Consider the following 115,343-nt stretch of genomic DNA (forward strand, 5'->3'; position numbering starts at 1 on the left):
TCAGCAATGCGCAGCATGGTTTGGTTAAACACAAAGCCTTTTGTCGCGTCGTCTTTGTCTTCATAAAGGCCTTCGGCCTTATCGAAATGTCTGCTCATAATTTTTCCTTTACTCTATTAAAATGAAATTAGTTATTTCCCTTTTTAACTTCTCTTACAAAGTTAACTACTTTTGAGACAAATTCGTCGGTATCAAATACCGGATCGCCATGGCGCTTACCTTTAACAAGAAACAACTCATTTTGCACGCCAAATTGATCTAGGCGGCGACTTAATAATTCGCTTTGCGAAGCGGGTACTACGCCATCATCAAGTCCATGAAAAATAATAAAAGGCGGCGTTTCGTTATCTATATAAGTGGTCGGCGAGGCTTCTCGCGCTAGAGCTTCGTTGGCCAGCGGAGATTCACCCAAAAATTGAGCTTCTGCGGCATCAGGCGCGTCGTGATCCACTTTGCCGCTGTTACCCCGCAAGGCCATAAGATCAGAAGGCCCAAAAAAGTCGACCATACCAATAACGCGGTAGCGCGGCTTTGCATCAAGAAATGGAGCGTCGTCGTTGTTTGATGTTGTCAAAAGCGAGGCCAGATGCCCTCCCGCTGAGCGCCCCATCATGATCGCGTGATCAGCGCTTAGTTTAAGATTATCGCTATTATCAACTAAAAAATTAATCGCATCGTTTATGTCATTGGGTGCTGCAGGATAAATAGCCTCACCGCTAAGTCGATAATTTACTGCGGCAACCGCCACACCTTCATTGAGCAAAGAGGCGACTAAATTACCATTTTTGGACAGGGTCTCGTTTTTACTCCCTCTCATCCATGCACCACCATGAACCCATACGGCGAGTGTGGGGGCAGTTTCAGAGGAAGTTGGCATGTATAGGTCCAATGCTAAACGTTTACCATTAACTGTCTTGTAAACTATAGACTGGGGGCTAATGTTGTCTACATTTAAAGATGGCGTTTCGGCCTTATAGCTCTTTGTTTCGCTCTTATCGCTTTTAGTCGTACCGCACCCTACTAGCATGATTGCTATACCTAGAAACGTAGCAAGCCCAAAAGTAAACCGCATAAATGAAAACTCCACCCTATGTTGATTGAAGTCAGTAAGCCTAACAAGCTCTCAAGCACAGGCAAATGGAAGTCATCTAGCGGTGAACTTTATTCACCGCTTTTTAGCAGGTAGCTCGCCCCACACAGACGTATTAGTTTGCTTCTTGCCTTTCTGCGCTTCATTGTTAGCACTTTGGCTAACTGCGCGCTTAGACTTGTTAGTTACCGACGATGTAACTCCTAGCTTTTTAGTATGAGGATTATTCTCGTTCGGTTTACCTTTAACGCGTTTACTATCGTTTGGCCGATTCTCGTCTGACACTTTAGCGGCTGGCTTTTGAAGACCTGTTTGCGCACTGCGGCCGGTACCTGATGAATCTGGTCGATATTTTTTCACCATACCCTGCAGTAAATTACGAACCACTTGATCGCCTGCGGGTTTGTAATTGCGGTGGTCTGGCTTTCTAAAAAGTGCAGAAAGTTCACTTTTGCTAATTCTAAAGCCAGCCAGTTGAAGTACTTCAATCATATCTTCATCTTTGTAACTCATTGCTATACGAATTTTGCGAAGTACTTCGTTGTTACTTAATCGCTCTTTTGGCCCAAGCTCTCTGGGCGCTTGCCCTTCTTGTCGGCCTCGGTTCTTTATAATCAATCCATCAAGAAACAGCGCAATAATCTTATCACGACACGGCAAATAGCCAGCTTCGTCTTCTCGCTTCATTACGGCATGTAAATAGTCGATCTCCATATCGTAGTTAACTAATTTAAAAATACTTATTGCGGCGGTGTCGTTTATAGCTAATGCATAACGAAGGCGACGTAGAACATCGTTGTGGATCATGAAAATGGGCCTGAAAAGTGGAGTAGTCAATAATTGGTATGGATTAAAGTGTAGCGCAAAACGCGCTTTCTTCGATTTTACACTACTTGACCATTCGCATCTATCGCTGGCCGTCAGTCGCGTAATTTCTACTAACACGTCATGAAACCAAATTAACGTACCTGGCGTAACGACATTGTACATCTCGTCACGCTCATTTCACTGGAGTACCGAAATTGAGCTCATTGGTAAAAGGATCCTTCCATGGCAACGTTAAATCTCAATGGGAAAGACGTCAGTCTTCCTGATGACCCGCGAACTACACTATTAGATTTTCTTCATCAACATTTATCACTGTTTGGCACTAAAAAAGGCTGCGACCACGGTCAGTGCGGTGCGTGTACTGTTATCGCCGACGGCGAGCGCATCAACGCGTGCTTAGTGTTTGCATTTCAGCTAGAAGGCGCTGAAGTCACAACTATTGAAGGTATAGGTAACGGTGCAAATGAAGATGAAGCGCTTCATCCCTTACAACAGGCTTTTATCGAACGCGATGCGTTTCAATGTGGGTACTGCACATCCGGTCAGATATGTTCAGGGGTATCTTTGCTTCGTGAGTTAAGTAATGAAGACCCTAGCGCTGTTACTTACAGCCGTTCACGAAATAGTACAGCATCTCTTAAGGAAGACATCAGCGAACGCATGAGCGGTAACCTTTGTCGATGCGGCGCTTATCCAAATATTGTGGACGCAATCACAGATGTGATTGCTTTGGAGAAACAATAATGCAGCCATTTAATCTCCATCACTACGACGGCAAAACACTGCTAGATAATGCCCCGTTAGATAATGTCCCGCTAGATAATACATCACGTTTTTTGGCCGGCGGTACCAACCTAATAGACCTAATGAAATTACAGGTAGAAACGCCTAAAACATTGGTGAGTCTTGCGAAATGGGAAAAAGCTAACGCTATCACCGAAGACGACAATCACTATTATATTGGCGCCATGGTGACTAATTCAAACTTAGCGAAGTTTGCTCACACGCAGCCCTCACTGTCTTTGCTTGCACAAGCTTTATTAAGTGGAGCAACAGTTCAACTTAGAAACCGTGCGACGACGGCTGGCAACTTACTACAGCGTACCCGCTGTTATTACTTCTACGATACAACGAAAGCCTGCAATAAAAGAGAGCCTGGTACTGGCTGCAGCGCTCTTAACAGCATGAATAGAATACATGCCATTTTTGGCACCAGTGAACATTGTATTGCCACACACCCTTCCGACATGGCCGTGGCCATGATGGGCCTTGACGCACAGGTACATACGCAGCAGCCTGATGGCAACACGCGTCAAATTTCGCTACGAGATTTCTACCGTGAACCGGGCGATACACCACACATAGAAAATCAGTTATATGAAGATGAACTTATCACCCATGTCAGCATAGAGAAGAAATCTAGCGGCACGCAGTACTACCACAAAGTACGAGATCGTTCTTCGTACGCATTTGCCCTTGTGTCTGTTGCCGCTGGCTTAAAAATTGTCGATGGACGAGTTAAAGACCTTACGCTCGCATTTGGTGGTGTAGGCACCAAGCCTTGGTACCCGCAAAAGGCTATTCGTGTTCTTGAAGGCGCTGAGATAACACCTGAAGTGATATCGCAAGCGGGTCTGAGGCTGAGTTATCCAGTGCAAAAACCTACGGCAGTAACGATTTCAAACCAGAACTATTGCGCAGGACGTTAGAGAAAGTGCTTTTAGAGATAGCAAAACATCAGGAAAAGCACCCCGAGCATGAAGGAGCTTTATATGACAACTCATAACGCTAAAACGGTAGGAACGTCAGTTAGCCGTGTTGATGGCGCTGCAAAAGTGACAGGGCAAGCAAGGTATGCTGCAGAGCATATGAGCGAACGCACTCCTTTGATAGGCTGGGTTGTATCAAGTGACACTGCCGTAGGTGAAATCACATCCCTTAATACAGAGCAAGCAGAACAGGCCGATGGCGTACACGCGGTGATCACACATATTAATGCAGGGCCCCTTAAGCCATTTAGTAAGCCTGCAGATGAAAGCCGGTTTACCCAAAGTCGCGCTGTACTTAACGAACCTCACATTCGTCATTTTGGTGCGCCCGTAGCATTAGTTATTGCAGACACTTTGGAGCAAGCACGCTATGCTGCAAGTCTAGTCAGCTTTACCATAAATGGTAAAACACCAGACTTACTCACAGAGTTTGATGATGCTACGCAAAAGCCAGAGTCGTTAGATGGTGGATTTGAGGCAGACGCATCTAGCGGAAATAAACCACAGCAAAGCGATATTCGCGCAAGCGTCCACACAACCTATACTACGCCAAGTCAAATCTCCGCCGCTATGGAGCCTCACGCCACGGTTGCCGATTTTAAAGATGGAAAGCTTGAGGTTTATTGTAGCGTGCAAATTATTGCAACGGCTGTAGAAGCGCTCGCCATTACCCTTGAAATGGATCCAGAAGACATTGTGGTACAGAGCCCCTTCGTAGGTGGTGGCTTTGGCTCTAAATTAGGTCTTCACTACGATGCTACGCTTGCTTGTATAGGGGCCAGGCATTTAGAGCGCGCAGTAAAGGTGGTGTTAAGTAGACGACAAGTCTTTTATAACACTCCTCACCGCGGGCACAGTACACAACAGATAAACCTTGCGTCTGGTGATGACCATGCACTGCTAAGCGTACAGCACAAAAGCGCTATGCCAAAAGCTAAAGGCTATGAATTTGCCGAAGCAACAGGGGCTGGCGCACGGGTTACCTATAAATCACAGTTTATTGAGAGCACGCATAGGGTTAAAGACGTAGACCTACCGCTTATCGACTCTACCCGCTCTCCTGGAGATGCCATTGGCTCTCTCGCTTTTGAGTCGGCTATTGATGAACTTGCTCACGAAGCAGGTATCGACCCGCTTACGTTTCGCATAAAAAACCTGCCTGTCGTACACCCTATGAAAGGCACGCGGTTTACCACCCACAATTTAGGTGAGTGCCTTCGCCAAGGCGCGCAAAACTTCAATTGGCAGCACAAAGCACAGCCCACACCGGGTAAAAAAATCGGTCATGGCGTAGCGAGCGCTATGCGTATGAATGTGTTGGTAGAGAGTTCCGCTGAAGTGGAATTAAGTGCCAATGGAGAGGTAACGGTTCGTACTGACATGACAGATATTGGTACGGGAACCTACACTATTCTCACACAAATTGCCGCCGATACTTTAAATACGTCGGTAGACAATGTCACAGTAAAACTCGGCGATAGCCGCTACCCCGCCTCTTGCGGTTCAGGTGGTTCATTCGGAGCCGCTAGCTCTGGTTCGGCGGTGAAAAAGGCGTGTGAAGCGCTTATTGCGAATATTAAAAGCTCACTTCCCTCTGCCCTTAGCCAAGCAGAAGTGCACATTTCAGATGGTCAGATAAAGTTGCAGCCTAGCGCACAAGGTAACATTGATGCTACGACTGACACGCACTTGCTAGACGACTTTATCTCTCGCAGCGACTTCCCGTTATCAGCAAGCGGCAAAGTATCCGAAGACGACACCAGTGATGATGAGCAGTACTCCTGCGGCGCACATTTCGCGGAAGTTGAGGTAGATGAATACACAGGTGAAATTAGGCTTCTTCGTCAATACGGCATGTTCAGTGCGGGGCAAATTTTGAATATGAAAACAGCTGCCTCTCAAATAAAAGGAGGAATGGTATGGGGCGCTGGCTATGCGCTTACCGAAGGGATCCACCACCATACAGACACGGGAAGCTTCGTAAACCCAGACTTCGGTGAGTATCACGTTGCCGTAAATAGAGATATTAGCGAGGTAAGTTTAGATTTCTTACAAGAGCCTGATTATGCCGCATCGCCAGTAGGCGCCAAAGGCATTGGTGAGCTAGGCATTACTGGTGCTGGCGCCGCTATCGCTAACGCGATTTTTGACGCATGCAAAGTGCGGGTGCGAGACTTCCCCATTACTATGGATAAGATAATCGCTGGTAAAAACTGAGCATCAAAAGCGGCCCAACGAGGCCGCTTCACATCCACCAAGACGCGGCGACTTGAATTGGAGAAGGGTCGTTAGCATAGGATATCCAAATAACTAGGGCGCGTTTTGTGGTTTCTACATGCGTGTTGCTGGGCAAAGGTAAGCTTGTCTCATATTGAAATGCGCGAGCATTGTCAGTTTCGCTACTTAGCACCGCTTTTTTGTAATCTAGCACTACGAAATCATGAGTTAGCTTACGCCCTGCGTTCTCACCTCGCTTTACCGATGTTTCTATGCCAAAGCCCAGTAATGCCGCGTGAACAGTTAACAAAGAACTTTTCTTACTGGCGTTTATTTTATTGAACGTTACGTCTATGTTGTCGTTGTCTATCGAAGCATTGAGTACGCCAGACAAGGGGGCGGTGTTGTCCGGTAACGGCTGCCCGCGAAACCAACCGTTCCAAGCTCGGCCATTTAGAGCAAAACCGGGCGTGGCAATAGTGTTGGCTTTGCCTACACGCTTGTAATCTCGCTGCCTTTCACTAAAAGCGCTATCAGCAAACGGATCTTTCCAACCCAGATAATCCCAGTAGTCCACGTGAAAGTTAATAGGAACCAGCTCTGTCCATAATTTATCGCTATCTACAAAGCCTGAAATCCATTTTTCTGCTGGTGGGCAGCTGCTGCAACCTTGGGATGTATAAAGCTCCAAAACTGTCGTTTGATTAGGCGTACTGGTAAGTATGAAAGGCGCGTCTGATGCAGTTCCACGCTCAGGTTCATAGGTATTACTTTCCCTAGAATGAAGCGCAAAAGCCGCCTCTACTATAGGGTTGTTTGAAGCTTCGCTAGGCGTTTTATTTAACTCGCTCTCTGAAACCGGTGGTACGCGGCTTTGTGTTGGCTGTGCGTTGATACGCCAGTCGTAATCAATAAAGCGAAGCTTGTAATTGGAAGGTATAGGTTGCTCAATATATTTGTTGATATATTGAGGTAAGTCTCGGGCTTTGCCCGACGCAACAAAGTCTTCTGTATAGAAGTCTAATATTTCTGATACATACACTCGTTTGCGTTTATCGTCCAAATAGAAGTGCTTTTTCTTGCTGAAAAATTCATAGGTAAGCTGTTCTAACGTTTCATTTAATTGCTCTGGGTAAAACGGTGTTTTAGGTAGTCGTGGACAATCTTTCACCATGCAGTTAAGGGCGAAGTGTACTCTTGGTTCGTCAAGCGGCCTTATCACATCATTTTCATAGTCGTATAGATTAGTAACCTTCCCGCCAATCACCACATCCCGAAACTTAAAAAACGCGGCGCGAGAAAAAAAGCTGGTAAAGCCATCTGGAATACCTTTTTCAATCACGCCAAACATTGCTAATGCGTTGTAGCTATTGATGTGATAGCTCATTACTTCTTCTGGCGAAGTGAATAATTCAGGTGTTGCTGTTGGGCTAGCAAAACCAATAAACGTCACGACATTTTCGAGCCGCGCAATATCCTCAGACAAGGCCTTAAAATTAGTTCGCCCTTCTTCATCAACATAATTTGCTAATACATACTCCCAGTCTTGGTTCGCTTGTTTGTAAGCTTGCTTTAGCGTAACAAGCGCTTGGTTTTCGGCGTTAGCACTCATTGGATTTACTTCATTTGGCTTTTCGCTTGCACTAGTGTTTTGTACAAAAAACAACAAGAAAAACGCTAAAACCCATGAAACAAACACCCGCAAAGCGTCACCGAAAGCGCTGCTAAACTTGAGCGAATTAGAATACTGCATGGCTTCTTCCTTACCCTATTTCTGAAGTTTGTTGATTTGAGTGAACGCTACTTGGTCTAGCGCCAAGATCGTTATTTACCCCGTGAGCTGACTTCTGAGTTAGCTCTTGCTTTAGATCGCTAATTGGCTCACTGATTGATTCATTTAAGGCCCCAATGATGGGTTCGTGAACAGGCTTATCATCGGCAAGCAGTCGAATGGGGATCACGTTATTCTCTCGATACCGCTCGCCTAAAGGCTGATATTGCTTTACCTGCCCCCGATGGTTGGTGTAAGAAAGCGGCTTTAATATGTGCTCGTCGCGCTCTGCGTTGTGTTTACACATGGAAATGGGGCCGTCTGCTGTCATTACCATGAATGAACACGCATCAATTCTGTCCTGCTGCAGCGCACTGGCATCCATAAAGTTTTGAACGAAGAACGACAGCTTGTGCATTCGCCCGCGACTTTTAACTAAACTACTGCGCATTTCTAACAGCTTTGCCGATGATGCCTTTGCTAACCGCCAAATCCAGTGAGGGCGCAACAGTAAAGCTTGAATATAATCTCTTACTATCTTTGCCTTACCATGCTGGCGGGTAGTTTGTATATGCTTGAAATCTTCAATGAACTCGGCGAATAGCTCGCTATCGTCAACTACCGAATAGACCTGCTTATCAGCCACTAAAGTGGGCATGTAGCTGTGGCAATCACTATGACCTATACGTACCTTTTCCCAAGGCAAAGCTTTAGAAATTGTTTTCTCGATTGCCGCTTTTACGGTAAGCGGGTCGACCACATCAGTTCGCGCGCCCCACTCGCCTCGGCCGGTTTCAGCTTGTAGCTGAAACGAAGCAAAACTTACCGTATCTGCGTGCTGTACAAAAAAATCCACCAGCATGGGCAGTTCTTTGAAATTGTCGGTGTGTACCGTGGTGTTAAAGATAACCATAAGGCCCAGGCCTTTAGCTCGCTCTAGGTACTCTTCACGAATAGCATTTAGCGAATACTCATCATCATAGCCTTTGCGCTCTTGGGTGGTGTCTACATGAAATGCCACATCGTTAAGCCCAGCTCCGACAAGCTCAGTAAGCAGGTCTCTGGTAGCAGCAATTCCATTTGTAAATAGCGCCGTATGTAGGCCAAGTTGATTTGCATAGGCAACAATATCGATAAGCTCGCTGCGCTTTCTTAAGGTAGGATCGCCCCCAGTAATTTGCACGCTAATTCCAGGCCCATAGTGTTTAAGCACGTTGTCTAATCGCTTGAACACTTCTTGAATGGGAATATCACGAACTGCTTGCGAATGCTCTGACAAATAGCATAAGGTGCAATCAAGATTACATTTTTGCGTGATTTCGACAGCAACACAGCCAATGGTATGCGTTCGCCCCAAAAGTTGATTGGGAGTAAAATGTTCGCCCATTCGCTTTCGTGTAGAGGCAAGTTGTTGATTTCTTGTGGTGCCAGGGGAACACGCCATGTCCATGTACCTTTTTCAAACTACTCAGTATCAACAAAGACCTTTTACACTTAAAAATACTTTCAAGGCATGCCGTTTTTTTGCACTAACCACATTCTTTTATTGCGTAACAAGTCATGCAGAAACTAGTGAAGCAAAGCTCGGTTTAGCTGCGCAATTGAGTGCGTTCGAGGAAGTTAAAAGCCTTGTTTTTTCTGACCCTTACTCAAGCCTTCCGCAATATAAAGTGTCGCGCAAACACTTTGATGTTAACGGCGAAAACATACTGCTAAAACACGCTCAAAGAACCCTTTCATCTGATGCAAATTTTATCGAACTAGACACCAAACATAAGCTACTTCAAGCCAACGGAATTTGCTTTGGCGGTATTTGGAAGATGAATCAAAACAGCCCTTACTCTGGCCTTTTTCAAGCGGGTACAGAGGTACCTATTATTGTTAGGGCTTCAGTCAGTTTAAGCGGAACAAAGCAGCGAGATAAGCGTGCTTTTGGTATGGCAGTTAAGCTCTTCCCCAATGCCCATAGTGCACTTACTGAGAACATATTTTTAATGCACTCGCTGGGGGGAACTAAAACCCAGCATGTTGCAAGCTTGCGAATGACTAACGAACCAGCGCTTGGTGAGCTGCCGCCCTTTAGCCAGTTGCTTACTGCCTATCGATTGGAAAGCGACCTTGAGAAAGCCGATAAAGAGTTTAGCGGTAAAAAAGCCAATGCGCGGTTTAGACCCGTTTCTCATTTAGCTGCGGTAAAAGTTGGTGAAGCAAACTCCAGAATGGCGGGGCATACAGAAGAAAGTACGTCAGAACTGGCCATTTCAGCGCCAATTACTTCGAAAGAAACCAAGATAGAGCGAGAGCTTGAAGTAAAAAGCGAAGCTGAAATAAAAACCGAAAAACAAGGCCCTTACTGGCTAAGAGCTGCATTAAGGTCAGATACACCGCTGGTAGACGAAGATGATTTCAGAGATGAGTTATCGTTACAACATTACCCCAATCAGACACTGACTTGGACTATTTCTGCCGCCGAGTTTAATAATGCAGGAATAGACAAAGCGCATTGGCAAGAAATTGGCGAAATTATATTAACCGAGTCGATTGTTTCGCTTACCTGCGATACAAAGCTTCACTTTAATCACCCTGCGATTGAATGACGCTGAACTTTTCCGTTTAAACAGATAAACCTCGCGCTAGACGGTTTTTACTGCCTATCGAGATCACCGTATAGTATATGGTGTATTTATCGTTTTGTTTTAAGTGTTGTTTCATGTCCGCTTCCTTTCGCAAAAACAGTCGCAAGTATAGTCGCAGTATTCACTTGTGGCTGTCGCTGGTTATTTTTATCCCTGTGATCATTGTTATCGCTAGCGGCTTGTTATTGCAGGTTAAAAAAGAATTCGACTGGATCCAACCGCCTACACAGAAAGTGCAAAAAGGCCAAAACAGTGCGCCAACGCTGCCCTTCGAGGAAGTGCTTGATGCTGTAAAACAGGTGCCTCAGGTTAACTTTAATACGTGGGACGATATCGACCGTTTAGATGTTCGCCCCGAAAAAGGCATCATAAAAGTGCGCGGCAAGAACCACTGGGAAGTGCAGCTTAATGCCCAAAGTGGCGACGTACTTCAGGTTGCCTACCGACGCACAGACACCATAGAAGCCATTCATGACGGCAGCTGGTTCTTTGAAGGCGCCAAACTATGGCTGTTTCTACCCGCTGCCCTACTACTTTTTGTGCTGTGGGTAACCGGCCTTGTCATGTTGTACACCACCCTAAAAAGCAAATACCGAAAAAAGAAATACCGCCAGCCGCTTAATAACTCATAGTTGGTAAGTGATGGCTAGCTGTACACTTTCCCCTTGAGCAAACGCGGCTTTGTCATCGGCGCTGGTGTAATAGTGTTGGTTAGTGAAGTTACTCCAGCTGGCCTGAAGTTGCATATCCTCACTTAACTGCCAGTTCGCGCCAATATCCAGGGTAAAAACATCGCTAAGGGCTCGTTCGCCGTCTGCAATGTCTGACTTACTAGCCCGATAGCTTAGTACCGTAAAAAAGCACGTGGCTTGCCAATTAATACCCACATCTAGACGCTGATTGTTTGCCGGTATATCTGCAATGGTGTTGCCCAAGTTATCTTCACCGCTAATCCACATGCCACTAAGCCGAGCATTTAAAAAGCTGTCTTGTGATTGCCAGCTAACCTGATAGCTTGCGCCTTCTATGGTTGCACTATCTAAATTAGCATATTGAAGTACATCTTCAGCAACTGTAATACGTTCAATATAGTTATCAATTTGCTGATGAAACACTTCAATCGAGCCCTGAATGTGTCTTGCGCTATAGGCCAGGGTTAGCTGTTTATTAAGGGCTTGTTCGGTTTCAAGCTGAGTACTACCCAGCACCGTACCTCGAGGCGTTTCCCCAGCAAAAAAACGTTCAGTTAACGATGGGTTTCTAAATGCACTAGAAACATACACGCTAGCCGACCAATAGGGAGAGAGCTGATAATTTGCTCCCAAATAGCCACTCAAATTAGTGTTAGATAGCGACCTAATAGGCTGAGCATCACTAGGCTGGGAATTATTAAGCTGGCCATTATTAGGCTGGGTTGGGCTGGCACCTGAATCATCAGACTGTCGCTGCCAATCAATCCTTGCCCCCATGGCAACGGACCAGCGTTGCCATTGATGTGAAGCATCAACAACGGCTGCAGTATTAATCTCGCTAGCGTCCAGAGTACGCACTTCATAGGCAAGTTCTGATTCAAATGCGTTTGTTATCAAGCTGGGTAATGAAGAGTTAAGCGATGCGCTTTCGACTGGGGTTAAAGTGAATTCTCTCTCATCTGCCACCACACCTTCACGACCGGATAACTGAAACTGCCAGTTTAAGTCCCAGCCTTTTAACTGCGTATCTGTATTGATATTGAAACCATAATCAAACGCCTCGTTTTCGCTGTCATTTATCCTGCTTTCTGGTCGCAACACCGAGGTATCTAAGCTTGATTTATGCCACCAAATATTCCCAGCAAATAGTTTATCTTCAAACGCTATTTTGCCAAGCCAATGGGTATTATTTGGGTAGGTTGTTATTCTGCTTTCAGGATAATCACTGCTGGATTTACCAATGTCGTTGTTGTTTGAATATAGTGTCCAGGCTTCTTTTATAATGCTATTTTCAGGTCTGTGCCTAAGAAACAACCCTGTTTGTTCAAATTGATCAAACAGCAGGTTTCCGTTCGCATCCTCACCGTTATTCGCGCTTCTGTATGAGATATTCCAATCTGTAACCCCTAACTTTTCTGTGCCGTTATCACCATTTTTGCTGCTATCGGCAGCACTGGTTCCGGCATAACTCACGGCTTTCATCCGCTGATTACTACTGTAACCTACTCTCAAATAGGACTCTTTGAGTGATTCAAACTGTAAGTTCACCGCGCCGCCGATAGCGCCCGAGCCTAGATAAGTGGAAGCTGCGCCCGGTAATACGGTGGCTGATAAAATAAAATCAGGCGGAATAAAGCCTACACTTGAGCCTGCGCGCCTATCGCTGATGATAGGTACGCCATCCAGCAAGGTTTGAATTCGCCACCGCGAATACCCTCGCACATTAATACTTTGTATCTGTCCTCCCTGCCCATTTAACGATACTGACGGCGATTGAAGCAGCACATCATTGGTGTGCAAAGGCGAAACAAGACTACTTTTATCAAAATCATATTGTGGAAATATGCGTGAGAGCGCTTCGTCATAATAGGGGCGCGTAGCCGTTACCGTATAGCGTTCAACGCTATTGGTTGGTTCGCTTTGAGCAAAGCTCGGTGTCGATAAAAGTGATAGCAAAAACACTACAAAAGCCCTTGTCGAAGATATAGGCGACGAACATATTAAAGGCGAAGTCATAGATGCAGGTAAACCTGATGAAGTATCAATAAACATTGAAGAACGTTGAGCTGGAAAACAAGAAAACAATAAAAGTCTCACTAACCGTTACGTACGAATGATAAAAGTACGTACCGAAGAATCTGGTTGAAAATGAAAAGAAAAACGCGGCAGTAATGCTACTGCCGCGTGCTAAGCCCAACTAGACTAACAATTAGACTGAAAATCAGGCTAGTCGGCCGCTATTTAGCGATTACAGGAAGACCTGTTGTCCACGGTCCCCCAGCATCAACCACAGCTTGTTGCAGCTTAGGTACAGCAGTATTTTGTAAAGTACTGATGCGTGTAACTACGCTATCTAGGCTGTCTTGAGCATAACCGAGCTGATCTTTGTGTTGCTGTGTAGGACCATAAGATGAACCTAACGCAGAACGAGCATAGCGCAGGCGACTCATGATGTTCGCTGGCTTAATGCCCATTTTATCGCGTGATTTAAGACCGTAAAACGCTCTGTTCACTTCGTTTATCTCGTCTTGAATCGCAGCAAATTGGGCTTCAAGTTTTGCCACATCATTTGGCGTGCGGTCAATAGCTGTGCGCAATAGAGCCATTGTATCTTTAAGCTGCGTCAGCACTGTCGTTGAGGAAAGTGCACGTTTTTGCGCTGTGCTTACCTTATCTGAATAAGCAGCAATTTCTTCATAAGTAGCACTTTCAAGCGCCCCCTGAACAATAGGCTTAAGTTCAAACGAAACAGGTTCAGAAAGTTGTGTTACCTCAGCATTAACGCGCTTAAACAAGGTAGCAGTGTAGGTGCCTGGCAACGCCATCAGATCTCTGTCTTTGCTTTCCTTATCCGTAAGCGGACTCGTCGATGTATGCTTCATATCCCAGGTAATACGGTGTAAGCCCTTCTTCGCTTTACCCTCAACGCGCTTTATAACGTCTCCGTCGCTGTCGCGTACCTCAACATAAATCGCAGGCGCCGCTTCTTGGTTCTCTGCTTCCACAGCTTCCCAGCTAGGGTATTTAGGGTACTTCTTATCCTCTATTAACTTCTTCTCTGCTTCTTGGCGTTTTTCTTTTGCCGTAAGCAAACTGTCTTTCAGGTAATAAGTGAACGTTGCACCATGCTCAGGGTTTTCTGCAACAAAGCGGTCGTCGCCGTCAGAGTCAGTATGATTGTCATCTAGCTGGAACCATTTAACTGGGCGGCTTGGGGCAAACAAGATAGCTTCTTGCTGCATTGACTTTTCTGTTAAGGAACGCAGCGGCGCATAGTCATCAAGAATGTAGATACCACGACCAAAAGTACCTGCCACCAGGTCATTCTCACGGCGCTGAATTTTCACGTCACGAGTCGAAATGGTCGGCATGCCACCATCTAACTCAACCCAGTCTTTACCGCCATCTACCGAGAAAAACACACCAAACTCTGTACCAATAAAGAGCAGGTCTTTGTTCACATGGTCTTGCACAATGCGCCAAACCAAATGCTTCTCAGGCAAGTCTTCAGCAAGTGATGTCCAGCTTTTACCCAAGTTAGTTGATTTAATAAGATAAGGCTTGTAGTCACCATATTTGTGGTTATCCAGCGCCACATATACGGTATTAGGGTCGAACAAGTCAGCGCGAATATCATTCACATAAGAATTGGCAGGAATGCCTCTAATATCGTCTAACTCAATCTTTTTCCACGATTTGCCGCCGTTGGTGGTCACTTGAATAATGCCATCGTCAGTGCCTGCCCACAGAATATTTTCATCTACCGGGCTTTCAGCAAAGTTGGCGATGGTGTGGAATTCGGTCATGGCATATAAGTCCCAACCGGCCTCTACTGACCACGTGCGCCCCATTAATGGCGAGTGCATACGATTGCCGTTTTTCGTTAAATCGCCTGATACTGGTGTCCAGCTGTCACCGCGATCATCGCTACGCCAGACCCGCTGCGATGCAAAGTAAATACGCGCTGGGTCATGAGCTGAAACATTTATCGGCGCGTCCCAGTTGTATCGTTCTGCCGGGTCGCCTGGAAGTGGCTGAGGCTTAATGTATACGCCTTCACGGGTTTTCATATCAACGCGGGTCAAGTTACCCTGCTGCCACTGAGAATACATAATATCAGGGTTGCCTGGTTCTACCGCAGGGCCGTGTCCGTCACCACCTAACGTTAAGAACCAATCTTTATTCTTTATTCCTTCTTCTCGCATAGTGCGTGAAGGGCCACCTTGGGTAGAGTTATCCTGCGCCCCTGCGTAAATTTTGTAAAAAGGCTTTGAGTCGTCTGGCGCAACTTTATAGAACTGGGTCAATGGCAAATTAGCCATAAAGCGCCAGTTTGCCATTCTGTCGTGAGACATGTAAATACCACCGTCAGATCCCATTAACACAAAATCCGGATCGGTAGGGTGGAACGCCATGGCGTGGTCGTCCACGTGCTTGCGCTTGGTATTAATAGGCGTCCATGTTTTACCGCCATCGTCTGATACTTTACTGTAGTTGCTGGCGATATAAACACGGTCAAACTGATGCTGGTCTGCGAAAATTTCTTGATAATAGTGAGGGCCAGTACCGCCACCTACTTCATCAGACATTTTAGTCCAGCTAGCGCCCTGATCAGCTGAGCGATAAAAACCACCACCGCGATTATCAGTTTCAATGGTGGCATAGATAACATCGGGGTTCATAGGCGATATAGCCATACCAATTTTACCCATATTTCCTTTCGGCAACCCTGTTTTAAGCTCAGTCCAGGTTTCGCCACCATCGTTAGAAGTATGAATACCAGCACCTTCGTTTGTACCTACGTAAGCACCAATTGAGCGTTGACGTGCCCACGTTGCTGCGTAAAGTTTATCTGGATTGCGCGGGTCGATAAGTAAGGATGTTACGCCCGTCCATTTATCAGCAGGCTTAAGTACTTGCTTCCAGGTTTCTCCCCCGTCGGTAGTTTTATACAAGCCGCGCTCGCCGCCACCACTCCAGAGAGGACCTTGAGCTGAAACCCACACGATATCTGGGTTAGTAGGATGGATGATAATGTCTGAAACGTGCTCTGACTTCGACAGCCCCATGTTTTTCCAGGTCTGTCCGCCATCTAAAGATTTGTAAACACCATCGCCGAAGCTGATGTGGCGACCGCCATTATTTTCGCCCGTTCCCACCCAAATGATATTTGAGTTACTTGGCGCAATGGTCACATCACCAATGGAATAAACAGGCTGGTCATCAAAGATAGGCTCCCAGGTTGTGCCCGCGTTGGTAGTTTTCCACACACCGCCAGAGCCAACAGCGGTGTACCAAGTAGATGGGTTGTTCTGGTCAATTGCAATATCGGCTATTCGGCCCGACATATAAGCAGGTCCAATGTTTCTAAGTTCCATGGCTTTGAATGTTGAGCTGCTGAAGACTTCATTCTTGTCGTTTTTGTCTGCAAAGGCGGGGGGGCACGCAAGTGCAACTGATACAGCAACTGCCGCTTTAAGAAGCTTTTTCATTATTATTATCCGTCGTGTGTTGGTAGAGCATCGTGCTCTATTTAATTTATAGTATTATCAGTTATAGCATTACTAACAAATGCTCGAAGTTACAATGTAACATACGACCAATAACACAATAGTAGAGTTAAATACATTGAGTGCCCGCCATACTTTATTTAACATCACCCAACAATAAATAACGATAACAAGATGATATGCAGATTCAGCTTATAACAATGTTGGCACTGGTAACCTGCCTTATACTTAGTGCCTGCACGCCCCCACAACCTGCAAATAAAATAATCATAAGTGGGCCTTTTGAACCGGTTAATAATGACCCCGCTAGCACTGGCTATATGTTTACAAGAATGCAAGTTTTAGAAACCTTAGTTGAAGTAAGCAACCAGGGGCAACTAGTGCCGGGATTAGCGATTTCGTGGACAAGTAATAGTGACTTTACTCAATGGGAATTTATACTTCGCTCTGATGTTCACTTTCATGACGGAACCTTGATGACAGCGGATGCTGTCTATAAGAGTCTCGCGGTCGCATTTGGTAAGCCCACTCCATTTCCCAAAAACATAATCTCTGATATGGAAGTGACGTCAGACAACACTATTGCTTTCACATTGAATCAAAGTTACCGCCCATTTCCCTCCTTGATGAGTAACTACACCACGGCTGTTGTTGCCCCTTCTTCATTTGGAAAGTTCAACAGAATAAAAACGCTCATTGGTACGGGGCCTTATAAGATCTCTCACTTCGAGCCACCTCACAATATTTCTACCACACGGTTTGACAATTATTGGGGCGAGCCTGCCAATATTGAAAACGTGGAATACATAACAGGGCATCGCTCTGAAACTCGCGCACTGATGGTTAAAACAGGTCAGGCAGATATCGTTTATAATCTAGACCCTGCTTCAGTAAGCATGCTTCGAAACAATAACAACGTTAACGTGTTTAGCGATAGAATTCCCCGCACAACGCTAATAAAACTTAATAGTGGTCACCCTTTTCTAACAGATGTAAAAGTTAGGAAGGCACTTAGCTTAGCAATCGACAGAGAAGGCATAGCGCTTGGTGTAATGCGCACCCCCGATATCGCTGCAAACCAACTATTTGGCCCTAATATTCCCCAGTGGCACGTTCAATTAACACAAGCTGAAAAGCAAAAGAAAATTTCTGCTGTACAAGCAAAGCAGCAAGCTAACGACCTACTTTCAGATGCCGGTTGGGCGCTTGCTGATGATGGGCATCGTTATAAAGACGGCACTAGGCTAGCGCTTAATATGATTACCTATGCTAACCGTCCAGAGCTCATTACTATAGCTACAGCAATACAAGACCAATGGGCACAAATTGGCGTAGCGCTTTCTGTTCATATGGAGAACGTTAGCGCTATCCCCTCAGGTCATGCAGACGGTACATTAGAAACAGCTCTCATGGCGCGAAACTTCGCCAATATCCCTGACCCTTTGGGGATAATGCTTGCCGATTTTTCAACAATAAAAGGTGGCGACTGGGGGCCAATGAATTGGCGCAACGACACCGTATTTAGCAACCTTAATCTGTTAAGCCGCACGACAAATGATGAGACCTACAACCGCCTTATTGAGTCTGTCATGAGCGAAATCCGTAAAGACGTACCGCTTATACCAGTAATGTATTATGTTCAGCAAACTGCAACGTCGAATAGGTTAAGAAACTTCAGCTTCGACCCCTATGAGCGCTCTTTTCGTGTTTCACAAATGACTATAGCGCCTAATCAATGAAAAGGATCCTCTATCAGCGCCTCTTCCAAGCGCTTCTAATGGCGTGGAGCGTAGGTACACTTACCTTTATTATAACCCGGTCACTACCTGGCGATATGGCATATAAAATTGCAGCGGGACGATACGGCGATGATGCGGTATCAAGCAGTGCGGCAAAAGCCGTAGCCGAAGAGCTAGGGCTGCATAAAAGTGGACTTGAACAGTACCTTTCATGGATGGCAGATTTAGCAACGCTAGATTTAGGAACAAGTTTAGTGACTGGCGCTCCTATTATTTACGAGCTTCAAAATCAACTTTCATATACGCTTGTACTCGCTGGTCTCGCGATCATAGTATCTGCACTTATTGCGTTTCCTTTGGGCATTTATAGCGGAATAAAAAACGCTAATAATCCACATTCTATTTTTGATCATTCAGTACTGGCATTTTCTACGTTTCTTAGGTCACAACCCGTATTTTGTTTAGGTTTAATACTGATATTCATTTTCGCATTAGAATTGAATTGGTTGCCTGTGGCAGGCTCTTCTGGGTTTGTTTACACCATACTGCCCGTAATGACGCTTGGCCTATCTCTTGCCGCTATTTCAAACCGCGTTATTCGCAATAATACTATTATCGCACTGCACTCTGGCTACTTTCATTTTGCAAAGATTAAAGGGCTTAGCCCTTTTCACGCATTCAGGCGTCACGCGCTACCCAATATCGTCGTGCCGGCATTAGCGTTTATGGGGGTTCAACTTATTGGCTTGATTGAAGGCGTGATTATGATTGAAAGTCTTTTTGCCTGGCCGGGAATTGGTCATGGTTTATCTCACGCGGTATTTTCACGTGATGTACCTATGCTACAGGGCACTGCACTGCTAATGGGCTTTTTGTTTGTATCAGTTAATACGCTTGTCGATTTAAGCCAGTACGCCTTAGACCCAAGAGTAAGAGGCAATGCAGGTGATCGCCCATGAAAACCTTTTCAGTCACTAGGATAATTGGTATTTCATTATTGGGCTTGCTTGTGCTGATTTCGCTAGGTGAACCTATATTATTGGGGCAAGACGGCAACAAACAAAACCTAAACGCTATACTACAGCCTCCTAGCGCACAGCATTTTTTGGGCACCGACCATTATGGTAGGGACATGCTGGCCAGAGTTTCAGAAGGACTTCGTATATCGTTGTCGCTTGCTGCGCTTTGCGTATTTAGCTCATCAATAATGGGGGTAGTAGCAGGCGTGATCGCCGCTTGGCGTAAAGGCTGGATAGATACACTCCTTAACTTTATAGCCAATACACTTTTAGCTTTGCCGGGGCTGGTACTCATTTTACTTTTCGCAGCGATAGTGCCTGGCTCTTTTATTATGCTTTACCTGGCCATCTCTATCGTCTTGGCTGTCGAATACTTTCGTTTAGTACGCGCCAGCACGTTATCAATAATAGATAGTCCTGCCCTTGAGTGCGATATGCTCATGGGTTTCGGCAAGGGCTACTTATTTAAAACACATATTTGGCCCGCCATAAAACAAGACGTGCTTTCTCTTGCAGCGTTCGGCGCATCGACTTCTATCATCGCCATGGCGTCGGTAGGCTTTGTATATGTAGGGCTAAAGCCCCCTAGCCCGGAACTTGGTTTAATGATTGTTGAACTTTTTCCTTATTATCACGAGGCTCCCTGGCTACTTGCTCAACCAATCACAGCATTATTCATCTTAGTATTAGGCTTTCAATTACTTACAAATGATGGAAATAGCAGCCGAAATTCGTCACATAGTCATTGGCGGTCTGCTCCCGCACTAGCCAACACACCTGCGCATACAGGCGCTGAATCTCCCATAAATAAATCGCCTACCAGCAAAACGCCGGAGCACAACGCGTGAGTCAACTTATAGCTATTGAAGACTTAAGCATTTATGCGGGCAATACAGCGATAATTGAAAATCTATCACTGAGCCTATCTCAAGGTGAAACGCTCACAGTGTTAGGTGAAACGGGGGCGGGAAAAAGCCTTTTGGCACAAGCTATCATGGGGGACTTACCTTCTTCGTTAGAAGCGAGGGGCACTGTTTCCGTCAACGGTATAGATATGCTTAGTGATAACGTCCCTGCTACCAATAAAAAGTTACAGCGCGAGAGAATGTGGGGCACAAGCATGGTTATGCTTCCTCAAGAGCCCTGGCGTTCGCTAAGCCCAATGATGCAGGTCTGCCATCAGGTTGCCGAAGTGTTTCAATTCAACCAGAAACAAGATAAATACGTCGCGAGCCGCCGTGCGAAACAAGAGCTCGAACAATGGTCACTTGGCAAGCATGGGCAAAAAGTGCCCTCACAACTTTCTGGAGGAATGGCACAGCGTGTAGCGTTTGCCTGCGCTTCAGCCACACAAGCTCCATTATTTATAGCCGATGAGCCGACTAAAGGGCTTGATGCCAGCAGAAAAGTCGACATCATTGCGCAGCTAAAGCAAAAGGCTAACGAAGGAACGCTTTTAACTATCACTCATGATATTGCAGTTGCAAAAGCATTAGGCGGTAGATGTATAGTGCTTAAGAATGGAAAGCTTATTGAAGAAAACGATACGCAGCGACTTATTTCTCAACCAAAGACCAGTTATTCAAAATTATTGATATCTTCATCACCTGAACACTGGCCAAGTAAAAGCGCAGTAACTAGCCGCTTTAAGCCTTTTTTAACAGTAGAGAATCTAAGCATACAAAGAGGCGCTGACGAAATTTTCTCAAACGTTAATTTTACCTTGGGGAAAGGCGAAATCGTTGGGTTAAGTGGCGAAAGTGGTAGCGGTAAAACGTCTTTAGGCGATGCCTTGCTCGGTCTTCTTCCTTACAAAGGTGAAATTCGTTTCCACTATCCGTTACCTCGCCACCAAAAACTGAAACTATACCAAGACCCGCCGAGCGCGTTTGCAGAACACGTAACGTTACAGCGTTTAATTGATGATTTATTGAAGCTACATAAAATACCTGAGCATGACGCAGTGGAGTTCGCAGCAAGTCTTGGTTTAGATTCAACGATCTTTGGGCGTTCAGCATTAGACGTCAGCGGCGGTGAACTTCAGCGAGTGGCACTTTTACGAGCATTGATGCTAAAACCCAAGCTACTAATTGCAGACGAACCCACGTCAAGACTAGACCCTATCACTAGTAAAAAGATTACGCTGCTACTTGTCGACAAATGTAGGGAATTTAACTGCAGCTTGCTCCTAATAAGCCATGATAAAGCCCAGTTGGAAAAAGCTTGCGACCGCGTTATTTCCCTTAGGTAAGACTTCTAATTTATCCCTCAGCACAGAAACCATAGGTAATACTTTGTATCAGTAACCTTACAAAAAACGCACAAGAGGGGCAGTGTTGATAACCTTTTACTGATACACTGTACGGATTAAGTAGATTATTTTGTAGTTAGTGCTCGTTGTATGTAGTTAGTGAATTGAAATGGCATAGTTTTCGTGAAATTGGTTTCAAGCAGCTTTCGTTCCTTTATTTTGATGCTATCACTTGGTGTACCGGTGGAGGTGCACGCGTCCTTATCTGCAACAGAAAAACAGAACAGTACAGTTCACGCTAACCCTGCCAGCATTGAAGATCTGAAAGAACGTGCATTGTCTTTCTATAAGGAAGGGAATTATGAGCAGGCCATTGCAACCTTTTCAAGGGTTACTAAAGCGTTAGAAAACCGAACTAAAGAAAGCGACGTATCTGGGCTGGGCAGAGCCTACACCTATATTGCCCAATCATATAAAAGACTCAAACTACGCGAGGAAACTGCGGCTTTCTACAGGAAAGCGTTAGCCACTTACAAGCGCATCGATAGTAAACGCTATATCGCACGCACTTTAAATACCTTGGCGGAAGCCGAACGCTACCTTGGTAATTTAGATACTGCGCTGAATTTGGTCATGGAAAGTCTACGTATACACGGGACAATTGACGACCCTGAAGGGAAAGCAAAAGCGCATATGGGCGCGTCGATTATTTTGCGTTACATAGAAAATTACGAATTATCTCTTGAGCATTTAAAGCTAGCTTATGCTTATTTCAAACGTGAAAACGATGCCGTAGGAACGGCCAAAACAGCGAACGAAATAGCCCATCTTTATGTGCGTTTGGCTTCTTTTGAGGAAGCCCGGTCGTTTTATGAGGTTGCCTTAGAGTACCCAGCTGATCAACTCCCCCCTGCTACTGTAGCTACCGCTTTTCGAGAATTGGCCGGGATTGAGGCAAAAGCAGCAAACTACCAAAAAGCGCGTAACTACGCTAACCGTGCTATGGCTATTTATGACACACAAAATGCACCAGAAAAGAAAACCGCTGTATTTCGAATTATTGGTGATTCGTATAAAGGCGAAAATAACCTTACCAAGGCCATTTACAACTATCAGGCGAGCTTGGATATCGCTAACGAACTGGATAACAATTTATATAAAGTAAAAGCGCTTTTGCCACTAGGCGAAACATACTTTCAGCAACAAGACTTAACAGAAAGTAAGCGTGCTTTTGAGACAGCGCTAACGTTTTCTGAAGAATTGCAAAACAAGACATACCGTTTGGCGGCACTCAAGGGGCTGCGAGAGATAAGTTCTGCGTCTGGCCAGTTTAAAGCAGCCCTCGAATTTGCTGAAAAAGAATTGGCGTTAAGTGAACAGATACAGCTTGAAAACAATGAAAAAGATTTGGTGAAAGCGAAAGCCAAATTACTGTCGTTCAAATTGGAAAACGAGGTGGAAGCACTTAAAGAACAGAGTCGCTTAGATTATCTAGAAATAGCAAGACAGAGTAGTGAAATTGAAATTTCGCGCAAAGAACAGCAAATAGCCAATCTTCAATTATCGAAAGAGCGATACGCAAAGTTAACGTTATCGCTAGTGGTTATCGTATTAGTAAGCATCGCTTTAATTTTATATCGAAGTTACACCATGTCGCGGCGTAAAAATGAAGAGCTTCACTATCTTGCTACTCACGATTCGCTAACTGAATGTTTTAACAGGCGCTATCTTTTTGATTCATTGAGAAGCCTTTTCTCAGAATCACGCGCAACAAACTCTGCCTGCCTTGTGATGATAGATATCGATCATTTTAAAAAAATAAATGACGACTTTGGTCATAATGCAGGAGATGACGCGCTCAGAGGCGTAGCACACGTACTACGCCAAAATATATCAAACGACGATGTGCTAGCTCGTTTCGGCGGAGAAGAGTTCTGTATGGTGTTGCACAATATTTCTCTAAAAGATGCCTTGACCGTTAGCGAACAAGTTCGTTCACAAGTGGAAAGTTACGGCTTTGGCGAAATAAAATTAACATGCAGCATTGGTGTTACCTCACTTGAACTTGGCGCTTCATCCCCTACAGAACTGATAGAGCAGGCTGATAAAGCGCTTTTCTTTTCAAAGGCTAATGGTCGTAATCAAGTTAACGCTTATGCCGCTACCTAGTTAGCGGTTGCTTGTATTACTTGATTACCGGTTAATCTATTTTCCAAGTCGAGAAGTTAAAACGAAAAATAAGTTTCCGTTAAAACGTAACGATTTCGTCATCCTTTAAATGCCCTACGGAAGGGCTTAATTCTGCATCTTCAAATGCTGCGTCAATGGCTTTAAATCTACCCGTGGTAACTTTGCGATAATTTGGATGGGTATAGATATAAGTTTGTTTTGATTTAAGGGCTTCTATTACACGCTCTGCTAGCACCGAAGCAGCTATACCGGACTCAACCGCCTTAGTTGCCGCTTGAGCGCCTGCTTTGAGCTTCTCTTTATCAATGCGCTTTTCAGCTGCCACTGCATATTTTTCTTGTCTGTTTCTGTACGACTCATGGATGCGAGTTTTTACAAATGCTGGGCACAATACCGAGGTATGAATACCAAAGGGTTGCAATTCTGGCACCCAACTTTCTGTCATAGATACCACCGCCGCTTTTGATGCGCAATACGCACCCGCATATGGCATGCCCATCATTCCCGCCATTGACGCTACGTTTAATACCCAGCCTCCTTCGCCGTGTTCTTTGATGGCTGGTACGCATGCTTGTGCGCCGTAAAGTACACCCATTACGTTAACATCCATAACCCAGCGCCAGGTTTCATGCTCTGAATCTTCAACTTTGCCCGGCGTGCCGCCCACACCAGCATTGTTAATAACCATGTGAACCTTGCCAAATTTCTCTTTAGCATTGGCAACTATATCTTCCCACTGAGAATAGTCGGTTACATCTAGGGCGCAAGTCAGTACATCAAAACCTTGTTCGCGTAATCCTTTGCTTGATTCGGCTAGCGCCACGTTATCAATATCGCCCATAACGATCTTCATGCCCTGCTGCGCCAACGCTTCTGCTAACGCTAGCCCTATGCCACCAGCGGCACCAGAAATTATGGCAGTTTTACCCGTAAATTCATTAGACATCCGACTCTCCTGTTATTGTTGTAGCGCTGTAGGCTTATTGTGTAGATCCTCCCAATAAGCACGAAAGAGCCTTTCTTTCGTTTAATTAACTAACACCTAGGATAGTCATTCAGCACTTATGGAAGCAAATAGATTAGGGTTAAACCAACTGAGAACATACTTTATTTGGCTAATTTGGAATGCTTCATGAAACTGATAAGCTGCGTAATGTTAGATACGCTACGCAACGTAAGATAAGCTGCGTAATGACAGATAGGCTGCGTAACATCAGATAGTAAGTATCGACAAAAGATATAGAGTAAATAAAAGCTTAGAACTAATAAGCAGTGGGGGTAAGTTGGCAATGAAAGGGCAGCGAGATTACTGCCTTTCTTTCAAATCTAATAGCCTAATTCATATCAGGCGATGCTGGCCTTCTTATTTTGCAGGCATCACATAAACTTCTCGGACACAGGCCGATTCATCTGCACTCAGCGCAAACAATACCGACTTTGCTATATCTGCAGGCTGAAGCTTATCTTCCTTGGGCTCGTCAAAAAATGGCGTGTTTACCATACCGGGGCAGATGGTGGTACATCGACCACCCCACTCACGCATCTCCTCGGCAAGATTTTGGCCGAAGCCATAGGCAAACCACTTACTTGCACCGTAAACAGAGCCTTTAATGGCCACTCTTCCGGCTACAGAACTGGTGATAATAAAGTGCCCTTTCGTTTTTCGAAGAAAAGGTAAACTTGCTTTAGCGGTATAGAGTAAACCGTTGACATTGGCCCCTAACATCCCGTCCCAGTCTTCTACATCGCCTTTTTCAATACCGGCAGCGTTCGCGCCGCGCCCAGCGTTGGCAAATACGCCATCTAAACGACCAAAATGTTCATGTGCTTGCTCAAATGCGCGGTTCACTTCGTCGAAGTTACTCACATCAGCCTTGATAGCGCGTGCATTGTCTTCGCCCAATTCGTTAACTAATTCGGTTAACTTATCTTCACTTCGCGCGATAAGCGCAACTTTGTATCCTTTATCAACTAGCTGCTTTGCCGTTTCTTTCCCAATACCGCTAGAAGCACCGGTAATCGCAATAACCTTGTCGCTCGGTGTAGAATCTGACATATCATCTCCCATTTTTAACTCATAGAAATTAGCGTTAGACTGCTTCTCTCACAGCTTCGCACTATGAAGAGAAGCTAAAGTTAGGAAAGACACTATGCAATCATCTTACTAATTTGGTCGACAAAGGCTGGGATGTCGTTAGGATTCCTGCTGGTAACTAACTTGTCATCGGTCACCACTTCTTCATCTACCCAATTCGCACCTGCGTTTTTCAAATCCGTTTGAATGCTAGGGAATGAAGTAAGTGTTGCACCTTTCGCTAAACCCGATTCCACTAATAGCCATGGGCCGTGACAAATTGCACCTACGGCTTTGATGCTGTCAGTACTGTTTGCTTCCTTAATAAAGCTTACCGCGTCTTTGTTGGTACGAAGTACATCTGGGTTTATCTGACCGCCCGGAAGAACAAGAGCGTCGTAATCACTAAGATTTGCCGATGTAACCTGCAAATCAACATTTACGTCTTTACCCCAGTCGTCTTCATCCCAGGCTTTAATAGTGGTTTGATCTTCAATAGATAGGATATCAACCTTTGCGCCACGTTCGGTGAACATCTCTTTAGGTTGAACCAATTCACTTTGCTCAAAACCATTGGTTGCTAAAATAGCAATTTTTTTACCCTGAAGGTTTTGCGTGTTGCTCATACTAGTTACTCCTTTTGAACGTTCTATCGAATTTCCGAAACCCTACAGACGCTAGAACGATTATCTAGGGCTACGCTTATCAATTTGGTAAAAAGTAGACTGCAAATTACAAACCACCACCTTCAACAACACGTAACCCATTGTTTAAATTAATTTTTTAATTAATGTTCAAATTGAGCTTTATTGAAGGCTTTATCAATTATTCGCACGCTCCATGAATGATTTACAGAGCTTATTAAGCCGTCTTCTTTAATTTGATGTATCAAAGTATACAAACGCGCACTTACCGAGAAAGATTTGAGGAACTATGAGCAAGGGACGATTCAGCCACGCAAAATCTGCGTTCGAGCTTTCACTAAAAAGCTGGTGGAGCATAACGAAACGTATATTCACTAGCCTGCAAAAAGACAATATTCCCCTTATTGCTGCGGGTGTTGCTTTCTACTGTTTACTGGCGATATTCCCATTACTCGGTGCCACTATCGCCCTATACGGTCTTATGGTTTCACCAGAAGAGTTACAAACCCATATGTCGTTACTTGTTAACGTAGTGCCAGCCGATAGCCGGTATATTATTGAAGAGCAGCTTACCAATTTGACCGAAAAATCCAGCTCGGCCCTCGGCTGGGGCTTTTTATTTACCCTTTTGCTCTCACTTTGGAGCAGTAGCAAAGGCGCTAATGCACTTATAAAAGCCTGTAATATCACGTACAGTGAATCGGAAGGGCGAGGCTTTTTAAGAGGGATACTGGCTCGTGTGACCTGCACGATATTCATGATCTTAACTGTAATAGTCGCCTTAGCCTGCATTACCATTTTACCAGAAGCGATAGTCTGGATAACGGCAAAGTCTATTAGCGCAGAGCAAGCTACATGGATAACCTGGCCCATCATGCTTTGCTTGTTCAATCTAGCTTTGTCAGCGTTGTACCGCTATGCGCCACACCGCCGTGAAGCCCAATGGCGTTGGGTGACACCAGGTTCGCTGTTCGCCACCATACTATGGCTGGTTGCATCCTATGCGTTTTCTTTCTACCTGAATGAGTTTGCAAGTTATAACAAAACCTATGGATCTGTGGGCGGCATTATCATCTTACTCATGTGGCTGTATATAAGTGCCTACATCATCCTTATCGGTGCAGAGGTCAATTCTGCAATAGAGCTTCAAACAACAGCCGATAGTACCAAAGGCGAAGACAAGCCTATGGGCGAAAGGAATGCTTTTGTAGCTGACCATACCCCAGATGACCTGAAACGTAAGCGGTCTTAAATCTAGCAGCGCGCGATAATATTGAAAGCTAATCTTGCAAGCAGCTAGTGAACCGCGCAATAGGGGTTTCTGACAAAACTATACTTCTATTCAGTTAAATTCAGTCAGCATTTTGTATACCTTTTCTCTTACCCAATGTTGGGTAAATTCATAAAAGGAATTATACAATGCAAGAATTAAGTTTTACTGATATTGAAAATGTTTCCGGCGGCTGTGAAGAGCACTGCTGGGGTGATTTTAGTTTTGCGGGCTTCATGGCTTCTGTAGGTGCAGGGGCACTAGGTGGTATCGGTGGAGGCTGGGCTGGCGCAGCTTTAGGCGGTATTTCTGGCGGCCTAGGTTACGCTGGAGGAAAAATAGGCGACAAAATGTCAGAACGCACGTCTCTAGAATAAAAATCCGGAGGCGTAACGCCTCCGACTTCGGAGCTTTTCAATGAATATATCAATTGTTCAAATAGGTAAATATATTGCCTACATGCTTTTTATAATTGTAGTGAGCGTATTTGCGCTAAGGACATTATCATATTTTTTTCGTTTTCATGAGCATGCTGAAATGGTGATTACAACAACAGTCATTTTCGTCATAACTCTGCTTTGCACTATCGGAGCAAAAAAGCTGAATGTCTTCCCCTCCCCTATAATAAAGCGCTAGCCTGTGAACAGTTTTATCTAATGCAACGCGTTTCTGGGCTAACGCGTTTTAAACCTAGGAAGCTCTTCGCTGTTTGTAGCTTGCATAGGTTGTTTAATGTTAGCGCGTTTAAATGTTGCGCCTTCCAGAATGCACTGAACGGCAAGCGGGAAACACACTTTCGCCATTTTTCTTCACCACCTCGCCATAATAACTGTTCATAATTCGCCCTATTCTGGGCGTTTAATAATAAGCATCGTCACTTAACGCGAGCTTATTCCATGCTATTTACCAAAACACCCAAGCGTGACTACATTACCCCTAGTCGCATACATAGGCCCTTGTTTCGCGAGCGGCAACACGCGCCAAAGTCTCGCAGCCATACCTTGTTAATACTTATTTCATTTCTGTGTTTCTTGCTTGGTATGGCGGTAAGCCCACTAAGTCGCGCAGAGTCAGGTGAGCTCATGATGCAGAGCAAGGGTGGAGAACCGTCACCCGCCTTATTACACTCTACTCACGTTGAGCTGAAAGTTAACGGCATGATTGCTCACGTCACCTATTCTCAAACGTTTACCAATGATAGCGATGAATGGAAACATGGTGTGTATACCTTTCCGCTTAATGAAAACGCGGCGATAAATAGTATGGAAATGCTTATTGGCGATAGAGTTATCCTGGGGAAAATAAAGCCGAAAGCTCAAGCGAAAGAAGCGTTTGATGCAGCAAAAAAAGCGGGAAAGAAAGCCAGCTTAACGCAACAACAGCGCCCGAACTTATTCACTCAACATTTAGCAAATATAGCTCCACATGAACAGATCACGGTTAAGTTACAGTACATACAGCAGGTTGCGTATGATAATGGAGAGTTTAGCTTCCACCTTCCTACCACCCTTACTCCTCGCTATATCCCTGGCATTCCTACAAGAAACTTAAGCGATGCCGATTTAATTGAACATGCTTACCCTGGCAACACTGGCGCAAACAATCACAAAGAAGAAAATTTCAATGACGCGTCCAGCGACGACGCTGAAAGTAGAAGTAAGCAAGCCCCGCAAAACACAGATCATGGCAGCAGTCGTTTATCGAGCAACAACACATTTATTTCAGGCTGGGCACTACCCACAAATGAAGTCAGTGACGCCGATAAAATAACACCGTTCATGGCGCCAGCTCAGCCCGATAGTATTACGAATCAGCTTTCTTTTAATGCAACAATAAACGCGGGAGTGCCGCTTGATTCTATCAATAGCACAGGCCATCAACTTAACTGGCATGCTATTGAAAACGCTAAATATCAATACCGCGCTTGGATTGATGATAAACACGTAACCATGAATAAAGATGTGTGGTTGCGGTGGCGTCCATCGAAGGATGCTACCCCACAAGCAGCCTATTTCGCTGAAGATATAGATTCAGACCACTATGCGCTAGTTATGCTAACACCACCTCAAATTAACCCTGACGATCTTCAAGACTTTCCGCGCGACATTACTTTTATCATAGATACATCGGGTTCGATGGGCGGACGTCCGATTAAAGATGCCAAAGCCGCGTTAAAGCTAGCGATTGAAAGACTTGGCGCAAAGGACAGGTTCAATATTGTGGCCTTCAATTCAAGCTACACAAAACTATTCAGCCAACCTGCCAATACTAAGCCACATAATATAAACACGGCCCTATCTTTTATCTCTGAGCTACACGCAAACGGTGGGACCGAAATGGCGGGCGCCCTTTTAGAAGCGCTAAGCGCACAGCCAAAAGAAAACTATATTAAACAGGTTGTATTTATCACTGATGGCGCCGTCGGAAATGAAGCTGCACTCTTTTCAATGATTCAACAACAGCTAGGTAACGCAAGGCTTTTTACGGTAGGAATTGGCAGCGCACCTAACAGCTACTTTATGACCCGCGCAGCACAATTCGGCCGAGGTAGTTATGTGTTTGTCGACAACCCAAATAACATTCAAAAAGAAATGCAGCGCTTATTTAGCAAGCTTGAAAGCCCTGTATTGAGCAATCTTTCTTTAACGCTGCCTATGAATATACGGCATAAAGACAACGTTGAAGTTTATCCCAAACGTCTGCCTGATTTGTACGCTGGCGAGCCACTGCTCATTAATTTAAAAGTGCCCGACCTTGCCTACGAAAAGCGCAGTCATGGTAATAATTTGGAACAGAATACTGCGGACAATAGCTTGGTGCTTGAGGGTACTTTAACTGACAAAGACGGTAATACACATAAGTGGCAACGCAGTATACAAGCTCGTTCTTTAACAGCTCAACGTACCAATAACGTAAGCGATAATTCGGCTAATGCTAAACCATCACACTCAACTCAACGCAATGGTATCGCTACCGCATGGGCACGTAAAAAAGTTGCGGCGCTAATGGATGAAAAGGCTCTTGGTAGAAAAGAAAACGAGGTTAAAAACGACATTATTAACGTAGCCTTAGCCCACAATCTAATTACGGCATATACCAGCTTTGTTGCTATTGAAGAGGTAGTATCAAGACCTGAATCGGCAAACGTTAAATCGCAGAATATAAAAAACCTAATGCCGCAGGGTACACAAATGCGTGCCGTTAGCTATCCGCAAACTTCTGCAGGAATTAATTTTTACCTCGCAATTGGTGCTCTTTCACTCCTCTTTTTGATACTGCTTTACACGAGGGAAACTCAAGGTTTTCTTTTAAGGCAATGCCGTATTTTCATAAAAGACGAAAGAGTAACGCACAATGGTTAAGCCTAAAATACTCATAAGTGTGTTGCTTATTGCGGCTGTAGCCTTTGGATTTGGCAATGTTGCGTGGATATCGATAAAAGCAGAGTTAGCCCAAGTACTGATCAAAAAAGCTTGGGCAGAAACCTTGCAAACTGGCGCTGAAGTTAAGCCGTGGCAATGGGCAGACACGTGGCCCGTCGGTCGGTTAGAGCACCCCAAAAGCGATACCGACTTATATATTCTAGAAGGTGCCCAGGGTAATGCGTTGGCCTTTGGCCCAGGAAGACATATCAATGCTGGAGAGCTGGCCAGTGAAACCAGCGTTATTGGAGGCCACAAAGACACCCATTTCTCTTTTCTTGAAAAGGTAAATATTGGTGATGCGCTACAACTTCAAACTTCTGATGGGATATGGCACCCCTATCGAATTTCAGCCAAGCGCATTGTTGATATAAAAAACCAAACGCTGAATGTTCAGCTCAATCAAAAAAGGCTGTATTTAGTCACCTGTTACCCATTTCATACCATCGCCCAAGACAACCATTTAAGGTTAGTTGTCGAGCTCAAGCTTTCATAAAACTGAAGTTGTGGGGTCAGTGTTGTTACTCTGACCCCACTTTCTTGACGAGTGCGGATTTCTCGCTTTCGCTTAAAAATGCTATTTCTAAGGCGTTTTCTTGCGCTTGTTTAATATGAGAAGCAGTCAGGCCCGCTTGCTTAGCCGCCACATTAAATTCGTGATCTAGCTCTATACCTTGAACGGCTGGATCGTCGGTATTTAGGCAGGCTAATATGCCGTGATCTAAAAAAGTTTTTAACGGGTGTTCTGGCAATGAAGTTACCGTATTTGTGAGTATGTTACTGGTTAAACAACTTTCTATGCCAATGCGCTTATCGCGCAAATAGTCCATAAGCTTACTATCATAAATCGCATTAACACCGTGCCCTATTCGCGTAGCACCTAACTCATCGATAGCTTGCCAAATACTCTGAGGGCCCATCGCCTCACCGGCGTGAACTGTGATAGCTAATCCTTCACGCTGCACTTGTTTAAAGTGCTCTACGAACAAGTCACCAGGAAAGCCTTTTTCATCGCCCGCCAAATCAATGGCAGTAATGTGAGTTTTGCACGCCAGTATTGCATCTAACTCTTGCTGACATGCTTTTGCGCCATAAGAGCGCGACAATATACCTATCAGGTTAACCTTAACATCGTACTCTTCGACTGCGCTTTTTACACCATCTATAATCGCTTCAACCACACCTTGTGTAGGCAAATCGTGGCTTTCTGCCATAAAGTAGGGGCTAAAGCGCAGCTCTGCGTAATCAATGCCCTGCTTTGCCGCATCCTCAACATTTTCAATAGCCACACGTCTACAAGCATCAAGATTGCCTAAAACCTTAACGCCCCATGTTAGCTTATTTAAAAACGACACCAAATCCGGCGCGATTTTCATTACTTGAACGTGTGGTCGCAACCCCTCTATCGAGTTACCGGGCAGATTAATATTAAATTGCCGTCCAAGCTCAAGAATAGTTTGCGGGCGCACATTACCATCTAGGTGGCGATGTAAATCTAGAAGCGGAAGTGTGTTATTGGACATGGGAATACGATTTGGATTCGAGCATTCTTAAGTATAACACTTGCCGCGTTAAACCTCGCTTTCTGCCCGAAAATAACTTTTTTATAGCGGGACAAAACTGTGCTTTTTTTGAAACGAAATTTGTTTTAAGTTTAGGCCATTGTGTCGACGCAATACTTATCGATGCTTTGTGCAGTTTTTCAAAGCCAAGTTCTCCCAATTTCTGATGTGGCTTTGTACATAAGCTGTTTTCCACCTAAGACTAACCAGTCACCTCCCCTTATAACGTAAATAACAGGAGCACAGTTATGTGCGGAAAGTGTATAGAAGGCTGCTATTTAGCAGGCTGGCGTAATGGTGCGTATTCATTCGAACACATGCAAGAAGACCCCGATTTTATGGGGCTAGACGTGATGTCCGCCCATGGGTTTGTCGAAGTAGTTTGTTCACCAGGTACGTCAACCGAGCATCTAAAAGCGCTCGGCCTAAATTCATCGCCAATGATGGCATGGGCAGGCTATGTTTATTCGACAAGTTCGCCCCATGCTTCTGTCAATTTGGCCTGCTATGACTGTTACCTAGAAAGCCAAAAAGCGAAACGTTACTCAACAGACAGCGAATGGGTAGAGCTTAATGCTCGCTATCCGTTTGTTACGCAATTTTTGGATAACTTAACGTTGCAGCACATCGGTAACCATTCGGACGCAGCTCTTCTAAATGAGATAGAATCGCTCCTGCTTGCCATTCATGGCAATGGCTATTACACCTTTGAACTTGTGACTTCGATGTTTTCTGATGGAGGTGTGTTCCCAATTGTTGAACTAAGTAAACACGCTAAGCCTTCTTTATTTGTTGAGCACGCACTTGAGATCTTTTTGCTTACCGAACACCTATTGCACTACCGCCCTTTAAGTTGGGCGCTTCAAGCGGCACTCAGCGTTGACCTAACGTGCGATTTTGACAGCTACCACATGTCATGGCGCCGCTATACGGCAAATCGCGTTTTACAAAATTTGAACATTGACGATATCCAAACGTTGGGAGGTACACTGGCGCTCAATACTATTCACGCGGTCTGTCAGCGCAATGTAGAAAATAAACCGCTGCTTAAAGCACTATTGAACGTAGTAAAAGACTGTAAGGGCGATACCTACATTGCCCCTAAAAAACTAGCATCGCAAATCGCAACTCTGCTTGCCGTTTAAGTGCTGGCGATAGCTTATCAAGGCTCAAGGGCTGTGCCTTGATAAGGCTTGCACAAGTCATTACATCTCTTTTTTAAGTGTTTTTGCTACTGCTAATACCAGTTCTGCCGAAGGGCGAACTTTGTAATCAGGGTTCACATAACTAAATAAAACTTTCCCTTTTTTATCTAGCATAAAAATAGCAGGCGCTGGCAACACGCTTTTTCCACTTTCATCTTTGGTTAAATCAATACCATAGGTTTTGTATTTTAATTCAGTCATGGTATCTACGTAGAACCCAACGCCGAATTCGCGGATCGTAATTAATTTGTCGTCAGATAGCAGTGTAACCAAAAACTCAGTTTCAAGTTTTTGCTCTTGTAAACGCGCAGGTGATTCAGGCGAAATTGCCAATATCTGATACCCCATGTCCACTAAGTCTTTTTCAATATCTTTTAGCTGGGCAAGCTGTTCGTTGCAGTATGGGCACCACCCGCCACGATAAAAAAGTACAATACTGGGCTTTTGCATAGTCAGCGCTTGTAAGCTTACCGGTGATCCGTCAGCCATTTTAAGCGTTGTTTTAGGCGCAACCTGGCCATTGAGTAATGGCGTCACCGAATCTGCATCTTCAGCAATGGTTCCGCGCTCTAAAGCATGTACATTTGATGTACCCGCAACACAGGCGAATACCATAACTGCCATAGCGACGAGTCTTTTCATTGATCCCTCTCCAAATTTATATTCTTATTGTGGCTTATTTACCGTTTTAGTTATTCGCGCTTCGCGCGATGCCCAAGAACATGACCGAGAAGGTTTGTTTAAAATTTCATTACGCATGAAAATAAACGCGTACTTACCTGTGATAAAGGCCTCTTAGCTACAGCAGGCAACGAGTTTTACTGGTAATATAGCGTCAAAATTTGCTGTAGCGTTTGTTCGCATGGCACACGAGGTTTTTCGAAAGCCTTAATAAAAACAAAGCAGGATCACCATGGCTCTTAAAGCGACCATTTTTAAAGCTGACATATCAATAACGGATATGGATCGTAACTACTACAACGATCACAACCTTACTATTGCCCGGCATCCATCCGAAAATGACGAGCGCATGATGCTCCGCATTATCGCCTTTATTGTTAATGCTCACGAGCGTTTGGAGTTTACCAAAGGGCTCTCTGACGACGACGTGCCCGATTTGTGGCAGAAGAGCTTTAGCGATGAAGTCGAGTTGTGGATTGAGTTAGGCCAACCGTCCGAACAGCGCATCAAAAAGGGCTGTAATCAAAGTCAACAGATGATGATTTATTCATACGCTGACAATAGCTTTGATGCCTGGTGGAAGAAAGAGCAAAACAAGTTACAGGCAAGAAAGAACCTGTCAGTTTTTACTTTACCAGAGTCGCTAGCCGCTACGTTAGCTAATGCTGTTCATCGCTCTATGCAAATACAAGTTACCATTCAAGATGGGCAAATGTGGCTGACCATCGAAGGTGCCGATGTGACCGAGAGCGTGGAAGTGCCTATCGAGAAACACCTGTAATGAAAAAGCTCTCTGCCGTTCAGCTTAAACAACAAGCACTGGTTTTCAGTGTAGCCGATAGCTTGGAAGCACAAGGAATTGAAGAACTTGAAGGTATGCAACAATGCTGGTTCGACGTTCAATATCATCAATTCCCCGGCTCTTTACTCCTAAGATTTCAATTCGAAAGTGAAGAGACGCTGTCACGGTCCGAGCCTGAATTAAAAAAATGGCAGCGACGATTAAGCGCAGCGCTACTTAAAAAAGGTGTAGTGTTGAAAGACATGCGTCGACATCTTGTATTCACTACGCAAGGTCCAGAAGATTAACGCGCGTAGTGCATCACAAAACCACGTCTTGCGATGCACACATATTCTATAAATCGCGTAAATTTTGTTATAAACCTTTCATTTTTCAGCATAAAGTCTACTTACACTTTACTAGATAAGTAGGCTAGACTGGATTAGTTGAATATTCAGCTTGCCAAATATTGATATTAAATGGCTAGTACCACTTAGCCTTATGCTGCATGTTCGAACACCATGTTGATCGGTTATAAAAATAGCCACTATCCCAGTAAAAGGAGCTTCATAATGAAAACTAAAGCAATGGCGTTAGCACTACTACTGTCTTTAATGGGCTGTACAGAATCTAGCGAAGAAACAAAAAGCGAAGTAAGCAAAGAGATGGAAAAGGCAGGCGAGACAACTTCTGAAGCCTATGAAGAGGCGAAAGAAGGCGCGGCAGATTCTTGGGATGAAACCAAAGATGCAACATCTGATGCCTTTGATGACGGTAAGAAAATGGCTTCTGATGCCTATGAAGATGGCAAAGAGATGGCTTCAGACGCATATGAAGACGGCAAAGATATGGCCTCTGACGCGTATGACGCAACTGCAGAAAAAGCAGGTGAGTTTAAAGATGCAGCAGCGAAGAAAGCACATGAAGCTTGCGTAAAAATGAAAGAGCAAATGGGCGGCGACGTTAGCGAGTGCGACGATTAAGTTAACCGCGCTATAAAAAATAGAGAGCGAGCCTTCGGGTTCGCTTTTTTGTTGGCGTTTGCTAAAACAGGTGTTTTTAATTAAGGCTATTCACACCCCGCTAAAATCACAGAATCGGACGTTATCGTTAAGGGGGCAACCCTTAATAAGGTATTAATGCCTAAAATATTATTGCCTTTCGGGAGCACAGCGACCTCAACCGGTCCTACTTCACAAGTGTTACCAATTCGAACAGAATTTAACTGATACTGAGATATCTTTACGATCTTTCCGTTCGCCATTCTTGCTGCCGAGGTTCGAGTGGCAAGCAGCTTTTGGTTACGTGTTAAAGCATCGAAGGTGGCTTGATTTAGGGTCAGCAGACTTGAGCCCGTATCCAATAAAAATGAAGCATTCACATTCGTTTCCAAGGTCGCCTCTAAATAGAGCGTGCCGCCTTTGCTTTGTGAAAGTGGAATACTTTGTTCTATCGCCGACACTGTCGATGCAAAAGCGAGTAATAAAGTTGATAGCGCCAAAGACGGCACCCTGAATTTTAACTTCACCGCAACGATACCTTCTGCCGATTCTAAATAGGTATTAGGTGACAGCAAGATAAAGACCAAAGGGTAAGTGATTGATTTAGCCAGCAGTCTTCAAAACCGCATAGCGCTATAGCACCACAACGGTGCATCCACTCATTTTTCCTGCACTATGATTAACCGCCCAATGTCTATCGTGAACCGTTATCGCTCTATTCCTCGCGATCTTCTTGATTGTTGAAATTTCCTATATGCAGTTAAGTGATAGTAAATGGCTATCACCAATCGCCATTGTTTAGAACTTTTTTGGTCATACAATAGACTAAAGTAGCAATTCAATGAGAGGACACAACATGAAATTACGCTATGTATTGGGTTCGTTAATTACCGCTGTTTCACTTGGCTTTTCTGCAAATGCAGCACAGGCAATGTCCGCATCAAGCGATGAAACGGTTGATGTGCAAGTTGTTGATTATTCAGGTAAGCCACCGTTTAAACGCAAAATCGTAAGCTTGTCGGTTAATGATGTTGCACAACTAGAGTCGGTAGGACAAGACGCCATCGAGTATGTAGAAGTGAAAGACGTCATTATGCGCGGCAAGCCCCCATTTCGTAGAGTGACGAAAATGATGCCGGTTTACGACGTAGCTCAACTTGAGGTACTCGAAGAGCAAGCTGACACACAAAAACGAGGCACGCGCCCGCCGTTCAAGCGTCACTAATCGTTGCTTGCAACTTCCAACCGATTGCACCAAAGCGATTCACTTTTGCCTGAGTGAATCGCTTTTTTATTGTGCATACGTAATCACGTGACCTGTTATTTTGCTCTGTACTACAACATTTGTTTTGCCCGTTTTATTTTTAATAACGCGTCAGAAGCGATAAAGTAATAGAAAACAAATAAGAGAAAGTAAATGCAGCCTCACGACCATTCACCACTCAACGATTTTATTGAATACCCTAAAGAGCAAATGCTAGCTCGCAGCGAAAAATTCTTAAAAACCATGCAACGTCGCCACAGCATTCGACACTTTAGCGACCGACCCGTGGATAAAGCAGTAATTGAAAACTGTATATTAACTGCGGGAAGCGCGCCTAGCGGGGCGAATCATCAGCCTTGGCATTTTGCCGCAATACAGTCGCCCAAAGTAAAACAACAAATACGCGAACAGGCTGAAGCCCATGAACAAGGCTTTTACAATGGACGTGCTGGGCAACAGTGGCTGGATGACCTTAAGCCTTTAGGTACTGACGCATGTAAACCCTATCTGGAAACCGCGCCTTGGCTAATTGCCGTATTCAGTCAAAAGTTTGGAGAGACAGAAACAGGCGAAAAAAGCCAAAACTACTATGTGCACGAATCGGTCGGTATCGCGGTGGGTATGCTTATCACCTCACTTCACAACGCAGGTTTGGCAACCTTAACTCACACACCAAAACCTATGAACTTTTTAACCGATGTTTGTCAGCGACCAGACAATGAGCGCGCTTATATGCTCATTATTGCGGGCTATCCGGCGGACAATGCCACCATTCCTGCTCACGCCAAAAATAAAAAATCGCTTAGCGAGATTGCGAGTTTTCTGTAAATTAAAAAAGCGCGCAGGGCTTGAGCGTATGATGTAAACCGAGTCTCTGAAACAGCATAACTAATAAAAGCTTTGTCATAGACATGAGATACGCAGCACTTATAATGCGCCCTCGTTAATAAGGGCTGCGACCTTTTCTTTACGATTTTCGATCAACCTCGTTTAACAGCCCCTCGGAGTTCGTATCCTCATGTCATCGCGTCACACATTTTCACCGCAACTTCCTTTTCTGTTGTTAAGCCTTTTAACTGGCCTAACATCATCGTTTGTTACGCCACTGATGAGCTACTTTCTCATTGATGAGATCAATGTTGAGCCTATTTATATCAGTATATATATGGTGTCTGTGACGTTATCAGGTTTAGTGATCAGTCAATACTTAGGTCACTTAGCAGACAAAGGTTTTAACGCAAATCATCTTTACGGGCTCACCATGATTTGCGTGGGTATAGCCATGGTCGCGTTTATATTCAGCAAACAGTTTTGGCACGTTTTTCTAGCAGGCGTATTGTTTATGTCGGTAGGTGCCGGGGCCGTGTCTCAGATGTTGACCGTTTCGGGATTATGGGCAAAAAACCAAGACATCGACTTAGCCGCCTTTAACTCAAAAGTTCGCGCTGCTATCTCTCTCGCTTGGGTAGTAGGTCCGCCGCTAGCATTTACGCTGGTTGCCAATTTTGGCTTCGCAGCGTCCTTCTCGGTGGCCATCGCGTGCGTGGTTGTTGCAACGCTTTTCGTAGTGAATGTTGTGCCGCCTCAAAAAGCCAACCAACAGTCACTCAATACAAGCCTCAAAGGCTCGCTATCGCTGCCTTTTTGGCTAGTTGGGTTGGCCATACTTGCCGGAATGGCGGGTAACGTTATGTATTTATCATCCATGCCTTTATACGTTATGAATGAGCTAGGATTAGCGGAAAATTTGCCAGGGCTAATGATGGGCGTAGTGGCTGCGCTTGAAATACCTACTATGTTACTCGCGGCCAAGCTGGCTCGACGCTTCCCTCCTGCGGGTATTATGGCTGTGGCTTTTATTTTCGGCTGTTGCTTTTACGTTGGCGTGTACTTTTCTCAGTCAAGTTGGGAGCTGTTAACACTTCAAATATTAAACGCACTGTTCTACGGTTTATATGCCGGTATTGGGCTGACACTACTGCAACAACAAGCACCCGATTTAACAGGGTTCACATCAGCGTTTTATTCAAATGCCACCCGTGTGGGTATGATGTTAGGCACCATTGGCGCGGGCACTGTGGCCCAATTCTTTAGTTTTAGAGATGCCACCATAGGGTCGCTGTGCATTGCCATATTCGGCTTAAACGTGATGTTAGTGTTCATGTTTGTAAAGTACCGGGTAGGTCGCTAGAAGCCTGCCTTTTTTTGCGCGTACTTTCTTTATGCTTTAGTACACCCAGACTATTTTAATCGTAGCTCCATCTGCACATCACATCTAGCATAAGGCGATGAAGCCCGCTTAATATGCTTAAACCCTATCTTTTCGTACAAACGTATTGCGGGCTTAAGTACCGAATTGCTCTCTAAATAAAGCTGCTTTAATCCCATCAATTTCGCTCTTTCGACAATGCTTTTACCCAACAGCAGCCCTATCCCTTTACCTTGAGCTTTGGGAGACACCGCCATTTTGGCAAGTTCAAACGTATCGTCAGTTTGTTTGATAAGTGCACAGCAGCCTATGGGTTCGCCCTTATCTAACGCGATCAGTATCACACCCGACTGATTCAAAATGTAGCCTTCAGGGTCGTCGAGCGCTTTAAAGTCGGGCTCCTCTAACTCCCAATATTTGCTTATCCATTCTACATTGAGCGATTTAAATGCCTCGCGATACTTTGGCGCATAATCGGCCACCTTAATATCAGGCGAGTCACCGTCCACTCTTGCACTAATAGGCCGATATCGAAGATGCCTTTCAACTACGCTCACCGCTTCCCATAAATCGATACCCGTTTCATCTTTTAGCTCGCGCATGGCAGCGTCTATGGCATCGCACTGCTTTTCCATTTGGGGCACCATCGCTTTCGCTTTATCGTTTAAAGCCACCAGCGTAACCCGCGAGTCGTCGCTCGATTTATAACTTTCAATAAGGTCGCGTGCTTTCATTTCTTTTACGATTTTACTCACCGACACGTGAGAATGATTTATCTCTTTAGCGATATTCACGACAGAATCAGCACCTTTTGACGCGAGCACGTAAAATACTGGAAACCACTTTGGCTCTATCGCAAATCCAAATTTCGCATAGGTATTTTCCGCATCCTTTGACACCTGCGCGGCTAACTGACGTAAGGCAGTACCTAATGCAATATGCCCCAATTCATTAAATGTCTTCATTTCACAAAACTCCGTAACCAGTTACGGATATGATTAATCGTAATTGGAGACAAGTCAAACAGATTATTATTTGATCATCAAAATTCGGGGATGTGGTTCACTTCGCCTGGCACCGGCTACACCAATAGAGACGTCGCCCGTTATAGGTTTGGCGTTTTATTGGAGTGGCACAGACTCTACAAGGCTGCTCTTCCCTGTCGAACACCATAAACCGCGTGCCTTCAAAGTTAACGCCTTTTGCTTCAAGCACTTCGCGTAATTCTGTGTACACGGTATAGCCACCTGTTTCATAGCTGCGTTTGCATATGGCTAAGGTGTGATGTGCCAAGCTGCGCAGCTGCTCATCATCTAATTGAGAAGGTTTGAGTGATGGGTGAACGCCTGCTGCAAATAGTATTTCGCTGCGAAGGTAGTTGCCTAGCCCCGCCATAAAGCGCTGATCTAGGTATAAACCACTTAGTGCTCGATTATAGAACGCTTTTGAACGTAAGCGTTCTAGTACCAACTTTTCTGTCACTGAATCGTTTAGTACATCAGGCCCTACCCGCTGCAAAAACGGATGCTCATGAATAGTTTGTGTTGGCCAAATACTTATGTCAGACGCGCTATACAAAATAGCACTGTGTGTTGCGGTATGAAGCCCTACCCTTAGCTGGCGGGTAGTATCCGGTATTTCGTTGCGTTTACAGGTATGCCACACGCCATAAAGCTGATTGTGTGAATACATAGAAAGCGCGTTACTGAAATGGGTGATTAACGCCTTGCCACGGGTTTCCATGTGCAGCACTTTTTCGCCTTCTAACTGCTGAGCGTAGGGTTTAAGCTGCGCTAACCCAAACTCTACTTTTTCTAAGGGAGTATCTTTAATTATTGCTTCGACTTTGTCCGCAGCGCGACGGATCTCTGGGCCTTCAGGCATGCTATCTTAAATACCTTTATCTCGGTTACTGTTTACTGGTTACTTCGCATCATTTTCAGCTTCTTTGCAGCTATATGATAACGAATACAAAAAAGGCCTGTAGCCCTTTAATGTACTTTAAACCGAAGTTAGTACATCAAAGATCAACAGACCCTTTTATGAATCAAAGTTAAGCTAAGTTTGCCGTATTTTAACGTTTCGCTGATTAACCCTTGTTTGGCACAATCAAATACTTAGTGCCGGTCTTCTTCGCATTATACAAAGCCACATTCTCTGGCTGTAGTGCTTCTTCAAGACTTAACTCTTTACTGTAAGACGAAGCAAAGGTTGTGTTAATTTCCGTAGCCACTTTTTGATAAAGCTCGCCTACACGCTTCTTATCAAGCTTGCCTAAGAAGCGCATTAGCAACCAACCACCAATGCTCCACGTCATACCATAAGCACGGTTCAAAATAGTCGGTGAGAAGTCTAAGCCACCGTAGATATACACTTGTTTATTGCTGTCCGAGCCATAGGTATTGAAGCCTTTTGCATCTTTACTGCCCGACGCTTCCATCATGGTAAGGATATCGCTAACTAGCTCACCGCCGCCAATGGCGTCGAACGCAAGCGTAGCACCAGTGCTGTCTATGGCCTGGTAAAGTTCAGCTTTGAAATTCTCACTGCTAGAATCCAGCACAATTTTCGCGCCAATACCTTTAAGCAGGTCTACCTGCTCTTGGCTACGCACGATATTGACTAGCTCTACGCCTTCCTCTAAACAAATCTTGTTCAGCATTTGCCCAAGGTTAGACGCCGCTGCAGTGTGAACCAAGGCTTTGTGCCCTTCCATACGCATGGTTTCAACCATACCAAGTGCAGTAAGCGGATTAACAAATGAAGACGCGGCTTGTTGCGGCGTAGTGCTATCCATATGAGGTAAACATGCCTGCACAGGCACACAGGCAAACTCGGTGTACGCTGCGCCCGTAAGAATAGATACGGTTTTGCCCATTAATGCTTGCGCCTCCGGGCTTTCACCTGCCTTAACAACCGTACCTGCACCTTCATTTCCGATAGGCAAAGTTTGGTCGAGACGAGACTTAATACGGCTAAGTAAAGGCTTGTGTACCGGCGCAATCAATGCATTTTTATCAGCATCGAAAGTGGCTTTATCAAGACTTGCCGGGCCAAACATGGGCCACATATCTGACGGGTTTATTGGAGAGGCTTCCATGCGTACAATAACCTCATGTGCCTTCGGCTCTGGAACATCTACCTCTTTTAGCGATACCTGAAGCTCACCTTCTGATGTAATTAGCGTAAATAGTTGTTTAGATTTGTTCATGTTGACTTTTGTGCCCTAAAAATTAAACGCTCTATGTACTGTTAAGCTAACACGCCACCACTATCAGCAGTATTTATATTTCGAATACATATGCGTTTCGACGGTTTATACACCATAAAAATGGGGTCAGAGTACATTTTTCCTGCCCACCCATTAGCTCGCTCACAAACTCGCGCAGAACTCAGTTCACGCATCACAAGAAAGCACCCGAAAACCAAGCTTATTGCCGCGCTAGAAGAAAAAGTTGGGGTCAGAGTACATTTCTCAACTTCACTCTCCATTCGGCAAGCCAATTGGATATGAGTAGATGTTGTTACCTCACAAGTGCATTAACCAATATACTTTTTACAGCCATAAAACATATATCAATTAAAGTACTCTGACCCCATTATTTAGATGAGTTACACTGTAATGCCGTGTTTAGGATTGTTATAGCGAATAGAAATGAATAAACATTTTGCCTACCTCTGTCTTGGTCTTGTTGGAATAAGCAATGTGGCGTTTGGTAAAGCTGCACCTTTGGTCTCAATTCCTACCCAGGACGCGTTTTTTAACTCAATAAAAGCGCACTGCGGAAAAGCGTTTCAAGGAAAAGTGAGTAAAGATAATGTAGGTAATACCTTCGGTGATGCAGAGCTTGTAATGCACATACGAAAGTGCACAGACTCAGAGATTCAGATCCCTTTTCATGTGGGTGATGACGCGTCCCGCACATGGATATTAACAAAGACTGGCGCTGGTCTTATGTTAAAACACGACCACAGAAATAAAGACGGCAGTTTCCATTCTTCAACCATGTACGGCGGGCACACTGTAGATGAAGGATACGCCCAAGTTCAATCATTCCCTGCGGACGCCTACTCAAAAGCATTATTTATAGAATCTGGGATTGCAGCATCCACAGATAACGTGTGGCAAATGATGATTTACCCCAACCGCTTTAGCTACCGATTGATTCGCCCAGCGCGCGAAGTACAAGTAGACTTTGACACCACACACACCACTACCCTTCCCAGCGTACCGTGGGGCTACGAATAATGGGGTCAGAGTACATTTTCTGCCCCGTCACTGCTTTGAAGCCCGCTACTGTATGATGAATTGCCCCTTAGGCCAGTTTTAGCAGGTACAGGATTGCCGCCTGTATTTAATTCCCTCATCTTAATATAAAAAATAGATAGGAATCTTGTGAAGCTATGGCGAGAAAACCCCGTTTGGCCCCCGCTGGCTACCCTCAACACGTGATACAAAGAGGCAACAACCGCTCAGTATGCTTTAAGTGTGAGAGTGACTATATCGCTTATATAAGCTGGCTTAAAAAGTTCTCTTCGAAGTTCAACGTCGGTATACATGCTTGGGTATTAATGACTAATCACGTTCATTTACTTTGCACTCCTAACCTTGATAACCTCGGAGTAAGTAAGATGATGCAGGCGCTTGGACGCATGTATGTGAGGTACTTTAATCATAAATACGAGCGTACTGGGACGTTGTGGGAAGGAAGGTTTCATTCCAGCTTAGTTTCCAAAGATGAATATCTTCTTACAGTTTACAGATATATTGAGCTTAACCCCGTTAGGGCGAATATGGTTGAAAAACCGGTTGAATACAAATGGTCAAGCTATAGGATCAATGCGCTAGGCACATCTTCGACACTATGCACTCCACATCTTGTGTTTTTGAACCTAGGAACCACACAAAATCAGCGACTTGCGAACTACCGTGCTTTGTTCAAAGAAGAATTACCACAAACTGTCATCGATAAAATACAAAGCGGTACACGAAAGGGGTTAGTACTAGGAAGTGATACTTTCAAGTTAGAAATTGAAACGCTAACTGGGCACCGCTTAAAGCACGAAACTTTGGGTAGACCACCGCAAACCAGTTAACAGTTGACCACTGATCAATCGGAAATAGCTTAATGTACTCTGACCCCTTTAAATTTTATGAAAACGTCGCGTTGGTTCAATCAACGCAAAACGGCAAACACTTAACGACAAACTGTTTGGAAATAAATTAATGTACTCTGACCCCAATATTTTACAGCAAACTTTTGGTTTTTCGGCGTTTCGTGAGGGGCAGAAAGAGGCGGTGGATTCTCTACTTAGTGGGCATTCCACGTTAGCGATCTTTCCCACTGGTTCGGGCAAATCTTTGTGTTACCAGTTCGTCGCTACGCAGCTGCCACATTTAACTTTGGTGGTTTCTCCATTACTGGCGCTAATGAAAGATCAGCTAGAATTTTTGCATAGTAAAGGCATTGCGGCAGCTAGCATAGATTCCACGCTAACACCTGAGCAAAACAAGCAAGTGATGAATGACGTGCGTTCAGGGCAGTGTAAAATTTTAATGGTGTCAGTGGAACGCTTTAAGAACGAGCGCTTTAGGCAGTTTATTGAATCCGTTCAGGTCAGTATGTTGGTGGTTGATGAAGCGCACTGCATTTCTGAGTGGGGCCATAACTTTCGCCCTGATTACCTTAAGCTTCCTGCCTACCAAAAAGAGCTTAATATCCCCCTGGTATTACTACTTACAGCAACGGCCACTAAAAAAGTAAAAGAAGATATGTCGGCCCGCTTTGATATCGCGCCTGCCAATATTATTCAAACAGGGTTTTATCGACCTAACTTAAATTTATATGTGCGCCCTGTTCTCGAGCCCCATAAAAACCAAGCATTGATTGAAGAAATTCAAAAACAACAAGGTGCTGGGATTGTTTACGTTACATTACAAAATAGCGCAGAGGAAGTAGCGCGCTTTTTGCAGCAGCAAGGGTTTACTGCGAAGGCCTACCACGCTGGCCTCGACAGTGAAATAAGACAAAGTATCCAACAAGACTTCATGCACAATAAGCTTCAAGTTGTTGTGGCTACTATTGCCTTTGGTATGGGCATAGATAAAGCAGATATTCGTTTTGTAATTCATTACGACCTGCCAAAATCTATCGAAAACTACAGCCAGGAAATTGGCAGGGGCGGACGGGATGGAGAAGCAGCAAACTGTACAGTTCTCGCAAATCTAGATGGGCTTATCACCATAGAAAACTTTGTTTACGGCGACACGCCAGATAAAAGCGCTATTGAACGCGTACTTAACGACATTAAGTCCCAAGCCCCTGCGATGGAAAAAAGAGTAACGCATAATAGAGAAATGCAAGATGCAGTTAACCAAACTAACCCATCAATTGAAAACGAAGCTAGCGTATACCAATGGGAAACACAGATAAACAGTTTATCAAGTGCGAGTAATATTCGTCAGCTACCTCTTAAAACGCTGTTAGTACAGCTTGAGCTTGCCAACGTTATTCGCCCGTTATTTGCCTATTTCGCAGAATACAAATTCCGCTTCATTACAGATAAAGCCACTATATTAAGTCTGTTTTCAGAAGAGCGCGCGCGCTTTCTAGATGCCGTATTTACCCATTCAAATATGAAGAAAGTCTGGGGCGTGGTCGATTTTGACAGTATTTATCAGCACTACGGCGCAGAGCGTTCTAGAGTAGTGGCTGCCTTAGAATACTTGCACGAGCACAATCATGTAGAGCTTGCATCGCGCTTAATTACAGATGTATATCGTGTTAACAACGAACTACTGCAAAACGGCGATTTGACAAACAAACTAGCCCACTATTTTGCTGAAAACGAGCGTAAAGAGGTTGAGCGCATCGCCGCACTTGTAAGCTTTTTCGAACAAAACACCTGCTTAAGCCACAACTTGTCAGCATATTTTGATGATACTAAAGCTCCAAAGGCATGTGGACATTGCAGTGTATGTAAAGGCGATGTGGCAAAGCTTAGCAATTCATCACCAATTTCAACACCAGATAGTAAGCATGTATCTGAAGCTATGACAGCGCTGAAAGCGCACTTAAGCGGTAAGTTTGAAGGCACTATCACCCCTACTATTTATTGCCGCTTTCTGACTGGCATGACTATGCCTTTATTTAGCCGCTTAAAAATAAGACAAGTGAAAGGATTTGGCAGTTTTGAACACTGCCGATATGCAGACGTTCTAGAAGAAGTGAACACAGCTCTATGCCAATGACTTGTAGAACCAGCTGTTAAGGGCCAATAACGGACCAGCCTTAAATTAAACTCGTGCCTGTTACTAAAAACGGGCATATGCTTCTTACTATATGCCCGTTACATGAGCCATGTTACCACCGGATTAGCGAAACTTTAACGCTAACGCCTGATTACGCTCAATTACGCTTTATTCCACCTGATTACGATTGATTACGCCTGATTACGCCATATTATCTATCTGCTTTAGAATGCTGCCGAAGGCACGGCTCCCAACGCTTTGAATCTGTATATCAAAGTAAAGGCTACCTAAAAGAAAAATGGTAATGTGCCCCTTCGAGCGCCAAGTAACATGCGTTTTTCCATCTTCTTCTTTCAGTGTTATTTCACCTAACTGATGATCGTATGGTAAAGGCTTCGACTTCACCACTTTGTAGCCTAGTTTATAAGGCGGCTCGTAAGCCACTATCTCTTCGTGAAGGTTCGAGCCCCCAGAAATAATTTCACGTACAGCACCCAGCCCATTTGGTTCATGTTTACCTTTAACCAATAAATTAGACTGCTCAATAGCTTTGAACTGTGCATAGTTAGCATGGTCACTTAATATGGAAAAAACCTCTTTAATAGGTTTATTTATGGTTCGCTCTACATGAATTGAGAACACGCTTTAATCCTTTTTATACATTCTTATTAGCGATATTTTTCGATAATAGCCTAAACACAATCAAACGGTTACTTAATATAATTTATTGGTCTTGGGCTAACTTGTGAATATAGCAAAAACCTTAATTCTATTTTATAGTGGGCAAAACAACAGTGTCGTAGACGGTATAGGAAGTATGGACACCAATAAAAAAGGGTCACTCGTTGTGGTCGGCACAGGCATTAGTGTTGCAGGCCAAATGACGCTTTCCGCTAGAAGCCATATTGAAAATGCCGACATCGTCTTCATGGGCATCATGAACAAAATTGGCGAACACGTGGTAACCAAACTTAATCCTAATAGTGTATCGCTAGACGACCTTTATGAAGAAGGTAAATCCCGCGCCCTCACCTATTCTCAAATGGCCGATAGAATTGTAGACTCTGTAGTAGAAGGCAATAAAGTTTGCGTTGCTTTTTATGGTCACCCTGGTGTTTTTGTTACCCCCTCTCATGAAGCTGTCCGCCGTGTTCAACAGATGAACTTAGAGGCAAAAATGTTGCCCGGTGTATCGGCAGAAGACTGCTTAATTGCCGATTTAGGCATAGACCCCTCACGCTTTGGCTGCCAGTCTTACGAAGCCACACAGTTTCTGTTTCGCGATTACCGCATCGACCCACATATGACTCAAATAATCTGGCAAATTGGTTTAGCCGGAGAAGCCACATTGAGCGTATTAGATGCAAGTCATAGCCAATCAGGGCTAGCCATGTTGGCAGATATATTGGCAGAGCATTATCCAGCGGATCACGAACTTATTATTTATGAAGCAGCAACACTGCCACTTTGCGAACCCAAAATAGAAAAAGTTCTGCTTCGTGAACTAGAATTCGCAAAACCCACTTTAATCTCTACTCTCGTTGTTCCTTCCAAAGGAATGCCAGCGTATAGGCAGGACCGATTAGCAAAGCTAGGGCTAACAGAAAAACAAGTGACTAACTATAGAAACCCGACTGTAAATTAAAAAGGATAATAAAAATGGCAAAATCTATTCAAGATTTCATGGTTGAACTAGATACCAACAGTAAGCTTATGGACGCCTACAAAAGCGACCCTGTTGCAACAGCAAAGAAATACGGCTTATCTGCCGATGAAGTAAAAATTATTGCAGATAAAAACTGGGACGAATTATCTAAGCGCTTTGACGATACCAGTAAGACGATTCGTGTTGTTAGCTACTAACTCATAGTAAGCGAATTATGAAGCGCTTTGTCTTGTGCATTATTAGTGTCATTGCCCTAATGACACTGCCTGCGCGCGCTCTCGCTACACCGCAAGACAAGGTTTCCTCTGCCGTACATCAGCTTTCTGAGCTTAGAGCTCGAATTCAAGAGAACGACCCGAACGTTCAAAATACGTTTACAGAATTGCATGCTTTTTTTGCAGCTCAGCCAGATGCTTTCGAACATGCACAATTCTTAAACATTAAATCGTATTTTTATGTTTTAAAACAGGATTATGCGTCGGCCTACGAAGCATTACTTGAAGCCCGAAAGTATGCGAATTCATCAGAAAATCTGCGGGCGCTTGCAGAATCGTATCGTTTAGAGGGCTTAATTCTAGACTTTTCAGGCGAGCATGCCAGCGCACTAGAAGCCATGCACCAAGCGCTAGACTTTTACAATGAAGTAGGAAGCGACCGCGTTCTTTTGGTGTATAGCGCCATGGGCAACGTTTACATGTCGCTAAAAAATTATGAACTGATGCTGACATTTGCGCATCAGTATTTGGCTGCAGCGCAACGTTTTAATAATAAAGAGGGAGAAGGAACCGCATACTTTTTCCAAGGGTATGCACAACGTGCGTTAGGCGAATATCAAAATGCGAAAGTAAGCCTATTGTTAGCTGAAAATTTACTTCGCGAAGCTAACTACCCTTTCATCGGCATTGTACACAGCGCCATGGTAGAGCTTCACATTGCACAAGGGAATTTGAGCGAAGCATTAAAGAAACTGAATCAAGCGTCAGAAGCCGACCGTCAGGTTGGGTTTCGCTATAACGAAGGCTCTCACCTTCTTCATCTTGTAGACATCTATAAACAACAGGGTGAAATTGAGCTTGCTATCAGCGAACTTGAAGCTGGGCTTGAAAAAGACGTCATTAAAAATGACAAAGTATTGGTTACCGACCTTTTAAGCCAACTTATCGAGCTTCACGAGGAAAACGGCAACTTGGAAGCCGCACTTAGCTATTCTAAGCAGTATAAGCAAGCATTCAAGAAAAGCTTTAATGAGCAACAGTCGAGGCTGATGGCGCTACACCGCGTGCGATTAGCCGTGTCCGAAAAAGAAGAGACAATAAAGCTTCTAGAAAAAGACAATCAGCTCAAAGAACAGCGAAACCTTATCCAACAGAAAAAGAACACTCAGCAACTTTATTTTATTGGCTTTGTTATTCTTTCATTAGGTTTAGTAGTTGGGCTATGGCTTAGAACCCGACTACAACGAAAAGCCCTTAATACGCTGACGCTGGACTTACGCAAAGCGACCAAAGCGAAGTCAGATTTTCTGGCTCGTATGAGCCATGAAATTCGAACACCGCTAAACGCAATTATAGGCCTTACCAAGCTTTCTCAACGCGCTGCAGAAGACAAAGATCAGCAAACCAATCTGATTCAGATTGAAGGCGCATCGCAAACGCTACTCAGTATAATCAACGACATTCTCGATTTTTCTAAAATTGAAGCTGGCAAGCTGGATATCGAGTCGACGCAATTCAATTTGGATGCTTTAGTAAACCAAACTATTAGACTGCACCTAACTCGCGCACAAGAAAAGCACATAGAACTTATACAACATATTTCTCGAGACGTGCCGCTAAACTTGATTGGCGACCCGTTGCGTATACAGCAAGTGCTTAACAACCTACTAAGTAACGCGCTTAAATTCACTGAAGATGGTCTTATCTCAGTAAGCGTTAGGTGCACACAAACCGCAGACGATATTCAACTTGAGTTTGAAGTGAAAGATTCAGGCGTTGGCTTAAGTAGCGCCCATCAAGCCCAACTGTTCCAACCGTTTAATCAAGGTGACGAGTCCATTTCAAGGCGCTATGGTGGCACAGGTTTAGGCCTAGCAATTTGTAAACAGCTCACCGCTTTAATGGGCGGCGAAATTTGGGTAGAAAGCCAGCTAGGAAAAGGCTCTATTTTTCACTTTACCGTAAAAGTGACGCAGGACGCTTCTCAACAAATTATTTCGCCATCTAAGCAGCTTTCTGCACTGAAAGTGCTTATCGCAGACGATATTGAAGCATCGCGAGACGCAATTTCTGAAGCTCTTTCAATGGCCAACATTCAAGCTGATATCGCCTCTGGCGGAAAAGACGCGGTTGTAAAAATGCGCGCAGCATTAGCCGCATCATCACCCTACGACGTCCTCATTTTAGATTGGAATATGCCAGATATAGATGGCCTGGATGTAGCGGCAATAATGAGCCAAGAGTTTTCAATTAAGCAGCCAAAAGTGATCATGCTCTATGCGTTTGAATCGCCACGTATGAGAGAACAGGCGAACCAACTTGGTATACGAAACTTTATTAAGAAACCATTTAGCACGAGTGAACTGATAGATGAACTGCAAGAGCTTTGTCTTAACGTAAAAACTAAAGCCTTGCCTAAAGACAAACCAACAGTGCCTAACTTAAAAGGTACACGTATTCTTTTTGCTGAAGACAATGCACTCAACCAAAAAGTAACGATTGGCCTTTTAGCTGAAACCAAAGCCTCAATTGAAGTTGCCAATAATGGTTTAGAAGCAATAAGCATACTGCGTAAAGACAGCGCATTCGACGTAGTATTGATGGATATTCAGATGCCGGTAATGGATGGTTTAACGGCAGCCAAACACATTAGAGAAGAGCTGAAGTTAACTTTACCTATCATCGCCACAACCGCTCATGCCATGCAACAGGACATTGATAAAAGCCTAGCGGCTGGCATGGATGGCCATATAAATAAACCAGTCGACCCTAATCGCTTTTTTGATGTACTTGTTGAGGTATTGGATAAAAGACAGTCTTCGGCCACCTCAGAAGTCGCTAAAGACAAGCTCATAGCGACTGATTCACTTACGTTAATAGACAAATCAAAAGCCCTAGAAACCTTGCTTGGTGATGAAACGCTTTATAACGACTTGCTTAACGATTTTGTGGCTTTAGAAGGTGAGATAAGCGCGCTCAAACAAGCCATTGATACCCATGACTACCCTTCCATCGCAAGAATAGCGCACATCTTCACAACGGCGCTTCGATATATCGGCGCATTTCCGCTTGCAGAATTAGCAAGCACGATAGAGCTAACCATAAAGCGCAACGAACATAAAACAACCGACGACTTTAATGAAAAGTTGGAAACCCTTCACGGCGCTTTGTTGGAATTAGGTGAAAAAGTTAAGGGGATGATGGGGTAAATAGCGAAGCCTACAAAAATATGTAGGCCTTACTTGTATTAGCAAGCAACAGGCGGCTAATGATTAGCCTTCACTAGACTCTTGCGACGCATACTCATTTTTCATCAGCCATGCATATGCTGTAGTAAACGCGGTTTCTTGGAACTGTTTTAAACCAGTTTCAGAGAACGGAACTGCTAGCGGGTTTCTGCGTAGCGATTCTTTAATATCTGTAGGGCTAAATACAATAACTTCTAACCCATCAATTAACTCAATAGCTGCCTCTAGCTTAAAGCCAATTGCACTTCCCGCAAATTTGCCTTTGCTTTGGCGTTGGCGAATGATTACCGCATCAATTTTATAGTCTTCGACAAGCTTTGCGAAGGTGCTTTGAAAGCTTTTTAAGCCCTTAGCGCTGGTATCGGCAAGGGTTAAACGGCGCGTACGGCAGTCGGGCAAATGAAACAAACCGTCAGCTAGCGACACTAAACTAATAATTGCTTCGTTACCTTTTAAATCTATACCACAGACTTTCATATTTATTCCTAATTACGTTTGCCTGCTATTATAACCCGTTTCGCAGCTGTTATTCACTTGTGAGCACTTTTCTTTACTCAGCACCAATCTTTGGCTACCGCACTGGCCGGCCTAGCAAACCTAACTTAGCACAGACTTAATAGTCTCTTTAGACAAGGGTTTTACAAAGTGCTCGTCGAACCCAGCTGATTTAGAGTCTTCTACGTATTTGTCTGACCCCCACCCGCTTTGAGAATAAAATTTCGTATTCTCCGCTTCAGGTAACGCCTTAAGCATTTTAACTAACTCGTAACCGTCTATATCTGGCATGCCGATATCTAGAAATGCATAGTCAGGTTTGAAGGTTTTAAATGCTTCAACAGCTTCCTTAGGCGAGGTAATGCCCAGAGCAGTAACCCCCATCGATTCAGTCAGCAAACAATAAGCGTCGATAAGGTCTGCGTTATCGTCCACAAACATTACTTTACCTTTGCTTTGAACTGTAGACTCGAGTTCTGTACTTTCTGTCTGTTCGTAAGCGGTTTTGGAAATAGGTAGCCTTACCTCGAAGGTACTGCCTTGGTCAACGCCATCACTCACTACAGAGACTTCACCGTGATGCAAAGCCACAAGCTTACTCACCAAGGTAAGGCCAATGCCAAGACCGCCTTTGGTATGCGTAGAATGAGCTTCAATTTGAGTGAACATGTTAAACACATCTTTTAGCCTATCTTCAGGAATACCCATTCCGTTGTCTTTCACAGAAACGACGATCATCACGCCTTCTTTTCTGATATCTACAACAATCTTTCCAGACTCTTTTGTATACTTGGTCGCATTGTGAATAATGTTAGAGAAGATCTGGCTTAAACGTGCTTTGTCGCCGTAAACGGTCACATCTTCCTCAAGACAATTTACGGTTATATCGTGTTTCTTCGCTTTTACTTGCTGTTCGACAATTTCAAGAGAATCGGAAAGCACGTCTTGAATACTTAATCGCTCAAATTCAAGCTTAACCTTGCCTCGCGTAATACGAGATACGTCCATTAAATCGTTAATGAGTTTGGACATGTATTCGGCTTGACGATTTATAATTGCCGTTACTCTTTTGCGGGTTTTATCATCATCAACCGATTCTAAAATGCTTGCGCCCGACATAATTGGGCCCAATGGATTTCGCAACTCATGCGCCAAGGTAGCAAGAAATTCGTTTCTGTAGTTATCCTGCTTTTCAAGTTCTTGGATACTGATATGCATACGTTCTTGCACATCAAGTGCATAAACCAAAAACATCCTGTTTAACCGGTTGGCAGTATCGACGTCAGTTTTATCAAATGTTGTTGAACGCCCTTTAATTATGCGTGTATGGATAGTAAACGCCGAACGGGGTTTAAGACGTTCTGCTTTTGGCGCATCTTCAGATTTTTCATCTTCAGCGCCAATCCACTTTTGAACGCGATGGGTTTCTTTTCTAAACCAAGCGGTAAAGTACTGCTTTTTCTCAAACAGCGGGATAATCATAATACCCGCTATTCCATACTCTCGCGCTTCAGGATAATCATCATAAAGTGAATCGTTAGTGTAAGGAAAACCGCCTTCGCCGCTCGCTTTAGAAAAGATATCTTTGATAAGTTCTATTGGTAAGGTCTCACCAAGCGTAATGGTTTCATACTGCGAATAGTAAACAAACCCAGAGCTATTAAGCGCATCTAAAAACGCCCGTTCACCGCTTTTCACCACGCGACTGATAGGATTTGCTGGCCCTATTTTGTCTAGCATGGCATCCACGGCTTCGTCGGTGACATATTTTTTGTGCTTGGCTATTTCTTCTTCTTTTGCCAACAGATGCCAGCTAAATAACTGGCTTAAGTTTTCACACTGCAGCCTAACATTTTGAGGGATATAACAAGGCTCGCGATGATGACATGAAATAAGCCCGTATAACTCTCCGTCTGTAACTAAAGATATGGAAAACGACGCGCGTAACTCTTGGTTTCTAATATATTGAAGGTGAATAGGCGAGAAAGTGCGCAACAGCGAACGAGTGAGGTCTAACCGGTCTCTTCCAGTCTCCTCGATGGACGGCACCAATCTAGCTGGGGGCAATTCTGTATCAGGCGTTAACCGTACCCAATTTGTTTTGTAGAGTCTCCCTGGCTTGTTTTGGTATGTCTGAAGCGGGAAAGTACAAATCTTGATAAGACTCCATATCTTCAGCCTTAGCTTCCGCGATAACCTTACCTGAGTAGTCATCGTTGAACTTGTAAAGCACCACTCTATCCATGTTAGTGAGATATTTAATGGTCGACACCATCTCTTGCGCCATCTCACCGAGAGATGTCATTTCCTTGAAGCGTGGCGCGATAGACATTGAATAAAGCTTAATGAATTGCTCTGCGCTGTAGGCATCTCTAAATTCTGTAGCAGGCTCGAGTTCGACCACATAATGATGACCTGAATCGTAAACAACCGCTAAATAATCTCCTGCTTCCCCTTCTACTAAAAGCGACGAATTTAAAATCAGCTTAATGGGCAGCCGTATTTTGCTCTTCGACACTCTATCGAAGGTTTCTTCAAGAAACGCGCGCTCATTAGTATCAGAGGAAAGAATATCTAAAAAGTTTTTACCTATGATCTTCTCAGCAAATATCGTGTCGCTGTTTTCACTAACAATTGAGATATTTAAATCGTCGTAGCTAAACGCGATAAGAAACCCATAACTTTGTACACTTTCGGGAATGTGTATTGGCTCGTCTTCACAACGTTCAAAGTTAAAGTTTTGAGGAGATTGAATCATAGAGTTCCTAAAATTTGTTTCCGTTTTCCATATTTGAGCGTGAATTGAAAACTATCACATCAACAAGCCAAATAATAACGTGCTTACGTTTTACTGGCTTAATTTAATCAAACGCCCACCTTCCTTATCTTCAAGCACATAGATATTACCCATGCTGTCCTGCTCGACTTCACGTACGCGTTTACCCCATTCGTAACGCTCTGCTTCTTCCACTTTCCACTTGCCTTCTTCATCTTTACCAAAAGCAACACGCACCAGCGCTTTTGAAGACAAACCACCGATAAAGCCGTTACCTTTCCAGTCGCGAAATTTATCGCCTTTATAAATAATAAAACCGGCAGGGCTGATAGCAGGCACCCACGCTAACTCGGGCGATTTAAAAATAGGAATCTCTTCGTGATTAGGAATTTTTACGCCCGAATAATGGTCGCCTTGCGACACAGTGGGATAACCGTAGTTGCGAGCTTTTTCGATAAGGTTAAGTTCATCTCCATGTCGCGGCCCCATTTCGTGAACCCATAAATTCCCTTGCTCGTCAAAATCTATACCTAGCGGATTGCGGTGCCCTAGCGTCCAAATTTGTTCGGTTACGCTGCCTTGACCATAAAACGGATTATCTTCTGGCACACTACCGTCGTCGTTTAAGCGTACAACTTTACCTAAATTCATTGCCATATTTTGGGCTGGCGTAAATTTCTGGCGCTCGCCCGAGGTAATAAACAAACGGCCGTCCGGCGAAAATGCCATGCGATGTGAATAATGGCCGTTTCCCGTCATCTTCGGCGACTGACGCCAAATTAGCTCTCTATCAGACAGCTTCGCTCCACTACCGGTAATACTTAGCGTAGCACGCTCTATTACCGCACCGCTAAACGCATCGTCTTTTTCATCTCGTTCAATGTAGGAAATATAAATCGTGTTGTTTAACGCAAAGTCAGGGTGAATAATAACGTCCCCCAAACCGCCCTGCCCACGCGCAGTAACATTTGGCACATTACTTACCGCAAAACGCTTTTGCTGGTTTTCATCAAGCAGCCATAAAGTGCCCGCCTTTTCCGTTACCAAGCTGTGCCCATCTGGCAAAAACGTCATGGCCCAAGGGCTGTCGAAGGTAGCTTGAACACTACCTTTAACGGTCGTGCCATTACTGCCTTTCATATCAATTTGTTCAGATGAGTTTGACTGGCCAAACGTAAAAAAAGAGGTAGCAAAAAGCATAACCAATAGTGCAGCTTTTCGGCTCATGCTGTTTTTGTGCGTATTTGTTGTTTGCATCTGCGTTCTAACCTTTTTGAAGGTTTGCGTACTACTGGTTACACGTTGAGGCGTTAATTACACGTCAACGGGCGGCGCAAAGGGTTTCAGTTAGCATTAGTTACGTAGATTTAATTAAACAGGTTTATATTGTCGCGGTGGTTTTGTTATTTGTATTTTGAACGGTATGTACTTCCCTAAACTTTCTTTAATGAAGCCATACTTTACTTAAGCCCCGCCTATGTTATTTTCGATTTAGTTTTAGCAACGAAGATAAGGAGGTGATCATATGTCTAGAGTTAAGGTATTTGAACAGGCAGCTATGAGTGAGGGTCGTTCTAGCTAACCCCTTTTACGCAATTGCTCTATAAGGCTGCCTTGTCAGCCCAGCTCGGAAAGCCGCATCACGTTGCTGATTGCGGCTTTTTTCTTTTTAACTGGCTACTATTTGGCTATTTTTTGACAAGCAAGTGCGACTATGACAGCGTAGGATAAACAAACAATAAAAAAACTCGCCCTTGATAGCGGGAAAGGGAATTTCAAATGTATCAAAAGCTTGCCTGTGTTTTTATCGGTGCCTTACTTACTTTTAGCCTTAGCTTTAACGTAAACGCCAAAGTGCGAGGCGAGGCCGTAGTTACAACAATAACTTCAGAAGTTTTGAATGAGTCGCGAGAACTGCTTATTCATTTACCTAATAACTATTCCCGCTACAAAGACACCACCTACCCAGTTTTATATTTGCTAGATGGACAGCGTAATTTTGCTCATACCGTAGGCACGCTTGACCTTCTAAATCAGTCTGGAATGGCGCAGGAAATGATTGTTATCGGTATTACCAACACCGAGCGCACGCTAGACTTCACACCTACCTATGATGAAAGCTACAACCCGTGGGGAATATCTGGTGGTGCCGACAATTTTCTAGACTTTCTAGACAAAGAACTAAAGCCCTACGTAAAAGCAAACTATCGCACCAACAACTACGCGATTGTTTCTGGGCATTCATTAAGCGCCCTTTTTACCTTGTACGCACTGCAAAAGCGGCCTGAACTGTTTCAAGCTTACTTCGCATTTAGCCCAAGTTTGTGGTGGCACGAAGAAGTAATATTTCCAGAGGCAAAAGCGTTCTTTGCGTCAGATAGCGACCTTAACAAATACCTTTATATCAATATGGGTAACGAAGGTGGAAACATGCTAAGCGCGTACGAACGTTACGTTGAACTGCTAAATAGCAGCGAACGAAAAGGGTTTACCTTTGACACGGAGCTAGATACATCTGAAAGCCACAATACGACTGCTCTTGCAGGTATGAGCTTGGCGCTTCAAAAGCAGCTTAATTCGTTACGCCCAACAGGTGCGATAATACAAGAAGGCATTCCTGCGGTAGAGCAATACTATAAAGACCTTTCTGCAAAATACGCTTTTGAAGCAAAGCCAGAATATAAAGCCGTAAACCACGCGGGTTATGCGGCACTAAACAAACAAGACTTTGACTCTGCCATAGCAATATTTAAGAAAAATATAGCTCGCTTCCCTAACAAATCTGATGCCTACGACAGCCTGGCAGACGGTTATGAAGCTAACGGCGATTTAGCCATGGCACTTGAAATGCGAGAGAAAGCGCTAGCAATGAGCTATGAAGAAAATGTTGAGAATGGTGCTTTTAAAACGCGGCTAGCTAACTTGCGAAAGAAGATTGTGGAAGGTAAAGGCGACTAGCTATCAAGTGCCTGAATTAGAAAATCGTCAGCATTGACCGAATAATAGTAGGAACGTTCTCTGGTACGTTCACTCGTAATGGAATACACATAATGACATCAATCAAGCTCTTCTCCTCTTTAACACTTTCGTTTTGTTTAGCTTCGTTATTGGGCTGTACAGAGCCTGAAACCCTGCCCGCCTCCCCTTCTGCTGCCGCAGAATCAAAAGAAGCCAGCCTTTTAAAAACTGGGCTTACTGAACGCATTCGAATTGAAGGGCAAGAGGTTGATTACCAATCTTTAGAGCAAAGACAAGCGCATTATGATGTGCCTGGTGTGTCTGTCGCGTTTATGAGAAATGGGCAACTAGCTTGGACCATGCAAAGCGGCGTTAAAGATTTAGCCACTGAATTGGCTATTGATGAAAACACGGTGTTCCAAGCGGGCAGTATTTCAAAACCCGCATTTGCGGCAGTATTGATGAAGTACCGCCAAGATAACCCGCTAGATTTAGATGCAGATGTTAGTACCTTACTCACCAGCTGGCAGTTGCCTGAACACGAATGGACTGGGCAAGACGTTGTTTCATTGCGCAGATTATTGAGTCACACGGCAGGTACCACAGTACATGGCTTTCCTGGTTACGCAGCTGGCGAACCAGTACCTACTTTGCAGCAGGTGCTAGAAGGTGCATTTCCCGCCAATACCGATGCCGTTGTTGTTGATATTCAACCTGGCACGCAAATGCGTTATTCAGGTGGCGGCACTACGCTTGCTCAACTTACCTTGCAAGACGTAGCTAACGAATCCTTACCAACCATGTCGCAACGGCTTTTGTTTAATCCACTAGGCATGACGCGTTCTGGCTTCGAACAACCCATATCTACCAACTTATCAAATAATATGGCTACGCCATATGACGGAGATGGTGCGCCAATTAAAGGTGGCGCCCATACCTACGCTACGCTTGCAGCAGCTGGCATGTGGAGCACGCCCTCAGACATGCTGAAAATGGCAAGCGGCGTACGCAGCGCATATTTAGGGCAAAAAACAGACTGGATATCGCAAGCCACCGCGCAAGAAATGTTAACCAACAATACTCCAACCAACGAAGCACCTAATGTTGGCATCGGCTTTTTTATCAACATGAGTGACGATGGAGAAATTCTGGGCTTTGGCCACGGCGGCGCAGATGCTGGGTTTATGTCGCAGCTATACCTTGAACTAGATACAGGAAACGGCTACGCCATTATGACGAACGGCAACAACGGTAGGCAGTTAATAACTGAACTAGAAATACGTTTAAAAGAAGCGTTGGACGTCGGTTACTCTGAGCCTGAAATAAAAACACTAGTACCCATTAGCCAAGCCGAACTGAGCCAATACGTTGGCACCTATGCGGTGACAAAACCAGTTATTGTAAATGTGGTGCTAGAAAAAACAGCGAATGGCTTTGTGCTTGACGCCTTACCTTATGTTGAAAATGAAGAATATTTTCATGAGGGTGAAGGGCTATTTTTTGCGAAGAATGGCAGTAGTATTCGTCTTGAGATGGATGAAGAAAATGGGCAGGTTAAGACGCTTGTGATGGATGGAAATATTCGGGGTGCTAAGAAGGAGTAGTTGGCTGAGAGCAACCTCAGACTACAAACGGGTGTTTGTATCTTGAAAGACTCGAGTTTTTACGCCAATTGCTACCATAACCCGGTATCTTTTAGTTCGCCGAAATCTACTCGAAGTTGCCATTTCATTTTCTTTCCCTTGAAAAACAGAATTTAGTTTTTCAAGGGAAACAAGTGTTACTATGAAATATCAGCGACAAGCCAAGGATGCAGTAACAATATGATGGATAGAAATTTAGTAACAACAAGCAGTCTTTTAGACAAGTCAGTCAATGGTCTGTTAGATGATTTTGGAGCGGGAAACTCTGCACCAGGTTCAGGGAGCGCAGCTGCTCTTATGGGAATATTGGCAGGAAAACTAATAATTACGGTTTGTAGTCTCAGTATAAAAAAGGCCACACAAGAAAAACGGAGAATCGATGATGGGTCGATTAAGTCTAGCCAATTAAAATTCATTCCTTTCGAAAATCAGTTTCAATTCATAATAGATGATATCAAAAACAACATTGAGCCTGAATTAAAGTACCTTTTCGAAGAAGACTCCAAAGAGTTTGAGCAAGTTGTAGAACTCAGAAAGAAGCGAATCCAAGCAGGAGCCAATGGTGACAAAGAGTTACAATCAAAATACAACAAAGAATCGCTTGATAAGCTACAGCATGTAACCGACTTTGTTTTTCGAATATCAGACCAATGTTTTAAATTGATTGACCATGGGAATTTTATCTTTGACAAAGCTTACTCAGCCGTCAGGGGGGATTCGGGGGCGGCAATTAGTGCTGCTATAGCGGGTGTTACATCTTCTATATTCATAATAAATCTAAACCTCGTCTCTTTAAGTAGAAGAAACTGGTCCAAAGAGAAAAAGAAAGCTTGTGATGAAATGTACGATAGACTTCAGAAAAAACAACTGGAGGCTTTTACAAGAGTGGGCGCACTGAGCACTGAGGTGGTAGAGACTATGCAGTTCAATATTGATGAGGTTTAACAATTTCTTTATTGAAGTTGTAAACCTCCCGCTTTTAGATACATTCATAGGTTGTAGTTTCGGCTTATTCGTGTATGACTAAATGTTCACATAGTGCCAGATCGTTCTGCGCACTATGGGAGCATTCTTCGTTGTATTTCTCTCATCCAGTTTTCAGTAGACTTAAGTACTTCGTTCAATGTTCTTGAGACGTACAAGCTGTAAACATCCATACTGTAAATGCAGTTGAACCTCTCGATAGAAGAATTATGCGAACGCTTTCGGGTTTAATAGAAGTAAAGCGACTCAATGCCCTTCTTTGCAGCATTTCAGAATGACTGATATAACCTCGCTTGGCAACAACACACTCCCGTTACCACGCACCGCAAAGGGGGCCTCACACCGAAGAACTCTACCGGGGTATGCAGCAAGTTAAGAGTGGGTTCAGATAAATATCAAAAATAAGTTAAGCACTTGATATTAAGAGAATATAAAATCAGAATAGATCGATAATGGAGTGCGTTCAACAGGGAGTAGTCATGCCAAATATAAGTAAACTAAAACTATTTAACTTCAAAAAATTTCCAGAATTAGAAATTGGGTTCAATGAAGAAATCAACACCATCATTGGAGACAATGAAGCTGGTAAAAGCTCCATAATTCAAGCGATAGAATTGGTCGCACATGGCAGTCGCCATAGAGTTGAGTCTGCTGGTATGGAATCGCTACTTAACAAATCTTGTGTTGCTGAATTCCTAGCAGGAGACAAGAAAATCGATAAGCTACCTATCCTTAAAGCTGAACTGTATTTAAGCGATGAAGGCAACCCTGACTTAGTAGGTCGAAATAACTCAGATAAGGATAATACTTCTGGGCTTCAGATGATCTGTGAACCCAATATAGAGCTTGCTACAGAGATCAATCAAATCCTTGCTGAAAGCAACGATAATTTTCCGTTTGAGTATTACATTGTTCGATTTATAACTTTCAGTGGTGAAGCATACTCTGGTTACAGACGTTTTCTCAAGAGCCTAACCATCGATAGCTCTCAAATAAATAGCGAATACGCCAACAAAGAATATATTAAGACTGTTTATGACTCGGTAGCAGACCACCCGACTAGAATTCAATTAAAAAATGCTTACCGTCAGCAAAAAGTAGATTTTCAAACAAATAGCCTGGTCAATATTAATGACACACTAGGAGAGTATGACTTTGCTATTCGCTCTGGCGCTAAATTCAACCTTGAAACAGATTTAACGCTAACACAAGAAGACATACCAATTGATGAAAGAGGGAAAGGGCAACAGTGCTTTATAAAAACTCAATTTGCTCTGTACAGAAGTGCTAACGGGCAGAATATTGACGTAATACTTCTAGAAGAGCCTGAGAACCACCTAAGCCATACAAATATGAAAAAGCTTATATCAAACATCTCAGAGTCTCATGATAACCAAATCATTATTGCCACTCATAATAGCCTGATAAGTACCCGCCTAGACCTACGTAACTCTACATTACTAAATAGTTCGAGTGCCAAACCATTATCACTTTCTAAATTGCCACGAGCGACAGCAAAATTTTTCATGAAAGCACCAGATAACAATATTCTGGAATTCGTGTTGTCGAACAAAGTGCTTTTAGTTGAGGGGGATGCTGAATTCATTCTAATGAATGCCTTATATTCCCAAAGCACAGGCAGTACGCTTGAAAAAGACGGCGTGCATATTATCTCAGTCGGTGGTACGAGCTTTAAACGTTATATGGAATTGGCTAAAACATTAGAAATTCGAACAGCAGTAATCAGAGATAATGATGAGGATTACCAAGCTAAATGTTTAGATAATTATGCAAACCATGTTGCAGACAATATCCAAGTGTTTGCTGATAAAGATAATACTCGGTACACCTTTGAAATATGTTTGTACCAAGATAATCAGGCGACTTGTGATGATTTATTTTCTGGGGGTGGCATAACTAAAGCCCCCTTAGAATTCATGCTTGATAACAAAGCTGAAAGTGCTCTGCGTCTAATAGACAATCATGCAGAAGACCTAGAAGCGCCAGCATATATACAAGAGGCAATAGCATGGATAAACGAGTAATATTTGCCGTTGCTGGCTCAGGAAAATCTACGAGCATAATTGATCTCATAGAAGAAGATAGCCGTGTTTTACTGATCACTTATACGGAAAATAATACTGCGCAGTTACAGAACAGGGTAATTGCTAAATTTGGGTATATCCCGCATGGAGTTAGAATTTATAAATATTTTACCTTTTTGTATTCATTCTGTATAAGGCCGCTTATGGGCCCTGAATTAAAAACAAAAGGTATCAACTTTGATGTACCGCTACCCATTCGGGCGCAGCGAACCCCAAAAAATAAACATGCTCACTATATTGACGGCAATGAACGCTTGTACGCAGGCCGCATAGCAAAGCTATTGATCGAATCCAAAACTATTCAAGATGTTAGAGAGAGAATAGAAAGGTTTTTTGATTTAGTTTGTATTGACGAAGTTCAAGACTTTGCTGCGAACGACTTCAATTTACTATGCTCACTGAGTAGGACAAACGTTGAAATGCGTTTAGTTGGCGATTTCTATCAACATACTTTTGATACAAGTCGAGACGGCAATATCAGAAAATCGCTACATGCCAATTACGCTAAGTATTGTTCAGAATTTCAAAAAGCAGGTTACTCTATCGATACTGACACGCTTTCAAATAGCTACAGGTGCAGCCCTACGATTTGCTCCTTTGTTGAAGATAACTTGAGGATTAATATTCAATCACATCGTAATGATAATGCTGAAGTCAAGATCGTTGATGACGAAGATGAAATAGCCCTGATTTATTCTAATGATCAAATTGTGAAACTATTTTACCAAAGTAGCCAACAGTATTGTGGGCATACAGAAAACTGGGGGAATACCAAAGGGCTTGATGACTTTGACGATGTATGTGTAATACTGAATCCAAAGAGTTTTAAAGCTTTAAATGACAATGAGTTACATACTTTACCAGCTACTACGAAAAATAAACTCTATGTTGCGTGTACCCGCGCTAAAGGAAGCTTGTACTTTGTAGAGCAAAAGAAAGTAGCCCGTTATAAAAAAGAGTAAATTTAACGTCTCAAATTGCTAGCAATTTAAAATCCTTCGAAATTTTCAGCCCAAGGAATAAACACCATTTTTTCATGTCGGGCGATCTTAGACCATGCTGGAATTCTTATCGTTCAACAGGGGCTCATCATTTAATAGATAAGCACTTGCTCCTAAATGAGAATATCGAGAAAACTCTAATTCTAGGCGGGATTAACAATTAGCAACCAAAGTGGTTATGCGCTAACTAGAAGGCTCGAGTTTTCAAGATAAATTGTTATAACCCTTGAGTAAATTAAAACTGGCGTCAAAAAAATGCGAGCTTTGTAAAGCTCGCATTTTATTTTAAGAGTTTCCAACTTTAATTGTCGTACTCAACCAACCTACTCCTCAACATAGCTCTCAATGCTAGGGCAAGAACAGATCAAGTTACGGTCGCCATAAACGTCATCAATACGGTTAACCGTTGGCCAGAACTTGTTTCTGTGTACTTCTGGTGCTGGGTAGGCCGCTAGCATGCGGTCGTAGCTCCGGTTCCAGTCGCTGTCACAGATGTCAGCTAGTGTGTGTGGTGCATTGTGTAGCGGGTTGTCAGTGGCATCCCACTCGCCGCTCTCTACCTTCGCAATTTCTTGGCGAATGCTAACCATCGCGTTAATGAAACGGTCTAGTTCGTACTTCGCTTCCGACTCGGTTGGCTCAATCATAAGCGTACCCGCTACTGGGAAGCTCATGGTTGGTGCGTGGAAACCGTAGTCGTTTAAGCGCTTCGCAATGTCTAGCTCGGTTACACCGCTTGCTTCTTTAAGCGGGCGAAGGTCAATAATACACTCGTGGGCTACGCGGCCATTGTTGCCTTTGTAAAGCACTGGAAAGTGCCCTTCTAGCTTCTTAGCCACATAGTTAGCGTTAAGAATAGCGACTTCGGTTGCACGGCGAAGGCCTGCGCTACCCATCATTTTGATGTACATGTAGCTAATAGGCAAAATAGATGCACTGCCCCATGGCGCTGCTGATACCGCACCACAGTCTTTGCCAGCTGTTTCTACGTTAATAACCGTATGGTTTGGTAGGAAAGGCGCAAGGTGCGACTTAACACCAATTGGTCCCATGCCTGGGCCACCGCCACCGTGTGGAATACAGAAGGTTTTGTGTAGGTTGAGGTGCGACACGTCTGAACCAATGAAGCCAGGTGACGTAATGCCCACCTGCGCGTTCATGTTCGCGCCGTCCATGTAAACCTGACCGCCGTATTGGTGAACAATGTCACAAATCTCGCGCACGGTTTCTTCATATACACCGTGAGTTGACGGGTACGTGATCATGGCGCACGATAGGTTGTCACCCACTTCTTCCGCTTTCTTGCGAAGGTCGTTAAGGTCTACGTTACCTTTGCTATCACACGCTACTACTACCACTTTAAGGCTAACCATTTGCGCAGACGCAGGGTTAGTACCGTGGGCAGAGCTTGGAATTAGGCACACGTTTCTGTGACCTTCGCCACGGCTTTCGTGGTAACGCTGAATTGCCAATAGGCCCGCGTATTCACCTTGTGCACCTGAGTTAGGCTGCATTGAAAGCGCGTCGTAACCTGTTACGTTAATTAGCCACTCGCTAAGCTCGGCAATCATTTCTTGATAGCCAGCAGCTTGATCTAGTGGTGCAAACGGGTGTAGCTGACCGAATTCAGCCCATGTTACTGGGATCATTTCAGCCGTTGCGTTTAGCTTCATGGTGCACGAGCCCAATGAAATCATTGAGTGGTTAAGCGCCAAGTCTTTGCTTTCAAGGCTCTTGATGTAACGAAGCATCTCTGTTTCAGAGTGATACTTGTTAAACACTTCGTGCGTTAGGAAGTCGCTAGTACGTACTAAACCTTCAGGAATAGATTTTACGTCTTGCGTGGTGACTTCTGCGTCTAGTCCTTCAACAGTAAGGCCGTTCTCTTCACCAAGCAGCACGTCGAATAGCGCAACAATGTCTTCACGTGTAGTGGTTTCGTCTAGCGACACACCTACCGCACCTTCAAGGTCTGCGCGCAGGTTCATGCCGTTTGCATAGGCTTTCTCTAGTACGTCTTCTTTGTTGCTTACCATTACGGTTAGCGTGTCGAAGTACGTGCTGTGCTTAAGAGCTACACCTTTTTCTTTACCTTTCTGGTTTAAACCAGTAGCAAGAATGTCGGCGAAGCGGTGAATGCGCTCAGCAATAGTTTTAAGGCCTTGAGGGCCGTGGTATACCGCGTAGAAGCTTGCCATGTTGGCTAGCAGCACCTGCGCTGTACAAATATTCGAGTTCGCTTTTTCGCGGCGAATGTGCTGTTCACGGGTTTGTAGCGCCATACGAAGTGCTGGGCGACCACGAGTGTCTTTACTTACACCAATAATACGGCCAGGTAGCGAACGCTTGTAGCTGTCGCGTGTAGCAAAGAATGCCGCGTGTGGGCCACCGTAGCCCATAGGTACACCAAAGCGCTGTGCACTACCCAGTGCCACGTCTGCACCTAGCTCGCCAGGCGACTTAAGCATTACTAAGCTCATTAGGTCAGCGGCTACTGCCACAATACCTTTTTTCGCTTGTACTGCAGCAATGATGTCGCTGATGTCTTTTACTTCACCGGTAGAGGTTGGATATTGAAGTAGCGCACCGAATACGTCGTGTTCAGCTGCTTCTTCTGCCGCACCTTTGATGATTTCAAAACCAAACATTTCAGCGCGGGTTTCAACCACGTCAACCGTTTGCGGGTGAACGTCGTTAGCAATAAAGAACGCATTCGCTTTTTTGTTCTTAGACACACGCTTAGCAAGGCCCATGGCTTCTGCTGCCGCTGTACCTTCATCAAGTAATGACGCGGATGCTAGCTCTAAGCCTGTTAGGTCAATGGTCACTTGTTGGAAGTTAAGAATAGCTTCCAAACGACCTTGGGCAATTTCTGGCTGGTAAGGCGTGTACGCTGTGTACCAACCTGGGTTTTCTAGCACGTTGCGAAGAATAACGTTTGGTACGTGAGTATCGTAGTAACCCATACCAATGAAAGAACGGTTAATTTTGTTCTTTTGTGCAACGGCTTTAAGTTCACTTAATGCTTCAACTTCTGTCGCCCCTTCACCACATTTTAGTGGCTCTGGTAGCGCAATACCTGCTGGTACAGTTTGCTCAATTAAATCGTCTAGTGAGCTTGCACCAATAGCAGACAGCATTTCTTCAATTTCGCCTTTACCCGGGCCAATGTGACGGCGGATAAATGTATCTTTTTGCTCTAGTTGAGCCAATGTAGGGGAAGTATTCGACATAACGTTGTTAAGCACTCGTAATGGTTGCCGCAAGGGCGCGTTAAATCTTTAAGTTAAAAAGGGGCTGAATTATCTTCATGCCCCTTTTCAAATTATGGTTCTTTTAAAACTGCGTAACGAATTACTCTTCGTCGATGCTGTTTTCGTAGCCTTCAGCGTCTAGTAGACCTTCTACTTCTGCCGCATCGTCAGCCTTAATTTTGAATAGCCAACCATCGCCGTAAGGGTCAGAGTTAACTAGTTCTGGTGAATCTTCTAGGTCTTCGTTAATCGCTACAATTTCACCTGAAATTGGCGCGTAAACGTCAGACGCTGCTTTTACCGATTCAGCAACACATACGTCGTCGCCCGTGCTTACTGCGTCGCCAACATCTGGCAAATCAACGAAAACCATGTCGCCAAGTAAGCCTTGTGCGTGCTCAGAAATACCTACAGTGAAAACACCGTCACCTTCAGGGCGAACCCATTCGTGCGTAGCGGCATAGCGTAAATCAGTTGGGATGTTGCTCATAATCGTTCCTGTTATTCTCTGTTAACTTATAAAACACTTTTTCCATTGCGAACAAAGGAGGGCTTAACCACTTTTACTGTAACCCACTTTTTGCGCATTTCCACTTCTACTGTTTCACCAACATCACTTGGTACTCGTGCCATCGCAATTGAGTGACCTAGAGTTGGAGAGAACGTACCTGAAGTGATAACGCCTTCGCCGCTTTCTGTTTTCACTTTAAGACCGTGACGCAGCACGCCTTTTTCAGTCATTACCAAGCCTACTAGCTTGTCGGTACCCGCTTCGCGCTGCGCTTCTAGTGCTTTACGCCCTACGAAATCGCGATCAGCCGGTTCCCATGTAATTGTCCAGCCCATGTTGGCGGCTAGTGGTGATACGGTTTCATCCATATCTTGGCCGTACAAGTTCATGCCTGCTTCTAGACGAAGGGTGTCGCGAGCACCCAGGCCGCATGGCTTAACGCCCGCGTCGAGCAGTGCTTGCCAGAAGCTTTGTGCTTGCTCAGCTGGCACCATAATTTCATAGCCTGCTTCACCGGTGTAACCTGTGGTAGCGATAAATAAATCTTCTGCTTGTACACCAAAGAATGGCTTCATGCCCGCTACCGCTTCTTTTTGCGCTGCGCTGAACAGGTTAGCGGCTTTTTCTTTTGCGTTAGGGCCTTGTACGGCAATCATGGCAAATTCAGGGCGCTCGGTGATGGTTACGTCAAAGCCTTCTGCTTTGCTCATTAACCAGTTCATGTCTTTTTCGCGCGTTGCTGAGTTAACCACTAGGCGATAGTTAGTTTCGTCGAAGTGATAAACGATAAGGTCGTCTACAACACCGCCTTCTTCGTTAAGCATGCCACTGTAAAGCGCTTTGCCTTTGTCTTTTAGTTTTGCCACGTCGTTGGCTAAAAGGTACTGAAGATACGCTTTGGCTTGTGCGCCTTTTACGTCAACAATGGTCATGTGAGACACATCAAACATACCGGCGTCTTGACGCACAGCGTGATGCTCTTCAATTTGTGAACCATAGTTAATTGGCATATCCCAGCCGAAGAAATCGACCATTTTCGCACCGGCTTCTAGGTGCTTTGCGTGTAGGGCGGTGGTACTAGACATTCCACTTACTCTTTTTAATTTGAAAGGTAGAAAACGAAATTGAGTATAGTGAGCTAACGTTTATGCAACAAATTGGAAATTTTTATCAATACATTTAAAAAGCAAATGTATTCGAGCAACTGGATTAGATATACAAATGTAAAAAGCCCCGTACACAAGTCGGTAACGGGGCTTCTGATAAGTGCGGAAACAACAATTTTTATTATAGCGAGATCGTATCCATAAGCGCTTGCGCATCTTCGATTGGTGTTTCTGGGGTATATTGCGTTGGAATTTCCGTTTGCTTTATCCAATCACGCTCCCAGTTTATCAGCGCTTCCTGCAGCGCAGCATCGTCAAACGGAGTTTGAGCTTCCTGTGCGATGCGATACGCAGACAAGTACATTTTCCAGCGAGGCAAATAATAGTCTTTGTACATACCCTGCCACGCTTTAGATGCATAATCTTTCAGCTTTGGTCCGCCCCATTGCGTGATTTGTAAACGCGCGTTGTTAACATAATATGCCGACTCTTTCACAGTTTCACCATAAGCAGCCGCGTCACTTAACCACGTGTGCAGGCTTTCTTGATGAAACCCTAGCAAGTTGTCTAGCTTAGTGATGGCAACGTCAATTGAGGCCATAAGTTCGTCGCCACGTTCGAAGTCTTTTGATGAATACGCGTTAACCACCTCTTGCAGCATAAGGTCAACATGCAAAGACACTGAATGCTTCACAAAATCGACAATATCGTACTGATATAGGTACGCATTCTCCATCGACGGTGCCAGCTCAATTAGCTGTGAGATACCATCGTCTAAAGCCATTAAATTACCCGGGTGCCCATCAAAGTTTACAATGTCGATTGTTGGGCGCTTAAACAGCAAGTACGCGCCAGCTGAGCCTTCCCACCAGCGGCTTTTCCAATAGCTTACAGAGAACACTCCTTTTATCACCTTTTCCCATGCTGCGATAAGTTCGGGTGAAGTCTTTCCATAGCGCGCTTTAGTATAATTTGCTAGCCACTCTTTCATATCGGGCTTGGCGTTCCAAGGCAAATCGAACAGAAACTCATAGGCCACAGAATTGTTATGGAGCCCTTCGGGAAATACACCAAACCCGGTCAGCGCACCCTTTTTATTCGAGCTTGTAACCACGTCAAGTTGCTCAACATAGTCTGCAAAGTCAGCATATACAGGGTCTGAACCACCATAGTTATGAATGAAGCCGAATACCCACGGCTTGCCTTTAAAGCCTTCTGTTCGCTGCCACACATGATATCTATCGTTTCCGATATCGTGGATCATTGCTTTTTGATCAGGAACATCTTTTAAGAACGCTTCGATAGATGCGAGGTCCCAGAATTCTTCGTCTGCGCCAAACATCCATCCTTGCATTACCCACACAGCATCAGGTGCAACCTGAGCAATAGATTCATAAATGCGTTTTCCATAAGATGCGAGCTCAGCGTGTCGGTTCTCTTCAGAAACCGGCGGTAGCATTTCATTAAATGCGTCTGATAGGTAATAGTCCTGTACACCATAAATTTCGGTATAAAGCTCAATAAATCGCTTAGCCACTGTTTTAAAGAGGGGGTCAGCAGGGTCTAACCAATAGGTAGCATTTTCAAATCCAGTCCAGCGTGGCATTTCATAAACCTTGGCGTCGGGAAAACGCTCAACAAACGCTTTAGGTACGTAGCCACTAAACGCAGGTACAACGGGCTGCATACCCAACGCTTTCATGCGCTTGAGGATTTGTTTTTGCAATTGATGTTTTTTGTTTATCCAACTTTGCGGGAGAGGCCCCTCGTGCCCTTCGATATTCCCCATGCGTTGCCATGGCGTGAATGCTGGGCCAGAAAAGTAATCGGCTAGTTCTTTATCGGTAACGTCGAAATCCTTCCATAATGCTTGCCATACAAATTCTTGCCCTTCCATTGCTACAGGATTGTTTACTCCGTGAAGCGCCATCCAGTCTATTTCTTTCTCCCAACGCTCCCAGTCCCACCACGGTGTTGTATAACCGTAAGCACAAACATTTAGATAAGTACGTTGTTCGAATGGGGTTGTTGTTTTTGCCCCATCAAAGTCTTCAAAGACATCAGGGAACGCAACGCGCTTTCCTTCCCAACTTACTGACAAAGCGCCCTGTTCTCGTAAGTATTGATAAGCGCCATACGCTAGTGCGGTACGACTATTTGCCAGCACTTCCGCTTGCCCATTAATTACATTTACTTCAAACCACTCAGGCTCTTTATCAGTTACTTTAATCGTTGATATATTTTTTACTTGTCCCTGTGTAACTCGCTCTAGAACAGCGCTCACCTGAGGGTCTAACGGTTTAGATGCAACTTCTGAGACTTCTTGCTGCTGTTCGCAGCCAGCTAATACAGCAGACAAGCATAGGCACAATGCGCTTATCGAGAGTGACCACGTTTTCTTCATTGCTTAATATCCTGATAAAATCGTAAAAAAATGCTGCGGTTGCCCGCAGCATAATTGTCTTAAAATGAGTAAACCGCACTCAGATAATAGCTAGTGCCTATAATACTTGTCGTTTGCCACACCGGCTTCTCTTCTGTGAAATAGGCTTCTTCGTTGTTACCATTGATATTCAGTGCTCCAAAACGAAGGTTAAGTGCTTCAGTAACGTTATAGCTCAATAGAATATCAACCTGATTTCTACCGTCGACTACCCTTCCCTCGCGTGCAAAGAATGCATCAGTGTTATCTTGAACGTAAGGGCTACGGTTGTTCACTGCGACCCTTGCACTAAACGTGTCGTTTTCCCAATATCCGATGAAATTCCAAGTCTCTTCTGACGAATTAGTTAGCACGAAGTCTTCGCTATCTTCTGCATCGATGAAAGTATAGTTTGCTGAGAAACCGAAACCATCGATAGGTAGCAGTGCATCAAGGCTCTGGTTCCAACCTAGTTCATACCCTTTGATAGTCGTACCACTATCATCGTTATAGGTGCTCGTGATTTCATAGATGTTACCTTCTGTATCCACACAATCTTCCGGCGTTCCACTTAGCGCAACGTCATTGTAGCTATCAGGGCAAACAAACTCAGAAACCGAACCATTCTTAATTTCTTTCCAGAAAAGGGTAAGTGCTAAGCTATTACCCTCGCCGTAGTACCACTCTAGCCCTAAGTCGGCTTGATCGGCTGTCAATGCTTTCATGTTGGGTTGACCGAGGTCTACGGTGTAAGTCCGCGTACCAAATGAATTATTCACCGATGTTTCAGAAGCAGCAATCTGCGTACGAGATGTCAACAATGGTCGAACTAGCACCTTGGCAGCAGCAAATCGCGCTTGTACTTCGTCTGTCAATTCAAGCACAAGGTTTACGCTCGGTAAAAAATTGTTGTAATCGTAGTCAAATGCCGTTTCGCCAATCACTAAACTGATTTCAGAATTAATCGGGTTATCTTCACCGGTCAGATAGGTATTGATCGTCCTGTCGGTAGTTTCATAACGACCACCAATATTTCCTCTCAACGTCATTTCACCGATGTAACTTTCGAAATCAACTTTTCCGTAAACCGATAGGATATCTCGCTCTATTGAATATGAAGATTGAGCAGCGAATAAAGTTGGAACTGTTACCCCTTCAGCCACAAGCGCATCTCGGTAAGCTTGAATATCTGGCGCGACCCATCCATGCTCTATGGACATTTGGTTGTCCAAGAAGTCAGTTACCATATAGTTAAAGTCACTCATTAACGGAAGATCACTTGGGTCAGCTTCACCAATCGCGAATCTATCCGTACGAAAAACGTCTCTATTGAATTCTTCTTTACGGAATTTTCCTCCAAAAGCAAAACCAGTGAAAAAGTCGCCTTCAAGCACGCGAATTGCGTCAAATTGAAGTGCACTTTCAGAAGAGTCCATGTATCGAGTTGCTCCGTTTGGGTACTCGTTCCTTGGCATGTCAGCAGGGTATAAAGACGGGTCGGTTAGATCTTCATCCACGTTGAAGATAACGTTATTGCGATCTGAAATATCCATGTTTGCAGATACCGTAGTCGCTAAGATTACCGCTTCTTCTGCATGCACAGCCTCGCCTTTCGTGTAATGAGTTACACCGACTAAAGTCCAGTTTTCTGTCTCGTACTTTGACTCAAGCGTAAACGCTTTACTGGTAGCCTGTTTGTCCTCAGCTTGGCGATTATTTTCAAGAGTAAAGTCGTCAATACGCACTTGGTTATAAACGCCATTTACCGGCTCACCAAGTAGCGTGATATCGTCGCGATCGAACAAGAAAACCTGCTGGTTCAAATCTTGTACCGTATCGTCATCAGCATAAATTGCGGTAAACGTTGTTTCGAAATTATCGCTAGGACGCCACTGTATTGCGCCGTTCATCAAATAGCGTTTGGTTTCGCGGTCAATACGGCGGTAACGCGGACGTCGAGGAATATCATTGCCTTCATCGTCGCTGAACCACCTACCCATCCAGAAGTTATCTACCCTGTCGTCAAGTTCCTGATAACCTGCGTTTAAAAATAATCCTACTGTGTCATCAGCAAATTGGTCGATATAGGTGATATTACCTTTGGGGGTCACATCATCTGTGGGTGAGAATTCCGAATATTGCCCCTTAACGGAAGCTACAACTTTACGCTCACTGTAGGAAAGTGGCTTTGTAGTATCGATATTAATAGTACCTGACAAACCACCAGTATCCATGTCTGCACTGGGAGATTTAATTACTGAAATACTTGAAGCTAGCTCAGACTGTATAATGTCGTAACGAAAGCCACCAGTAAAATCCGCACTCGCCATAGTTTGGCCATTCACGGTAGTTCTGGCATATTGCGAGCCTAAACCGCGAACACTGATTGTAGAACCTCTACCGTTAATATTTGATATCTGTACGCCAGGGATTCGCTGGATTGCTTCAGCAATGTTCTCGGTAGGAAACTTTCCGATATCTTCTGATGTAATAATGTCTGCAACTTTCGTTTCATCGCGTTTTAGTGCCGCAGCTTGGACCAAACTAGAACGATAAGTAACGTCAATACGTTCAACTTCACTGTCACTTACGTCTGAGGCAGCTTGAGCAAAAACCAGTGCAGGCGAGCTAAGAATGCCTACGATAGCACTGGCGAGTAACGTTTTCTTTGGACGAGCGTTATTCATGATGTGGTTCCCATCTTCTTTGTAGTGGTTGTTGTTCAGCTTTAGGCAACCAGCTGATTAATTTTATTTCTTATTATTAACGATGATTTTTTCATCACCTGCCATTGACGCTACCAACCAATGTCAACGTTGTCAACAAAAAATAAGGAATTATTATTACGATATTGGGTAGACCATAATATGAACTTTCAGTAAGACGAAAACGCTAAACTGCGCTTTCAAGCGAATAATTAGAAGCCGAGTCTCTTACAACCACATCAAGAGAAAACCCTTTTGAATCAACAGCATGAATATCATTAGATTTCATCATTTCAATAACCATTGCTGCAGCTGTTGCTGCAATATCAAAGTTAGGCTGGTCGATCGTAGTAAGATGAGGCCACGTTTGCATGGCGAAGGGACTGTTTTCGAAACCAACAATCGAGATGTCTTCTGGAACTTTAAGGTTGTTAAGACGCGCCATAAATACAGCTCCCGCTGCAATTTCGTCGTTACATGCAAAAATGGCGGAAGGTCGTTTGGGCATGGCAAGTACTTGTTTAGTCATATCCATGCCGGATTCGAATGTAAACTCTCCATCAATGATAAAATTTTTATCAAAAGGCAATTTTGCTGCTTCATGTGCCTTTTTAAAACCTCTTACTCTCCCTAAACTAGACTCATGCGATGCATGAAAACCAAGAAAAGCAATATCTCTGTGGCCTAAATCCAGCAAATACTGCGTTATTTTAAATCCCGCATCCACGTCGTCTACATGCAACACTGGGGCGAGGTTATCAGGGGGTTGCTCGCCAGATAAGATCCTAACTACTTTAGCATCTCTACTGAGTAAAAATGTAACAAGCTCTTTATTTTCCGACAATGGCGGGGTGAGAATAATTCCGCCAATCTGATTTGAACCAATCATAGCCGCAAGCTCATTCCCTACCTCATCAGAATGAGAATCGGTGGGGTGAATAACTAATTCAAACCCTTTTTTTCTGCATTCAGAAATAATTCCATTTTGCATTTCAATCACATAATGGCTGTTGGGATTGTCATAAACAAACGCAAGAGAGAACGGTGCTTTACGCATTACCCTTGCTGTGTGGTTAGGCTGATAGTTCAACTGCTTTATTGACTCAAGCACTTTTTCCTTTACCGACTCACTAACATTTGGTTCTTGGTTAACCACTCGCGAAACCGTTTTAAACGATACTCCCGCTAATTTCGCGACATCCTTAATAGTTGGCTTTTTCATGAAACTCTTTTTCGGTGAAAGGTATTGAGTGTTAGAGAGAATAAAGTGAACCCCCTGTTTAAGCAAATTTCTTGGTCTTCGTAAACCAATGAATAATTAATACAATTTCATCAAGGTTCAAAAAAACAACAATGACAACGTTGACATAGGTTAAAGAAAAGGGTTAGGGTTAAACAACTGAATATAAAAAAGCAAGAAACATGACAACAAACACGACATCTTCACGACTTCTGTCTCTCGATGTATTTCGAGGGCTCACCATAATCGCAATGATTGTAGTAAACAGTCCGAATACTTATGGAGAACTCGCGCACGCACATTGGATAGGCATCAACTTTGCCGATTTAGTGTTTCCTTTTTTCATTCTCATTGTGGGTGTAGCAATTAGTTTGGGGTTTAAGAATATTGATTCATCTTCACCACAATTGACCAGTATTTTGAAAAAAGTGTGGAGAAGAGGCTTTACGCTCATTGGGCTCGGGCTCGTTGTTAATTTGTTCTATACCCACTTCGAACAAATAAGGTTACTAGGCGTCTTACAGCGAATTGGCATTGTTTATATTGCCTGCTGTTATTTAGCAATTTACTGCAAACCAAAGAACGTGGTTAAAGTGGGCATTGGTATCTTGCTTCTGTACTGGGTATTTATTCTATTGGTTCCTGCCCCGGGCCTCCCTAGCGGGCATCTTGCTCGTGGAGAGAACATTATAAACTGGTTCGATCAATTTGTACCGGGTATGCTGTGGCGTGGTACTTGGGATCCCGAAGGTCTGCTCAGTACTTTTCCTGCCATTGTTACCGGTATTATGGGTATGCTCATTGGCCAGGTTATAGTTAAAGGCAAGGACGACTTACCTACCACGGTGATGAATTTATTTGTATTCGGCTTTGTTACTTTTTCTCTAGGATGTATTTGGAGCCTAGGTTTTCCTTTCATCAAACAGGCGTGGACCAGCTCATTTGTATTAGCCACCGGCGGCATAGGCGCCATGATATTGGCCTGTATGATGTGGTACACCGATATTAAAGGCTTCAGAAACGGTACTCAAATAGCCACCATCTTTGGGGCTAACGCGATCACCGCATATATCCTGCACGTAATCATAGAGAAGCTACTTGATTGGGAAATCGCCGGTGTATCGGTTCACAACAGCTACACCACATTTATGTCTGATATGGGAGCAAGTGATTTTATAAGTGCAACGTTGTGGGTCATTCTGTTTCTCAGCGTTTGTTTTATTCCTGTATATGTCCTCTATCGCAAACAAATTTTCGTAAAGATTTAAGGTGGAATCTGTGACTCAGAATTACTTTGTAGGCGTTGATGGCGGTGGCACTAAATGCAAAGCGCGACTTGAAAACGAACAAGGCGAATTGCTTGGCGAAGGATTGTCAGGTCCATGCAACCCTGCTCAATCAGCCGACACCGCGTTCGCATCAATTATCGAAGCTACGACACTGGCATTAGAGGCAGCCTCAATGTCAGCGACAAAAATAAGCGATCTTAATGTTTGTCTAGGTCTTGCAGGTGTAAACGTTACGCGTTATCGAGAAATTGCACAGAGTTGGATATTTCCATTTAAACGTACACACATAACCACCGATCTACACATTGCTTGTTTAGGCGCTCATGCAGGTCAAGACGGCGCAATTATTATAACTGGAACCGGTAGTTCAGCACTTGCAAGCTTGAGTGGCAACTTAACAAGTATCGGTGGCCACGGTTTCCCTTTAGGCGACAAAGCGGGAGGCGCATGGCTTGGCCTGCAGGCCTTGCAATACACCCTTGAAGCACTCGATTTCTTGGTACCTTCCTCTCAGCTCGTTACTGATATGTGCGAAGCTCTTGGTACAAACGACCCTCAGGCGATAGTCGGTAAGTCGCTGCACTTCAAGTCGAGTGATTTCGGTAAGTTTGCGCCAATTGTTGTGAGATGTGCTAACGGCAGTGACCCCGTTGCTCTTAGTATTGTGAACGGAGGAAAGCAGTACCTTTCAGGTGTCGTTTCTCAACTCGAGGAGCTCGGTGCTAAACGCATTTCAATGATTGGTGGCTTGTCTTCGCAATGGGCTGAGTGGCTACCTGACAATATTCAACAACGTTTACAACCCGCAAAGTGTTCACCTGAATTTGGTGCAATTTCATTGATAAAAGACCTGGTAAAGGAGTGTTAATATGGCTTATGTGACCAAAATGGCGTCTGAAGCAGCAGAAACGCCACAAGTGCTGAAACGACAGCTAGACAACAATAGCCATGTATATAACAAGTTATCTGAAGAGATAGAAAAGCACGATCCAGAATTTGTGTATATTATTGGCCGCGGTACCTCAGACCATGCCGGCGTGTTTGGAAAATATTTGATTGAAACTGAAATGGGGCTGCCTGTTGCTTCTGCCGCGCCATCGGTAAACAGCGTTTTTGGCAAATCGCTTCGATTAAATAGAGCCCTGGTTTTTATCATTTCTCAATCAGGTAGAAGCCCAGATATACTTGCACAAGCCAAAATGGCAAAGGAAAAAGGTGCGCTTTGTGTTGCGCTGGTAAATGACGAGTCATCACCAGTTAAAGATATTGTAGACATATTTATACCACTTTGTGCCGGGCCAGAAATTGCCGTTGCCGCCACCAAAAGCTATCTGGCGACCTTGTATGCGTTATTAAGCATTGTTGCAAATTTCACTAAACGCAACGATCTTCACAAAGCTTTACTTGCCCTACCTACACAATTAGAGTCGGTAATAACTTCCCCCTTTGTACTTACCGCAGAGCACTTAGCTCCGCTTGAACGATGCGTTGTACTAGGCCGCGCTTTCGGTTACGCCATATCCAGAGAAATAGCGCTTAAAATGAAAGAAGTCTGTGGAATACAGGCTGAGGCTTTCAGTAGCGCGGAATTTCTTCACGGGCCCATATCCCTTCTAAACCGCAAAACAGCTATTATCGATGCCCATATTCCTGACGCTTCTAGTGCTGTACATAAGTCACAAATTGAAGAAGTGATCCGCAGAGGAGCACAAGTTTTCCCTTTATTTGAGGTACCATTGGATGTGCATCCTCTCACATCGGCGCTCATTGTTATGCAACGTTTTTACTTAGATATTGAAAAAGCTGCGCGCGAGATGGATATGGATCCAGACAGCCCTATAGGACTTAAAAAAGTAACGGAAACCCTCTAGCAATGAAATCTTATTTTGCCAAACTCCTTTTTGACGGCTTTTCATTTCATTCGAACGTGCGCTTTGAAGTGATTAACAGCCGAGTGTCCGCTTTCTGCGCAGGCAGCGTGGATGATAGCAATGCTGAGGTCATCCATGAGCTAGTCATACCCGCCATGGTAGATGTTCAGGTAAACGGTGGAGGCGGCGTTCAGTTTAACGAATCGCCTACAGTATCTACGCTTCAGCAAATGGCAGAGGCCTTTTTAAAAGTGGGTACGGGCAGCTTAATGCCAACCATTATTACTGACGACATCGACGTTATGAATAAAGGCGCTGACGCTATAGCGTTAGGTCACAAATGGGATCCAGGCGCTATCCCAGGTGTCCACTTTGAAGGGCCTCACCTCAGCACAACCAAAAAGGGCATGCATAGTTCAAAACACATCCGATCACTGAGCGACAAAGAGTTGGCCTTATTTACTCGAAATGATCTTGGTAAAGTAATTGTCACGCTAGCACCAGAAGCGGTCTCGCCCTCAGATATTGAGACCCTAACCAATGCAGGCGTAATTGTGTCCATAGGCCACACTAACGCCACCTCCGACGATTGCTTTGCCGCTTTTGATGCGGGGGCTACCGGTGCTACACATCTTTTCAATGCCATGTCACCGTTTACCAGCAGAGAGCCTGGTGTGGTTGGGGCCTCACTTTACAGAGATGACGTCTATTGCGGACTAATCGTTGACCATCATCATGTTCATCCTGTGTCAGCAAAGCTAGCGATAAAGCTTAAAGGTGATGAACGCTTAATGCTGGTAACCGATGCTATGGCACCGGCAGCAAGTAACGTCGACCACTTCGTTTATCAAGGCGTTAAAGTCATACGTAAAAATAATGCACTTCGTCTTAACGACGGTACCTTGGCGGGTTCGCTATTAACGATGGAAGAGGCCATCCAGCATACGCATTTCGACCTGAGTATTGATCTGCAAGCAACATTGAAAATGGCAACGTCGACCCCTGCTTCATTTATAAAAAGCGAAGCGAACATTGGAACGTTACGCACAGGCTCTTTCGCTAACTTCATAACGCTAAATAAAGACTTAAGGGTGACACGCTGTTGGCGCAATGGCGAAGTCGTCCGGTAGGTATGCAGCTAATATGCATAGCCCGGTATTCTTTTGAACAACAGATAATACGTACTCACAAAAAATTAAAATATTAAGTAAGCAATACAGTGAAATAAAAACATTATAAGAAGGAAACGTGATGCAAACTGCAGTTAAATCCCCCCCGTCGACGATACTCCCTATGGCAATAATCGGCACATTGTTTTTCGTTTTTGGTTTTATCACATGGTTAAATGGAGCACTCATCCCCTTCTTGCAAATTGTTTGCAATTTGAACGGAACAGAAGCACTGCTAATCGCGTTTAGTTTTTATATCGCATATGTTGTTATGGCACTTCCTATGTCATTCGTGCTCAATAAATTGGGCTATAAAAACGCCATGACTTTCGGGCTTTTACTGATTGCTGCAGGGTGCTGTTTATTTGTTCCTGCCGCTAAAACGCAAACATTCATATTATTCATTACAGCTCAGTTCGTCGTCGGTTCCGGTTTAACTATCTTACAAACCGCATCAAACCCATATTTAGTAAAAATTGGGCCGTCAGAAAGTGCAGCAGCAAGAATATCCATTATGGGTTTGTTAAATAAAGGAGCAGGTTGGCTCGCACCTATGGTTTTTATTGCTCTTGTACTCGGAGACTTATCAGGTATCACCGAACAAAGTATTGCTGCACTGCCAGAAGCTGAACGCAGCGCACAAATACAACAATTAGCACAAAGCCTTATCATGCCCTACTTAGGAATGGCTGCAGCGTTAGTATTACTTGCTGTTGCGCTAAGTTTTTCAGGCTTGCCTGAACTCGATTTGGATGTGGAGGATAAAAAACTCGCAGAACGCGAAAAAAGTAAAGGCTCGGTATTACAATTCCCTCAGCTAGTACTAGGTGTGATTGCACTTTTTTGTTATGTGGGCGTAGAAGTTGTCGCCGGGGATACTATTGGCCTAGCGGGCTCACAACTTGGCGTTCCGGGAGCACTAGGGCTCACTTCATATACGATGTTTTTTATGGTTATTGGGTATAGCCTAGGTCTAGCACTTGTGCCCCGACTTTGCACTCAGCACCAATTACTTACTCTCTCTTCAGTTTTAGGTATTGTTTTGTCGATCGGTATACCGTTCACTAACGCTGAAAGTCACGTCTTTGCAGGTTTTCTGTGGGGTTGGACAGGTATTGCAACGCTTCCTGATCCTATTACTCTTATTGCACTTTTGGGACTTGCTAACGCCATTGTTTGGCCTGCAGTTTGGCCTCTAGCATTAGAGGGGCTAGGTAAATTCACTGCTCGCGGTTCTGCACTTTTGATAATGGGTATAGCTGGGGGGGCAATTATCCCCTTACTTTTCGGATTTGCGGCTGATCACTTCGGAGTGTTGAACGCTTACTGGACAACGATACCTTGCTATGCATTTATTCTTTTCTACGCATTGAAAGGGTGGCGTCTAAGAGAATGGTAATTTAGGCGACGACTTGGTGGGTTTACTATACGCATAAGTGTTATTCTTTAAAGAAGTATTTATTGCAGGTGATACTGGAACTCGTAATTAACGATGAAGCAGCTTTCTCTAGACACACTACGCACCTTTGTTAGCGTTATTGAGCTTGGTGGCTATGCAAAAGCGGGCGACTTTTTAGGTCGCTCTCAGCCTGCTATTAGTTTGCAAATCAAAAAGCTTGAATCACAGCTAGACAGAAAGCTGTTTACCAAAGTAGGCCAACGCCATGTACCTAGCGCCGATGGGAATTGGCTGTACCCAAAAGCGAAAGAGCTGCTAGAGCTTAACGACAATATCTTTCGAAGCTTAACTCCTGCGCCTTTAAGCGGTAGATTGCGTTTAGGCATCCCCAACGAGTTTGCCTCTACCCTGCTGCCTGGTTTAATTGGTGAGTTTTCGAAGCGCTACCCAGATGTGTCTTTAGAAGTTACTTCCGCGCTAAGCCGCGATCTGCTTCATCCGTCTCAACGAGATCACTTCGATTTAATTCTGGCACTGGTCAATCCAGATGAAGAAACTGAGGGCGAAGTTGTTTTAGAAGATGACGTGGTGTGGGTTGGTGATACGTCTCACCCGTTGGTAGGAAACAATATTCCATTAGTACTAGCGCCAGATGGCTGCATGTACAGAAGCCGGGTAATTGAACAGCTAAAGCAGCAAACGTTTGCTTGGAAAATCAGCTACACCAACGCCGATTTAGGCGGTTTGGTTGCCGCCATTCAACAAGGGCTTGGTGTTACAGCACTAGCAAAATCTAGCTTACCGGCAAATTTAGCAGTGCTAAACCACCCGCATCTGCCTAAGTTGGGAAAGGTCAATATTTGCCTGTTTAACCAAGACACCCAGCATCCAGTTATCAGCAAAACCCTCGCCGAATTCTTCAAAGTGCGCCTAACCCAGTAAAAAAGGGGTCAGAGTACTTTTTCTGCCCCTTCATCCGTGTGCTAATCAGCGTTAACCATCATTTGTGATGGTTTCAATAAGCTCAGCAAGCACGGTCTCTGCTTTACTGGTTTCAACTTGGCAAGTACCCGCATTCATGTGACCGCCGCCACCATATTTCAAACACAACTCACCCACATTGGTGTTAGAGCTACGATTAGTAATCGACTTACCTATCGCAAACACCACGTTCTGCTTTTTAAGCCCCCACATTTTGTGAATAGAAATATTACAGTCTGGGTACATGGCGTAAATAGCGAAGCGGTTAGTAGCGTAAATGGTCTCTTCTTCGGTTAAATCGAGTACCACAAGGTTATCGTGTACGGTAGAGCACTTAGCTATTTGTGCCTTCGCCATTTCATTGTGCTCGTGATACAAACTTACGCGCTCAGCCACATCTTCCATTTGCAGTATTTCTTCAATACTGTGGTCTTTACACGCATCTATTAGCTTCATCATTAGCTGGTAGTTAGAGATCTTAAAATCTCTGAAACGGCCAAGCCCAGTACGCGCGTCCATAATGAAATTCATAAGCACCCAGTCGGTAGGCTCTAAAATTTCTTCTTTTGAAAACTGCGCAGAATCACCTTTATCTACCGCGTCCATCATATCTACTGAGATATTTGGGAATTTCTCTGCTCCGCCATAATAGTCATACACTACTCGCGCGGCTGACGGCGCTTCTGGATCGATAATATGATTTTCGATATCGCTGGCGTTTCTCACGGTTTCGCTAAGGTGATGGTCAAAGGCTAAATGGCAGCCTTCAACGTAAGGCAAGTTAGTTGTAATGTCGTTCTCAGTGATATCTATTTTGCCGTCCTGCATGTCTTTAGGGTGCACAAACAAAATATCATCAATCATATTTAAGTCTTTCAGTAGTACTGCGCATACTAGCCCGTCAAAATCGCTTCGGGTAACTAATCTAAACTTTCGTTCTGACATCACGTATTTCCTTTATTAACGATTATCAAGTAAGTGTAACAGCTAGTAAAAATTTTGAGAGATTACCTATATAGATTTTGATTACAAAGTCATAAAACGCGACGAAAGTATAACTAAAGGCCTGATTCCTCGAATGTTTACTTACTTCACTATACCAAAAGGCTATTAGAAGATAAGCGATTGGCCTTGTGTTGCTAGTATAAAATTAAAGCCTAATTTATTAGCCTGCTTTAACTCTTTTGAAATGACAGAGCGTGGGCTCTCTCCCGCTTTTAAGCTGTATTTAATATGGCTTATCACAATATTTATATCTGGAACCTGGCTTTTATCTTCAATTAGTTCGTAAAAGCGAGTAAGTTCTTGCATCAACCACTTAGGCGTAAGGTGTCCGAACAGTAGATTGTCAGGGCGACTGTTATCAAACGACACCTCAATAACCATACCTCTTAGCGTCTTGTTTCGCATTTGCTGTGCAAGGTAGCGCCATATTTCGGCTAACTTGCCTTCTTTCTCGACATCGTCCGGGCCAGTGTCACCAAAATAAACAAACATATCGTTGTCACTTTCAATAACGAAAGCCGTCGATTCTAAGGGGTGGCTTAAACTAAAGGGCGTTACCGTTAAATTAGTGCCTTTAATTGCAGTGGCTTGTTGCGGAGCCAAGTCGACAACATCGTATTTATTCAGCTTTGGCTCTGTACCTCGATTGGTAAAGTTTGCCCATGCCTGCCAGTTAAAGTAAGTCGCCCCCATGGTGTCGTTTACTGACTTTAAGGCATAGATGGGTTTATTGTTGTCATCTGGTGAAGCAATGAGTAACCCTGCAACATGATCTAGGTGACCATGGCTAATCAGGTATGCAGCAACGTGATTATGCAGTACATTGCCGTTGGCTCTCAGGTTATCGTTGGGCTTGCTTTTTAAGTTGTCAAAAGCCCCTTCTTTTAACGCAACATCAATACCATTAACTATGCTTCCTGCGTCTAGAGCAACATAGCGCTCCTCTTCTAAACTTCGCAGTAGAAATGCGCTCAAATTACCGTCTTTAATACCGCCAGTATCGCCCAATGTAACAAGTTGAAATGCTGGTTCTACATCGCTTTTTCTTGTTTCAACAGTAACGTTATATTCCGTTTCCCTATCACTCACTGAAGCAGCGCTACAAGCGGTTAGTACTGAGAAAATCAAAAGACCCAATAGATGTTTCAAAATTTTTTTATTCCCATTAAAAATATCTGTTTCTTACCTTCTTAAAGCTAAGCAAAAAACAAAAAAGACAAGCTACATAACATCAAGCCCACATCACCATAATAGCGGCAGCGCCGATTAAGAGCAGCCCAGTAATTTCGCGTTTTGTAACTGCGTTTTTTAGCCAGAAATGTGAGAGTACTAAAGTGAGTAAAACTTCTAGTTGCCCAAGCGTTTTCACTAGCGCCACATGTTGTAGCGCCATAGCTGTAAACCAGCATATTGAGCCTAAACAGCTTACTGTACTTATCGCTAGCACCTGCTTCTTAGCGCTCACTAGTTGCTTAAACACGAATGGTTTGGTTAATGCTATGTATGAACTTAAAGCAACCGTCTGAACGCACAGCACCCATAATAAAACCCATGCTGCGGCTACTGTATGCTGAATATTAAGCATATGGCTAGCCTCGCGCACTAGAAGTGATGTCAGCGCAAAACAGGTACCACAAGCTAGACCGATAGCCATGGTTTTCACACTAATACCATGAAGTCGGTTACCGCTGCTAAGCACGAATACAGCTATTCCACCTATGACTATGCCAGCCCACCCAAGAAGTGTTAGGTAACTACCAAAAAACAGCATGCCTACCACACCCGCCACTAAAGCTTCACTTTTAGCCAAGCCTGCTCCAATAGCAAAGTTCTTTTGCTTAAACAAAATCACCATTAAAGAAGTGGCTGCTATTTGAAGCAGTGAAGCACACAAGATCGCTGTGATAAATGGGCCCGTAAATTGCAGCATCTGACTGGCACTACTGCTGTAGAGCATAAGCAAATAAACAAGGGCTATGGGCGGAGCCAAGATAAAACGAGATAGCGTAACACCCGAGGTGTTAACTGAACCACTCAGTCTGCTTTGCAGCGCATTACGCACGGTTTGCATGATAACCGCGCCCAATGTAAATAAAACCCAACTCATTAGCGTTGCTTTACCTTCAAAGTTATTTTACTACCTGCCTTTCGAGCTTTTTTATTTGGCAGTGGTTTCGCTATCAGATAACGCCTGTAGACGCTTTGCTTTGAAGTCACTTTCGCGCTTCCAATAAGGCCATACATCGCCTTGAGCATAATGAGTAAGCATGGTCCCGATAAGAGATAGGTCTTGTTTAACGCCACCTAGTGTCCAGCTTGGAAGATAATCGTCATCTGCTTTGTGATAGCGTTTAGCGATAAAGCTTGGGTCGGTATCGCCTAAGCTCATGAACAAAATAGATGGCACACCCTGTTTAGCAAGCGCGAAATGATCTGAGCGAAAGAACAGGCCATTTTGAGGGCGCGGGTCCATCTTAACGGTTCGCCCCTGTAACGCTGCTGCCGTAGCTAAATCATCTTCAATAGATAAATAGCCTTCGCCATACTGCAAGATATAATCAACATCATCGTTTACGTTCATACCGTCGATATTTAAAAACGCCACCATGTTCTTGGTAGGTACAGGGGGGTTATTTGCAAAATAATTAGCACCCAGCAGCCCCGTTTCCTCAGCTGTAAACGCGCTAAACATTAGCGTACGCGCAAAGCCTTCTTTGTGCTTTGATAGCGCATCTGCCAGTGTTAGCACTCCAGCTGTGCCAGACGCATTATCTACCGCACCATTGTAAATAGTAGTCTTGCCGTTCTTCTCTACTTTACCAAGGTGGTCCCAATGAGCGTGCAGCATTACCCACTCTTCTGGCTTTGAGGTGCCTTCTAAAATACCGGCAACATTCTGCGATTCAGCATGCTCTATAGAGTTAGCGAAACTTAACGATGCTGTAGTGTTTAACGGGATAGGCGTAAAGCCGGGCGTAGATGCTTTTCTTTTAAGCTCGCCGTAATCTAAACCTGCTTTTTCGAAAAGCTGCCTAGCGGCTTTTAGATGAAGCCACCCCATTACGCCTACTTGTGACGCATTACCATTGTCATCGACTAGGCTAAATTTGGTATTAGAATTTGAGTTTTCGACTACGCCCCAGCCGTAACCCGCAGGCATGGTTTCATGAACAATGAAAACAGCTTCTGCGCCTTGCCTAGCGGCCTCTTCGTATTTGTATGTCCAACGACCATAATAGGTCATCGCATTGCCTTGAAATAAATTTGGCTCTTTAGATGCAAAGCCCGGGTCGTTTACCAGCATTACCACCGTTTTTCCTTTTACATCAAGGCCAGCGTAATCATTCCAGTTATACTCGGGCGCATTTATACCGTACCCCACGAAAATCAAGTCACTATCAGTTAGTGAGTATTCATTTACTATACGTTGTGTTCGAGCAGTAAACTCGCTTCCCCCTTCAAAAGAAAGGTCGCCAATGTTTAATGTGCTCATGTTGCTGGGCGTAATTTTTGCGAGCGGCACAGCTTGCGTATAGCTGTCACCAAAAGCCGGTTTTAGCCCTAACTTCTTATACTCTGCCACCAAGTATTCTACGGTTTTTTCTTCCCCTTTTGATAAAGGTCCTCGCCCTTCGAACTCGTCACTAGCCAATATTTTAACGTGCTGACGATACACTTCTAAATCGATAGAAGCGTTACTCAGCGACATCTCTACGTTTTTTGCTTTCGCCGACGAAGGCTCAACCGAGGTCAAGCTGGAAGTAGTGACGTCAGCATTCGCTGAACCAGTAAGTAAAGTAGAAGTAAGTAGAGACGCTGCGCATGCAAAGGAAAAGGCGCGATAAGGTTTGCACAAGAATGTAAACATAAGCCATTGGTAGAAATAAAAAAGGATACCGAAGAGTATCCTTTACCGCCGACTATCTCAACGCCAAGAATGGGGTCAGAGTACATTATTGGCATTCCCTACTTCAAAACTAGAGAAATATACCCTGACCCCATTATTCATGAGAAATGTACTCTGACCCCATTATTTGGGTTTAAAGGCCCATGGCGTGGCTGACGAAAGCGTTTTTGATGGTTGTGAGTTTGTCTGTGGCTGAAAGCCCTATGCCGCGTACTAGTTTTTTGAGAGGATCGTTACCGTCAAATAAGATTTTGAAGCCATCCATTGCTGCTATCATTTTCGTGGCTTCTGTTTTACGGCTTCGCTCATAGCTGCGCAGGTGCTTGTACAAACCTATGTCTTTGCCCGACGCCTTTAAGTCGCTTAGGGTTTTCGCCAGTGCCAGTGCATCTTGCATACCTAAGTTGGCGCCCTGTCCGGCTAGCGGGTGAATAGTATGCGCTGCATCGCCCACCAGCACTACCCCATCTTTAGCCCATTGTCTTGCATAGCGCATGGTTAATGGAAACGCGGCGCGCTTGGTTTCTAGCGAAGTAGTGCCTAGAACACTATTACTAGCGGCAGTTAAAGCGTGACAAAAAGCGTCATCGCCAAGTGCCATTAGCGCGCTTGCTTGCTCTGGCGTTTGCGACCACACAATTGAACAGACATTTGGTTCGGCCATTGGAAGTAGCGCAAGTGGGCCTGTGGGCGTAAACGCTTGGCGCGCCACATTGTTGTGTGGTTCGTCGGTTTTGATATTAGCGACTATGGCCGTATGCTCATAATCTTTAAAGGTAATTGGCAGGCCAGCCTGCTTTCTTACAAAAGAATTAGCGCCGTCTGCGCCAACAAGCAACCTGCAGCTTAGCACGTCGTCGTTGTCTAGCATCAGCATGGTTTGATTAGGGCCTGCAAGCACCCTTTCAATACCCGCAGTAATCAACTCTACATTAGGCTGCGATTCCACAGCTTTAGACAGTGCATTAACTAAAGCTTGGTTTTCTACAATCACGCCAAGTGTATCGCTTCCCATTTCGTCACACGAAAAATGTATATCACCAAAACTGTCTTTGTCCCACACATGCATTTCAGTATAAGGGTTGGCGCGGTCCTGCTGTAAATGAGGCCACACATCAAACTGTTGCAATGCTTTAATATTTGCCTGATTTATTGCGCTAACACGCGCCGTTGGCTTATCTGCAAGCACCTGATAACAAGGCGACTTATCAATAACTGCTATATTTAGTTCACTTTCTTTTAGCGCTGCGGCTAGGGTTAACCCCACAATTCCACCGCCCACTATTGCTATATCAACATGCTGCATTGTTATCTCTATTTCCGTGTGGTGTTACGCCATAACCTGTTGTGTGCTTTACGAAGGTTTTCTTCGCTTGCGGCATCATACTTAATGCTAGTAAGGAAACGTTTCGGCCTATGACGGTAGGAAAATACTGGTTGGAGAAAGTTCGCACTAGGGTATCGGTAAGCGCAATCGTGTTATCTCGGTCTTTCTTACGCTCGTTCGCATAGCGCTGAACAATATTAAATGCCCCAGCATCAAAGTGATCAAGACCACCTTCCGATTGCGTTTTCTGCGTCTTTTCTTGCTTCGAAATTTGCGTTCTAGAATGCTCAGATACAGTACTTTTCATTACAGATTCTTTTTTCAGTACAGAAACGAGTGCACTCAAATCGCGTAAGCCCAAGTTGAACCCCTGCCCCGCTATAGGGTGTAGCGCCTGCGCAGCGTTCCCCACCACTACCGTTCGGTGGCTGGTAACTTGTTGGGCTTTAGTAAGCGCTAATGGATAGCTAGCCGTATCACTCACCCTTAGTATTTTGCCCTGACGATAACCGAAGGCTTGTTGAAGCGCGTTAGTAAACGACGCTTTATCCATTCCAATAAGTGCTTCAGCGGCTTGGGTTTCTAGCGTCCATACCACTGAAAAACCATTGCCATTTGCCTTTACGCCGTCAATTTCACTATCGAAGGGTAAAAAAGCAAGGGGGCCAGAATCGGTAAAGCGTTCGTACGCTTTGTTTTCATGAGGCATTTGCGTATGCACGTTAAATACAATGGCAGTTTGGTGATAGTCACTAACTGTTTTAGCAATACCCACCTGCTCGGCCAAACCCGAACGCCCGCCATCTGCAAGTATTAGCAGCTTAGTGGTTATCACCTCCCCGCTATCTAGCAACACGTCAACATTGTCACGGTGCTGCTCAACACCGGTCACTTTTGCTGGCGCTATGTGCTGATAAGCAGTACTCGCATTTGCTGCTAAGCGCGTTAGCGCGCTTAAACTTACCACCTGGCCAAATGCGTCGATGTGATAATCTTGGCTGTGCAGGTTTAAAAGGCCAAGATTGCCCTTATCGCTCACTTCTATCTGCTTTATTTTAGGAGGTAGTTCGCCGTTGTGCTGCTTGGCTAAGTCGTCAAGGCTTAAACCAACATCGGCTAATTCGTTAACGGTACGTCTTGCTAATGCAATAACTCGTGTATCGGTAAACGGGTTGAAATCATTGTGAGAGGGTGTCGTTTCTTTTGGGTCTGCAGCGTCAATAAGTGCAACACTCAATCCGCATTTTTTACCTTCGGGCGTTTCAATAGCAATGTCTTCGCAAAGTGCTTTAGCAAGCACGGTTCCTACAATTCCGCCACCAATAATAACTACATCAACCGCTGCCGATTCCACTATATTTGTCTTCCCGTCGCTCTAGCTTTAGCGCTTTTTATTCTTTTAGTTTTTCGCCATAAGTGATTCGATTTCGTCAATCTCTTTAGGCACGTCGGATGTCAAAATTTCAACACCCGATGCTGTGATGACCACATCATCTTCTATGCGAACACCTATACCCTTGTACTTATCGGGTGCCACACTGTCTTGACTGATATAAATACCCGGCTCTACCGTTATCACCATTCCTGGCTTTAATGGGCGGTCTTGGCCATCTATTTTGTAGTTGCCTACGTCGTGCACATCTAGCCCTAAGAAGTGACCTAACCCGTGCATATAGAACTGCCGCCAGCTTTCGTTCTCAAGGTTTTCTGCCACACTACCGTCTAAAACACCAAGGTCAACTAAACCTTCGGTAATAATTTCTGCGCTGTGTAGCATTGCTTCGGAAAGCGTGACGCCGGGCGCTAGCATATCCAATACGCTTTTTTGCGCCTTCAATACAACGCTGTAAATTTCACGCTGAGCGTGACTAAACTTACCATTTGCAGGAAATGTTCGGGTGATGTCAGCAGCATAGCCTTGATATTCCGCGCCGGCGTCGATCAAGATCAAATCACCGTCATTTATCTGTGCGCTATTTTGCGTGTAATGCAAAATACAGGCGTTGTCACCGCTTCCTACAATAGTGCTGTACGCAGGCGAACGTGCGCCAGCCATAGCAAACTCATGGTGAATTTCAGCCTCTAACTGATATTCAAAACAGCCAGGAGACGCAAATTGCATAGCGCGTTTGTGAGCTCGGGCACTGATTTCCCCCGCCGCTTTCATCATTGCTACTTCGCAGGCTGATTTAAACAATCGCATTTCATGAAGCTGTGGGCGTAAATCGTGTACTGCGTAAGGCGCTAATGATTCTTTTGGCGCTTCACGCAAAGTATTTAAAGCTTCAGTAAATAATCGGTCGTGACTTTGGTTATGACCTAAAGCGAAGTAAACATTGTCTTGCCCTTGAATAGACGCCAATAAGGCTTCTTCTAATTCATGTGTTTCAAACGCTTCATCTAAGCTAAATCGGGAAAGCGCAGCTTCAGCACCGAGGCGCTTACCGTGCCAAATTTCAGCGCTTTTGTCTTTTTCCTGAACTACCATTGCGCGATAGCTCTCGCCGTAGCGAGGGTGATTAGACAATATCAACCATGCACCAGGCTCTTCAAAGCCCGTTAAATACCAAAAGTCGCTGTCTTGCCTAAAGGTATATTCGGTATCTCGGCTTCGCGTTACCAGCCCAGCGGCAGGTACTATACATACACTGTTTGGTTGGCACTGCGCCAACAGCCTGTCTTGTCTGGCAATAAACTCTTGAGCGCTAATCATAAACTAGAAAACCCTAACTAATTCACTGTAAAGTGAGCCCTTTAAACAGCTGCTACTTTTAACTTACCCTAAGTACTAGTGTACGGATGGTGTGTCTTGTTGATCATCAAGAAGTGATTGACCCAGTTCACTGAAGCATAAAATAGCTGAGATTTTCACGTATTCTTCTACTTCAAAAAGCGCTTTTTCAGATTCTTCATCCGCATCCATTGGCTCTTCCATACGAGAGATATCTGAGAAGTCTTCAAGGGCTTCTTTAACATCGTCAGAACACTGCACAAGGTCCTGCTGATGTAAACCGAAACCAAGCATAAAACCCTGCACCCAGTTGATAAGCGCAGCGCCGCGGTCGTTAATAGGCGCTTGGTCTTCTGGGAGTAGCAAGCTAAGCGCAAATTCAGGCTCTAATAACTGCTGACAGGTTTGATTGAAAAGCGTATTGAGAAGGTGTTGAGTTTGGTCGCTGAACGCATCACCTTGGTTGATGGTTTCGCTAAGGGCTTCAAGCCACTTTTGGTCGGTAAGCGACATGCCACCACAAAGCATTCCGGTTAGAATGCCGTGTACTTCTGCCGCATCTACAATGATACCTTGCTGTGACAATTTATTAGTTACGCTATCGTAATCGAGCTGTTTTTCCACGATTCGTTCTCTTTGTTTAAGATGAGTTGAGTTTTCACAGCCCTTTTTGATTTCGGCCGTTACTCCGTGATGGCGTTAATACTAGCAAAAATCAATATACAAAGCCCACTTTTGACAATTTAGCGTGTAGTGTTTGAACAGCGCATTTATAGTAAAGATTATACTTTGTACAACAAACTCATACATTGTTTACTGACTGTTCAAACAACCGCGAATTGGCGTTAATTTAACGAAATGCACGCTGCTATCCCTAGTAACGAACGCATAATTAATCTAAGATCATCATTGCTGGATACGGAATTCCTCTCGCAGCAGTATTTAAAAGACTTTTAAGTTTGTAACTAAATTACCTGTTTGGTTATTATTGAGCTTATCTTGTATGCGTGTATAATTGCTGACCAATTGGTCAAGAAAATAGTATTTTTTTACCGCTTTTATATTCACCACGCAAAAATAGTTATAAAGCGCGTTAGGTGATCCTCTTCACTGGATCTCGCGTTTGTTATACCCTGTTGCGTTAATACAACAACAATGTTTCCTGGGATGTTTGCTAGTTCATTCATGTCCCTGGCCGATGCTTTAAACCTAGGAAGTTGAAACAGCTGCTATTGTGCAAGCTCGACGCGTATCGAGAAGCCTACGGCAATTGTGATTCTTCCGCCCTGAACTTTTCGGTTCACGGGCGAAACATGGACAGCGGCATTCTGGGAAGCGCCCTCTTTCGACGGAAGAAGAAATGGCAATAATAAATTTTGGCTCTATAAATATTGACCACGTTTATCAGGTAGAACACTTTGTGCAACCTGGAGAAACGTTGGCCTCAACCCATTACCAAACACTACTAGGTGGTAAGGGTGCAAACCAGTCGATTGCTTTAGCGCAAGCAGGTGCAGACGTACGTCACGTCGGCAGCATTCACGAAAACGACGCCTCTTTCAAGCAAGCCCTTATCAAAAAAGGGGTAGATTGCCGTGGTGTTAAGTGTTCAGAAGTTCCTTCTGGTCACGCTATCATTCAAGTTACACCTAGCGGCGAAAATGCCATTGTGCTTTTTGGTGGTGCTAACCAAACCATTACAGCAAAAACGGTAATGCAAGCGCTAGACGATACACGCCCTTCAGATTGGGTACTAACCCAAAACGAAACCAGCAGCATTGAAGAAGTACTTCGCCAAGCGAAAGAAAAACAGTTGAAGGTTGCCTTTAACCCTGCGCCTATGAGCGAGTCGGTTAAACAGCTACCACTGGAATGCGTCGATTTGCTTATTGTTAATGAAACAGAAGCGGCAGCTATAACTGGCAAAGAAGAATTTGAAGATATTGTGACAGTGTTCAAAGAACAATGGTCACACTGCGAAGTTATCATTACACTGGGTAAAGCAGGCGTAATGATGCTGCGTAAAGACGACGTCATAGAAGTAAACGCTTTTTCTGTAGATGCAGTTGATACAACTGCGGCAGGCGATACCTTTATCGGTTATTTCTTATCTGCCTACAGTAACCACACCGATGCTAAACAGGCGTTGCGTCGTGGCTGTGCCGCATCAGCGATTGCAGTAACTCGTGAAGGCGCAGCACAGAGTATTCCAACACAAAAAGAAGTGGATCGTTTCTTAGCGAAACACGCCAACTAGCAAGACGCACTGAGAAAATTCGATGGCACATAAAATCATATTAGATACAGATCCGGGGATTGATGATGCAATGGCGATTTTTTTCGCCTTTCAGTCTCCAGACATTGAAGTACTTGGCTTAACTACCGTTTACGGTAACGTTCCAGTAACGATGGCAGCGCAAAATGCACTAACACTTTGTGAAATTGCAGGTAAAGATATTCCTGTAACCAAAGGCGTTGGTATGCCATGGGTTGGCCCAGAGTCAAACTATGCACACTTCGTACATGGTGAACACGGCTTTGGTCACATTAAACCTGAAGCGCCTAAGACGGAACTAGACCCTCGCAGCTCTGCGCAGTTTATCGTAGACATGGCGCGTAAGTACCCAGGCGAAATTACATTAGTGGCTATTGGTCCATTGGGTAACTTAGCCCTAGCCCTTCGTCTAGAGCCTGAGCTACCTAAGCTGGTTAAAGGCGTTAGCATTATGGGTGGCGCTGCGTTTGTACCTGGCAACGTTACGCCTGTAGCAGAAGCAAACATTTGGAATGACGCCCACGCAGCAGAAATCGTATTTGCGGCAGATTGGGAATTGACTATGTTTGGTTTGGACGTGACGAACTTCACGCCATTCTCGCCAGCTTTTGTTGAAAAACTTGAAGAGAAAAACAATACCCTTGGTGGCTTTGTGAAGGAAAGTGCTCAGTTCTACATGGACTTCTACTCGCAAAACCGTGAAGACCGCGTATGTTTCTTCCACGATGCGTTCCCAATTGCTCACCTTCGCCACCCAGAGTTATTTGAACTGACTGAAGGCCACGTTCGCGTTGGTACTGGCACACTGGACAGAGGCCAAACGGTGGTGGCACCAACAGGTACAACACCTAGCCCGCTATGGAATGAAGCAAATACCATAAAAGTAGCGACTAAAGTTGACCATCAAAAACTGGAACAACTATTCATAGACACCTACGCTTTGTGATATGTTTAAGGGATTGTTAATGAACAATCCCTTTTTTATTTCAGCGTTAGGTTTATATAGATGGAAGCAGCTGCACTCCCTGAAAATGAAGATGAACGTCTTGCCGAACTACTCAGCTACGATGTTCTTGATACTGAAGCGGAGCAGCTTTTCGACGACCTTACCACGTTAGCTTCTCAAATATGCGAAACCCCTATTGCACTTATCAGTCTTATTGACCCTGACAGGCAGTGGTTCAAATCTCGCGTTGGTCTAGATGCTGAAGAAACATCTCGCGAAATAGCCTTTTGCTCCCACGCTATTTTGCAAGAAGAAGTGTTTGAAATCCCTAATGCCACCTTAGACCCGCGATTCCATGACAACCCTTTAGTAACTGGTTCGCCAGATATACGCTTTTATGCAGGTGCGCCACTCATTACACCATCAGGCCACGCTATTGGTACGCTTTGCGCTATCGACCGCAAGCCTAGAACGCTAACTGAAGCACAAAAGACGTCGTTACAGACGTTAAGTAAATCAGTGGTAGCACATTTAGAGCTTAAGCGGAAAAACCGTGAACTTGAACGTACTAGCCAATTCAAGTCTGATTTCCTGTCCTATGTTAGCCACGAAATCAGAACACCACTTAATGCTATAAACACGTTTAGCCGTCTTCTTGAAGGCGAAGCTAAAAAGTTAGATCTCCCCCCGTCTTTTACCACCCCGCTTTCACATGTAAGCCAAAGCGGCGAAAGGCTTCTAGAAATTGTAAATTCGGTGTTAGATATCAAGCAAATAGAAGCCGGTAAAATGCGCGTAATGGCACGAGCGGTGAATACAAACGACTTCTTTACACATCTTTTTTCGTTAACTAAGATTCGCGCCGAAGACAGCGGTATTACCTTTTCCACCAGCATTGATAAATCGGTGCCCGACTCGCTATTTTTTGATGACACCAAGTTTGGACAGGTTGCACTAAATTTACTGTCTAACGCCATTAAATTTACCAATAAAGATAAGTCTGTAAGAGCGCAAGTAAAATACAAGGGTGGAAAAGTTATATTCAATGTCATAGATGAAGGCATTGGTATTAGCGAAGACGATCAAAAGCGACTCTTTGAGCCTTTCGAACGGATGGGTAACGCGCAAGAGATTAGTGGAACTGGCTTAGGCTTAAATATATCCAGGCGTCTTATCGAGCTTATGGATGGGACGATTAAAGTTAGCAGTAAATTAAATCACGGTACCCGCATAAGCGTAACCTTGCCCGCCGATGCGCTAAGTGCGAATCAGTTCGTTGAGGCACAACCACAGAGCTTTGTAGCACAAGTTAACATTGATAAATCTGCAAACGTGTTAGTGGTTGAAGACCACTATATAAACCAAGTGGTTATTCAAACCTTGTTTGAAAAATTAGGCGTGGCGCTTTCTGTGGTAAGCACAGGTGAAGAAGGGGTTGAATACGCTAGATCTAATCCTGTCGACCTAGTGTTAATGGACCTTAACTTACCCGGCATTCAAGGCGACGAAGCGACGGCACAGATAAAAGCTCACAAGCCAAGCTTACCTGTTGTAGCATTAACCGCTGACGTAATAACTGACTCTGAGTATTTGCGAGAAAGAGGTCTTGATGACGTGCTAACCAAACCCATAGACAATAGTGAGTTAGTTCGTGTGCTGAATTACTATTTAGGGCAGAAGAATCACTAACGGCCATACACGCCAAGCACGGTTGCCTAATATGCAAGTAAGCGTTTCACCAGAAAAACAGAAAGCTAGGGCCCTACTTCGCAAAAAGCTTCGCGAAGCGCGCCGTAATTTACCTGACGAACAGCATGAAGACGCTGCCCAGTGCATCGCGACTCAGCTAAACACCCTTCCCTTTGTTAAAAGCGCAACTACTGTAGCCGGGTACTTGGTTAACGATGGCGAAGTAAACTTAAAATACTACATCGAATCAACGTGGCAGTTCTCGCACAAAAAGTTCGCATTGCCTGTGCTACATCCTGTATGTAAAGGGCATTTGCTTTTTTTATCTTATACCCCCAATTCTTTGTTAATTAATAACAAATACAATATAGAAGAGCCTGCATTGACCTGTGAAGCCGTCATACCTGTTACACAATGCGATGTTATTCTTATGCCGCTAGTGGGGTTTGATACAAGCGGAAACCGCTTGGGTATGGGTGGGGGCTATTACGACCGCACCTTAAGCTTTACGCAACGCAAGTTGAATACTCAATCGGCCTTAAACCAGCATACGCCAAAATTGGTAGGTATCGCTCACGATGTGCAAGAAGTTGATGCCCTGCCCATTGCGCCGTGGGATGTGCCCCTCGATGCTATCGTGACCCCTTCTCGCACACTTATATTCACTAAACCGTAATTTCACTATATCAAATTGAACCTATGAACTTATGGGTTCATCTGCACTTATAAGTTACACTTGCAAGCATAATAAGTTGGAGAGTAACCATGGATCAGAACGAAAAAAAGCAAGCCGTAGCCAAAGCAGCCATCGACTATGTTGAAGCAGACAGTATTGTCGGTGTGGGTACGGGCTCTACTGTTAATTTTTTCATAGAAGAACTGGGCAAAATTAAGCACAAAATTGAAGGCGCGGTTTCAAGTTCAGAGGCATCTACCGAGCGCTTGAAAGCCTTGGGCATTGAAGTTTTCGAGTTGAATGAAGTTAGTAACCTTTCAGTTTATATTGACGGTGCCGACGAAGTTACCGAACACAAGCACATGATTAAAGGCGGCGGCGCCGCTCTGACCCGCGAGAAAATTGTAGCCGGTGCCGCTACCACGTTCGTTTGCATTGTAGATGAAAGTAAGCGCGTACCTGTTTTAGGTGACTTCCCACTTCCTGTAGAAGTTATTCCAATGGCTCGCTCTTTTGTCGCTCGCGAACTGGTAAAACTGGGTGGCGACCCCGAGTATCGACAAGGCGTTGTAACAGATAACGGTAACGTTATTTTAGATGTTCACAATCTTGAAATACTAAACCCACGTGAGTTAGAGCAAAAAATCAATAATATTCCTGGGGTAGTAACTAACGGTATTTTTGCGCTACGTGGCGCAGATATAGTGTTAAGTGCAACCGACAGTGGTGTTGAAACCTTTAAGTGATTCGGGCGGCTTAACCGCCCCTATTCTAGTGTTTTGTTGAAAAGCTAAGCGAAATACTGCTTTTAACTTAGCGCGTTTTCTGTTAATTTCCGTTTAGACGTCTAGATGTCTTAATTAATAATATTTTTGCAGCTAGATGTTTATGTTGCTTAAGGTTATGAACCTTTTTTATTAGAGCAATTAGCGTAACTAAAACGCTAGATAGCAGGCGCTAAACCAAGGCTCTGTTGCAAATAAGGTAGTGCATCTTTAAATGTTAGCTACTGAGAATTTATGAGATGCTATGGTTGGCACTGCCAGAAACCCCAATTAAATCAGCGAGAGATAGCGAGTTCATGAGCAAAGTTTCATTAGAGAAGGATAAAATCCGAATTTTGTTGTTGGAAGGTGTTCACCAAAGTGCTTTGGAAACACTACAAAGCAATGGGTATAGCAACATTGAATTTCTCAAAACCTCTCTTCCTGAAGATGAGTTAATTGAGAAGATTAAAGACGCCCACTTTGTTGGTATTCGTTCACGTACACAGATTACCGAGAAAGTAGTTGATGCGGCACAAAAACTTGTTGCTATTGGTTGTTTCTGCATTGGTACCAACCAGGTTAATCTTGAAGCTACGCAGCGCCGTGGTATTCCCGTTTTCAACGCGCCTTTTTCTAATACTCGCTCGGTTGCAGAACTTGTTCTTGGGCAAATTATTCTTTTGCTTCGCCAAGTGCCTAGCAAAAACGCCAAAGCTCACCGCGGTGAATGGGAAAAAACCGCAGTAGGTTCGTACGAAGCTCGCGGAAAAACTTTAGGTATTATCGGCTATGGCCACATAGGTACACAGCTAAGTATTCTTGCTGAGCACCTTGGTATGCGCGTTCAATTCTTCGATATCGAAGACAAGCTAGTGCTGGGTAACTCAGCTCAGGTGAAGTCGCTTGAAAAGCTACTTAATACCTCTGATGTGGTATCACTACACGTTCCCGAAACGCCGCAAACCCAAGATATGATTGGCGAAAAAGAGCTGTCTCAAATGAAGAAAGGCAGCATTCTTATTAACGCATCTCGCGGTACTGTGGTTGATATTGACGCACTTGCCAAAGCACTGGAAAGCGGTCACCTTAATGGCGCAGCAATTGATGTATTCCCAGTAGAGCCTAAGTCTAATACTGAAGAATTTGAATCGCCGCTTCGCGCGTTCGACAACGTTATTCTTACGCCACACGTTGGCGGAAGCACGCAGGAAGCACAAGAAAACATTGGTATTGAAGTAGCGGGTAAGTTAGCAAAATACAGCGATAACGGCTCTACGTTGTCGGCAGTTAACTTCCCTGAAGTATCACTGCCTGAGCACACAGGTCGTTCGCGTTTGCTGCACGTACACAAAAACCAGCCGGGCATTCTTACGCAAATTAACCAAGCCTTTGCGGAAAAAGACATCAATATTGAAGCTCAGTATCTACAAACTAATGCTGAAATTGGTTATGTAGTAGTAGATGTTAAAGAAGACCGCGGCTATGAAGCACTAGCAGAACTTCAACAAATAGACGGCACTATTAAGACCAGAATCCTTCATTAAACAAAACGTTTAATAAAACACTTGCTTGATATTTAGTTAAAAAAAACGCTGCAAATTTGCAGCGTTTTTTTGTATCTGTACTTTTGTTTTACTTAGCAATGCACTGGTTCTAGCGCCTATTCCAACAACACTATGGCATCAGTGTATAAAGGAATTACCTAGGTAAAACATTTAACCGCCTCAACGCACAACCGAGCAGTCAAGGCGCTTCAGCAAAGCTTAAAAGAAGTTGTAAACTAGGCTTACTGCAGTTTCTGTATCAAGTTTTTCTACGTCTTCATCAACGTTAGTGTTGTGATCTAATTTGAACGAAAGACGCATAGAAAGGTTCCCACTGATCGTAGCAGTAAGTGCAGATTCAGCACGTGACTTCGTGTTGTCAGAGCCCACTTCAGTACTCACGGTTTGCGTGAATTTAGCAGTGTCAGAAATTTTCCAAGAATACGCTGTTGATGCACGAACAATCATGCTATCAAGATTTTCATCTTCTTGTGTTTCGATGAACGAGTAACCAGGACCAATTGAATATTCTAGAGTGTGGCGATCATTCTCTAGCACTTTTTGGTTCCAACCCGCTGCTACCGTTGCTTGGTAGTTAAAGTTGCTAAAGCGGTCGTCTTCATATGATGCGAAGGCAAATAAACGGTTATCAGGGTTTTCTAGCTTATAGTTACCCTGCGCCGAGCCGAAGAACTTTTGCGCAGATGTGTACTCAACGTCTTCGCCATTATCATCTTCTGTAGTCTCTTTTTTGTATAGACCTTCAAGGGCGTAGTCATTGCTCCAATTTTCTAACTCTTGGTGTGCGGTAATACCCGCGCTGATTGAAGTCGTCTCAGTGTTACCTGATGTAGATATGAAGCCAAGCTCCCCTTCCATTGTGAAAGGTTTTACTTCTTTAGCTTGAGCGAATACGGCAGGAGAAAGAGAAATTGCAACTAGAGATGCAAGCACTTGCTTTTTCATTGAACAATCCTATTGATTATCGGTCCATTCGTTGTACACGACACCTTAAGTACTGCAAGGCGGTACAACACGAGTTTTAAAAGAGGTCAGCTAAATAGCGTCGAAAAATAAACCAACGCTACAAACAATGGTGCGCAGTGTACATTTTCAACGCTCTCAGTCAATCCACCCGCGGTAAAAAGCCGGTTTTAAGCCTTAAATTTACACTAATTGACTAAAAAAACTGATAGACCAATGCTACAGATGTCTCTGTGCTTAACGCTGCGACATCTTCAGGGGTGTCGGTTTCATGATTTAGTATAAACGAAAGCTTCATCGCTAATGAGCCGAATACATTTGCTGAAAGTGAGGTTTCAGAACGGGACTTGGTATTTTCTTCACCAGCTTCTGTGCTCACAAATTGACGCAGTTTGGCACCCGAGACTCCAGTGATATTTGTACTCGGCTGATGCGCGTACTATTACCCCGTCGTTAACAAGATTATCGCTGTCTTCTTCTGCTTCGATAAAGGTGTAACCTGGCCCTACACTATAACGAAACTCACTGTCTTCGTTTCGCCAAACGCGCTGGGACCAACCTGCGGCTAATGAAGCTCGGTGCTCATACCCTGTAAATTTATCATCTTCATAGTCGCCGTACATAAAAAGGCGGCGGCCTGGCGTAAGTAGCTTATAGTCGAATTGCGCGCTGGTAAAAAAGCGCTGTGCGCTTATGTCGCGCTCTGTGGTAGGCGTGCCGCTTTCTTTGTAGAGCAGCTCAGCAAAATAAACACTGCTCCAATTTTCGGTTTCATGATCGGCATTCACTGCCGCTTTCACACTCGCAGCAGACGTATTGCCTGTATTGAGAAGTACACCCAGTTCTCCATCCATTGTAAAACGGGGAATTTCGTCATCAGCGTCTGGAGTAAAATCGGCGTGATAAAGGGTCTCAATAAGGTCTCTTGCATGTGCTGAGAAACACATACCAATACAAATAGCACCTACAACAACGTGCGGCCGGAAGATTTTTGTGAACATAATCTGATTTTACGTCGAGCTTTTTAGTTATTAGATTACGTCTAAATAAGACGCTTATAATACCAATCCTCTGGAAGAACTTTACTGTGTTTTACAGTTTATCAGTGCTATAACAGAATTGAGGCACTGAAAGCTCAGTGAATAAGCGAGACAATTTTTGCTGTTTCTTGCTCAGCATATTCAATTGAATTACTTATCACTTCCATATCGAGACTTACTGTATTGGCTATCTCAGGCGTAAAAAGTTCAATGTCAGCATAACTTTCTTTATCAAGTTGACTAAGCGTTATTCGACTAGAAAGAGCAAGGACGCAGATATCAACATCAGAAGCGTACTTTGCTTCGTCGTTCATAAATGATATCGGATAGTACAAACCAATAGGCAAGTGCCATTTTTCCAGTATGATACCGCTACAATGTGCAAACGTAAAACCGAAATGAGCTAACTGTTCAGTATGTGGCAACTCGCTTTTTTGTGCGTGACGGTAATCGTCATAACGCTTGGGTTCTTTCTTAGCGACAATGAGCTCACTTAGATTCTGAAGAATTCCCATTACAAAAAAACGTTCAGCGCCGCGAATATTCAGTCGCATCGCTAGACTTTTCGCGACCATGCCGCAATAAACAGAGGCATGCCAATGCTTGTCTAAATCAATTAGCAATGTATCGAAGTGCTTAAAGGCAGTGGTTGCCGTTTCAGCAATCACTAAATTATAAAGCGCTTCGCCACCTATTACGTTAATCGCTTTTGTCAGAGACGCGATTTGAGAGGGAAAACGAAAAAGTGAACTATTGGCTAGCCGTAAAACTTTAGCAGTAAGCGAAGGGTCGGCACTAACTAATACAGCAATCTCTTCGATACTAGAGCGAGGATCATCTAGCGTTGAACGCAAGCGAACGCATATATCGGGTAACGTAAACGATTTTGTAGCATACGAAACATACTTATCTAACGGCATCAAAAAATTCTCTAACTCTTTTTAACTTTTTTCAGGCGGCTCATTGAAAAGAGAAAATTGTTCGGCTGACTCTTCACTTTTTAGCTCTTGCGCTTTGCGTAACTTCGCCAATACGGCTTTTTCACGTCTTACACACGCACTGATTATTTTTCGTTTTGTCGCATCATCAACTTTGAGCCAATAAAGGCGTTCATCTCGACTTCTGTAACAGCCTTTACAAAACCCTCTTGGACCAGACTCGCAGACACCAATACAAGGGCTTGGAATTTCAAAAAACTCAAGCTGTTGGGACTGCGCTTTAGGGTCCTTCATTTCAGGCTTGCCACCTTAATTAATAAGCGTTAAGCGCTGAAGTACTCAGCACTTCTTTAAATTAAAACGTATACCCGCAAATCTAGCCACTAGACATTAGCAGTAATCTAATACATAAAGTGCACAAATGCGTGAACTCGCCGTGTCTAGTCAATTCACGTTGCCAGTCTTAGCATAGCATGAATATCAATCTACAAGCGTATATTCAATGGTAGACACTACCCGCACCTTCTTAATGTGAGGATGGTGACTATCGCGGCTTGAAATACTGAACTGCCCTTGGTTGGCGCGTTTAATTTTACCCAATGTACTGTTTGAATCTTTGGCAAACTTTTCCGCCACCTCTCGAGCATTAAGCGTAGCTTCTTCAATCATTTCAGGCTTTACTTCATTTAAGCGGGTGAATACATAGTCAGGCTGTGCACGATAGCTTTGGTCTGATAATACAATACCGCTTTTAATTAACTCCCCAATTTGCTGCATGAGCGCTCGCACTTTTTCGACATCATTTGAAAAGACAGTAACGGTTTGAATGGCGCTGTAGCGAAATGGTGCTTTTTCACTACTTCCATATTGTTGTGCCAATTTGTCATTTATTTCAGGCTTTCCAATAGTAATGCTTTCTGCTGAAATGCCCTTCTCTTCTAAAAAGTTAGCCACCTGAAGGCTATTCTTTTCGATATGTTCATACAGTTGAGGTAAGTCATTGCCCGCATCAACAAATTGAATAGGCCAAATAACCTGATCTGCTATGTACTCTCGCTCCGACAGTCCTTTTACGGTAACTACCCTATCCCACGTTTGCATATCGTTCATTGACGATGATACCTGAACACCAAGCAAAGCCACCGCAACCACCATGCCCAAGGCCATTACTAACGCCGCACCTATTTTCATTCGAATCTCCGTTTATCTGCTGTACTTTTTAACTTTATCTTAAGGATGCAGGGAAATATAAGCATTTAGATAATGTAATACGAGATAAATGCTGACCAAAGGTGGCAAAAAAAAGGCCACTCAAATGAGTGGCCTAAAGAGCCCCTTAAGAGGGCAACGCTTGGGTAGACGGGAGAGTTAACCTTTACGCTGTATCAGGTAATAAAATACCGGAGTTAAGATAAGTCCAAATACGGTAACACCAATCATGCCAGAGAATACTGCCACACCCATGGCTTGACGCATTTCAGAGCCGGCACCGGTCGATACCGCCATTGGCAGCACACCCATGATGAAAGCAATGGATGTCATGAGTATTGGCCGAAGACGTAAACGGCTAGCCTCTTTAATGGCTGAAAGCGCGTCCATTCCTTTGTCTTGAAGTTCTTTGGCAAACTCAACAATAAGAATGGCATTTTTAGTGGCAAGGCCAACTAATACAATTAAGCCTATTTGGGTAAATATATTGTTGTCGCCGCCATAAACTTGCACACCAATAAGGGCGCTCAGCAAGGTCATAGGTACAATCAATATGATTGCCAGTGGCAAACGCAGGCTTTCGTATTGTGCAGCCAGTACTAAGAACACCAAAAGCACAACTAATGGGAATACAAACGCTGATGCATTGCCCGCTAATATTTGCTGATAGGTGATCTCAGTCCACTCGTAAGTCATGCCAAGTGGTAACGTTTCAGCCAGTATTTCCTCAATAGCTGCCTTCGCTTGGTCAGACGAATAGCCTGGCGCTGCTGCACCGTTTATTTCAGCGGTAACGTATCCGTTATAGTGCATAACACGGTCAGGGCCTGCACTGTGCTCAATGTTCAAGAATGAGCCAAGCGGGATCATCTCACCTTGTGCATTACGCACTTTAAACTGCGTAATGTTCTCAATATCCTGACGGTATTGGGCATCAGCTTGTACATTTACTTGGTAAGTTCTACCGAACAAGTTGAAGTCGTTCACGTATAACGAACCTAAGTAGCCCTGCATGGTGGTAAACAAGGTATCGATGTTTACACCTTGGCTTACCGCTTTTTCACGGTCTACATCTACATCGAGCTGAGGTACAGCAACAGTGAAGCTGGTAAATGCATCGGTAAGCGCTGGGTGTGCCCACGCTTTGCCAATCACTTCTTGCGTTACACGCTCAAGTTCTTCAAAGCCTAGGTTTCCTCTGTCTTCAACCTGCAAACGGAAACCACCAATGGTGCCTAACCCCATAACTGGTGGCGGCGGGAATATCGCCACAAAGGCACCTTTTATAGATCCAAAGTTCTGGTTAAGCTGGGCAGCAATGGCGCCACCAGATAGATCAGGCGTCGTTCTTTTATCAAAGTCGGTCAGGGTTGCAAACAACACGCCTGAGCTTGGACTATTGGTAAACCCGTTAATATTCAAGCCAGGGAATGCAATTGCATCTTCAACACCAGGGTGTTCCATAGCAATACGAGACATTTCACGGATCACTTCTTCAGTTCTGTCTAAGCTTGCTGCATTTGGCAGTTGAGCAAAGGCAACCAAATACTGCTTATCTTGCGGCGGAACGTAGCCTGTTGGTGTATTGGCAAACTGGAAGTAAGTAAGCCCAAGCAAACCTGCGTAAAGCACCATGATGATACTGCTTTTACGAATAAGCCCACCCACAGCACCAGTGTAGCGCTTTGAATTGCGGTCAAAGAAACGGTTAAACGGTGAAAATACAAAGCGACCAAACACTTTATCCATGCCACGAGTAAGCCAGTCATTCGCTTTGCCATGGGGTTTTAACAGCAATGCAGATAATGCAGGGCTAAGCGTTAATGAGTTAATTGCAGAAATTACCGTAGAGATAGTAATTGTTAGGGCAAACTGCTTATAGAACTGCCCGGTAAGACCGCTCATGAAAGCAGTAGGTACGAATACCGCAGCAAGTACCAATGTTGTGGCAATGATAGGACCGGTTACTTCTTTCATTGCCTGTACGGTGGCTTCAAACGGCGCTTTGCCTTCAGAGATATTACGCTCTACGTTTTCGACAACAACGATGGCGTCGTCCACAACAATACCAATTGCCAACACTAAACCAAACAGCGACAGTGCATTAAGCGAGAAGCCCATTAGCTGCATAAACGCGAACGTTCCCACAAGTGAAATAGGTACTGCAACGAGTGGAATAATAGACGCACGCCATGTTTGTAAGAACAGTACAACAACAAGTACAACTAACAATACAGCTTCAAGAAGTGTACTAATTACCGCTTCAATCGAACCGCGAACAAATACGGTAGGGTCGTAGGCAATTTCGTATTCAAGGCCTTCAGGGAACGCCTTAGACAGTTCCGCCATACGAGCGCGAACGTCATCTGAAATTTGGATAGCATTAGAGCCTGGTGCTTGGAAAACCGGCACCGCTGCCGCAGGGTTATTGTTAATAAGTGAACGCAGTGCATAAAACTCTGAACCTAGTTCGATACGCGCAACGTCTTTAAGACGGGTTATTTCACCATTCTCACCCGACTTAACAATAATATTTTCAAATTCGGCTTCATCTTTTAAACGGCCGCGCACATTGATAAGCAGCTGAAATTCGCTGGTACCCGTAGGCTGTGCACCAAGACTACCTGCCGCCGCTTGCTGGTTTTGGTCGGCAATAGCTGCTGCCACATCGCCAGGGTTTAACTGGAGCGCAGCCAGTTTGTTAGGGTCTAACCATACTCGCATGCTGAATTCACCAGCACCGAACAGGCGCACTTGCCCAACGCCATTGATTCGCGCTAGCTCGTCTTTGACAAACTGATCAGCATAGTTTGAAAGATAAAGCATGTCATAACGATTATCAGGCGACGTCAGGTGCACTACCATGGTTAAATCTGGTGACGATTTTTCAGTTACCACACCTAAGCGCTGCACTTCTTGAGGTAAACGCGGTGTCGCGCGATTTACACGGTTTTGTACCAGCGTTGTGGCTTCATCTGGATCCGTGCCAATCGCAAACGTTACCGTTAAGGTCATGCGGCCGTCGCTGGTAGCTTGAGAAGACATATACAGCATATCTTCAACACCGTTAATTTCTTGTTCTAACGGCGTAGCGACTGTTTCAGCAATAACTTCAGGGTTAGCGCCAGGATAATTCGCGGTTACCACAACAGTAGGCGGCACCACTTCAGGGTATTCAGTGATGGGCAGTTGCCAAACAGCGATGGCACCACCGATAAAAATAAGTAGGGAAAGCACGCCCGCAAAAATCGGGCGGCTAATGAAAAACTGCGAAATGTTCATTACTTAAGACCTGCCGTTGCTGTACCCGAGGTAAATGAACCACCAGATAAAACATCTTCATACTGCGCCATGTTTTGGGTTACTTGGGTAGCGTTATCAACACGTGACTGCCAGTTGGATAAGTTTGCAAGCGCATCTTCATCACCCATGGGGACTTTATTTGCGGCAACTTGTGCACCAGGGCGCACACGCTGTAGGCCATCAACTACAATAGTGTCGTTAGCGTTTAGGCCACTTGTGATAATGCGCATGCTGCCCACTTTGTCGCCTAGCTTAACCGCACGGTATTCCACTTTACTTTCGTCATTTACAACCAGTACAAACTTGTTATTCAGATCTGTGCCGATAGCTTTTTCTTTAATAAGAATGCCCTCTTCATCGGTGTCACCTGCCAATTTTAGATGCGCAAACAAGCCAGGGATTAAACGCCCCTCTTTATTATTAAAAACCGCGCGAACGCGAAGTGTGCCGGTACTACCGTTAACCTGGTTGTCGATAAAATCAATTTGACCCCAGTGGTTATAATCAGACTCGTTAGCAAGGCGCATTGCTACTGGCTGCTCGCTCACTGCTGTTGAAGCCGCTGATTTATCGGTTAGATAGTTTAGGTAGGTCTGCTCATCAATATCGAAATACGCATATAAACGGTCGGTCGATACGATGCGAGTCAACTCTGTTTGTCCAGCTGTAACAAAGTTGCCTTCGGTGATATTTGCACGAGATATGCGACCTGAAATAGGTGCTTCAACACGCGCAAAGCCACGATTCAAACGCGCTACTTCCAGCGCGGCTTGCGTTTGATTTAAGCTGGCTAGCGCTTGGTTTTTTTCAGCTAGGCGAGCATCTAACACTTCTTCAGAAACCGCCTGGGTTTTACGAAGTTTAAAAGCACGGCTATAGTTTTGCTCAGCCAACTGAACGCGACTTTTGGCTTCTTCAAGCTGTGCAGTCAATCGATCAACTTCTGCTTTAAACGTCCGGTTATCAATTAAGAATAGAGTTTGCCCTTGTTCGACATATTCGCCTTCGTCAAATGCAACAAAGTCAATATAGCCCGACACGCGAGGGCGAAGCGCAACAATTTGCGGAGACTCTAAACGACCTGTAAAATTATCCCACTCGGTTAAACGCTGAGTCACCACGGTAGCCACATCAACAGGAACGCCTGCATTTTTGTTTGCGCTCATTGATTGACTTGGATCCTGCTCGTCACCACCGCATGCAGCGACAAGCGCAGTTAGGCTGACTATTGCCAATAAACGGGTAAAAGTATTCATTGCAAGATTCTCTAAAAGTTAGACTAAAGTTTGATGCCGCGCATTATGCACACCCTCAAACAATAAAAATAATTATCTTTTTATATGAAACACATCACATGATATTATGTATTGGAGATCGGGCTAGAAGAGACAACTGCTTTTAAAGATTTAAAAGCATGGTTTCGTAGAGAAACTAAAAATAACCGTATAAAAAGCGTGAACTTAGGAAAATCAACGGTTACAGCGGTGGAGTGTACCAATGTCGCTCGTCGCATTCATTTGGAAAATAAATGCTTTTAGCTATAACCTATAACTAAACTATGTCAGTTAAATTACATAGCCAAAAACGAGGTAAACGGCAGCTTTTTTCATTGTTCGATTGATGAAAGCAGATTGTCCGCAATAGACACCGGAGACAACCATGCGTCCACATGATTTAAATTTATTGATGATTTTTGATGCCATCATGACTGAGGGTGCCATTACTCGCGCAGCTGACAGACTGTCGATGACGCAGCCCGCCGTTTCTAATGCCCTGTCACGCATGCGCACAGCATGGAATGATGAGCTATTCGTGAAAGACGGCCGTGGTATTCAGCCTACCTCTTTTGCTAAAAACTTATGGAGCCAGATTCAGGGGCCTTTAGGCGAGCTTGAAGTTGCCGTTAACCCAACTGACTTTAACCCTGCAACAGCAAAGCGTACCTTTCGTATAGCTGCAACTGACAGCATCGTTTCTATGGTGTGGGGGCCGCTACGCAAAGTTATTGAGAATGAGGCGCCTGGTATTAATATCCATGCTATTCCTAATTACGATATGGAAACGGATAAAATACTTAAAGATGCCGAAGCTGAACTGACCTTCTCTAAACACCAAGAGCCCGGCTCTGTAATTCGCTCTGAACATGTGCTTGACCCAAGCTGGGTTGTGGTAATGCGCCCCGATCATCCACTAGCAAAATCACAACTATCGTTGGAAGACTTTGTAGCAGCAGATCACTTGCTAGTGTCAGTGACAGGCGATGTAACCGGCCCAACCGATCAGGCGCTCGCTAATTTGGGCCTCAAGCGCCGTGTTGCCATGTCAGTAAACCAGTTCTACAACGCTACCCCGCTATTAAAAGAGAGCAACCTTATTTGTGTAGCACCATCGTTGGTTATGGAGAGAGAGATTTTCTCAGGTGAACTAGCAGTGTTTGAAACGCCTGTAGAAATTATTAGCTCCCCTCTATCTGTAATGTGGCATAAGCGCCAAGACCAAGACGCTGGCTTGCAGTGGCTTAGGAGCTTAGTGGTTAAATTTATTCGTGAGCGTGTTCAGCGCCACGAGATGCTACTGTCTCAGTGCTGCCGCAAAGCATATTGTGCCGATACGGTTAAACGCTTTATGGACCAGCGCAATATGGATTGTGAAGAGTTTACGCCCGCTCATTTAAATGCGCCTAGTAACGATGAAGAAGCGAAAGTCATAGCGGGAAAAGAGACGGCCTAAGTCTTTTAGTCAGTCTCAAAAAAACAGCCTAGGGTGGCTAACCATGCAAGCGCTTCACTTTCAGAATCACTGAAATAGCATGCTAAATTGGCTGTTGCATATACGCGTTCAAACTGACTTTTAACCAAAGCGGGTATGTCGGCGTTATTAGTGACAAAAGCACAAGCTTGCATACCATATTGCTTTCTTAGACGAACGGACTCAATTAAAGCTTGCTCGGCGTCTGGTGTTAAAATTCCCACTCCTTGTACGAAAATCAAAAAACCCCACGGCTGTCCACCTAGAGGTAAGGCGAGTTTTTTGACATCTTCGTGGTAGTGTTGAAAGAGCGCTTTTGTTACTACACCCTTTCCATCTAGGCGAATAACGTTTCCTTTAAGTTCAACGCTGTATTCGCCAAATTTTGATTGTACTTTAATTGGATCTTTAATTTTTGCTGACATCTACTACCGCTTAGTATTTCTTTCACCGAACATGGATATTTGAAATTAAATTCGAAATAAAGTGTAGTACAAAAAAACCCGCTTAAAAGCGGGTTTTTAAATAATCTAAAAAGAAAGTATTTTGAAAAGAAGCTAATTTACTTCTTTTTCTTTGCTTTAGGGTTTGGCAAGTCAGTAATGCTTCCTTCGAAGATTTCAGACGCAAGACCAATTGATTCGTTAAGCGTTGGGTGAGCGTGGATAGTCAATGCTACATCTTCAGCATCAGCGCCCATTTCGATAGCTAGGCCAATTTCACCAAGCATTTCGCCCGCGTTGGTACCTACCATTGCGCCACCGATAACACGGCCCGTTTCTTTTTCGAAAATCATCTTGGTCATACCGTTAGTTGCATCAGATGCAATGGCACGGCCTGAAGCTGCCCACGGGAAGGTTGCTGTTTCGTAGCTTACGCCCTGCTCTTTCGCTTCTTTTTCAGTTAGACCAACCCAAGCTACTTCTGGCTCAGTGTACGCTACTGAAGGAATAGCACGTGGGTCGAAGTAGTGCTTCTGTCCAGCAATAACTTCTGCTGCTACGTGACCTTCGTGAACCGCTTTGTGCGCAAGCATAGGCTGACCTACAAGGTCACCAATTGCGAAGATATGGTCTACGTTTGTACGCATTTGCTTATCAACATTGATAAAGCCACGCTCGTCAACGTTTACGCCAGCTGCATCTGCGCCAACCATCTTGCCATTTGGCTTACGACCAACAGCAACAAGTACTTTGTCGTAGCGTACTGGCTCAGCAGGTGCGTTCTTGCCTTCAAACGTTACATATAGGCCATCATCTTTAGCTTCAACCGCAGTAACTTTAGTCTCAAGCATGATGTTAAACTTGTCTTTGTAGTCTTTCATGAATACTTTCATGATGTCTTTGTCAGCAGCTGGAATTAGCTGATCTAAGAATTCAACTACATCAATGTTTGAGCCAAGTGCTTCGTACACAGTACCCATTTCTAGACCGATGATGCCACCGCCTAGTACTAGCATTTTCTCTGGAATGTCTTTCATTTCCAGCGCGCCAGTTGAGTCGATTACACGGTCATCTTCTGGGATGAACGGTAGGCTTACAGGCTCAGAACCCGCAGCGATGATCGCTTTCTCGAAAGTAATAGTAGTAACGTCGTCACCATTTTTTACTTCTAGAGTATTTGCGCCAGTGAACTTACCGTAGCCTTGTACATGCTTGGTTTTACGCATTTTAGACATACCGCCAAGACCGTTTGTTAGTTGGCTAACAACACTGTCTTTATATTCGCGGATTTTATCTAAATCGATGGTAGGCTCGCCAAACGTAACACCATGGCTTGCAAGGTGCTTCGCTTCTTTCATCACTTTTGCAACGTGAAGAAGGGCTTTTGAAGGGATACAACCAACGTTAAGACAAACACCACCAAGCGTGTCGCGTGAGTCTACGATAACTGTTTCAATACCTAAGTCAGCCGCACGGAATGCTGCTGAATAACCGCCAGGGCCGCCGCCCAGTACCACCAATTGCGTTTTAATTTCGCTCATTGTGAACCTCAATCCTGTTCTTGTAGGGTCATGCTATTACTTTTGTGTAATAGCATAACCTAAATGCCGTCAAAAAGGCTGATAAAATCATCGAAAATGTTACTGATATTGTAAACTTTTTCGGCCTTTTAATTAAAGTATGATTCTGCGTAAGTCAGTTAGGTTTGCAGCAACCTCAGTAGAGAATCTTGCACCTACTGCACCGTCGATAACACGGTGGTCATAAGACAGGCTAAGCGGCACCATTAAGCGCGGCTCGAATTCTTTACCGTTCCACTTAGGCTTCATCTCAGACTTAGATACACCTAATATGGCGACTTCTGGTGCATTTACAATAGGCGTAAACGCCGTACCGCCAATACCACCTAGGCTAGAGATAGTAAACGTACCACCCTGCATGTCGGCCGCTTTAAGCTTGCCTTCACGGGCTTTCTTAGATGTTTCGATAAGCTCGCGAGAAAGTTCTTCAATACCTTTCTTATTTACATCGCGAATAACAGGTACAACAAGGCCTCCCGGTGTTTCAACCGCAATACCAATGTTGATAAATTTCTTAATGATTAAGCTCTCACCATCGTCAGACAGTGATGAGTTAAATACTTCATATTTCTCAAGGGCTTTCGCTACCGCTTTCATTACGAATACGAGTGGCGTGATCTTAAGACCAGACTTGATCTTCGCATGGTAAGCGTTTTGCTCTTTACGGAAATCTTCTACTTCAGTGATATCGGCTTCGTCGAACTGTGTAACATGCGGGATAGTCGCCCAGTTACGGTGTAAGAACGGTCCAGAGATCTTCTGAATACGAGAAAGCTTTTGCTCTTCAATCTCACCAAACTTGCTGTGATCAACAGGTTTAACTGGCACGATCTGAAGTACGTTGTCGCCTACTGGCGCGCTGCCAGAAGCCGCAGCCGTGCGAGGTTTCGCAAGCTCAGCTTTCACGTAGGCCTGAACGTCTTCTTTCAAGATACGGTTTTTAGGGCCAGAACCGTTAACTTGAGTCAGGTCTACACCAAACTCACGCGCGATACGGCGGACGGAAGGAGAAGCATGTGCTTTACCTGTATTCTTAGCTTCTGGCGCTGGCGGCACAGGAGAGCGGCCTTGCGAGGCTTCTTGCTGTGACGCTTGTTTGGTTTCTTGTTGCTTAGGTGCTTCTTGCTTAGGTGCTTCAGCAGGCTTTTCAGCTGCACTTGAAGACGAACCGCCGCTGGTCTCAAGCTTAACAACCAATGTACCTTGCTTAACCTTATCACCCGTCTTGATAAAGACTTCCTTGATAGTACCTGCGTGGGTTGAAGGTACATCCATGGTGGCTTTATCAGTTTCTAGCGTAATTAAGCCGTCTTCTTTCTCAACGCTATCGCCAGCTGATACAAGTACGTCGATAACGTCTACTTCACCGTCTTCACCAATATCCGGCACAGCTACTTCAATGGTTTCACTGCTTGAAGATGCCGCTGGCGCTGATTCTTGCTTTTCACTTTCCTGCGCAGCCGGTGCAGACGCTTCAGAAGAAGCATCGCTAGACGCCGATTCACTTGAAGACGAGCCTGAACCCGCTACTTCAAGCTTAATAACAACCGTACCTTCTTTCACTTTATCGCCAGTGCTGATGAATACTTCTTTCACCGTACCTGCGTGTGTTGAAGGAACGTCCATGGTCGCTTTATCGGTTTCTAGGGTAATTAGTCCATCTTCTTTTTCAATGGTGTCGCCCACTGAAACCAAAACGTCAATTACGTCAACTTCGTCGTCAGAACCGATATCCGGTACTGCAACTTCAATGACTTCGCTGCTGCCAGACGCAGCAGGTGCTGCCTCTGACTTGCTTTCTTCTTTTGGTGCTTCATCTTGCTTAGGCGCTTCTTCTTGTGAAGCGTCGTCTGAAGATGATTCTTCAGCGGTGCTCTTATCAGAACTGTCGCCACCTGCAGCCTTCATTTCACCAATCACATCGCCTTCTTTGATTTTATCACCTACTGAAACAGACAGGCTTACAATCTCACCTTCAAACGGTGCTGGGATGTCCATTGACGCCTTGTCACTTTCAACAGTAACAACGCCTTCATCGGCTTCGATGTTGTCGCCTACGGCAACACATAGCTCGATAACTTCAACTTCGTCACCGCCTACGTCGGGTACGATAATCTTTTGAATATCTGACATATGTAAAATACCTTATCTGGCTTACGCGTAAAGTGGGTTAAGTTTTTCAGCGTTAATATCAAAACGCTTAATGGCTTCTGCTACCACTTTCTTCTCAACGTCGCCGCGCTGAGCTAGTTCGTAAAGTGATGCCACCACAATGTATGACGCATTAACTTCAAAGTGAGTACGCAAGTTTTCACGGCTATCGCTTCGACCGAAACCGTCTGTACCTAGGCAGCGGTATTCAGTTTCAATGAACGCGCGTACTTGGTCTGAGTAGTTCTTCACATAGTCAGTGGCAGAAATCGCAGGACCTGCATCTTTCGTAATTACCTGACCAATGTAAGGTACTTTTTGCTCAGCTTCAGGGTTAAGCATGTTCCAGCGCGCAACGTCTTGACCTTCACGGGCTAGCTCGTTGAATGAGGTCACAGAGTAAACGTCAGAAGATACGTTGTAGTCTTCACACAGAATTTGTGCCGCTTTACGCACTTCGTTCAAGATAGTACCAGAGCCCATTAGCTGTACGTTAAGCTTAGACTTGTCGTTTTCAACGCGCTCAAGCTTGTAAATACCCTTAATGATTTGCTCAGCAACATCATCACCTTCTGGCATTGCAGGGTGCTGATAGTTCTCGTTCATCAATGTTAGGTAATAGAAAATATTTTCATTGTTACCGTACATGCGACGCAGACCGTCTTGAACAATAACCGCTACTTCGTAACCGTACGTTGGATCGTAAGTAATACAGTTAGGAATTAGGTTCGCCTGAACGTGTGAATGACCGTCTTGGTGCTGTAGACCTTCACCATTAAGCGTAGTTCTACCTGCTGTAGCGCCTAATAGGAAACCACGTGCTTGGCTATCACCCGCTGCCCATGCAAGGTCACCAACACGTTGGAAACCAAACATTGAGTAGTAAATATAGAACGGAATAGTCGTAGCGTTACACGTTGAGTAAGACGTACCTGACGCTACCCACGATGCCATTGCACCTAGCTCGTTAATACCTTCCTGAAGTACCTGACCTTTCTTATCTTCGCGATAGTAAGCTACCTGGTCGGCATCTTGAGGTACGTATTTCTGGCCTTCGTTGGCATAAATACCTACCTGACGGAATAAGCCTTCCATACCGAAAGTACGAGCTTCATCAGGAATAATTGGTACTACACGCTTACCAATTTTCTTATCTTTCAACAATGCGTTAAGTACACGCACAAACGTCATCGTTGATGAAACTTGACGGTCACCAGAACCTTTTAAGATAGCATCGAATGCGCTTAGTTCTGGAACTTCTAATTGCTCTTCAGCCTGTTCACGGCGAGAAGGCAGGTAGCCACCTAGCGCTTCACGACGTGCGCGAAGGTACTTCATTTCTTCGCTGTCTTCGTCGAACTTGAAGTAAGGCAGGTCAGCAATCTTCTCGTCTGCTACTGGAATATTGAAACGGTCGCGGAACGCTTTGATTGAATCAACGTCCATTTTCTTAACGTTGTGCGCTACGTTTTGTGCTTCGCCTGATGCACCAAGACCGAAACCTTTAACCGTTTTAGCAAGGATTACTGTTGGACGACCTTTCGTATCAATCGCTTTTTGGTAAGCTGCGAATACTTTTACTGGATCGTGACCACCACGGTTTAAGCGCCAGATGTCATCATCAGACATATTCGCTACAAGTGCCGCTGTTTCAGGGTACTTGTTGAAGAAGTTCTCACGTGTGTACTTACCGCCTTTGGCTTTACAGTTCTGGTATTCTCCGTCTACTGTTTCACCCATAAGCTGAATTAGCTTGCCAGATTTATCACGAGCTAATAGCTCATCCCAGTAGCTACCCCAGATTACTTTCACTACTTCCCAGCCTGCGCCGCGGAACGTACCTTCAAGTTCTTGGATAATTTTGCCATTACCACGTACCGGGCCGTCTAGGCGCTGTAGGTTACAGTTGATAACGAACGTTAGGTTATCTAGGCCTTCACGAGACGCAAGACCGATTGCACCCAA

Annotated in this window: 90 protein-coding genes, 1 other RNA gene and 1 pseudogene (2 of these 92 only partly in view); 46 read left to right on the top strand and 46 right to left on the bottom strand. The window is 44.3% G+C overall.

What is annotated here, in order from left to right; all coding sequences use genetic code 11:
* From gloA to ACYX4W_RS17430, 3 genes are all read right to left on the bottom strand, one after another.
* Nucleotides 1–98, bottom strand: partial view of a lactoylglutathione lyase gene (gene gloA / locus ACYX4W_RS17420; RefSeq protein ID WP_476074017.1) — the beginning only. It extends 451 nt beyond the left edge of the window; only the first 98 of its 549 coding nucleotides appear in the window; it begins with the start codon at nt 96–98; its stop codon lies beyond the left edge, outside the window.
* 29 nt (nt 99–127) lie between these two features.
* Nucleotides 128–1,072 carry an alpha/beta hydrolase fold domain-containing protein gene (locus tag ACYX4W_RS17425; protein WP_476074018.1) on the bottom strand — a complete coding sequence of 315 codons (945 nt, stop codon included), beginning with the start codon at nt 1,070–1,072 and terminating at the stop codon, nt 128–130.
* A gap of 93 nt (nt 1,073–1,165) precedes the next feature.
* Nucleotides 1,166–2,080 carry a YehS family protein gene (locus ACYX4W_RS17430; RefSeq protein WP_476074019.1) on the bottom strand — a complete coding sequence of 305 codons (915 nt, stop codon included), beginning with the start codon at nt 2,078–2,080 and terminating at the stop codon, nt 1,166–1,168.
* Between the two features lie 60 nt (nt 2,081–2,140).
* Between ACYX4W_RS17430 and ACYX4W_RS17435 the strand changes: the two genes are divergently transcribed.
* The 3 genes from ACYX4W_RS17435 to ACYX4W_RS17445 all read left to right on the top strand — a co-directional run bounded on the left by ACYX4W_RS17435 (nt 2,141) and on the right by ACYX4W_RS17445 (nt 5,904).
* A complete protein-coding gene (locus tag ACYX4W_RS17435) occupies nt 2,141–2,662 on the top strand; it encodes a (2Fe-2S)-binding protein (RefSeq protein ID WP_269916918.1) in 522 nt (173 codons plus the stop codon).
* Nucleotides 2,662–3,627 (top strand): FAD binding domain-containing protein, encoded by a 966-nt coding sequence (locus tag ACYX4W_RS17440; protein ID WP_476074020.1) that lies wholly within the window; start codon nt 2,662–2,664, stop codon nt 3,625–3,627. The genes ACYX4W_RS17435 and ACYX4W_RS17440 overlap by 1 nt, the downstream gene beginning before the upstream one ends.
* Nucleotides 3,628–3,690: 63 nt before the next feature.
* Nucleotides 3,691–5,904 (top strand): xanthine dehydrogenase family protein molybdopterin-binding subunit, encoded by a 2,214-nt coding sequence (locus tag ACYX4W_RS17445; RefSeq protein ID WP_476074021.1) that lies wholly within the window; start codon nt 3,691–3,693, stop codon nt 5,902–5,904.
* Between the two features lie 28 nt (nt 5,905–5,932).
* On the opposite strand, the gene ACYX4W_RS17450 is transcribed toward ACYX4W_RS17445, so the two are convergent.
* Both ACYX4W_RS17450 and ACYX4W_RS17455 read right to left on the bottom strand, forming a co-directional pair.
* Entirely contained in the window at nt 5,933–7,657 is a 1,725-nt protein-coding gene (locus ACYX4W_RS17450; RefSeq protein ID WP_476074022.1) for a DUF1223 domain-containing protein, read from the bottom strand.
* Nucleotides 7,658–7,667: 10 nt separating this feature from the next.
* Complete coding sequence (locus ACYX4W_RS17455) at nt 7,668–9,119, bottom strand: radical SAM protein (protein WP_476074023.1); 1,452 nt, start codon at nt 9,117–9,119, stop codon at nt 7,668–7,670.
* On the opposite strand from ACYX4W_RS17455, the gene ACYX4W_RS17460 reads away from it, so the two are divergent.
* Both ACYX4W_RS17460 and ACYX4W_RS17465 read left to right on the top strand, forming a co-directional pair.
* Entirely contained in the window at nt 9,118–10,272 is a 1,155-nt protein-coding gene (locus ACYX4W_RS17460) for a hypothetical protein (protein ID WP_476074024.1), read from the top strand. The two genes, ACYX4W_RS17455 and ACYX4W_RS17460, sit on opposite strands and share 2 nt — an antisense overlap.
* Nucleotides 10,273–10,385: 113 nt before the next feature.
* The gene (locus tag ACYX4W_RS17465; RefSeq protein ID WP_476074025.1) at nt 10,386–10,943 is read left to right on the top strand and encodes a PepSY domain-containing protein; all 558 of its coding nucleotides are present in this window, start codon (nt 10,386–10,388) and stop codon (nt 10,941–10,943) included.
* Here the strand turns inward: ACYX4W_RS17465 and ACYX4W_RS17470 are convergent.
* Both ACYX4W_RS17470 and ACYX4W_RS17475 read right to left on the bottom strand, forming a co-directional pair.
* Complete coding sequence (locus ACYX4W_RS17470; protein WP_476074026.1) at nt 10,938–12,965, bottom strand: TonB-dependent receptor; 2,028 nt, start codon at nt 12,963–12,965, stop codon at nt 10,938–10,940. The genes ACYX4W_RS17465 and ACYX4W_RS17470 overlap by 6 nt on opposite strands.
* 275 nt (nt 12,966–13,240) lie before the next feature.
* Nucleotides 13,241–16,495 carry a WD40/YVTN/BNR-like repeat-containing protein gene (locus ACYX4W_RS17475; protein ID WP_476074027.1) on the bottom strand — a complete coding sequence of 1,085 codons (3,255 nt, stop codon included), beginning with the start codon at nt 16,493–16,495 and terminating at the stop codon, nt 13,241–13,243.
* A gap of 197 nt (nt 16,496–16,692) precedes the next feature.
* Between ACYX4W_RS17475 and ACYX4W_RS17480 the strand changes: the two genes are divergently transcribed.
* From ACYX4W_RS17480 to ACYX4W_RS17500, 5 genes are all read left to right on the top strand, one after another.
* Nucleotides 16,693–18,252: an ABC transporter substrate-binding protein gene (locus ACYX4W_RS17480; protein WP_476074028.1), complete on the top strand. Its 1,560-nt coding sequence runs from the start codon at nt 16,693–16,695 to the stop codon at nt 18,250–18,252.
* Nucleotides 18,249–19,211, top strand: coding sequence for an ABC transporter permease (locus tag ACYX4W_RS17485; RefSeq protein ID WP_476074029.1), 963 nt, complete (start codon nt 18,249–18,251; stop codon nt 19,209–19,211). The genes ACYX4W_RS17480 and ACYX4W_RS17485 overlap by 4 nt, the downstream gene beginning before the upstream one ends.
* On the top strand, nt 19,208–20,119 hold the full coding sequence (locus ACYX4W_RS17490; RefSeq protein WP_476074030.1) for an ABC transporter permease: 912 nt from the start codon (nt 19,208–19,210) through the stop codon (nt 20,117–20,119). The genes ACYX4W_RS17485 and ACYX4W_RS17490 overlap by 4 nt, the downstream gene beginning before the upstream one ends.
* On the top strand, nt 20,116–21,522 hold the full coding sequence (locus ACYX4W_RS17495; protein WP_476074031.1) for an ABC transporter ATP-binding protein: 1,407 nt from the start codon (nt 20,116–20,118) through the stop codon (nt 21,520–21,522). The genes ACYX4W_RS17490 and ACYX4W_RS17495 overlap by 4 nt, the downstream gene beginning before the upstream one ends.
* A gap of 183 nt (nt 21,523–21,705) precedes the next feature.
* Nucleotides 21,706–23,691 (top strand): tetratricopeptide repeat-containing diguanylate cyclase, encoded by a 1,986-nt coding sequence (locus tag ACYX4W_RS17500; protein WP_476074032.1) that lies wholly within the window; start codon nt 21,706–21,708, stop codon nt 23,689–23,691.
* A gap of 79 nt (nt 23,692–23,770) precedes the next feature.
* Here the strand turns inward: ACYX4W_RS17500 and ACYX4W_RS17505 are convergent, their stop codons facing one another.
* From ACYX4W_RS17505 to ACYX4W_RS17515, 3 genes are all read right to left on the bottom strand, one after another.
* The gene (locus ACYX4W_RS17505) at nt 23,771–24,658 is read right to left on the bottom strand and encodes an SDR family NAD(P)-dependent oxidoreductase (protein ID WP_476074033.1); all 888 of its coding nucleotides are present in this window, start codon (nt 24,656–24,658) and stop codon (nt 23,771–23,773) included.
* A 417-nt stretch (nt 24,659–25,075) separates the two neighbouring features.
* On the bottom strand, nt 25,076–25,768 hold the full coding sequence (locus tag ACYX4W_RS17510; RefSeq protein WP_476074034.1) for an SDR family oxidoreductase: 693 nt from the start codon (nt 25,766–25,768) through the stop codon (nt 25,076–25,078).
* A 92-nt stretch (nt 25,769–25,860) separates the two neighbouring features.
* Nucleotides 25,861–26,412, bottom strand: coding sequence for a type 1 glutamine amidotransferase domain-containing protein (locus ACYX4W_RS17515; RefSeq protein WP_474805474.1), 552 nt, complete (start codon nt 26,410–26,412; stop codon nt 25,861–25,863).
* A 307-nt stretch (nt 26,413–26,719) separates the two neighbouring features.
* Between ACYX4W_RS17515 and ACYX4W_RS17520 the strand changes: the two genes are divergently transcribed.
* From ACYX4W_RS17520 to ACYX4W_RS17535, 4 genes are all read left to right on the top strand, one after another.
* Entirely contained in the window at nt 26,720–27,682 is a 963-nt protein-coding gene (locus ACYX4W_RS17520; RefSeq protein WP_476074035.1) for a YihY/virulence factor BrkB family protein, read from the top strand.
* A gap of 167 nt (nt 27,683–27,849) precedes the next feature.
* Nucleotides 27,850–28,077: a hypothetical protein gene (locus ACYX4W_RS17525; protein WP_474855167.1), complete on the top strand. Its 228-nt coding sequence runs from the start codon at nt 27,850–27,852 to the stop codon at nt 28,075–28,077.
* Nucleotides 28,078–28,782: 705 nt separating this feature from the next.
* Nucleotides 28,783–31,062: a marine proteobacterial sortase target protein gene (locus ACYX4W_RS17530; RefSeq protein WP_476074036.1), complete on the top strand. Its 2,280-nt coding sequence runs from the start codon at nt 28,783–28,785 to the stop codon at nt 31,060–31,062.
* On the top strand, nt 31,055–31,618 hold the full coding sequence (locus tag ACYX4W_RS17535) for a class GN sortase (RefSeq protein ID WP_476074037.1): 564 nt from the start codon (nt 31,055–31,057) through the stop codon (nt 31,616–31,618). Before ACYX4W_RS17530 ends, ACYX4W_RS17535 begins: the two co-directional genes overlap by 8 nt.
* A 25-nt stretch (nt 31,619–31,643) precedes the next feature.
* Here the strand turns inward: ACYX4W_RS17535 and add are convergent, their stop codons facing one another.
* Nucleotides 31,644–32,645 carry an adenosine deaminase gene (gene add / locus ACYX4W_RS17540; RefSeq protein WP_476074038.1) on the bottom strand — a complete coding sequence of 334 codons (1,002 nt, stop codon included), beginning with the start codon at nt 32,643–32,645 and terminating at the stop codon, nt 31,644–31,646.
* A 287-nt stretch (nt 32,646–32,932) separates the two neighbouring features.
* Here add and ACYX4W_RS17545 point away from each other — a divergent pair, with 287 nt between their 5' ends.
* Entirely contained in the window at nt 32,933–33,829 is an 897-nt protein-coding gene (locus ACYX4W_RS17545; RefSeq protein WP_476074039.1) for a hypothetical protein, read from the top strand.
* A gap of 60 nt (nt 33,830–33,889) precedes the next feature.
* Here ACYX4W_RS17545 and ACYX4W_RS17550 read toward each other — a convergent pair whose 3' ends face one another.
* Nucleotides 33,890–34,531, bottom strand: a complete 642-nt coding sequence (locus ACYX4W_RS17550; protein ID WP_476074040.1) for a peroxiredoxin-like family protein — start codon at nt 34,529–34,531, stop codon at nt 33,890–33,892.
* Nucleotides 34,532–34,802: 271 nt separating this feature from the next.
* On the opposite strand from ACYX4W_RS17550, the gene ACYX4W_RS17555 reads away from it, so the two are divergent.
* The 3 genes from ACYX4W_RS17555 to ACYX4W_RS17565 all read left to right on the top strand — a co-directional run bounded on the left by ACYX4W_RS17555 (nt 34,803) and on the right by ACYX4W_RS17565 (nt 36,334).
* Nucleotides 34,803–35,351 (top strand): YaeQ family protein, encoded by a 549-nt coding sequence (locus tag ACYX4W_RS17555; RefSeq protein WP_474855156.1) that lies wholly within the window; start codon nt 34,803–34,805, stop codon nt 35,349–35,351.
* Entirely contained in the window at nt 35,351–35,659 is a 309-nt protein-coding gene (locus tag ACYX4W_RS17560) for a hypothetical protein (protein ID WP_476074041.1), read from the top strand. The genes ACYX4W_RS17555 and ACYX4W_RS17560 overlap by 1 nt, the downstream gene beginning before the upstream one ends.
* 264 nt (nt 35,660–35,923) lie before the next feature.
* A complete protein-coding gene (locus tag ACYX4W_RS17565) occupies nt 35,924–36,334 on the top strand; it encodes a hypothetical protein (RefSeq protein WP_474855153.1) in 411 nt (136 codons plus the stop codon).
* 86 nt (nt 36,335–36,420) lie between these two features.
* On the opposite strand, the gene ACYX4W_RS17570 is transcribed toward ACYX4W_RS17565, so the two are convergent.
* Nucleotides 36,421–36,879, bottom strand: a complete 459-nt coding sequence (locus ACYX4W_RS17570; RefSeq protein ID WP_476074042.1) for an aspartyl protease family protein — start codon at nt 36,877–36,879, stop codon at nt 36,421–36,423.
* Between the two features lie 329 nt (nt 36,880–37,208).
* On the opposite strand from ACYX4W_RS17570, the gene ACYX4W_RS17575 reads away from it, so the two are divergent.
* From ACYX4W_RS17575 to ACYX4W_RS17585, 3 genes are all read left to right on the top strand, one after another.
* The gene (locus tag ACYX4W_RS17575) at nt 37,209–37,577 is read left to right on the top strand and encodes a hypothetical protein (protein ID WP_476074043.1); all 369 of its coding nucleotides are present in this window, start codon (nt 37,209–37,211) and stop codon (nt 37,575–37,577) included.
* 192 nt (nt 37,578–37,769) lie between these two features.
* A complete protein-coding gene (locus ACYX4W_RS17580) occupies nt 37,770–38,444 on the top strand; it encodes a nitroreductase family protein (protein ID WP_476074044.1) in 675 nt (224 codons plus the stop codon).
* Nucleotides 38,445–38,634: 190 nt separating this feature from the next.
* Nucleotides 38,635–39,807, top strand: coding sequence for a sugar efflux transporter (locus ACYX4W_RS17585; RefSeq protein ID WP_476074045.1), 1,173 nt, complete (start codon nt 38,635–38,637; stop codon nt 39,805–39,807).
* A 50-nt stretch (nt 39,808–39,857) separates the two neighbouring features.
* Here the strand turns inward: ACYX4W_RS17585 and ACYX4W_RS17590 are convergent, their stop codons facing one another.
* From ACYX4W_RS17590 to ACYX4W_RS17600, 3 genes are all read right to left on the bottom strand, one after another.
* Nucleotides 39,858–40,790, bottom strand: a complete 933-nt coding sequence (locus ACYX4W_RS17590; protein ID WP_476074046.1) for a bifunctional helix-turn-helix transcriptional regulator/GNAT family N-acetyltransferase — start codon at nt 40,788–40,790, stop codon at nt 39,858–39,860.
* Nucleotides 40,791–40,887: 97 nt separating this feature from the next.
* Nucleotides 40,888–41,709, bottom strand: a complete 822-nt coding sequence (nei, locus tag ACYX4W_RS17595) for an endonuclease VIII (protein ID WP_476074047.1) — start codon at nt 41,707–41,709, stop codon at nt 40,888–40,890.
* A 205-nt stretch (nt 41,710–41,914) separates the two neighbouring features.
* Nucleotides 41,915–43,036, bottom strand: coding sequence for a zinc-binding dehydrogenase (locus ACYX4W_RS17600; RefSeq protein ID WP_476074048.1), 1,122 nt, complete (start codon nt 43,034–43,036; stop codon nt 41,915–41,917).
* A gap of 444 nt (nt 43,037–43,480) precedes the next feature.
* On the opposite strand from ACYX4W_RS17600, the gene ACYX4W_RS17605 reads away from it, so the two are divergent.
* The 3 genes from ACYX4W_RS17605 to ACYX4W_RS17615 all read left to right on the top strand — a co-directional run bounded on the left by ACYX4W_RS17605 (nt 43,481) and on the right by ACYX4W_RS17615 (nt 47,077).
* Nucleotides 43,481–44,074, top strand: coding sequence for a hypothetical protein (locus ACYX4W_RS17605; RefSeq protein ID WP_476074049.1), 594 nt, complete (start codon nt 43,481–43,483; stop codon nt 44,072–44,074).
* A 155-nt stretch (nt 44,075–44,229) separates the two neighbouring features.
* Complete coding sequence (locus ACYX4W_RS17610) at nt 44,230–44,922, top strand: transposase (RefSeq protein WP_476074050.1); 693 nt, start codon at nt 44,230–44,232, stop codon at nt 44,920–44,922.
* Between the two features lie 130 nt (nt 44,923–45,052).
* Nucleotides 45,053–47,077: a RecQ family ATP-dependent DNA helicase gene (locus tag ACYX4W_RS17615; protein ID WP_476074051.1), complete on the top strand. Its 2,025-nt coding sequence runs from the start codon at nt 45,053–45,055 to the stop codon at nt 47,075–47,077.
* 201 nt (nt 47,078–47,278) lie between these two features.
* On the opposite strand, the gene ACYX4W_RS17620 is transcribed toward ACYX4W_RS17615, so the two are convergent.
* Entirely contained in the window at nt 47,279–47,719 is a 441-nt protein-coding gene (locus ACYX4W_RS17620; protein WP_476074052.1) for an SRPBCC family protein, read from the bottom strand.
* A 175-nt stretch (nt 47,720–47,894) separates the two neighbouring features.
* Here ACYX4W_RS17620 and ACYX4W_RS17625 point away from each other — a divergent pair, with 175 nt between their 5' ends.
* The 3 genes from ACYX4W_RS17625 to ACYX4W_RS17635 are packed head-to-tail and all read left to right on the top strand — an operon-like array spanning nt 47,895 to nt 52,167.
* Nucleotides 47,895–48,722: an SAM-dependent methyltransferase gene (locus tag ACYX4W_RS17625; RefSeq protein WP_476075493.1), complete on the top strand. Its 828-nt coding sequence runs from the start codon at nt 47,895–47,897 to the stop codon at nt 48,720–48,722.
* 14 nt (nt 48,723–48,736) lie between these two features.
* Complete coding sequence (locus ACYX4W_RS17630; protein WP_474855129.1) at nt 48,737–48,940, top strand: hypothetical protein; 204 nt, start codon at nt 48,737–48,739, stop codon at nt 48,938–48,940.
* A 17-nt stretch (nt 48,941–48,957) separates the two neighbouring features.
* Nucleotides 48,958–52,167: a tetratricopeptide repeat-containing hybrid sensor histidine kinase/response regulator gene (locus ACYX4W_RS17635; protein ID WP_476074053.1), complete on the top strand. Its 3,210-nt coding sequence runs from the start codon at nt 48,958–48,960 to the stop codon at nt 52,165–52,167.
* A gap of 63 nt (nt 52,168–52,230) precedes the next feature.
* Here the strand turns inward: ACYX4W_RS17635 and ACYX4W_RS17640 are convergent, their stop codons facing one another.
* The 4 genes from ACYX4W_RS17640 to ACYX4W_RS17655 all read right to left on the bottom strand — a co-directional run bounded on the left by ACYX4W_RS17640 (nt 52,231) and on the right by ACYX4W_RS17655 (nt 56,734).
* Entirely contained in the window at nt 52,231–52,683 is a 453-nt protein-coding gene (locus tag ACYX4W_RS17640; RefSeq protein ID WP_474855125.1) for a DUF3010 family protein, read from the bottom strand.
* Between the two features lie 120 nt (nt 52,684–52,803).
* Complete coding sequence (locus ACYX4W_RS17645) at nt 52,804–54,750, bottom strand: ATP-binding protein (protein WP_476074054.1); 1,947 nt, start codon at nt 54,748–54,750, stop codon at nt 52,804–52,806.
* A 25-nt stretch (nt 54,751–54,775) separates the two neighbouring features.
* Nucleotides 54,776–55,459, bottom strand: a complete 684-nt coding sequence (locus ACYX4W_RS17650) for a hypothetical protein (protein ID WP_476074055.1) — start codon at nt 55,457–55,459, stop codon at nt 54,776–54,778.
* A gap of 90 nt (nt 55,460–55,549) precedes the next feature.
* Nucleotides 55,550–56,734 carry a PQQ-dependent sugar dehydrogenase gene (locus ACYX4W_RS17655; protein WP_476074056.1) on the bottom strand — a complete coding sequence of 395 codons (1,185 nt, stop codon included), beginning with the start codon at nt 56,732–56,734 and terminating at the stop codon, nt 55,550–55,552.
* Between the two features lie 522 nt (nt 56,735–57,256).
* Here ACYX4W_RS17655 and ACYX4W_RS17660 point away from each other — a divergent pair.
* The 5 genes from ACYX4W_RS17660 to ACYX4W_RS17680 all read left to right on the top strand — a co-directional run bounded on the left by ACYX4W_RS17660 (nt 57,257) and on the right by ACYX4W_RS17680 (nt 64,129).
* Nucleotides 57,257–58,435, top strand: coding sequence for an alpha/beta hydrolase-fold protein (locus tag ACYX4W_RS17660; protein WP_476074057.1), 1,179 nt, complete (start codon nt 57,257–57,259; stop codon nt 58,433–58,435).
* Nucleotides 58,436–58,527: 92 nt separating this feature from the next.
* Nucleotides 58,528–60,039, top strand: coding sequence for a serine hydrolase domain-containing protein (locus ACYX4W_RS17665; RefSeq protein ID WP_476074058.1), 1,512 nt, complete (start codon nt 58,528–58,530; stop codon nt 60,037–60,039).
* A gap of 219 nt (nt 60,040–60,258) precedes the next feature.
* The gene (locus tag ACYX4W_RS17670; protein ID WP_476074059.1) at nt 60,259–61,023 is read left to right on the top strand and encodes a cyclodeaminase/cyclohydrolase family protein; all 765 of its coding nucleotides are present in this window, start codon (nt 60,259–60,261) and stop codon (nt 61,021–61,023) included.
* A 518-nt stretch (nt 61,024–61,541) separates the two neighbouring features.
* On the top strand, nt 61,542–63,107 hold the full coding sequence (locus ACYX4W_RS17675; protein WP_476074060.1) for an ATP-dependent nuclease: 1,566 nt from the start codon (nt 61,542–61,544) through the stop codon (nt 63,105–63,107).
* Nucleotides 63,092–64,129: a DEAD/DEAH box helicase gene (locus tag ACYX4W_RS17680; protein WP_476074061.1), complete on the top strand. Its 1,038-nt coding sequence runs from the start codon at nt 63,092–63,094 to the stop codon at nt 64,127–64,129. The genes ACYX4W_RS17675 and ACYX4W_RS17680 overlap by 16 nt, the downstream gene beginning before the upstream one ends.
* 362 nt (nt 64,130–64,491) lie before the next feature.
* On the opposite strand, the gene gcvP is transcribed toward ACYX4W_RS17680, so the two are convergent.
* From gcvP to ACYX4W_RS17710, 6 genes are all read right to left on the bottom strand, one after another.
* Nucleotides 64,492–67,401 (bottom strand): aminomethyl-transferring glycine dehydrogenase, encoded by a 2,910-nt coding sequence (gcvP, locus tag ACYX4W_RS17685; protein WP_476074062.1) that lies wholly within the window; start codon nt 67,399–67,401, stop codon nt 64,492–64,494.
* Nucleotides 67,402–67,522: 121 nt separating this feature from the next.
* Complete coding sequence (gcvH, locus tag ACYX4W_RS17690; protein WP_014950360.1) at nt 67,523–67,912, bottom strand: glycine cleavage system protein GcvH; 390 nt, start codon at nt 67,910–67,912, stop codon at nt 67,523–67,525.
* 26 nt (nt 67,913–67,938) lie between these two features.
* A complete protein-coding gene (gcvT, locus tag ACYX4W_RS17695; RefSeq protein WP_476074063.1) occupies nt 67,939–69,018 on the bottom strand; it encodes a glycine cleavage system aminomethyltransferase GcvT in 1,080 nt (359 codons plus the stop codon).
* A 202-nt stretch (nt 69,019–69,220) separates the two neighbouring features.
* The gene (locus tag ACYX4W_RS17700; RefSeq protein WP_476074064.1) at nt 69,221–71,443 is read right to left on the bottom strand and encodes an alpha-N-acetylglucosaminidase; all 2,223 of its coding nucleotides are present in this window, start codon (nt 71,441–71,443) and stop codon (nt 69,221–69,223) included.
* Nucleotides 71,444–71,502: 59 nt separating this feature from the next.
* Nucleotides 71,503–74,148 carry a TonB-dependent receptor gene (locus ACYX4W_RS17705; RefSeq protein ID WP_476074065.1) on the bottom strand — a complete coding sequence of 882 codons (2,646 nt, stop codon included), beginning with the start codon at nt 74,146–74,148 and terminating at the stop codon, nt 71,503–71,505.
* A 205-nt stretch (nt 74,149–74,353) separates the two neighbouring features.
* Nucleotides 74,354–75,388 carry a LacI family DNA-binding transcriptional regulator gene (locus ACYX4W_RS17710; RefSeq protein ID WP_476074066.1) on the bottom strand — a complete coding sequence of 345 codons (1,035 nt, stop codon included), beginning with the start codon at nt 75,386–75,388 and terminating at the stop codon, nt 74,354–74,356.
* 200 nt (nt 75,389–75,588) lie between these two features.
* Between ACYX4W_RS17710 and ACYX4W_RS17715 the strand changes: the two genes are divergently transcribed.
* From ACYX4W_RS17715 to ACYX4W_RS17740, 6 genes are all read left to right on the top strand, one after another.
* Entirely contained in the window at nt 75,589–76,674 is a 1,086-nt protein-coding gene (locus ACYX4W_RS17715; protein ID WP_476074067.1) for an acyltransferase family protein, read from the top strand.
* 10 nt (nt 76,675–76,684) lie between these two features.
* Nucleotides 76,685–77,563 carry a glucosamine kinase nucleotide-binding domain-containing protein gene (locus ACYX4W_RS17720; protein ID WP_476074068.1) on the top strand — a complete coding sequence of 293 codons (879 nt, stop codon included), beginning with the start codon at nt 76,685–76,687 and terminating at the stop codon, nt 77,561–77,563.
* A 1-nt stretch (nt 77,564) separates the two neighbouring features.
* Entirely contained in the window at nt 77,565–78,566 is a 1,002-nt protein-coding gene (gene nagB-II, locus ACYX4W_RS17725; protein ID WP_476074069.1) for a glucosamine-6-phosphate deaminase NagB-II, read from the top strand.
* A 2-nt stretch (nt 78,567–78,568) separates the two neighbouring features.
* The gene (nagA, locus tag ACYX4W_RS17730) at nt 78,569–79,696 is read left to right on the top strand and encodes an N-acetylglucosamine-6-phosphate deacetylase (RefSeq protein WP_476074070.1); all 1,128 of its coding nucleotides are present in this window, start codon (nt 78,569–78,571) and stop codon (nt 79,694–79,696) included.
* Between the two features lie 121 nt (nt 79,697–79,817).
* The gene (locus ACYX4W_RS17735) at nt 79,818–81,134 is read left to right on the top strand and encodes a sugar MFS transporter (RefSeq protein ID WP_476074071.1); all 1,317 of its coding nucleotides are present in this window, start codon (nt 79,818–79,820) and stop codon (nt 81,132–81,134) included.
* 93 nt (nt 81,135–81,227) lie between these two features.
* Nucleotides 81,228–82,076 (top strand): LysR family transcriptional regulator, encoded by an 849-nt coding sequence (locus tag ACYX4W_RS17740; protein WP_159117926.1) that lies wholly within the window; start codon nt 81,228–81,230, stop codon nt 82,074–82,076.
* 51 nt (nt 82,077–82,127) lie between these two features.
* On the opposite strand, the gene ACYX4W_RS17745 is transcribed toward ACYX4W_RS17740, so the two are convergent.
* The 8 genes from ACYX4W_RS17745 to ACYX4W_RS17780 all read right to left on the bottom strand — a co-directional run bounded on the left by ACYX4W_RS17745 (nt 82,128) and on the right by ACYX4W_RS17780 (nt 91,709).
* Entirely contained in the window at nt 82,128–83,060 is a 933-nt protein-coding gene (locus ACYX4W_RS17745) for a DHH family phosphoesterase (RefSeq protein ID WP_476074072.1), read from the bottom strand.
* Nucleotides 83,061–83,225: 165 nt separating this feature from the next.
* Complete coding sequence (locus tag ACYX4W_RS17750; protein WP_476074073.1) at nt 83,226–84,269, bottom strand: MBL fold metallo-hydrolase; 1,044 nt, start codon at nt 84,267–84,269, stop codon at nt 83,226–83,228.
* An 82-nt stretch (nt 84,270–84,351) separates the two neighbouring features.
* Nucleotides 84,352–85,227, bottom strand: a complete 876-nt coding sequence (locus ACYX4W_RS17755; protein WP_476074074.1) for an EamA family transporter — start codon at nt 85,225–85,227, stop codon at nt 84,352–84,354.
* 51 nt (nt 85,228–85,278) lie between these two features.
* Nucleotides 85,279–86,829, bottom strand: coding sequence for a M28 family metallopeptidase (locus ACYX4W_RS17760; protein ID WP_476075494.1), 1,551 nt, complete (start codon nt 86,827–86,829; stop codon nt 85,279–85,281).
* Nucleotides 86,830–87,160: 331 nt separating this feature from the next.
* Nucleotides 87,161–88,333: an FAD-dependent monooxygenase gene (locus ACYX4W_RS17765; protein ID WP_476074075.1), complete on the bottom strand. Its 1,173-nt coding sequence runs from the start codon at nt 88,331–88,333 to the stop codon at nt 87,161–87,163.
* A complete protein-coding gene (locus tag ACYX4W_RS17770; RefSeq protein ID WP_476075495.1) occupies nt 88,320–89,711 on the bottom strand; it encodes an FAD-dependent monooxygenase in 1,392 nt (463 codons plus the stop codon). Before ACYX4W_RS17770 ends, ACYX4W_RS17765 begins: the two co-directional genes overlap by 14 nt.
* Before the next feature lie 42 nt (nt 89,712–89,753).
* Nucleotides 89,754–91,067 (bottom strand): Xaa-Pro aminopeptidase, encoded by a 1,314-nt coding sequence (gene pepP, locus ACYX4W_RS17775; RefSeq protein WP_476074076.1) that lies wholly within the window; start codon nt 91,065–91,067, stop codon nt 89,754–89,756.
* Nucleotides 91,068–91,142: 75 nt separating this feature from the next.
* Complete coding sequence (locus ACYX4W_RS17780; protein WP_179984225.1) at nt 91,143–91,709, bottom strand: UPF0149 family protein; 567 nt, start codon at nt 91,707–91,709, stop codon at nt 91,143–91,145.
* Nucleotides 91,710–92,241: 532 nt separating this feature from the next.
* On the opposite strand from ACYX4W_RS17780, the gene ssrS reads away from it, so the two are divergent.
* The 7 genes from ssrS to serA all read left to right on the top strand — a co-directional run bounded on the left by ssrS (nt 92,242) and on the right by serA (nt 98,982).
* Nucleotides 92,242–92,424, top strand: a non-coding RNA gene (gene ssrS / locus ACYX4W_RS17785) — 6S RNA.
* Nucleotides 92,425–92,445: 21 nt separating this feature from the next.
* On the top strand, nt 92,446–93,342 hold the full coding sequence (locus ACYX4W_RS17790; RefSeq protein ID WP_474805400.1) for a ribokinase: 897 nt from the start codon (nt 92,446–92,448) through the stop codon (nt 93,340–93,342).
* A gap of 22 nt (nt 93,343–93,364) precedes the next feature.
* Nucleotides 93,365–94,306, top strand: coding sequence for a nucleoside hydrolase (locus ACYX4W_RS17795; protein WP_476074077.1), 942 nt, complete (start codon nt 93,365–93,367; stop codon nt 94,304–94,306).
* Nucleotides 94,307–94,366: 60 nt separating this feature from the next.
* The gene (locus tag ACYX4W_RS17800) at nt 94,367–95,995 is read left to right on the top strand and encodes an ATP-binding protein (protein ID WP_476074078.1); all 1,629 of its coding nucleotides are present in this window, start codon (nt 94,367–94,369) and stop codon (nt 95,993–95,995) included.
* A gap of 31 nt (nt 95,996–96,026) precedes the next feature.
* Nucleotides 96,027–96,671, top strand: a complete 645-nt coding sequence (locus ACYX4W_RS17805) for a 5-formyltetrahydrofolate cyclo-ligase (protein WP_476074079.1) — start codon at nt 96,027–96,029, stop codon at nt 96,669–96,671.
* A gap of 89 nt (nt 96,672–96,760) precedes the next feature.
* Nucleotides 96,761–97,417, top strand: coding sequence for a ribose-5-phosphate isomerase RpiA (gene rpiA / locus ACYX4W_RS17810; protein ID WP_476074080.1), 657 nt, complete (start codon nt 96,761–96,763; stop codon nt 97,415–97,417).
* Nucleotides 97,418–97,752: 335 nt separating this feature from the next.
* Nucleotides 97,753–98,982 (top strand): phosphoglycerate dehydrogenase, encoded by a 1,230-nt coding sequence (gene serA / locus ACYX4W_RS17815; protein WP_474805395.1) that lies wholly within the window; start codon nt 97,753–97,755, stop codon nt 98,980–98,982.
* 219 nt (nt 98,983–99,201) lie between these two features.
* On the opposite strand, the gene ACYX4W_RS17820 is transcribed toward serA, so the two are convergent.
* The 7 genes and pseudogenes from ACYX4W_RS17820 to ACYX4W_RS17850 form a co-directional block, all read right to left on the bottom strand.
* Nucleotides 99,202–99,948 (bottom strand): DUF481 domain-containing protein, encoded by a 747-nt coding sequence (locus ACYX4W_RS17820; RefSeq protein ID WP_474805394.1) that lies wholly within the window; start codon nt 99,946–99,948, stop codon nt 99,202–99,204.
* 214 nt (nt 99,949–100,162) lie between these two features.
* Nucleotides 100,163–100,967: pseudogene (locus tag ACYX4W_RS17825) on the bottom strand (DUF481 domain-containing protein).
* A 134-nt stretch (nt 100,968–101,101) separates the two neighbouring features.
* Entirely contained in the window at nt 101,102–101,926 is an 825-nt protein-coding gene (locus ACYX4W_RS17830) for an HDOD domain-containing protein (protein ID WP_476074081.1), read from the bottom strand.
* A gap of 21 nt (nt 101,927–101,947) precedes the next feature.
* A complete protein-coding gene (locus ACYX4W_RS17835) occupies nt 101,948–102,238 on the bottom strand; it encodes a DUF1289 domain-containing protein (protein ID WP_476074082.1) in 291 nt (96 codons plus the stop codon).
* 186 nt (nt 102,239–102,424) lie between these two features.
* Nucleotides 102,425–103,135: an SIMPL domain-containing protein gene (locus tag ACYX4W_RS17840; protein ID WP_476074083.1), complete on the bottom strand. Its 711-nt coding sequence runs from the start codon at nt 103,133–103,135 to the stop codon at nt 102,425–102,427.
* Nucleotides 103,136–103,312: 177 nt separating this feature from the next.
* Complete coding sequence (locus tag ACYX4W_RS17845; RefSeq protein ID WP_476074084.1) at nt 103,313–106,435, bottom strand: efflux RND transporter permease subunit; 3,123 nt, start codon at nt 106,433–106,435, stop codon at nt 103,313–103,315.
* On the bottom strand, nt 106,435–107,712 hold the full coding sequence (locus tag ACYX4W_RS17850) for an efflux RND transporter periplasmic adaptor subunit (protein WP_476074085.1): 1,278 nt from the start codon (nt 107,710–107,712) through the stop codon (nt 106,435–106,437). Before ACYX4W_RS17850 ends, ACYX4W_RS17845 begins: the two co-directional genes overlap by 1 nt.
* Before the next feature lie 403 nt (nt 107,713–108,115).
* Between ACYX4W_RS17850 and ACYX4W_RS17855 the strand changes: the two genes are divergently transcribed.
* The gene (locus ACYX4W_RS17855; protein WP_476074086.1) at nt 108,116–109,186 is read left to right on the top strand and encodes a LysR family transcriptional regulator; all 1,071 of its coding nucleotides are present in this window, start codon (nt 108,116–108,118) and stop codon (nt 109,184–109,186) included.
* Between the two features lie 5 nt (nt 109,187–109,191).
* Here the strand turns inward: ACYX4W_RS17855 and ACYX4W_RS17860 are convergent, their stop codons facing one another.
* The 4 genes from ACYX4W_RS17860 to aceE all read right to left on the bottom strand — a co-directional run.
* Entirely contained in the window at nt 109,192–109,629 is a 438-nt protein-coding gene (locus ACYX4W_RS17860) for a hypothetical protein (protein ID WP_476074087.1), read from the bottom strand.
* Nucleotides 109,630–109,766: 137 nt separating this feature from the next.
* Nucleotides 109,767–111,188, bottom strand: a complete 1,422-nt coding sequence (gene lpdA / locus ACYX4W_RS17865) for a dihydrolipoyl dehydrogenase (protein ID WP_476056039.1) — start codon at nt 111,186–111,188, stop codon at nt 109,767–109,769.
* Between the two features lie 132 nt (nt 111,189–111,320).
* Nucleotides 111,321–113,360 carry a pyruvate dehydrogenase complex dihydrolipoyllysine-residue acetyltransferase gene (aceF, locus tag ACYX4W_RS17870; protein WP_476074088.1) on the bottom strand — a complete coding sequence of 680 codons (2,040 nt, stop codon included), beginning with the start codon at nt 113,358–113,360 and terminating at the stop codon, nt 111,321–111,323.
* Nucleotides 113,361–113,381: 21 nt separating this feature from the next.
* Nucleotides 113,382–115,343, bottom strand: the 3' portion of a protein-coding gene (gene aceE, locus ACYX4W_RS17875; protein ID WP_474855054.1) for a pyruvate dehydrogenase (acetyl-transferring), homodimeric type. The gene runs 714 nt beyond the window's last position; only the last 1,962 of its 2,676 coding nucleotides appear in the window; its start codon lies off the right edge, out of view; the stop codon is at nt 113,382–113,384.

The sequence above is a fragment of the Alteromonas sp. ABH4_454 genome (assembly GCF_056311775.1).

Bases quoted from the DNA above. Each gene is read 5' to 3' on its own strand.
- ACYX4W_RS17715 (WP_476074067.1), top strand. From the start codon at position 75,589: ATGACAACAAACACGACATCTTCACGACTTCTGTCTCTCGATGTATTT.
- ACYX4W_RS17630 (WP_474855129.1), top strand. From the start codon at position 48,737: ATGGCAAAATCTATTCAAGATTTCATGGTTGAACTAGATACCAACAGT.
- ACYX4W_RS17845 (WP_476074084.1), bottom strand. From the start codon at position 106,435: ATGAACATTTCGCAGTTTTTCATTAGCCGCCCGATTTTTGCGGGCGTG.
- ACYX4W_RS17480 (WP_476074028.1), top strand. From the start codon at position 16,693: ATGCAGATTCAGCTTATAACAATGTTGGCACTGGTAACCTGCCTTATA.
- ACYX4W_RS17830 (WP_476074081.1), bottom strand. From the start codon at position 101,926: ATGCCGTTAGATAAGTATGTTTCGTATGCTACAAAATCGTTTACGTTA.
- gcvT (WP_476074063.1), bottom strand. From the start codon at position 69,018: ATGTCTAGTACCACCGCCCTACACGCAAAGCACCTAGAAGCCGGTGCG.
- ACYX4W_RS17625 (WP_476075493.1), top strand. From the start codon at position 47,895: ATGGACACCAATAAAAAAGGGTCACTCGTTGTGGTCGGCACAGGCATT.
- ACYX4W_RS17665 (WP_476074058.1), top strand. From the start codon at position 58,528: ATGACATCAATCAAGCTCTTCTCCTCTTTAACACTTTCGTTTTGTTTA.
- ACYX4W_RS17860 (WP_476074087.1), bottom strand. From the start codon at position 109,629: ATGTCAGCAAAAATTAAAGATCCAATTAAAGTACAATCAAAATTTGGC.
- ACYX4W_RS17565 (WP_474855153.1), top strand. From the start codon at position 35,924: ATGAAAACTAAAGCAATGGCGTTAGCACTACTACTGTCTTTAATGGGC.
- ACYX4W_RS17800 (WP_476074078.1), top strand. From the start codon at position 94,367: ATGGAAGCAGCTGCACTCCCTGAAAATGAAGATGAACGTCTTGCCGAA.
- ACYX4W_RS17580 (WP_476074044.1), top strand. From the start codon at position 37,770: ATGCAGCCTCACGACCATTCACCACTCAACGATTTTATTGAATACCCT.
- ACYX4W_RS17615 (WP_476074051.1), top strand. From the start codon at position 45,053: ATGTACTCTGACCCCAATATTTTACAGCAAACTTTTGGTTTTTCGGCG.
- ACYX4W_RS17680 (WP_476074061.1), top strand. From the start codon at position 63,092: ATGGATAAACGAGTAATATTTGCCGTTGCTGGCTCAGGAAAATCTACG.
- ACYX4W_RS17805 (WP_476074079.1), top strand. From the start codon at position 96,027: ATGCAAGTAAGCGTTTCACCAGAAAAACAGAAAGCTAGGGCCCTACTT.
- ACYX4W_RS17535 (WP_476074037.1), top strand. From the start codon at position 31,055: ATGGTTAAGCCTAAAATACTCATAAGTGTGTTGCTTATTGCGGCTGTA.
- ACYX4W_RS17505 (WP_476074033.1), bottom strand. From the start codon at position 24,658: ATGTCTAATGAATTTACGGGTAAAACTGCCATAATTTCTGGTGCCGCT.
- ACYX4W_RS17755 (WP_476074074.1), bottom strand. From the start codon at position 85,227: ATGAGTTGGGTTTTATTTACATTGGGCGCGGTTATCATGCAAACCGTG.
- ACYX4W_RS17635 (WP_476074053.1), top strand. From the start codon at position 48,958: ATGAAGCGCTTTGTCTTGTGCATTATTAGTGTCATTGCCCTAATGACA.
- ACYX4W_RS17840 (WP_476074083.1), bottom strand. From the start codon at position 103,135: ATGAAAATAGGTGCGGCGTTAGTAATGGCCTTGGGCATGGTGGTTGCG.
- ACYX4W_RS17660 (WP_476074057.1), top strand. From the start codon at position 57,257: ATGTATCAAAAGCTTGCCTGTGTTTTTATCGGTGCCTTACTTACTTTT.
- ACYX4W_RS17450 (WP_476074022.1), bottom strand. From the start codon at position 7,657: ATGCAGTATTCTAATTCGCTCAAGTTTAGCAGCGCTTTCGGTGACGCT.
- ACYX4W_RS17530 (WP_476074036.1), top strand. From the start codon at position 28,783: ATGATGCAGAGCAAGGGTGGAGAACCGTCACCCGCCTTATTACACTCT.
- serA (WP_474805395.1), top strand. From the start codon at position 97,753: ATGAGCAAAGTTTCATTAGAGAAGGATAAAATCCGAATTTTGTTGTTG.
- nei (WP_476074047.1), bottom strand. From the start codon at position 41,709: ATGCCTGAAGGCCCAGAGATCCGTCGCGCTGCGGACAAAGTCGAAGCA.
- gcvP (WP_476074062.1), bottom strand. From the start codon at position 67,401: ATGTCGAATACTTCCCCTACATTGGCTCAACTAGAGCAAAAAGATACA.
- ACYX4W_RS17555 (WP_474855156.1), top strand. From the start codon at position 34,803: ATGGCTCTTAAAGCGACCATTTTTAAAGCTGACATATCAATAACGGAT.
- ACYX4W_RS17550 (WP_476074040.1), bottom strand. From the start codon at position 34,531: ATGAAAAGACTCGTCGCTATGGCAGTTATGGTATTCGCCTGTGTTGCG.
- ACYX4W_RS17485 (WP_476074029.1), top strand. From the start codon at position 18,249: ATGAAAAGGATCCTCTATCAGCGCCTCTTCCAAGCGCTTCTAATGGCG.
- ACYX4W_RS17760 (WP_476075494.1), bottom strand. From the start codon at position 86,829: ATGTCGCTGAGTAACGCTTCTATCGATTTAGAAGTGTATCGTCAGCAC.
- add (WP_476074038.1), bottom strand. From the start codon at position 32,645: ATGTCCAATAACACACTTCCGCTTCTAGATTTACATCGCCACCTAGAT.
- ACYX4W_RS17705 (WP_476074065.1), bottom strand. From the start codon at position 74,148: ATGAATAACGCTCGTCCAAAGAAAACGTTACTCGCCAGTGCTATCGTA.
- ACYX4W_RS17575 (WP_476074043.1), top strand. From the start codon at position 37,209: ATGAAATTACGCTATGTATTGGGTTCGTTAATTACCGCTGTTTCACTT.
- ACYX4W_RS17545 (WP_476074039.1), top strand. From the start codon at position 32,933: ATGTGCGGAAAGTGTATAGAAGGCTGCTATTTAGCAGGCTGGCGTAAT.
- ACYX4W_RS17610 (WP_476074050.1), top strand. From the start codon at position 44,230: ATGGCGAGAAAACCCCGTTTGGCCCCCGCTGGCTACCCTCAACACGTG.
- ACYX4W_RS17525 (WP_474855167.1), top strand. From the start codon at position 27,850: ATGCAAGAATTAAGTTTTACTGATATTGAAAATGTTTCCGGCGGCTGT.
- ACYX4W_RS17465 (WP_476074025.1), top strand. From the start codon at position 10,386: ATGTCCGCTTCCTTTCGCAAAAACAGTCGCAAGTATAGTCGCAGTATT.
- ACYX4W_RS17520 (WP_476074035.1), top strand. From the start codon at position 26,720: ATGAGCAAGGGACGATTCAGCCACGCAAAATCTGCGTTCGAGCTTTCA.
- aceF (WP_476074088.1), bottom strand. From the start codon at position 113,360: ATGTCAGATATTCAAAAGATTATCGTACCCGACGTAGGCGGTGACGAA.
- ACYX4W_RS17850 (WP_476074085.1), bottom strand. From the start codon at position 107,712: ATGAATACTTTTACCCGTTTATTGGCAATAGTCAGCCTAACTGCGCTT.
- ACYX4W_RS17765 (WP_476074075.1), bottom strand. From the start codon at position 88,333: ATGCAGCATGTTGATATAGCAATAGTGGGCGGTGGAATTGTGGGGTTA.
- ACYX4W_RS17670 (WP_476074059.1), top strand. From the start codon at position 60,259: ATGATGGATAGAAATTTAGTAACAACAAGCAGTCTTTTAGACAAGTCA.
- ACYX4W_RS17590 (WP_476074046.1), bottom strand. From the start codon at position 40,790: ATGAAGACATTTAATGAATTGGGGCATATTGCATTAGGTACTGCCTTA.
- ACYX4W_RS17820 (WP_474805394.1), bottom strand. From the start codon at position 99,948: ATGAAAAAGCAAGTGCTTGCATCTCTAGTTGCAATTTCTCTTTCTCCT.
- ACYX4W_RS17605 (WP_476074049.1), top strand. From the start codon at position 43,481: ATGAATAAACATTTTGCCTACCTCTGTCTTGGTCTTGTTGGAATAAGC.
- ACYX4W_RS17740 (WP_159117926.1), top strand. From the start codon at position 81,228: ATGAAGCAGCTTTCTCTAGACACACTACGCACCTTTGTTAGCGTTATT.
- ACYX4W_RS17460 (WP_476074024.1), top strand. From the start codon at position 9,118: ATGTCCATGTACCTTTTTCAAACTACTCAGTATCAACAAAGACCTTTT.
- lpdA (WP_476056039.1), bottom strand. From the start codon at position 111,188: ATGAGCGAAATTAAAACGCAATTGGTGGTACTGGGCGGCGGCCCTGGC.
- ACYX4W_RS17515 (WP_474805474.1), bottom strand. From the start codon at position 26,412: ATGAGCAACACGCAAAACCTTCAGGGTAAAAAAATTGCTATTTTAGCA.
- ACYX4W_RS17835 (WP_476074082.1), bottom strand. From the start codon at position 102,238: ATGAAGGACCCTAAAGCGCAGTCCCAACAGCTTGAGTTTTTTGAAATT.
- ACYX4W_RS17600 (WP_476074048.1), bottom strand. From the start codon at position 43,036: ATGAACAAATCTAAACAACTATTTACGCTAATTACATCAGAAGGTGAG.
- ACYX4W_RS17455 (WP_476074023.1), bottom strand. From the start codon at position 9,119: ATGGCGTGTTCCCCTGGCACCACAAGAAATCAACAACTTGCCTCTACA.
- nagB-II (WP_476074069.1), top strand. From the start codon at position 77,565: ATGGCTTATGTGACCAAAATGGCGTCTGAAGCAGCAGAAACGCCACAA.
- ACYX4W_RS17675 (WP_476074060.1), top strand. From the start codon at position 61,542: ATGCCAAATATAAGTAAACTAAAACTATTTAACTTCAAAAAATTTCCA.
- ACYX4W_RS17435 (WP_269916918.1), top strand. From the start codon at position 2,141: ATGGCAACGTTAAATCTCAATGGGAAAGACGTCAGTCTTCCTGATGAC.
- ACYX4W_RS17430 (WP_476074019.1), bottom strand. From the start codon at position 2,080: ATGTACAATGTCGTTACGCCAGGTACGTTAATTTGGTTTCATGACGTG.
- gcvH (WP_014950360.1), bottom strand. From the start codon at position 67,912: ATGAGCAACATCCCAACTGATTTACGCTATGCCGCTACGCACGAATGG.
- pepP (WP_476074076.1), bottom strand. From the start codon at position 91,067: ATGATTAGCGCTCAAGAGTTTATTGCCAGACAAGACAGGCTGTTGGCG.
- ACYX4W_RS17655 (WP_476074056.1), bottom strand. From the start codon at position 56,734: ATGCAAACAACAAATACGCACAAAAACAGCATGAGCCGAAAAGCTGCA.
- ACYX4W_RS17745 (WP_476074072.1), bottom strand. From the start codon at position 83,060: ATGTCAGAACGAAAGTTTAGATTAGTTACCCGAAGCGATTTTGACGGG.
- ACYX4W_RS17440 (WP_476074020.1), top strand. From the start codon at position 2,662: ATGCAGCCATTTAATCTCCATCACTACGACGGCAAAACACTGCTAGAT.
- ACYX4W_RS17560 (WP_476074041.1), top strand. From the start codon at position 35,351: ATGAAAAAGCTCTCTGCCGTTCAGCTTAAACAACAAGCACTGGTTTTC.
- ACYX4W_RS17640 (WP_474855125.1), bottom strand. From the start codon at position 52,683: ATGAAAGTCTGTGGTATAGATTTAAAAGGTAACGAAGCAATTATTAGT.
- ACYX4W_RS17475 (WP_476074027.1), bottom strand. From the start codon at position 16,495: ATGAAAAAGCTTCTTAAAGCGGCAGTTGCTGTATCAGTTGCACTTGCG.
- ACYX4W_RS17795 (WP_476074077.1), top strand. From the start codon at position 93,365: ATGGCACATAAAATCATATTAGATACAGATCCGGGGATTGATGATGCA.
- nagA (WP_476074070.1), top strand. From the start codon at position 78,569: ATGAAATCTTATTTTGCCAAACTCCTTTTTGACGGCTTTTCATTTCAT.
- ACYX4W_RS17710 (WP_476074066.1), bottom strand. From the start codon at position 75,388: ATGAAAAAGCCAACTATTAAGGATGTCGCGAAATTAGCGGGAGTATCG.
- ACYX4W_RS17735 (WP_476074071.1), top strand. From the start codon at position 79,818: ATGCAAACTGCAGTTAAATCCCCCCCGTCGACGATACTCCCTATGGCA.
- ACYX4W_RS17490 (WP_476074030.1), top strand. From the start codon at position 19,208: ATGAAAACCTTTTCAGTCACTAGGATAATTGGTATTTCATTATTGGGC.
- ACYX4W_RS17790 (WP_474805400.1), top strand. From the start codon at position 92,446: ATGGCAATAATAAATTTTGGCTCTATAAATATTGACCACGTTTATCAG.
- rpiA (WP_476074080.1), top strand. From the start codon at position 96,761: ATGGATCAGAACGAAAAAAAGCAAGCCGTAGCCAAAGCAGCCATCGAC.
- ACYX4W_RS17585 (WP_476074045.1), top strand. From the start codon at position 38,635: ATGTCATCGCGTCACACATTTTCACCGCAACTTCCTTTTCTGTTGTTA.
- ACYX4W_RS17425 (WP_476074018.1), bottom strand. From the start codon at position 1,072: ATGCGGTTTACTTTTGGGCTTGCTACGTTTCTAGGTATAGCAATCATG.
- ACYX4W_RS17510 (WP_476074034.1), bottom strand. From the start codon at position 25,768: ATGTCAGATTCTACACCGAGCGACAAGGTTATTGCGATTACCGGTGCT.
- ACYX4W_RS17855 (WP_476074086.1), top strand. From the start codon at position 108,116: ATGCGTCCACATGATTTAAATTTATTGATGATTTTTGATGCCATCATG.
- ACYX4W_RS17700 (WP_476074064.1), bottom strand. From the start codon at position 71,443: ATGAAGAAAACGTGGTCACTCTCGATAAGCGCATTGTGCCTATGCTTG.
- ACYX4W_RS17445 (WP_476074021.1), top strand. From the start codon at position 3,691: ATGACAACTCATAACGCTAAAACGGTAGGAACGTCAGTTAGCCGTGTT.
- ACYX4W_RS17650 (WP_476074055.1), bottom strand. From the start codon at position 55,459: ATGATTCAATCTCCTCAAAACTTTAACTTTGAACGTTGTGAAGACGAG.